Origin of the sequence: Dyella halodurans, assembly GCF_026283925.1 — a bacterium.
GTDB lineage: Bacteria > Pseudomonadota > Gammaproteobacteria > Xanthomonadales > Rhodanobacteraceae > Dyella > Dyella halodurans.
In genome coordinates, this window is sequence record NZ_JAPDPF010000009.1 from 1 (window position 1) to 111,086 (window position 111,086).

At 64.3% G+C, this 111,086-nt stretch carries 114 protein-coding genes (1 of these 114 running past the window's edge); 56 read left to right on the forward strand and 58 right to left on the reverse strand.

What is annotated here, in order from left to right:
- Window positions 1–430: 430 nt before the first annotated feature.
- The 5 genes from OUZ49_RS16690 (at window position 431) to OUZ49_RS16710 (ending at window position 5,622) form a co-directional block, all read left to right on the forward strand.
- Window positions 431–1,798: an NfeD family protein gene (locus tag OUZ49_RS16690; protein ID WP_266151718.1), complete on the forward strand. Its 1,368-nt coding sequence runs from the start codon at window positions 431–433 to the stop codon at window positions 1,796–1,798.
- Window positions 1,799–1,824: 26 nt separating this feature from the next.
- On the forward strand, window positions 1,825–2,580 hold the full coding sequence (locus OUZ49_RS16695; protein WP_266151719.1) for a slipin family protein: 756 nt from the start codon (window positions 1,825–1,827) through the stop codon (window positions 2,578–2,580).
- A gap of 58 nt (window positions 2,581–2,638) precedes the next feature.
- Window positions 2,639–3,193, forward strand: coding sequence for a YaeQ family protein (locus tag OUZ49_RS16700; RefSeq protein ID WP_266151720.1), 555 nt, complete (start codon window positions 2,639–2,641; stop codon window positions 3,191–3,193).
- Window positions 3,194–3,233: 40 nt separating this feature from the next.
- Window positions 3,234–4,493 carry a TIGR03862 family flavoprotein gene (locus OUZ49_RS16705; protein ID WP_266151721.1) on the forward strand — a complete coding sequence of 420 codons (1,260 nt, stop codon included), beginning with the start codon at window positions 3,234–3,236 and terminating at the stop codon, window positions 4,491–4,493.
- Window positions 4,494–4,590: 97 nt separating this feature from the next.
- A complete protein-coding gene (locus OUZ49_RS16710) occupies window positions 4,591–5,622 on the forward strand; it encodes an HDOD domain-containing protein (protein WP_266151722.1) in 1,032 nt (343 codons plus the stop codon).
- Between the two features lie 18 nt (window positions 5,623–5,640).
- Here OUZ49_RS16710 and OUZ49_RS16715 read toward each other — a convergent pair whose 3' ends face one another.
- Complete coding sequence (locus tag OUZ49_RS16715; protein ID WP_266151723.1) at window positions 5,641–6,639, reverse strand: LLM class flavin-dependent oxidoreductase; 999 nt, start codon at window positions 6,637–6,639, stop codon at window positions 5,641–5,643.
- A 277-nt stretch (window positions 6,640–6,916) separates the two neighbouring features.
- Here OUZ49_RS16715 and OUZ49_RS16720 point away from each other — a divergent pair, with 277 nt between their 5' ends.
- Window positions 6,917–7,747 carry a class I SAM-dependent methyltransferase gene (locus OUZ49_RS16720; protein ID WP_266151724.1) on the forward strand — a complete coding sequence of 277 codons (831 nt, stop codon included), beginning with the start codon at window positions 6,917–6,919 and terminating at the stop codon, window positions 7,745–7,747.
- 54 nt (window positions 7,748–7,801) lie between these two features.
- Here the strand turns inward: OUZ49_RS16720 and OUZ49_RS16725 are convergent, their stop codons facing one another.
- From OUZ49_RS16725 to OUZ49_RS16760, 8 genes are all read right to left on the reverse strand, one after another.
- The gene (locus OUZ49_RS16725; protein ID WP_266151725.1) at window positions 7,802–8,578 is read right to left on the reverse strand and encodes a hypothetical protein; all 777 of its coding nucleotides are present in this window, start codon (window positions 8,576–8,578) and stop codon (window positions 7,802–7,804) included.
- 472 nt (window positions 8,579–9,050) lie between these two features.
- Window positions 9,051–9,413, reverse strand: a complete 363-nt coding sequence (locus tag OUZ49_RS16730) for a nuclear transport factor 2 family protein (RefSeq protein WP_266151726.1) — start codon at window positions 9,411–9,413, stop codon at window positions 9,051–9,053.
- A 2-nt stretch (window positions 9,414–9,415) separates the two neighbouring features.
- The gene (locus OUZ49_RS16735) at window positions 9,416–10,591 is read right to left on the reverse strand and encodes a YncE family protein (protein ID WP_266151727.1); all 1,176 of its coding nucleotides are present in this window, start codon (window positions 10,589–10,591) and stop codon (window positions 9,416–9,418) included.
- Window positions 10,592–10,643: 52 nt separating this feature from the next.
- The gene (locus OUZ49_RS16740) at window positions 10,644–11,462 is read right to left on the reverse strand and encodes a creatininase family protein (protein ID WP_266151728.1); all 819 of its coding nucleotides are present in this window, start codon (window positions 11,460–11,462) and stop codon (window positions 10,644–10,646) included.
- A 220-nt stretch (window positions 11,463–11,682) separates the two neighbouring features.
- Window positions 11,683–11,895 (reverse strand): oxidoreductase-like domain-containing protein, encoded by a 213-nt coding sequence (locus tag OUZ49_RS16745; RefSeq protein ID WP_266151729.1) that lies wholly within the window; start codon window positions 11,893–11,895, stop codon window positions 11,683–11,685.
- Window positions 11,896–11,899: 4 nt separating this feature from the next.
- Window positions 11,900–12,673: a class I SAM-dependent methyltransferase gene (locus tag OUZ49_RS16750; RefSeq protein WP_266151730.1), complete on the reverse strand. Its 774-nt coding sequence runs from the start codon at window positions 12,671–12,673 to the stop codon at window positions 11,900–11,902.
- 187 nt (window positions 12,674–12,860) lie between these two features.
- Window positions 12,861–14,258 carry a M20/M25/M40 family metallo-hydrolase gene (locus OUZ49_RS16755; protein ID WP_266151731.1) on the reverse strand — a complete coding sequence of 466 codons (1,398 nt, stop codon included), beginning with the start codon at window positions 14,256–14,258 and terminating at the stop codon, window positions 12,861–12,863.
- A 113-nt stretch (window positions 14,259–14,371) separates the two neighbouring features.
- Window positions 14,372–14,983 carry a 2'-5' RNA ligase family protein gene (locus tag OUZ49_RS16760; RefSeq protein WP_266151732.1) on the reverse strand — a complete coding sequence of 204 codons (612 nt, stop codon included), beginning with the start codon at window positions 14,981–14,983 and terminating at the stop codon, window positions 14,372–14,374.
- A gap of 300 nt (window positions 14,984–15,283) precedes the next feature.
- On the opposite strand from OUZ49_RS16760, the gene OUZ49_RS16765 reads away from it, so the two are divergent.
- Window positions 15,284–15,781, forward strand: coding sequence for a hypothetical protein (locus OUZ49_RS16765; RefSeq protein ID WP_266151733.1), 498 nt, complete (start codon window positions 15,284–15,286; stop codon window positions 15,779–15,781).
- A 124-nt stretch (window positions 15,782–15,905) separates the two neighbouring features.
- Here the strand turns inward: OUZ49_RS16765 and OUZ49_RS16770 are convergent, their stop codons facing one another.
- On the reverse strand, window positions 15,906–16,673 hold the full coding sequence (locus tag OUZ49_RS16770; protein ID WP_266151734.1) for a 2'-5' RNA ligase family protein: 768 nt from the start codon (window positions 16,671–16,673) through the stop codon (window positions 15,906–15,908).
- Window positions 16,674–16,801: 128 nt separating this feature from the next.
- Between OUZ49_RS16770 and OUZ49_RS16775 the strand changes: the two genes are divergently transcribed.
- The 5 genes from OUZ49_RS16775 (at window position 16,802) to OUZ49_RS16795 (ending at window position 19,826) form a co-directional block, all read left to right on the forward strand.
- Window positions 16,802–17,446: a response regulator gene (locus OUZ49_RS16775; protein WP_266151736.1), complete on the forward strand. Its 645-nt coding sequence runs from the start codon at window positions 16,802–16,804 to the stop codon at window positions 17,444–17,446.
- Between the two features lie 3 nt (window positions 17,447–17,449).
- A complete protein-coding gene (locus tag OUZ49_RS16780; RefSeq protein WP_266151737.1) occupies window positions 17,450–18,064 on the forward strand; it encodes a hypothetical protein in 615 nt (204 codons plus the stop codon).
- The gene (locus tag OUZ49_RS16785) at window positions 18,064–18,903 is read left to right on the forward strand and encodes a hypothetical protein (protein WP_266151739.1); all 840 of its coding nucleotides are present in this window, start codon (window positions 18,064–18,066) and stop codon (window positions 18,901–18,903) included. The genes OUZ49_RS16780 and OUZ49_RS16785 overlap by 1 nt, the downstream gene beginning before the upstream one ends.
- A gap of 127 nt (window positions 18,904–19,030) precedes the next feature.
- On the forward strand, window positions 19,031–19,525 hold the full coding sequence (locus OUZ49_RS16790) for a hypothetical protein (protein WP_266151741.1): 495 nt from the start codon (window positions 19,031–19,033) through the stop codon (window positions 19,523–19,525).
- Between the two features lie 10 nt (window positions 19,526–19,535).
- Window positions 19,536–19,826 (forward strand): GIY-YIG nuclease family protein, encoded by a 291-nt coding sequence (locus OUZ49_RS16795; RefSeq protein ID WP_266151743.1) that lies wholly within the window; start codon window positions 19,536–19,538, stop codon window positions 19,824–19,826.
- A gap of 76 nt (window positions 19,827–19,902) precedes the next feature.
- Here the strand turns inward: OUZ49_RS16795 and OUZ49_RS16800 are convergent, their stop codons facing one another.
- Window positions 19,903–20,631, reverse strand: a complete 729-nt coding sequence (locus OUZ49_RS16800; protein WP_266151744.1) for a class I SAM-dependent methyltransferase — start codon at window positions 20,629–20,631, stop codon at window positions 19,903–19,905.
- Window positions 20,632–20,960: 329 nt separating this feature from the next.
- Window positions 20,961–23,273 (reverse strand): transferrin receptor-like dimerization domain-containing protein, encoded by a 2,313-nt coding sequence (locus OUZ49_RS16805; protein ID WP_266151745.1) that lies wholly within the window; start codon window positions 23,271–23,273, stop codon window positions 20,961–20,963.
- A gap of 414 nt (window positions 23,274–23,687) precedes the next feature.
- Here OUZ49_RS16805 and OUZ49_RS16810 point away from each other — a divergent pair, with 414 nt between their 5' ends.
- A complete protein-coding gene (locus OUZ49_RS16810) occupies window positions 23,688–24,308 on the forward strand; it encodes a hypothetical protein (RefSeq protein WP_266151746.1) in 621 nt (206 codons plus the stop codon).
- 7 nt (window positions 24,309–24,315) lie between these two features.
- On the opposite strand, the gene OUZ49_RS16815 is transcribed toward OUZ49_RS16810, so the two are convergent.
- Window positions 24,316–24,771 (reverse strand): GyrI-like domain-containing protein, encoded by a 456-nt coding sequence (locus OUZ49_RS16815; protein ID WP_266151747.1) that lies wholly within the window; start codon window positions 24,769–24,771, stop codon window positions 24,316–24,318.
- A 348-nt stretch (window positions 24,772–25,119) separates the two neighbouring features.
- Here OUZ49_RS16815 and OUZ49_RS16820 point away from each other — a divergent pair, with 348 nt between their 5' ends.
- Complete coding sequence (locus OUZ49_RS16820; protein ID WP_266151748.1) at window positions 25,120–25,719, forward strand: hypothetical protein; 600 nt, start codon at window positions 25,120–25,122, stop codon at window positions 25,717–25,719.
- Between the two features lie 90 nt (window positions 25,720–25,809).
- Entirely contained in the window at window positions 25,810–26,256 is a 447-nt protein-coding gene (locus OUZ49_RS16825; protein ID WP_266151749.1) for a hypothetical protein, read from the forward strand.
- A gap of 272 nt (window positions 26,257–26,528) precedes the next feature.
- Here the strand turns inward: OUZ49_RS16825 and OUZ49_RS16830 are convergent, their stop codons facing one another.
- Window positions 26,529–27,203, reverse strand: coding sequence for a cysteine hydrolase family protein (locus OUZ49_RS16830; RefSeq protein WP_266151750.1), 675 nt, complete (start codon window positions 27,201–27,203; stop codon window positions 26,529–26,531).
- A 216-nt stretch (window positions 27,204–27,419) separates the two neighbouring features.
- Complete coding sequence (locus OUZ49_RS16835) at window positions 27,420–27,830, reverse strand: VOC family protein (RefSeq protein ID WP_266151751.1); 411 nt, start codon at window positions 27,828–27,830, stop codon at window positions 27,420–27,422.
- 491 nt (window positions 27,831–28,321) lie between these two features.
- On the opposite strand from OUZ49_RS16835, the gene OUZ49_RS16840 reads away from it, so the two are divergent.
- Together OUZ49_RS16840 and OUZ49_RS16845 are read left to right on the forward strand one after the other, a co-directional pair.
- The gene (locus tag OUZ49_RS16840) at window positions 28,322–28,630 is read left to right on the forward strand and encodes a UBP-type zinc finger domain-containing protein (protein WP_266151752.1); all 309 of its coding nucleotides are present in this window, start codon (window positions 28,322–28,324) and stop codon (window positions 28,628–28,630) included.
- Between the two features lie 16 nt (window positions 28,631–28,646).
- Window positions 28,647–29,546 (forward strand): hypothetical protein, encoded by a 900-nt coding sequence (locus OUZ49_RS16845; protein ID WP_266151753.1) that lies wholly within the window; start codon window positions 28,647–28,649, stop codon window positions 29,544–29,546.
- Between the two features lie 37 nt (window positions 29,547–29,583).
- Here the strand turns inward: OUZ49_RS16845 and OUZ49_RS16850 are convergent, their stop codons facing one another.
- From OUZ49_RS16850 to OUZ49_RS16870, 5 genes are all read right to left on the reverse strand, one after another.
- A complete protein-coding gene (locus tag OUZ49_RS16850; protein WP_266151754.1) occupies window positions 29,584–29,886 on the reverse strand; it encodes a putative quinol monooxygenase in 303 nt (100 codons plus the stop codon).
- A gap of 88 nt (window positions 29,887–29,974) precedes the next feature.
- The gene (gene pip / locus OUZ49_RS16855; protein ID WP_266151756.1) at window positions 29,975–30,928 is read right to left on the reverse strand and encodes a prolyl aminopeptidase; all 954 of its coding nucleotides are present in this window, start codon (window positions 30,926–30,928) and stop codon (window positions 29,975–29,977) included.
- A 251-nt stretch (window positions 30,929–31,179) separates the two neighbouring features.
- Complete coding sequence (locus OUZ49_RS16860; protein ID WP_266151757.1) at window positions 31,180–31,689, reverse strand: molybdopterin-dependent oxidoreductase; 510 nt, start codon at window positions 31,687–31,689, stop codon at window positions 31,180–31,182.
- A 176-nt stretch (window positions 31,690–31,865) separates the two neighbouring features.
- Window positions 31,866–32,081: a DUF3820 family protein gene (locus tag OUZ49_RS16865; protein ID WP_266151758.1), complete on the reverse strand. Its 216-nt coding sequence runs from the start codon at window positions 32,079–32,081 to the stop codon at window positions 31,866–31,868.
- A complete protein-coding gene (locus tag OUZ49_RS16870; protein ID WP_266151759.1) occupies window positions 32,078–32,500 on the reverse strand; it encodes a VOC family protein in 423 nt (140 codons plus the stop codon). The genes OUZ49_RS16865 and OUZ49_RS16870 overlap by 4 nt, the downstream gene beginning before the upstream one ends.
- A 344-nt stretch (window positions 32,501–32,844) precedes the next feature.
- Here OUZ49_RS16870 and OUZ49_RS16875 point away from each other — a divergent pair, with 344 nt between their 5' ends.
- A complete protein-coding gene (locus tag OUZ49_RS16875) occupies window positions 32,845–34,389 on the forward strand; it encodes a glycoside hydrolase family 30 protein (RefSeq protein ID WP_266151761.1) in 1,545 nt (514 codons plus the stop codon).
- Here the strand turns inward: OUZ49_RS16875 and OUZ49_RS16880 are convergent.
- The 3 genes from OUZ49_RS16880 to OUZ49_RS16890 all read right to left on the reverse strand — a co-directional run bounded on the left by OUZ49_RS16880 (window position 34,386) and on the right by OUZ49_RS16890 (window position 36,754).
- A complete protein-coding gene (locus tag OUZ49_RS16880) occupies window positions 34,386–34,541 on the reverse strand; it encodes a hypothetical protein (RefSeq protein WP_266151762.1) in 156 nt (51 codons plus the stop codon). The two genes, OUZ49_RS16875 and OUZ49_RS16880, sit on opposite strands and share 4 nt — an antisense overlap.
- Window positions 34,542–34,600: 59 nt before the next feature.
- Entirely contained in the window at window positions 34,601–35,086 is a 486-nt protein-coding gene (locus OUZ49_RS16885; protein WP_266151763.1) for a RidA family protein, read from the reverse strand.
- Window positions 35,087–35,263: 177 nt separating this feature from the next.
- Complete coding sequence (locus OUZ49_RS16890; RefSeq protein ID WP_266151764.1) at window positions 35,264–36,754, reverse strand: HD domain-containing phosphohydrolase; 1,491 nt, start codon at window positions 36,752–36,754, stop codon at window positions 35,264–35,266.
- 168 nt (window positions 36,755–36,922) lie between these two features.
- On the opposite strand from OUZ49_RS16890, the gene OUZ49_RS16895 reads away from it, so the two are divergent.
- Entirely contained in the window at window positions 36,923–37,693 is a 771-nt protein-coding gene (locus OUZ49_RS16895; RefSeq protein ID WP_266151765.1) for an alpha/beta hydrolase, read from the forward strand.
- A gap of 129 nt (window positions 37,694–37,822) precedes the next feature.
- Here the strand turns inward: OUZ49_RS16895 and OUZ49_RS16900 are convergent, their stop codons facing one another.
- Complete coding sequence (locus OUZ49_RS16900; protein WP_266151767.1) at window positions 37,823–38,371, reverse strand: cytochrome P460 family protein; 549 nt, start codon at window positions 38,369–38,371, stop codon at window positions 37,823–37,825.
- Window positions 38,372–38,766: 395 nt separating this feature from the next.
- On the opposite strand from OUZ49_RS16900, the gene thiM reads away from it, so the two are divergent.
- From thiM to OUZ49_RS16920, 4 genes are all read left to right on the forward strand, one after another.
- Complete coding sequence (gene thiM / locus OUZ49_RS16905) at window positions 38,767–39,570, forward strand: hydroxyethylthiazole kinase (RefSeq protein ID WP_266151768.1); 804 nt, start codon at window positions 38,767–38,769, stop codon at window positions 39,568–39,570.
- Window positions 39,571–40,009: 439 nt separating this feature from the next.
- The gene (locus OUZ49_RS16910; RefSeq protein ID WP_266151770.1) at window positions 40,010–40,354 is read left to right on the forward strand and encodes a hypothetical protein; all 345 of its coding nucleotides are present in this window, start codon (window positions 40,010–40,012) and stop codon (window positions 40,352–40,354) included.
- A gap of 388 nt (window positions 40,355–40,742) precedes the next feature.
- Window positions 40,743–41,699: a dicarboxylate transporter/tellurite-resistance protein TehA gene (tehA, locus tag OUZ49_RS16915; protein WP_266151771.1), complete on the forward strand. Its 957-nt coding sequence runs from the start codon at window positions 40,743–40,745 to the stop codon at window positions 41,697–41,699.
- Between the two features lie 39 nt (window positions 41,700–41,738).
- Window positions 41,739–41,987, forward strand: coding sequence for a hypothetical protein (locus OUZ49_RS16920; RefSeq protein ID WP_266151773.1), 249 nt, complete (start codon window positions 41,739–41,741; stop codon window positions 41,985–41,987).
- Between the two features lie 223 nt (window positions 41,988–42,210).
- On the opposite strand, the gene OUZ49_RS16925 is transcribed toward OUZ49_RS16920, so the two are convergent.
- The 5 genes from OUZ49_RS16925 to OUZ49_RS16945 form a co-directional block, all read right to left on the reverse strand.
- Window positions 42,211–44,103, reverse strand: coding sequence for an MOSC and FAD-binding oxidoreductase domain-containing protein (locus tag OUZ49_RS16925; protein WP_266151774.1), 1,893 nt, complete (start codon window positions 44,101–44,103; stop codon window positions 42,211–42,213).
- The gene (locus OUZ49_RS16930) at window positions 44,096–45,040 is read right to left on the reverse strand and encodes an aldo/keto reductase (protein WP_266151775.1); all 945 of its coding nucleotides are present in this window, start codon (window positions 45,038–45,040) and stop codon (window positions 44,096–44,098) included. The genes OUZ49_RS16925 and OUZ49_RS16930 overlap by 8 nt, the downstream gene beginning before the upstream one ends.
- A gap of 244 nt (window positions 45,041–45,284) precedes the next feature.
- Entirely contained in the window at window positions 45,285–46,772 is a 1,488-nt protein-coding gene (locus OUZ49_RS16935) for an efflux transporter outer membrane subunit (protein WP_266151776.1), read from the reverse strand.
- Window positions 46,773–46,790: 18 nt separating this feature from the next.
- On the reverse strand, window positions 46,791–48,287 hold the full coding sequence (locus OUZ49_RS16940; protein WP_266151778.1) for a DHA2 family efflux MFS transporter permease subunit: 1,497 nt from the start codon (window positions 48,285–48,287) through the stop codon (window positions 46,791–46,793).
- Window positions 48,284–49,285 carry an HlyD family secretion protein gene (locus OUZ49_RS16945; RefSeq protein WP_266151779.1) on the reverse strand — a complete coding sequence of 334 codons (1,002 nt, stop codon included), beginning with the start codon at window positions 49,283–49,285 and terminating at the stop codon, window positions 48,284–48,286. The genes OUZ49_RS16940 and OUZ49_RS16945 overlap by 4 nt, the downstream gene beginning before the upstream one ends.
- Window positions 49,286–49,610: 325 nt before the next feature.
- Here OUZ49_RS16945 and OUZ49_RS16950 point away from each other — a divergent pair, with 325 nt between their 5' ends.
- Together OUZ49_RS16950 and mug are read left to right on the forward strand one after the other, a co-directional pair.
- Entirely contained in the window at window positions 49,611–50,297 is a 687-nt protein-coding gene (locus tag OUZ49_RS16950) for a TetR/AcrR family transcriptional regulator (RefSeq protein WP_266151781.1), read from the forward strand.
- A gap of 34 nt (window positions 50,298–50,331) precedes the next feature.
- Window positions 50,332–50,850, forward strand: a complete 519-nt coding sequence (gene mug / locus OUZ49_RS16955) for a G/U mismatch-specific DNA glycosylase (RefSeq protein ID WP_266151783.1) — start codon at window positions 50,332–50,334, stop codon at window positions 50,848–50,850.
- Between the two features lie 110 nt (window positions 50,851–50,960).
- Here the strand turns inward: mug and OUZ49_RS16960 are convergent, their stop codons facing one another.
- Window positions 50,961–51,584 carry a DNA-3-methyladenine glycosylase gene (locus OUZ49_RS16960; RefSeq protein WP_266151784.1) on the reverse strand — a complete coding sequence of 208 codons (624 nt, stop codon included), beginning with the start codon at window positions 51,582–51,584 and terminating at the stop codon, window positions 50,961–50,963.
- A 526-nt stretch (window positions 51,585–52,110) separates the two neighbouring features.
- On the opposite strand from OUZ49_RS16960, the gene OUZ49_RS16965 reads away from it, so the two are divergent.
- The 3 genes from OUZ49_RS16965 (at window position 52,111) to OUZ49_RS16975 (ending at window position 54,236) form a co-directional block, all read left to right on the forward strand.
- On the forward strand, window positions 52,111–52,938 hold the full coding sequence (locus tag OUZ49_RS16965; protein ID WP_266151785.1) for an alpha/beta fold hydrolase: 828 nt from the start codon (window positions 52,111–52,113) through the stop codon (window positions 52,936–52,938).
- 348 nt (window positions 52,939–53,286) lie between these two features.
- On the forward strand, window positions 53,287–53,796 hold the full coding sequence (gene msrA, locus OUZ49_RS16970) for a peptide-methionine (S)-S-oxide reductase MsrA (protein ID WP_266151786.1): 510 nt from the start codon (window positions 53,287–53,289) through the stop codon (window positions 53,794–53,796).
- Window positions 53,797–53,837: 41 nt separating this feature from the next.
- Window positions 53,838–54,236, forward strand: a complete 399-nt coding sequence (locus tag OUZ49_RS16975) for a cupin domain-containing protein (RefSeq protein WP_266151787.1) — start codon at window positions 53,838–53,840, stop codon at window positions 54,234–54,236.
- A 125-nt stretch (window positions 54,237–54,361) separates the two neighbouring features.
- Here OUZ49_RS16975 and OUZ49_RS16980 read toward each other — a convergent pair whose 3' ends face one another.
- The gene (locus OUZ49_RS16980) at window positions 54,362–55,159 is read right to left on the reverse strand and encodes an SDR family NAD(P)-dependent oxidoreductase (protein ID WP_266151788.1); all 798 of its coding nucleotides are present in this window, start codon (window positions 55,157–55,159) and stop codon (window positions 54,362–54,364) included.
- Window positions 55,160–55,276: 117 nt separating this feature from the next.
- Between OUZ49_RS16980 and OUZ49_RS16985 the strand changes: the two genes are divergently transcribed.
- Window positions 55,277–56,254, forward strand: coding sequence for a GlxA family transcriptional regulator (locus OUZ49_RS16985; protein WP_266151789.1), 978 nt, complete (start codon window positions 55,277–55,279; stop codon window positions 56,252–56,254).
- 29 nt (window positions 56,255–56,283) lie between these two features.
- On the opposite strand, the gene OUZ49_RS16990 is transcribed toward OUZ49_RS16985, so the two are convergent.
- Genes OUZ49_RS16990 through OUZ49_RS17000 form a run of 3 tightly spaced genes read right to left on the reverse strand, consistent with a single transcriptional unit; the run spans window position 56,284 to window position 58,929 of the window.
- Window positions 56,284–57,603, reverse strand: coding sequence for a sensor histidine kinase (locus tag OUZ49_RS16990; protein WP_266151790.1), 1,320 nt, complete (start codon window positions 57,601–57,603; stop codon window positions 56,284–56,286).
- The gene (locus OUZ49_RS16995) at window positions 57,600–58,340 is read right to left on the reverse strand and encodes a response regulator (RefSeq protein WP_266151792.1); all 741 of its coding nucleotides are present in this window, start codon (window positions 58,338–58,340) and stop codon (window positions 57,600–57,602) included. The genes OUZ49_RS16990 and OUZ49_RS16995 overlap by 4 nt, the downstream gene beginning before the upstream one ends.
- A gap of 43 nt (window positions 58,341–58,383) precedes the next feature.
- The gene (locus OUZ49_RS17000; protein WP_266151793.1) at window positions 58,384–58,929 is read right to left on the reverse strand and encodes a redoxin domain-containing protein; all 546 of its coding nucleotides are present in this window, start codon (window positions 58,927–58,929) and stop codon (window positions 58,384–58,386) included.
- 313 nt (window positions 58,930–59,242) lie between these two features.
- Here OUZ49_RS17000 and OUZ49_RS17005 point away from each other — a divergent pair, with 313 nt between their 5' ends.
- From OUZ49_RS17005 to OUZ49_RS17035, 7 genes are all read left to right on the forward strand, one after another.
- The gene (locus OUZ49_RS17005) at window positions 59,243–59,662 is read left to right on the forward strand and encodes an organic hydroperoxide resistance protein (RefSeq protein ID WP_266151794.1); all 420 of its coding nucleotides are present in this window, start codon (window positions 59,243–59,245) and stop codon (window positions 59,660–59,662) included.
- A 47-nt stretch (window positions 59,663–59,709) separates the two neighbouring features.
- The gene (locus OUZ49_RS17010; RefSeq protein ID WP_266151795.1) at window positions 59,710–59,985 is read left to right on the forward strand and encodes a BufA1 family periplasmic bufferin-type metallophore; all 276 of its coding nucleotides are present in this window, start codon (window positions 59,710–59,712) and stop codon (window positions 59,983–59,985) included.
- Complete coding sequence (locus OUZ49_RS17015; protein WP_266151796.1) at window positions 59,985–60,539, forward strand: DoxX family protein; 555 nt, start codon at window positions 59,985–59,987, stop codon at window positions 60,537–60,539. Before OUZ49_RS17010 ends, OUZ49_RS17015 begins: the two co-directional genes overlap by 1 nt.
- Entirely contained in the window at window positions 60,532–61,287 is a 756-nt protein-coding gene (locus OUZ49_RS17020; protein WP_266151799.1) for an alpha/beta hydrolase, read from the forward strand. The genes OUZ49_RS17015 and OUZ49_RS17020 overlap by 8 nt, the downstream gene beginning before the upstream one ends.
- Before the next feature lie 51 nt (window positions 61,288–61,338).
- On the forward strand, window positions 61,339–61,623 hold the full coding sequence (gene bufA2, locus OUZ49_RS17025; protein ID WP_266151801.1) for a BufA2 family periplasmic bufferin-type metallophore: 285 nt from the start codon (window positions 61,339–61,341) through the stop codon (window positions 61,621–61,623).
- A 63-nt stretch (window positions 61,624–61,686) separates the two neighbouring features.
- A complete protein-coding gene (gene bufB, locus OUZ49_RS17030; protein WP_266151802.1) occupies window positions 61,687–62,532 on the forward strand; it encodes an MNIO family bufferin maturase in 846 nt (281 codons plus the stop codon).
- Window positions 62,529–63,278 carry an HvfC/BufC N-terminal domain-containing protein gene (locus tag OUZ49_RS17035; protein WP_266151803.1) on the forward strand — a complete coding sequence of 250 codons (750 nt, stop codon included), beginning with the start codon at window positions 62,529–62,531 and terminating at the stop codon, window positions 63,276–63,278. Before bufB ends, OUZ49_RS17035 begins: the two co-directional genes overlap by 4 nt.
- A gap of 122 nt (window positions 63,279–63,400) precedes the next feature.
- On the opposite strand, the gene OUZ49_RS17040 is transcribed toward OUZ49_RS17035, so the two are convergent.
- The 7 genes from OUZ49_RS17040 to OUZ49_RS17070 all read right to left on the reverse strand — a co-directional run bounded on the left by OUZ49_RS17040 (window position 63,401) and on the right by OUZ49_RS17070 (window position 68,511).
- Window positions 63,401–63,637 (reverse strand): tautomerase family protein, encoded by a 237-nt coding sequence (locus OUZ49_RS17040; protein WP_266151804.1) that lies wholly within the window; start codon window positions 63,635–63,637, stop codon window positions 63,401–63,403.
- 51 nt (window positions 63,638–63,688) lie between these two features.
- A complete protein-coding gene (locus OUZ49_RS17045; RefSeq protein WP_266151805.1) occupies window positions 63,689–64,399 on the reverse strand; it encodes an SDR family NAD(P)-dependent oxidoreductase in 711 nt (236 codons plus the stop codon).
- 102 nt (window positions 64,400–64,501) lie between these two features.
- Window positions 64,502–65,473, reverse strand: coding sequence for a LysR family transcriptional regulator (locus tag OUZ49_RS17050; protein ID WP_266151806.1), 972 nt, complete (start codon window positions 65,471–65,473; stop codon window positions 64,502–64,504).
- Between the two features lie 231 nt (window positions 65,474–65,704).
- Complete coding sequence (locus tag OUZ49_RS17055) at window positions 65,705–65,911, reverse strand: tautomerase family protein (RefSeq protein WP_266151807.1); 207 nt, start codon at window positions 65,909–65,911, stop codon at window positions 65,705–65,707.
- Between the two features lie 119 nt (window positions 65,912–66,030).
- Window positions 66,031–67,107: an NAD(P)H-dependent flavin oxidoreductase gene (locus OUZ49_RS17060; RefSeq protein WP_266151808.1), complete on the reverse strand. Its 1,077-nt coding sequence runs from the start codon at window positions 67,105–67,107 to the stop codon at window positions 66,031–66,033.
- A 373-nt stretch (window positions 67,108–67,480) separates the two neighbouring features.
- Window positions 67,481–67,897 (reverse strand): VOC family protein, encoded by a 417-nt coding sequence (locus OUZ49_RS17065; protein WP_266151809.1) that lies wholly within the window; start codon window positions 67,895–67,897, stop codon window positions 67,481–67,483.
- Window positions 67,898–68,166: 269 nt separating this feature from the next.
- On the reverse strand, window positions 68,167–68,511 hold the full coding sequence (locus OUZ49_RS17070) for a glycine zipper 2TM domain-containing protein (RefSeq protein ID WP_266151810.1): 345 nt from the start codon (window positions 68,509–68,511) through the stop codon (window positions 68,167–68,169).
- A 400-nt stretch (window positions 68,512–68,911) separates the two neighbouring features.
- Here OUZ49_RS17070 and OUZ49_RS17075 point away from each other — a divergent pair, with 400 nt between their 5' ends.
- From OUZ49_RS17075 to OUZ49_RS17095, 5 genes are all read left to right on the forward strand, one after another.
- A complete protein-coding gene (locus tag OUZ49_RS17075; protein WP_266151811.1) occupies window positions 68,912–69,202 on the forward strand; it encodes a lipid-A-disaccharide synthase N-terminal domain-containing protein in 291 nt (96 codons plus the stop codon).
- A complete protein-coding gene (locus OUZ49_RS17080) occupies window positions 69,202–69,477 on the forward strand; it encodes a lipid-A-disaccharide synthase N-terminal domain-containing protein (RefSeq protein WP_266151812.1) in 276 nt (91 codons plus the stop codon). Before OUZ49_RS17075 ends, OUZ49_RS17080 begins: the two co-directional genes overlap by 1 nt.
- Before the next feature lie 46 nt (window positions 69,478–69,523).
- Window positions 69,524–71,050, forward strand: a complete 1,527-nt coding sequence (locus OUZ49_RS17085; protein WP_266151813.1) for an ArnT family glycosyltransferase — start codon at window positions 69,524–69,526, stop codon at window positions 71,048–71,050.
- Between the two features lie 37 nt (window positions 71,051–71,087).
- Window positions 71,088–72,989 (forward strand): asparagine synthase (glutamine-hydrolyzing), encoded by a 1,902-nt coding sequence (asnB, locus tag OUZ49_RS17090; RefSeq protein WP_266151814.1) that lies wholly within the window; start codon window positions 71,088–71,090, stop codon window positions 72,987–72,989.
- 110 nt (window positions 72,990–73,099) lie between these two features.
- Window positions 73,100–73,846 carry a lipid-binding SYLF domain-containing protein gene (locus OUZ49_RS17095; RefSeq protein WP_266151815.1) on the forward strand — a complete coding sequence of 249 codons (747 nt, stop codon included), beginning with the start codon at window positions 73,100–73,102 and terminating at the stop codon, window positions 73,844–73,846.
- Window positions 73,847–74,051: 205 nt separating this feature from the next.
- On the opposite strand, the gene OUZ49_RS17100 is transcribed toward OUZ49_RS17095, so the two are convergent.
- The 3 genes from OUZ49_RS17100 to OUZ49_RS17110 all read right to left on the reverse strand — a co-directional run bounded on the left by OUZ49_RS17100 (window position 74,052) and on the right by OUZ49_RS17110 (window position 77,073).
- Window positions 74,052–74,546, reverse strand: a complete 495-nt coding sequence (locus tag OUZ49_RS17100; protein WP_266151816.1) for a hypothetical protein — start codon at window positions 74,544–74,546, stop codon at window positions 74,052–74,054.
- A gap of 132 nt (window positions 74,547–74,678) precedes the next feature.
- Window positions 74,679–75,110 (reverse strand): hypothetical protein, encoded by a 432-nt coding sequence (locus tag OUZ49_RS17105; protein ID WP_266151817.1) that lies wholly within the window; start codon window positions 75,108–75,110, stop codon window positions 74,679–74,681.
- A 313-nt stretch (window positions 75,111–75,423) separates the two neighbouring features.
- On the reverse strand, window positions 75,424–77,073 hold the full coding sequence (locus OUZ49_RS17110; RefSeq protein ID WP_266151818.1) for a M20/M25/M40 family metallo-hydrolase: 1,650 nt from the start codon (window positions 77,071–77,073) through the stop codon (window positions 75,424–75,426).
- Window positions 77,074–77,512: 439 nt separating this feature from the next.
- Here OUZ49_RS17110 and OUZ49_RS17115 point away from each other — a divergent pair, with 439 nt between their 5' ends.
- Window positions 77,513–79,843, forward strand: a complete 2,331-nt coding sequence (locus OUZ49_RS17115; protein WP_266151819.1) for an isoamylase — start codon at window positions 77,513–77,515, stop codon at window positions 79,841–79,843.
- A gap of 64 nt (window positions 79,844–79,907) precedes the next feature.
- Here the strand turns inward: OUZ49_RS17115 and OUZ49_RS17120 are convergent, their stop codons facing one another.
- From OUZ49_RS17120 to OUZ49_RS17130, 3 genes are all read right to left on the reverse strand, one after another.
- Window positions 79,908–80,597, reverse strand: coding sequence for a Fe2+-dependent dioxygenase (locus tag OUZ49_RS17120; protein WP_266151820.1), 690 nt, complete (start codon window positions 80,595–80,597; stop codon window positions 79,908–79,910).
- Window positions 80,598–80,616: 19 nt separating this feature from the next.
- Window positions 80,617–82,782 (reverse strand): TonB-dependent receptor, encoded by a 2,166-nt coding sequence (locus OUZ49_RS17125; RefSeq protein WP_266151821.1) that lies wholly within the window; start codon window positions 82,780–82,782, stop codon window positions 80,617–80,619.
- 423 nt (window positions 82,783–83,205) lie between these two features.
- Window positions 83,206–84,030: a ParB N-terminal domain-containing protein gene (locus tag OUZ49_RS17130; protein ID WP_266151822.1), complete on the reverse strand. Its 825-nt coding sequence runs from the start codon at window positions 84,028–84,030 to the stop codon at window positions 83,206–83,208.
- A gap of 191 nt (window positions 84,031–84,221) precedes the next feature.
- Between OUZ49_RS17130 and OUZ49_RS17135 the strand changes: the two genes are divergently transcribed.
- The 6 genes from OUZ49_RS17135 (at window position 84,222) to OUZ49_RS17160 (ending at window position 90,911) form a co-directional block, all read left to right on the forward strand.
- Window positions 84,222–84,686: a nuclear transport factor 2 family protein gene (locus OUZ49_RS17135; protein ID WP_266151823.1), complete on the forward strand. Its 465-nt coding sequence runs from the start codon at window positions 84,222–84,224 to the stop codon at window positions 84,684–84,686.
- A 57-nt stretch (window positions 84,687–84,743) separates the two neighbouring features.
- Entirely contained in the window at window positions 84,744–85,688 is a 945-nt protein-coding gene (locus OUZ49_RS17140) for a peptidylprolyl isomerase (RefSeq protein ID WP_266151824.1), read from the forward strand.
- A 114-nt stretch (window positions 85,689–85,802) separates the two neighbouring features.
- Window positions 85,803–87,959, forward strand: a complete 2,157-nt coding sequence (locus OUZ49_RS17145) for an AsmA family protein (protein ID WP_266151825.1) — start codon at window positions 85,803–85,805, stop codon at window positions 87,957–87,959.
- A 73-nt stretch (window positions 87,960–88,032) separates the two neighbouring features.
- Window positions 88,033–88,962, forward strand: a complete 930-nt coding sequence (locus OUZ49_RS17150; RefSeq protein ID WP_266151826.1) for a DMT family transporter — start codon at window positions 88,033–88,035, stop codon at window positions 88,960–88,962.
- A 79-nt stretch (window positions 88,963–89,041) separates the two neighbouring features.
- Window positions 89,042–90,160, forward strand: coding sequence for a calcium:cation antiporter (locus OUZ49_RS17155; RefSeq protein WP_266151827.1), 1,119 nt, complete (start codon window positions 89,042–89,044; stop codon window positions 90,158–90,160).
- Between the two features lie 109 nt (window positions 90,161–90,269).
- Window positions 90,270–90,911, forward strand: a complete 642-nt coding sequence (locus OUZ49_RS17160) for an NAD(P)-dependent oxidoreductase (protein ID WP_266151828.1) — start codon at window positions 90,270–90,272, stop codon at window positions 90,909–90,911.
- A gap of 46 nt (window positions 90,912–90,957) precedes the next feature.
- On the opposite strand, the gene OUZ49_RS17165 is transcribed toward OUZ49_RS17160, so the two are convergent.
- Genes OUZ49_RS17165 through OUZ49_RS17175 form a run of 3 tightly spaced genes read right to left on the reverse strand, consistent with a single transcriptional unit; the run spans window position 90,958 to window position 94,252 of the window.
- Window positions 90,958–91,572 carry a c-type cytochrome gene (locus OUZ49_RS17165; protein ID WP_266151829.1) on the reverse strand — a complete coding sequence of 205 codons (615 nt, stop codon included), beginning with the start codon at window positions 91,570–91,572 and terminating at the stop codon, window positions 90,958–90,960.
- A gap of 11 nt (window positions 91,573–91,583) precedes the next feature.
- Window positions 91,584–92,504: a copper resistance protein B gene (locus OUZ49_RS17170; RefSeq protein WP_266151830.1), complete on the reverse strand. Its 921-nt coding sequence runs from the start codon at window positions 92,502–92,504 to the stop codon at window positions 91,584–91,586.
- Window positions 92,501–94,252, reverse strand: a complete 1,752-nt coding sequence (locus OUZ49_RS17175; protein WP_266151831.1) for a copper resistance system multicopper oxidase — start codon at window positions 94,250–94,252, stop codon at window positions 92,501–92,503. Before OUZ49_RS17175 ends, OUZ49_RS17170 begins: the two co-directional genes overlap by 4 nt.
- Before the next feature lie 606 nt (window positions 94,253–94,858).
- Between OUZ49_RS17175 and OUZ49_RS17180 the strand changes: the two genes are divergently transcribed.
- The 3 genes from OUZ49_RS17180 to OUZ49_RS17190 all read left to right on the forward strand — a co-directional run bounded on the left by OUZ49_RS17180 (window position 94,859) and on the right by OUZ49_RS17190 (window position 97,422).
- The gene (locus OUZ49_RS17180) at window positions 94,859–95,740 is read left to right on the forward strand and encodes a 23S rRNA (adenine(2030)-N(6))-methyltransferase RlmJ (protein ID WP_266151832.1); all 882 of its coding nucleotides are present in this window, start codon (window positions 94,859–94,861) and stop codon (window positions 95,738–95,740) included.
- 92 nt (window positions 95,741–95,832) lie between these two features.
- Window positions 95,833–96,348, forward strand: a complete 516-nt coding sequence (locus OUZ49_RS17185; protein ID WP_266151833.1) for a Slp family lipoprotein — start codon at window positions 95,833–95,835, stop codon at window positions 96,346–96,348.
- 165 nt (window positions 96,349–96,513) lie between these two features.
- Complete coding sequence (locus OUZ49_RS17190; protein WP_266151834.1) at window positions 96,514–97,422, forward strand: cation diffusion facilitator family transporter; 909 nt, start codon at window positions 96,514–96,516, stop codon at window positions 97,420–97,422.
- Between the two features lie 37 nt (window positions 97,423–97,459).
- Here the strand turns inward: OUZ49_RS17190 and OUZ49_RS17195 are convergent, their stop codons facing one another.
- The gene (locus tag OUZ49_RS17195; protein WP_266151835.1) at window positions 97,460–97,870 is read right to left on the reverse strand and encodes a VOC family protein; all 411 of its coding nucleotides are present in this window, start codon (window positions 97,868–97,870) and stop codon (window positions 97,460–97,462) included.
- The gene (locus OUZ49_RS17200) at window positions 97,870–98,265 is read right to left on the reverse strand and encodes an MmcQ/YjbR family DNA-binding protein (RefSeq protein WP_266151836.1); all 396 of its coding nucleotides are present in this window, start codon (window positions 98,263–98,265) and stop codon (window positions 97,870–97,872) included. Before OUZ49_RS17200 ends, OUZ49_RS17195 begins: the two co-directional genes overlap by 1 nt.
- A gap of 195 nt (window positions 98,266–98,460) precedes the next feature.
- On the opposite strand from OUZ49_RS17200, the gene OUZ49_RS17205 reads away from it, so the two are divergent.
- The 5 genes from OUZ49_RS17205 (at window position 98,461) to OUZ49_RS17225 (ending at window position 105,361) form a co-directional block, all read left to right on the forward strand.
- A complete protein-coding gene (locus OUZ49_RS17205) occupies window positions 98,461–99,063 on the forward strand; it encodes a GNAT family N-acetyltransferase (RefSeq protein WP_266151837.1) in 603 nt (200 codons plus the stop codon).
- Window positions 99,064–99,168: 105 nt separating this feature from the next.
- Complete coding sequence (mfd, locus tag OUZ49_RS17210; RefSeq protein WP_266151838.1) at window positions 99,169–102,630, forward strand: transcription-repair coupling factor; 3,462 nt, start codon at window positions 99,169–99,171, stop codon at window positions 102,628–102,630.
- A gap of 160 nt (window positions 102,631–102,790) precedes the next feature.
- Window positions 102,791–103,708 (forward strand): LysR family transcriptional regulator, encoded by a 918-nt coding sequence (locus OUZ49_RS17215; protein WP_266151839.1) that lies wholly within the window; start codon window positions 102,791–102,793, stop codon window positions 103,706–103,708.
- A gap of 64 nt (window positions 103,709–103,772) precedes the next feature.
- Entirely contained in the window at window positions 103,773–104,207 is a 435-nt protein-coding gene (locus OUZ49_RS17220) for a VOC family protein (RefSeq protein ID WP_266151840.1), read from the forward strand.
- 50 nt (window positions 104,208–104,257) lie between these two features.
- Window positions 104,258–105,361 carry a calcium:cation antiporter gene (locus tag OUZ49_RS17225; protein ID WP_266151841.1) on the forward strand — a complete coding sequence of 368 codons (1,104 nt, stop codon included), beginning with the start codon at window positions 104,258–104,260 and terminating at the stop codon, window positions 105,359–105,361.
- Between the two features lie 60 nt (window positions 105,362–105,421).
- On the opposite strand, the gene egtD is transcribed toward OUZ49_RS17225, so the two are convergent.
- The 6 genes from egtD to OUZ49_RS17255 form a co-directional block, all read right to left on the reverse strand.
- Entirely contained in the window at window positions 105,422–106,423 is a 1,002-nt protein-coding gene (gene egtD / locus OUZ49_RS17230; RefSeq protein WP_266151842.1) for an L-histidine N(alpha)-methyltransferase, read from the reverse strand.
- On the reverse strand, window positions 106,420–107,673 hold the full coding sequence (gene egtB / locus OUZ49_RS17235) for an ergothioneine biosynthesis protein EgtB (protein WP_323134943.1): 1,254 nt from the start codon (window positions 107,671–107,673) through the stop codon (window positions 106,420–106,422). The genes egtD and egtB overlap by 4 nt, the downstream gene beginning before the upstream one ends.
- Window positions 107,670–107,897 carry a hypothetical protein gene (locus OUZ49_RS17240; protein WP_266151844.1) on the reverse strand — a complete coding sequence of 76 codons (228 nt, stop codon included), beginning with the start codon at window positions 107,895–107,897 and terminating at the stop codon, window positions 107,670–107,672. The genes egtB and OUZ49_RS17240 overlap by 4 nt, the downstream gene beginning before the upstream one ends.
- A gap of 15 nt (window positions 107,898–107,912) precedes the next feature.
- Window positions 107,913–108,257 (reverse strand): hypothetical protein, encoded by a 345-nt coding sequence (locus OUZ49_RS17245; RefSeq protein WP_266151845.1) that lies wholly within the window; start codon window positions 108,255–108,257, stop codon window positions 107,913–107,915.
- 133 nt (window positions 108,258–108,390) lie between these two features.
- On the reverse strand, window positions 108,391–110,586 hold the full coding sequence (gene rlmKL, locus OUZ49_RS17250; RefSeq protein ID WP_266151846.1) for a bifunctional 23S rRNA (guanine(2069)-N(7))-methyltransferase RlmK/23S rRNA (guanine(2445)-N(2))-methyltransferase RlmL: 2,196 nt from the start codon (window positions 110,584–110,586) through the stop codon (window positions 108,391–108,393).
- On the reverse strand, window positions 110,583–111,086 hold the 3' portion of the coding sequence (locus OUZ49_RS17255) for an alpha/beta hydrolase (RefSeq protein WP_266151847.1). Its footprint extends 27 nt past the window's final position; only the last 504 of its 531 coding nucleotides appear in the window; its start codon lies beyond the right edge, outside the window; its stop codon occupies window positions 110,583–110,585. Before OUZ49_RS17255 ends, rlmKL begins: the two co-directional genes overlap by 4 nt.

Sequence of the window (111,086 nt, forward strand, 5' to 3'; positions counted from 1 at the left end):
GAGCTTCAGCTCGGCAAGCGCCAAGCGGGGTGCCCTTCTCTTTGGTTACTTTCTCTTGGGCACGCAAGAGAAAGTGACCCGGCCTCCGGCAGGAGGACGGAAGCCCGCCGCAGGCGAGCCAGGTCGCGGTAGGCCACACACAAAAAGCGAAAGGCGCTGGATGACTCGCTGCGCTCGCCCCTTCGGGGCCGCCCTACGGGCGTTCTGCGCGCTTCGCGCTTGTCCCGCTTGACCAGCCCTTCGGCTGTTGAGAGCCGCGGGGATGACGGTGAGGGGAGTTGCGAGTGTGCGGCGCGCTTCGCGTTTGTCCTGCGTTATCTGGCAAGACGGTGAACGGTAGCTAGGCGATCCAGCCGCCAGCCTCCCCGTCTCACACCGAAACAACATTCCTCAGCGCAATCTGATATCGCCACCCTTGAGGAGGCAGTGCGTGACGCGATGGATCGGGATGTTGGCAGGGGCCCTGCTGGTCCTGGCGCTTGCCGTGTCCACAGCAGCCGGACAGGCCGCTGGCGGCGCCGTGCGCACCAACGACTTCGTGGCGCGCATCGAACTCAGTGGCCCGATTGGTCCGGCTGCCGCCGAGTATGTCGACGACACCCTCAACCGGGCCACCCGGGAAGGGGCAACGGCCATCGTGCTGCAACTGGATACGCCGGGAGGCCTGTCCGACTCGATGCGCCAGATCATCGCCAGCATCCTCGCGGCGAAGCGTCCGGTGCTGGGTTTTGTCGCGCCGGAGGGCGCGCGCGCCGCTTCCGCCGGGACGTACATCCTGTACGCCTGCCAGCTGGCGGCGATGGCCCCAGCCACGCATCTCGGTGCGGCGACGCCGGTGCAGCTGGGTGGTGAAAACCCGTTGCCCCTGGGTAACGCCCCGTCCCCCGCTGGCTCGGCGGCGAAGCCGGTGTCCGATGCCGAGCAGACCAAGGTCATCAATGACGCGATCGCCTCGATCCGCTCGCTGGCCCAGCTCAACGGCCGCAATGCCGAATGGGCGGAACAGGCGGTGCGCGGCGCCGCCACGCTGACCGCGGACGAAGCCTTGCAGAAGCATGTGATCGACTTGATCGCCCCCGATACCGAGGGCTTGCTGGCGCGCGCCGACGGGCGCCGCGTGCGCGTGGCGGGCAATGAACTGATCCTCAAGACCGCCGGCTTGCCGGTACGCGACTACGCGCCGAACTGGCGCACGCATTTCCTCGGCATCATCACCAACCCGACCATCGCCTACATGCTCCTGCTGGCTGGCGTGTACGGGCTGGTGCTCGAGGCGTTCCATCCGGGCGCGCTGTTTCCCGGCGTGGCCGGCGCCATCTGCCTGCTGATCGGCTTGTACGCGCTGCAACTGCTGCCGGTGAATTACGCCGGCCTGGCGCTGATGGTGCTCGGTATCGGCTTGATGCTTGCCGAGGCGCTGGCGCCGTCGGTAGGCGCGATCGGTATCGGCGGACTGATCGCCTTCGTGGTCGGCTCGATCATGTTGTTCAACACCGGTGTACCTGGCTATGCGGTGAACCTGGGCGTGATCGGTGGCATCGCGTTTTCCGCGGCGGCGCTGCTCACCCTGCTGCTGCGGCTCGTCACGCGATCACGGCGCACACGGCCGTTCAACGGCGATGCGCAAATGTTGCTGGCGTCGGGAGAACTGCTGCAGCCGGTGGATGCCGGCGGGGAAAGTTGGGCGCGGATCGGTGGTGAGCAATGGCGCGTTCGATGTGAGTCCGCGCTGCCTGCCGGTGCGCGTGTACGGGTGGTGGGTCGTGATGGCCTGTTGCTGCGGGTAACGCCTGCCTGATATCCGGATGACCTAAGGAGACGTCTATGCTCGGCTTTGTCGGTGTAATCGTGGTGTGGATCGCTGCGCTGCTGTTTCTCTCAATCAAGGTGCTGCCGGAATACCAGCGTGGTGTCGTGCTGACGCTGGGCCGCTATACCGGCACCAAGGGGCCGGGACTGGTGATCCTGATCCCCATCGTGCAGCGGATGATGCGCGTCGACCTGCGGGTGACGGTGATGGATGTGCCGCCGCAGGACGTGATCTCACGCGACAACGTGTCGGTGCGCGTGAATGCCGTGGTGTATTTCCGCGTGATGGAACCGGACAAGGCCATGTTGCAGGTGGCGGATTTTTTCCAGGCCACCAGCCAGCTGGCGCAGACGCGCTTGCGTTCCGTGCTCGGCCAGCACGAACTGGACGACATACTCTCGCAGCGCGACTCGATCAATCACAGCCTACAGCAGATCCTCGACGAAGCCACCGACCCCTGGGGCATCAAGGTGAGCAATGTCGAGATCAAGGACGTGGACCTCAACGAGACCATGGTGCGCGCGATCGCCCGCCAGGCCGAGGCCGAGCGCGAGCGCCGCGCCAAGGTGATCCACGCTGAAGGCGAACTGCAGGCCGCGGAAAAGCTGCGCGACGCCGCCGCCATGCTGTCGCAGGAGCCGCAGGCCCTGCAGCTGCGCTATTTGCAGACCATGGCCGACATGTCCAACAGCGGCAAGGCTTCCACCATCGTTTTCCCGTTGCCGATGGACCTGATCAAGCCGCTGATCGACAGTCTGGCGGCCAAATAGACCCTGTCAGGCGGCAGGGCCACGTAGAATGAGCGGTTGCCCCTCACCGGATGCCCTCATGGCCCTGAATGCCACCATCTACAAGGCGGAGCTGCAGGTCAGCGACATGGACCGGCATTACTACGCCACCCATGCCCTGACCCTGGCGCGCCATCCCTCCGAGACCGAGGAACGCCTGATGGTGCGCCTGCTCGCGTTCGCGCTGTATGCCGACGAGCGGCTGGAATTCGGCAAGGGGCTCAGCGCGGACGACGAACCCGATCTCTGGCGCAAGGACTACAGCGGCGAGATCCAGCAATGGATCGAGCTGGGACAGCCGGACGAAGCCCGTATCCGCAAGGCCTGTGGCCGCGCCGAGCAGGTGGTGGTGATCAATTACGGCGGCCGCGCCGCGGATATCTGGTGGGAGAAGAACGCCAGCGCGCTGGCCCGCCACCGCAACCTCACCGTACTCGACGTGCCGGCCGATACCGTGGCCACGCTGACCGCCATGGCCGAACGCACGCTGCGCCTGCAGTGCCTGATCCAGGACGGCGAACTGCAGCTGATGGGCGATGCCGCCGGCAACGGTGCCGCCGTGCAGCCGCAGACGCGCATGGCCCCGGCCAACTGAGCCGGGCCGCTTGGCCCTCCCCTTGCCACGAAGCCCGCTCATGCCTGCATCGTCCCCCCTACCCGGTCTGGTCATCATTGGCGGCGGCCCGGCCGGTCTGATGGCGGCGGAAACCGCGCGCGCGGCTGGCGTGGACGTTGATGTGTACGAGGCGAAGGGCTCGGTCGGACGGAAATTCCTGATCGCCGGCAAGGGCGGCATGAACCTGACGCATGGCGAAGCCAAGCCCGCGTTCGTGCGGCGCTACGGCGCGCGCGCGCAGCAGATTCGTGCCTGGCTGGAGCATTTCGATGCCGATGCACTGCGCGAGTGGGCGCGTGGCCTGGGCGTGGAGACCTTCATCGGCAGCTCGGGCCGGGTCTTTCCCAGCGATCTGAAAGCCGCGCCCCTGCTGCGCGGCTGGGTCCATCGCCTGCGCGAGAGCGGCGTGCGCTTCCACGTGCATCACCGCTGGCTGGGCTGGAGCGACGACGGCGCCCTGCGCATGGCTACGCCAGACGGCGAGCGCCAGGTGAAGGCTGACGCCGTCGTACTGGCCCTGGGTGGCGGCAGCTGGCCGCAACTGGGTTCCGACGGCGCCTGGCAAGCGTGGCTGGGCGCGCGCGGGGTGCCGCTCACGCCGCTGGTGCCATCCAACTGCGGCTTCGATATCGGCTGGAGCGAGCATCTGGCCAGCCGCTTCGCCGGCGCACCGCTCAAGCCGGTCGCCATTTACTTTCGCGACGCGAACGGCATCGAGCACACGCGCCAGGGCGAATGCGTGATCACCGGCACGGGTATCGAAGGCAGCCTGACCTACGCGTTCTCCGGCCCCCTGCGCGATGCCATCGCCGCCCATGGCCAGACCACGCTGGAGCTGGACCTGGCCCCCGACCGACCGCTCGAGCGCTTGCAGCGCGACCTCGCCAAGCCGCGTGGCAGCCACTCCATGAGCGACCACCTGCGCCGCCAGACCGGCCTGACCGGCGTCAAGGCGGCCTTGCTGCATGAAGTGCTGACCCGCGAACAGTTCCACGACACCGACCTGGTGGCTCGCACGATCAAGCGCCTGCCGCTCACCCTGAAACGGGCGCGCCCCATCGCGGAGGCGATCAGCAGCGCCGGCGGCGTCCAGTTGGAAGGACTTAACCAGCAGCTGATGGTCTCCGCCCTGCCTGGCGTGTTCTGCGCCGGCGAAATGCTGGACTGGGAGGCGCCCACCGGTGGCTACCTGCTCACCGCCTGCTTCGCCAGCGGACGCCTTGCTGGTCAGGGCGCCGCCAACTGGCTAAAGCATTTTAGGGTTCACGCCGATCACTGAGCAACGCGTCGCAAGCCGGGAAATCCACGCTACATCTTTCCGGCGAGGTGCCGATACAGAAGCGACGCGAAGGCGTGCACGGGGAGCGGAAGGCAAGATGAAGGGCAATTGGTGGCGACTCTTCGCACGTGAACGCGCGCCGGCGACGCCTGCGCCGCGTCAGGTTGCGTTCAATCGCAATACGCCGAACCCCATCGAGGCCTCGCATGGCACGGTGTCGGGCGACGAGGTCGAGGAACACTTCCACCGCTTCATCCTGAACCTGCCGCCCAGCACGGAGGACAGCGCGACGCCTGCAGTGGAGCAGGTCTTGCTGCAGCGCCTGACCGAGCTCTGCGACAGTGGCCGCTTCGACGTGCGCAGCCTGCCGCGCATGCCGACAGTGCTGCCCCAGCTGATGCGCGCCATGAAGAGCGACAACCTCAATGGCGCCCAGCTGGCCAACCTGATCCGCCGCGATCCGGTGCTGGTGGGCGAAGTCATGCGCGTGACCGGCAGCATCACCTACCGCACCGCCCATCCAGTCGGCAGCCTGCAGCATGCGGTGGTCCTGCTTGGCCAGATCGGCCTGCGCCACGTGGTGACGTCGTATGTGATGAAGCCCATCCTGATGGCCAGCGCGGGCGCCAATGGGCAGCTGGTGGGGCAACGCCTGTGGGACCACGCCGAACGCAGCGCCCATGCCGCCGTCTTCCTCAGCAAGGGTCAGTGCGACCCGTTCGAGGCCTATCTTGCTGGCCTGGTCGGCTATAGCGGCCTTGGCGCCGTGGCACGCCTGCTGGAAAAGGAGCTGGAGATGACGCTGACCAGCTGCTCGTCCGCCTTTGTCGCCGGCTGTGCCCAGGTCGCCATGCAACTCACCGTGCAGGTGGGCCGCCACTGGGACTTGCCGCCGCCGGTGCAGGATGCGCTGATCGAGCACGCCGACAGCGGTCGGCATGCGATGGCCTTGCCGATGAGCCGCGTGCTGCATGCGGCCCAGCGACTGGCCATGCACCAGCTGCTCGCCGAACATCGACTGGTGGATGCGGAGGCCGACTTCAGCGACGGCTCGATTGCCCAGTTCCCGTCCATGCTGCTGGCGCGCTGCCAGCAGGACCTGCGCAAGAACTTCGCCACGCAACCGTAGCGTGCCCGCGCGTGCGCCTCACTCGGCCGCCGCGATACTCGCCCTGACCTGGGCCACGATCTCGAACGAACGGCAACGCGCCGCGTGCTCGAACACGTTCGCGGTGACCATCAATTCATCGGGACGATGCCGCGCCACGAACGCCTCGATGCCTTGCTTCACGGTGTCGGCGTCGCCGATCACCGCGCAGGCCAGGGCGCGTTCCACGCCGAATTTTTCGGTCGGGGTCCAGTAGCTTTCGATATCGTCGATCGGTGGCGGAATCAGCCCCGGCCGTCCACGGCGCAGGTTGATGAAACTCTGCTGTTGGGTGGTGAACAAGCGCCGCGCTTCCGCATCGCTGGCCGCCGCGACCACGTTGACGCCAAGCATCGCGTGGGGTGCCTGCAAGCGCGCCGACGCACGGAAGTCACGGCGATACAGCGCCAACGCTTCATCCATCGCATCCGGCGCAAAGTGCGAGGCAAACGCAAACGGCAAGCCCATGGCCGCCGCGAGGCGCGCACTGAACAGGCTCGACCCCAGCAACCACACCGGCACCTCGACACCGGCGCCCGGCACCGCTCGCACCGGCTGATCCGGCGTGGCCTGCTCGAAGTAACCGAGCAACTCCTGCGCGTCGGCGGGAAATGCATCCGCACTGTCGAAGTAGCGTCGCAAAGCCCTGGCGGTCGCGTGATCCGTACCCGGCGCCCGTCCCAGGCCCAGGTCGATGCGGCCCGGATAGAGCGAGGCCAGGGTGCCGAACTGTTCGGCCACCTGCAGCGGCGCATGATTCGGCAACATGATGCCCCCGGCGCCCACGCGGATGGTCGAGGTGCCCCCCGCCACATGGCCGATCAAGACCGCCGTCGCCGCGCTGGCGATGCCCGGCATATTGTGATGTTCGGCCAACCAGTAGCGCGTGTAGCCGAGGCGCTCGGCGCGGCGCGCCAGATCCAGCGTATTGGCAAAGGCCTGGCTCGCGTTGCTGCCTTCGGTCACCGGCGCCAGGTCGAGTACAGAAAAGGGGATCATGCTTGCGTCCTCGGCAAGGAAGCCACCGATGTGGGGACAGCTGCCGCAAATGCCAGCCCTGTCACGCGCCCCCACTCACTCGTCATCCCAGCGAAAGCTGGGATCCAGTGTCTTACGCCTCCCACGAAGCGTCCAAGCAAAAGCCAAAGTCGCTGGATCCCAGCTTTCGCTGGGATGACGGTGAGGAAATGAGGAGGCCTTCAGGAGACTCCTAGCCCACTACCGCATGACTCATTTCGGCGTAGTCTTTGCGCACCATCGTCGGGAGAGTCACGCCATGCTCCGCCGAACCTGCACAGCGCTTGCCCTGCTTGCCGTTACCCTGCTGCTTCCCGTCGCGGCCAGCGCCGCCTCCACCGACGACACCACAGCCCTGCTCCAGAAGGCCGTCGACGGTTCATGGCGCTCCGCACCGAACAAGGCACGCGATGCCTACCGGCATCCGGTCGAGACCTTGCAGTTCTTCGGCATTCGCCCGGACATGACGGTCATCGAGCTGTCGCCTGGTGGTGGCTGGTATACCGAGATACTCGCGCCCTTTCTTTACGAGCGCGGCCATCTGATCGAAGCCACGTCGCCGAAGGCGCAAAAATTCACCGACAAGCTCAAGGGCAATCCTGCCGTGTTTGGCCATATCGCCGGCATGGTGCCGTTTGCGCCGCCCGACCAGGTGCGGCTTGGCCCGGCAAATTCGGCCGACATGGTGCTCACGTTCCGCAATACCCATGACTGGCTCATCGACAGCCCCGACACGCTCGAGGCGGTCTTCAAATCCGCATTCGATGTACTCAAGCCCGGCGGCGTCTTCGGACTGACCGAACACCGTGCGAAACCCTTCGGCGATCCTCGCGTGACCGCAGGCGCGCTGCACCGCATCCCGGAGGACTACCTGATCGCGCTGGCACTCAAGACGGGCTTCCAACTGTCCGGCGTCTCGGAAATTAATGCGAACCCGAACGACCCCGAGGACATCAACGTCCATCGCCTGCCGCCGGACCTGGCCGGCCCCGCGGATGAACACGAAAAGATGAAGGCGATCGGTGAATCCGACCGCATGACGCTGCGTTTCGTAAAACCCCTGGCCGGCCACGCGCAGGCTGCTCGTTAGAGCCAAAAAAAGAGCGGCCCACAACGTGGGCCGCCAACGCGTCGCTCCTGTTGCTTACTTGCTGGTCGGCTTGTAACTCAGGTCGGCGTTGTAGCTGTCGACATGCGAAGACGATTCCTGCACGACATCGTTCAAGGACTTGCGTAGCGCCGCGGTATCGTCCTTGCCATAGACGCCCTCGACCATCTTCCACAGGGTTGGATTGGTCTCGTTACCCACTTCCCCCCAATTTTTGGCGGGAAACAACACGATGAAATCCGGCGCGCCTTCCGCGCCCATGCGCACCTTGCCGACCACGTAATGGCCGGGCCAGTTCGACTTGTTCGCAGCGGCGGTGATTTTCTTGACGTCGTCGGTGAAGGTTTCCGAGGCATCATGGCCCGGCTTGAGCTTGAAGTACGTCACCTCGATGAAAGGCGACGTCATGCCAGCGCCCTTGGCCATATGCGTCAGTTCCGGCATGACCTCGACGAATGCGCTGGTCTCGCTCTTCAGATGCGGATTGACGCTGGTGCGAAGTGCCTGGTCGCAGGCCTTGCCAGCCGCCTGCATCGCATCAAACGTTTCCCAGCTCACGGGCTGCGACGTATACGAGTAGCTGTACGTATCGCCCGTCTCGTGCGCCCAGGCATCCCAGCCGAACTTGAAGCCATGTTGGGCCAGGCATTGATTGAACGCCTTGGTGCCCGCTTCATAGGCTTGCTGGTCCGGCGGCGCCACCACGTCGGAGTAGACGCGGATGATGTTCGCCTTGCCCATATCCTGCGCGTACGCGGACGACATGCCTGCAAGTGCGATCGCGAGCGCCAGCCAGCATTGCGTGCTCTTCATGAAGACCCCCTCGGGGCGTCTGCCCCATGTGGTTTGGGTTGGTTTGACGACGGCACCCGTAAGACGCGAAGGCCGCCCACGACGACAACTCACAACAGGAGTGACTTGCTTGCCCTGATGGATACCCTCTTACGCATGGACGCAAGGGGAAACGAGCGCGCTGCGCACGCACCGGGCGCGCGCAAGCACAACCAGGCAGCGCGAAACCGCTGGTAACAGGCAGGCGGCGAACGGCGACATACGACGCATGACGTTTCTGGTTTCCCCTTGGCAACACCACGGATGCAATACGCCCGGCCAGGCCGAAGCGACGCGTCCTACGTCAAGGCGTATCGGTTGGTTGAGCAACGGCTGGACAGCGGCGCTCATTAGGGAGTCGTCGGGTTGGCCCGAAAATAGGCCAGAAAGCCTAGGCCGGCGCGTTGTGGCTGCTTTCCGGCCGGCTGGCGCGTCGCTGCGCGCCAGCCGTGCATCAATCGTGCAACAGGGGCGTGCCCATGGCGAACGATGCCTTGGCGATGCGGCCCTCGGCGATCTCGTAGATGCACAGCATCTGCATGCTGCCCTTGCCCTCGGGAAAGTTGCGGGTGACCTGTTCCAGATCCACCACCACCTGTCCCATCACGACCCGACTGAGCAGCCGGGCGTGCAGGTCGGGCTCCGCAAAGCGGACCTCGATGCGGCGGCGCAACTCGTCATGGCCACGCGCCAGCCTTTCGCCGTGCAGCACGTACTGCTCGGCGTCGTCCGCGTAAGTTTCGAGCCAGGCATCGACATCCTTGTCGTTGTATGCCTGAAGCTGCCGCTGGACCAGAGCGGCGGGATCGACCGTCATGCTCAGCGCATGATGCCGGTATGACCCAGCGAATATCGGCCCGGCTGCGGCCATACGACGAGGCCGTGCGGCTCCTGGCCCACAGCGATCTTGCGCACTTGACCGGTGGTGGTGTCGAAGGCATAGACAACGTCGTCGAAGCGCCCCGACAGCCACAGCGTCTTGCCATCTGCGCTGACGTTGCCCATGTCCGGGCTGCCGCCACCGGGAATCGGCCAGTTCGCCACCACCTTCTGTGTGGCGAAGTCGATCACGGACACGCTGCCCTTGCCGCCACGCGGGCCATGCACCTTGTTGGAGCCGCGGTTGGCCACGTACAACTTGCTGCCGTCGCGGCTCGGGTAGAGGCCATGCGTGCCCACGCCGGTCTTGATGAAACCGACCTGCTTGAAGCTCGCGCTGTCGATCAGGTAGACGCCGTCGGCCATCATGTCGGCCACGTAGAACGTCTTGCCATCGGGCGACGAGCGGATGTCCTGCGGCATGCCCTTCTTGGACAGATCCAGGTAACCCAGCACCTTGCGATTGACCAGGTCGATCTTGGTCAGCTTGCCGGTGAACTCGCAGGTGAAGATGACGAAGCTGCCGTCGATGCTGAACTCGGCATGGTTGATGCCTTTGCACTCCGGCGCGTCCAGGCTGGAGTGCAGCGCCATGGTGTGCGCATCGCGGAAGTCCAGGCGCGCGTGCGCCTCGGCCACCACGATGGCTTCCTTGCCGTCCGGCGTGAAGTACATGTTGTACGGGTCATCCACCGCCACCGGCTTGCCTGGCTTGCCGGTGCGCGCGTCGATCGGGGTGAGGCTACCGCTGCTCTTGCGCTCGGCGTTGTTGGTGACCCACAGGGTGCGCAGATCCCACGACGGCACCACGTGCTGCGGGCCTTCGCCCACCTTGAACTTGTCCACGACCTTGTAAGTGGCCGGATCGATCACGTAGACGTCGTTCGAGCGCAGATTGGGCACATAAATCCGTGCCGGGTCCTTCGCCACGGCGGGGTTCAGGTGATCGAGCCCGGCCTCGCTGTACATATTGGCGGGATTGATCACCGGCGGCATGCCGGGAACGGTGGTGACGGACGATGCCGCCAGGGCGTTGCCAGCCAGGCATGCTGCGGCAAGCGCAAGCGATGACAGGCGGAACAGACGGGATGAACGCAGTGAGTTAGCGATGGCCATGGGCATACAACGTATGAGTTGGGGGAATTCGGGTGTCGTTCCCGCGAGGGAATCAGCGCCCCTGGGTTTCTTTGCGGAGCGCGTCGACGGTATGTAACACAATAGCATCGATGCCGATCTGACCTAGCTCAGCCGAGGCCTTGCGCGGGTCGCCGCCGTAGACGCCATCGGCCGGGCCGAGCCTGGGACCGTGCTGGAGGCGATCGAGCCGCACCATCTGCGGCGCCACCGCCAGTTGCAGCGAGGTATCCGCCAGACCCGCGTGGGTACCGATTTCGTCATCGCGGAAACCACGCTGGCGCAGCATCTGGGCATAACCCTCCGACGAGGTCTGGTAGTACGCCGCCGGCACGATGGCGCGCAGCCTGGAGCCGGCCCAGGCCTTGTTGAGGCGGGCGGCGACCAGGTCGAGATCCTTCTGGTAGCCGCCGTGGTCACCCAGCAACACGATGGTGTGGAAGCCATGCGCGGCAAAGCTCTGCGCGGCGGACTCCAGCATCTGTTCGAACGCGGCATCGGAAATCGTGATGGTGCCGGGAAAGCGCATATGCGAGGTGGGCGGCGCGTAGCCGCCTTCCGGGACGTAGGCGATCACGGGGGCGACCAGCGCGTTGCCCAGCCCTTCCGCGATCTTCTGCGACAGATAGTCCACCCGCGCATTGTGCTTGCCGACAGCGATGCCGGGCCCGCTTTGTTCTGTACCGCCGATGGGAATGATGATGGTGGTCTTGCCGGCCCGCACTTGATCGCGGATTTCCGTCCAGGTCAGGTCCTCCAGCGAGACGGTCTTTGGCGTCGATTGCGCCAACGATGCCTGCGTGGCGAAGAGCAGCATGGCAAAAGCGAACGCACGCAGCGATGGGTGGCGCATCTTGGAGAGTCCTTCCGACAGGCAGCGGGCCGGCAGCGTGATGGCTCAGGGGAGCTCACGTCTGCACACAGTTGCATAGCTTGCCGCATATGGCCGCGCTCGACGAGATGGTGCGCACGTGGCGCTACACGGTCCCTTCATGTTGGCCGTGGTTCGTTCCTGCATGGCAACCCAAGCTGGAGGGTTTCTCGAGACACCTGCATCACTTGGATGAGGGCGGTCAGTCCGGCGATTGTCCCGGATGTCGCTCCTTCCACGCCGCCAGCGCCTCGTAGTACTGCGTCAGCGCTTCTTCGTAGAAATCGAAGATGCAAGGCACGCAGCCCTGGCCGCAGCAGTCGCCGGCATCGGGTTCGACAGGCTTTACGGGTGGCGGGTCGTTGGAGGGCGCAGGCGCGCCCTCCGTCACGTTGAGTCGTTCTGAATCGGTCAAACCATTATCCGGGCTTGCGGAATCGATAGACGAACTGGTCCGTATGACCACGTATCGACTTGTCGAATACCTTGATGTTGTGTGGATCGGCCGGGTTGCGCAGCACGTCGCTTTCGCCGTCGAACACGAAACCGACCGACTCGACCTGTTTCTTCACGATGGCCGGATCGATCCGGTGCAAGGTGTCGGTGTCACGCATGCCCGAGCCTGCTTCGGCCACGTGGTCCACGACCACGAACACGCCGCCGGGCTTGAGCGAGTCGAACACCTGCTTGTCGAACGTCACCGGGTCGACCTTGCCCATGAAGGCATCCGGGTAATCGTGGTAGTTCTGCGAGGTGAACACCAGGTCGACCTTCTCCGGCGTCTTGAACTGCGCCGCCGGCACCATCAGCACGCCGACGTTGTCGTAATGCGGTATGGCGACCAGCGCCTTGGAGGCCTGCACGTCGGACTTGGCCTCCTTGCCGTATTCGTTCGGCCACACGGCATAAACGCGCCCCGTCGGCCCGACGATGGCGCTGAACACGCGCGTGAAATAGCCACTACCGGGGATCAGGTCCACCACTTTCTGGCCCGGCTTCACCTCGGCGAAGGTGGCCAGGGCGGCGATCTTGCGGCGATCGTCATTGGCGCTGTCGTCCTTGCGCGCCGGATCGTTGATGGCCGCGATGACGTACGCCGGCACGGCGCCAGTCGTGGCGGCCTGTGGCGCAGCCACCGCGAGGGTGACAGGGAAAGCAAGAGCAACCAGCACTGCAAGAACGGTAGGACGCATGACGAACTCCGTAGTCAGGTGAGGGGCGTGCCATTGTGCGCCCCTACAGGGTAACCCGCGCCATGCCCTTTGGCATAAGCGCCTGGTCAATGCCTCCGCGTAACCCGCACGGAGACCTTGGCCAGGCCAGGCGCCTGCTCACGATCCATGCCTGGGCATGCGCGCAGCGTGAACAGGCGTCGACGGCTTATTTCGCCGAAGACGGACCAGCCACGGTGGTCAGCAGCACATGCCAGTAAGCCAGGTCGTCATAGAACGACTTCACCGGAATGCGCTCGTTCAGACCATGCGCAAACGCGTCGCTGTTCTTCATGAACAGGCCGCTGACGCCATAGGTGGGAATACCCGCGGCGCGGAAGTAAAGGCCATCGGTGGCACCCGATTCCTGTTCCGGGGTAATCGTCACGCCGGGGCGAATCGTGTGCACGGCCTTGGTGACCGCCGCCAGCACGTCGGGGCGCAATGGGGAGGCATCGCTGGAGATGGCCTTGCCGACCAGGTTCACTTCGACCTTCGGACCCACCAGGTCCTGCACCGTCTTCTGCACGGTGGCGACGGCCACGCCAGGGAAGATGCGGCAGTTGATGGTGGCCGTGGCCGATTGCGGCAGCGCGTTGTCGGCATGGCCGCCGCGCAGCAGGGTCGCCACGCAGGTGGTGCGGGTCTTGCCCACTTCCGACGGCTCGGCCGCCAGCACGTCAGCAGCCGCCTGGTTGTGCGGATCCTGCGCGAACGCGCGCATGGCCTCACCCAGCTTGCCTTGCGTGGTGGCGCCCAGTGCCTTGAACGAGGCCAGCGTGGTGTCGTTCCACATCACCGGAAAGCTGTAGCCCTGGACCTTCTTCAGCGCGTCGGCCAGTTCATAGATGGCATTGTCGGGCCGCGGCAGCGAGCTGTGGCCGCCCGGGTTGCGCGTGGTCAGCTCAAAGCTGGCATAGGCCTTCTCGGCCGTCTGCAGGCCATAGACCAGCGGTTTGCCGCTCTCGCTCAGCTCGCCGCCGCCGGCGTCGGTGTTGAGCGCGAAGTCGGCATCCACCAGGTCACGATGATGCTCGACCAGGTCCTGCATGGTGTCCTGCGTGGTTTCCTCATCGCCGGTGTAGACGATGATCAGGTCGCGCGTAGGCACGAAACCCTCTTTCTTCAAGCGGATGAAATTCGCCGCCAACACGGTGACGCCGCTCTTGATGTCCTCGGTGCCGCGCCCGAAGAAGTAGCCGTTCTCTTCCGTCAGCTTGAACGGGTCGCGCTGCCAGTCTTCCGGCTTGGCCGTCACCACGTCCATATGCGCCATCAAGGCGATCGGCTTGCCGCCGGTGCCGTTGCCGCGATAGCGCACCACCATGGCCGCCGTTTCGCCATGCGGAATGATGTGGATGTCCGATTCCGGAAAACCGGCCGCACGGAACTGGTCGGCCAGGTACTTCACCATCACCGGCACTTGCCCCTGCCCGATCTCGGTCTTGAACGCGATGAGGTGGCTGAAGATATCGCGCGCCTGGGCCTGGTTCGCGTCCAGGGTGGTGGCCTGGGCGGCGATGGCGACCGGCAGGGTCAGCAGTGCAGCGGACAACGGTTTGAACATGGAGCATCTCGCCAGCGTCGGAAGGAGGCGTGAGTATGTCGTGTTCAAGCGCCGGGATGCACCACCTGTTGCAAAGATATTTCAAGCCGTTTTGGACGGCCGTGTGGCGTTGGCTAGAGGGCGGAAAAGCGCCACGCATCCAGGGTCCGGTACTCCCCTCCGCCCACCACGCTGTGCAGCAGCGCGAATCCTTCCACGCGCCAGGTGATCGGGCCGATGGGGGCCGGCTGCGGCACCGCACCACGGCTATAGGCAAACGTCACATGCGGGGTGAAGTTGCGCGACAGTTGCGCGCCCAGCCCGGCCAGCAGCAGTGACTGGCGCAAGTCCTGCCACAGCGTCTGCAGCGCCGACGGCACATTGGAGCAGCGCAGCACGCAGGGCGGCTCGCGACCGTGGAAGCCTGCCGCATGGTCCAGCACCAGCTCGAACGGCGCGCAGTGCACCTTGCCGGCCGCGCCTATCGCCGCCGTGACGATATCGCTGCGCAACAAGGGGTGGTCGCCAAGAAAATGCAGGGTGGCGTGATAACGGGAGGGACGGATCAGCCGTGCCCGCAGGTGCTGCGTGGCCACCACTTCGCGCGCAGCACGTTCAACGTGCCCGCATACCGCCTCGCCCGGCAGCAAGGCAAAGAACAGCCGATGGATTGCCGCAGCTTCCGTCGACCCACCTCCCAGCAGATCGGCTTGGCTATCGGAAGGCGAGGAACGACGTGAGCCCATGCGCGAAACTTCAAAGGAAAGCAGCACAACATAGCGCAAACAAGCACGCCAGATAACGGCCCACCGCTGGCATCGCTGAAGACCTCACGCCCAGGAGAAGCCTGGCCAGCCGGCGCCCCGCGGGTTGGAGCAGACGCAACGGCTGCCTGGACCCGCCCCCGCGATAACAACGCCATCACACGGCGTTCCCCCTGTCGCGCAAGAATGTGGCCGGGTTCCCAGCCTGCTGCCATAGGCGGCGTCCAACCCGTTCCACCTCTGGCATGTGGGCACCTTGCGCCGGCGTGGCTGGAGGGTCAGATGAAATCCCGTTGCGTTTTCAGCACGCCGGACTTGGCTGGCGCGCGCGCCGCCATGGAAGCCGCCTTGCGCGCGGGCATACCCGACAACGACATCTCGCTGATCGCCCGCGACGATATCGAGCAGGACGACATTCCCGATCACCTGATGACGGGCCGCACCGACTTCTACCCCGCGGCCCTGCGCGGCGTTGCCTGTGGCGGCGGTACCGGGGTGGTGCTGGGCCTGGTCGCCGTGGCGATTCCGCCACTGGGCGTCACGCTGGCGGGTGCCGGCGCGATTGCCGTCGCCGCCGCTGCCATGGGGTGCTGGACGGGCGCCCTGGTCGGCTCCGAGGTGCCCGACGTCATCCATCGCAAGTTCAAGGCCGAGATTGCCTCGGGGCATATCCTGGTCGTCATCGATGGCAACAAGGAAAGGCTGGCGCTAGCCTCGCCGGCCGTCGAAGGTACCGGCGCCACGCACCTGCCGTTTCATGCCCGTACCCTGCTTACCTGATAGCGGGACGACCTCGACGGCACACCTGCGCGCTCACCGGAACGACAGGCATCGCGATGACGGGGCTACCCGCCGGCGCGAAAACGCCTTTTGCATCCCAGCTTCGTCGATGCGCTGACCTGGGTCATTCCATCACGAGGCAGTCCAGCGGCCCCACACACCCCGTTACCGCTGGGAGCGCCATTCGATGATGGCTCTCCAACGGGCCGAAGTGAGCCTGTGCGTTGTAGGTGGCGTAGTGCAGTTCGCTCACCGTCAGCGAACGAGGTGGCGAGTCGATGTCTCGCAGGCGTGCCCGCACTTGCTCCCCCGTCAGCTTGCGCCGGTACAGGCCCAGGGTGATGTGCGGAACATAGGCGGCCTGGCGTATCTCGCGGCCGGCGCCGCCCAACGCATGGCGCCATCGCGACAGTCGTCCCTGCGGGTCGCCCACCGGAATGAAGGCGGCGGTCGCGAAGCTGTCTACCGGTCCCAGGGGCAGCACGCAGCGCGCGCCGGGCTCCCGATCCAACTGCTCGATCTGGCGGCGCAGCTGCGCCGGCGTGAAGTCATCATCCGCCCCGCTCGTCGGTTGTTCGAAGCCACACACGAAAAGCGTGAGGTGCAGCTGCCGTTGCGGCATGGGGTGCAACCAGTCGGATAGTTGTTGCCGCACCGCGGCGACATAGCCATGCAGCGCTTCGTCCATCACCGGTGCCAACCACAGGCCGTATCGGACCCGCCCGCGATGCCATTCGGGGTAGTCGCGCAGGTCCGCGACCAGCGTTTCGGAGGGCCCGTTCCTGGCGTCAGAAAACAACATGGACGGCATGGTGTCGGCACGACGCGGGAAAGTAAATTGGCCGATTCCCCTCCACGCCGCCTCGGTCCCGGGGCTCAACGTGAAAATCACGACACTGGGAATAGCGTGCGTGGTCGCTGAGCGGCCTGATCCCAGGCTCGTTGCAGCACCCGTCACGTCTTTTGGCAAGCCCAGCCGACGCTCATCGAGAGACTCGCGGCATCGGCAAGGACAGGACCATGCGCGAGATCATGCTGAGATCGGCTGACGCCCCGGAGAGTCCGTGGACTTCGCTTGTCGCGCTGCTCCCCCATGTGTTCTGGGCGCTGGTCCTGGTGGGCGTGCTGCTCTGGATAGGTCGCGATACCCTGCGCGAGCTGCTCGGGCGCGTGGACAAGGTCAGCGTTGCGGGCGTCGAGCTGGAACTTCGCGACGATCTGCAAGCCGCCGCTGCCGCGCGCGGAAAACCCATCGGCAACGATGCCATCAGCAGGGTCGCCCGTCGATTGGCTGCTTCCGTCGGGCTGACCAAGGGTGCCAGGCTGCTATGGGTGGACGACGAACCCACGGGTATCGTCAACGAGTCGCGCCTGTTCGAACAGGCGGGCATCCATATCACGCGCGTAGCTACGAGCGCCGAGGCCTTCGCCAAGCTCGACTTGGCCAATTATGACCTGGTGCTCTCCGATATCAGCCGCGATGGCGACGACACGGCAGGCCTGCACTTCGCCGATACGCTGGCCGGCCGACGCAACGCGCCGCCGCTGATCTTCTATGTCGGCAGCGCGCAACGCCCCTGCCCGGAACATGCCTTTGGAATCACCGATCGCCCCGACGAGCTGATTCATCTCGTATTGGACGCGCTGGCCCGGTCGAGGAGCTGACGCATGTACATCCAGAAGTTCATCAAGGGCATTTCGGGAGAAGACCCCCGGGGACTGAGCTGGCCTGACGCGCGGCAATGGCTGGATGACGATATCGGCATCCAGTCGAACTGGCTGCGCAACGTGAAGTTCGGTGTGTTCCAGCCTAGCGACGTCGTGGCCGAGTTGACCGAGCAGCATCTCGATCGTCACCTGCATGACTATGACAACTTCGGCCACCAGAGCGCTTTTATCTCGCTTGCTTCTGGCTGCATCGAACGCGATGCGCTGCTCAGCGCGAACTTCATGTATTCGGCCAAGGACACCGCACTGGATTTTGCCACCCATGCGTTTGAACACCCGGGCACCTTGTTCTACGGCTGGGTCATCGTCGGGCTGAACCCCGCGGTTGAATTGTCGGCCGTCGCCGAAGCCGTGCGCGACCTCAACGTCTACCACCGGTGGTCGCGCTATCAACTGGAGGGCGAAATCACCGCCAAGGTCTATATCCCGGCCAATCAGATCGAGCGCATCGAATGGTGGGACCCCGCGGAGGACCGCACGGCTCCCACCGATGTCTATGAAAACCCGCACTACACACCTCCCTCGGCGATCACCAACATGCGGGAGTACTTCTGATGGAAGCCGTGCAGGATGCGCCGATGGGCACGACGGGCCGCATCGACTTTCTGGTACAGCGCGCCGACGCGCAAAGCCACAACAGTCATGTCGCGGACTCCGTCAGGCACGCTTGCCGGGGAACCTTGTTACGCGACGCAGCATCGATTGCGCTGATGCTCGAACGGTACGAGCAGGCGACCAGCCTGTTGCGCGCAGCAGGCGATGCCTGGGCCGGGATCGGGCTGTTTGCCGGGTACCTGCTGCTGCATTTCACCGACGGCCCCGCCTGGGTGTCGCGCTACGAAGGCGATCTGCTGCAGATCGCAGGCCTGTTTGAATGGCGCTACTCGAAAACCACGGCGCCGTCGCCACGGGCAAAGGGACGCGGCTACCTTGCCGCCGCCTCGTGGTCGCCGCGCCAACTGCTCAACCTCTATCAGGCCTTGCCAGATGACCCGCGGGCCGGCGAGCCGATTCAGTTCGTCCGCCACTACGCCCGAACCAGTCTCGATGATCTCGCGGCCACCACCCTCATCGGCGACCTCCGGGTAGCGGACTATCTGCTGGTTTGGGATGCGGCCGCCCAGGGCAATTTCGACGGGCCCGCCCAGGATGCCCTGGTGGCGCTGCTGGAGGAACGTGCCCGGCGCCTGCAGGCCGCGCAAGCGGATACGCATCATTGGTATCGAGGCATCCATCCGGCGGGCCTGGTCGACTTCGACCTGATGGCCCTGGGCGTCAAGGCCATCGAGAGCAGGGCCGCCGACAAACTCGACCACATCCTCCACCATGCGCCGCCGCTGGTCGCCCTGCCATGGACCGCCGCGCAGAGACTCCGCTCCATGGTCAACCTGTAATCGCCTGGGCTGGTCGGGCCGCGTACGCATTCAAGCAAGCATGGCGCCCCCTGAAAGAAGGCCTATCGCCATCGGCATGGCAGCTCACTAGAGTAGCGGCCCTGGACGCACGCCCTTGGAGACCCCGATGACCCGTACGCGCCACCCCGTTCTCGCCGCCACGCTCTGGGGCGGTTTCATTGCCGGCACCCTGGATATCGGCGCGGCCTCGGTGATCAGCGGCTACAACCCGCTGGTGATCCTCAAGTACATCGCCGGCGGCGTGCTCGGCAAGGCCGCACTCGCAGGTGGGCCGGCCATCGCCGTGCTGGGGATGTTGTTGCAGTGGGGCATGTCGATCATCATCGCCGCCATCTTCGTGCTCGCCACGCACCGTCACATTGCACGGACGCGCAACTGGCCCACCTGGGGCATCGCCTACGGCGTGGTGATCTTCTTCGTCATGAACTATGTCGTCGTGCCGCTCTCGGCGCTGCATGCCACGCCGCATTTCAGCACCTACAGCTTTATCGCCAACCTGTCCGCCATGCTGGTCTTCGGCTGGATCGTGGCGGTGGTCGCCAAGATCTTCATGACCGCCAGGAACGCGGTCGAAAACCCGTCGCTATCGGGCTCGCCGTGAAGCAGGCATCGTGACGGGCAAGAAATCCGCGCCGCCGGCTGCGCGCCAATGGTGCCTCTACCTGATCGAATGCCAGGATGGCTCGTTCTACGCCGGCATCACCAACGATCTGGCCGCGCGCTACGAGGCCCATGCTGGCGGGCGTGGTGCGCGCTACACCCGTGCGCATCCGCCGCGACGACTGCTCGGCGCGAAACCCTATGAGAACCGCGCCGCGGCGTCGCGCGCGGAGTGGGAGATCAAGCAGCTCCCGAAACAGCGGAAACTGGCTTACCTGACGGCGCCGGAAACGGACGACTAGGTTCGACCCGCACCGATGATGGCGGACACGCCATGCCTATCTACGCGATCGAAGCCTCTCTCCGGCCAGGGCGGCGCTATCGGCTCGCCGCCACCAGCAGCATCATGGGGCGCTCTTTCTCCTCGGCGAGTTCCGGGCGCAAGCTGACCTGTGCTTCGGTCGGTCCCCACTCCTCGACGTGGGCAATGGAAAAGCCGGTCCTGATCAGCAGATTGAGCAGCGAACCGATCCTGCGGTGCTGCTTGATGACCGCCTTGCCAAGCCAGTCGGTGACGCGCTTCCCTTCCACCTGGTAACTATCGACCGGCCAGACCTTGCGACCGCCAGCGCCTTCGATCCAGCCCGGATGCATCGACGCCATATAGATCGGATGCTCGATGGAAAAGATCATCCGGCCTCCCGGCACCAGGGCGCGATGAACGTTTTTCCACAACCAGGGCAGGTCCTCGACGTAGTGGAACGCCAGTGAGCTATAGGCCAGGTCACAGCTCGCTGCGGGCAGGTCGACCATCTCCAGATCGGCTTGTTCGTAGGTGATGGCGTCGTCCGTAGTCAGCGCCCGTGCCTGCTCGAGCATCTTCTCCGACAGATCCAGGCCAAGCACATGCTTGGCCCCCTGCTCTCGCGCCCAACGGCAAAACCAGCCGTAGCCACAGCCGAGGTCCACTACCTTGGCGCCTTGCAGGTTCGGCAGGAGCTCTCTTAGAGCCGGCCATTCCGGTGCGCCATCCAGACCCTCGATCGAGCGGTTAAGACGGCTATAACCGTCGAAGAAGTCCTGGTTGTCGTAGATGTTCTGCGTCATGGGCGCAAGCCTGCCTGCGAGCGTTGATGCGCGACTTTCTCAGAAATTTCGCGGGTCCGCCATGCCTCGCCAGTGGATATGTCGACCCTGTCAAATCACCCGCCCGCAACAGGGCTTCGCTTGCCGCAAGTCACGTGTTTTCGTCACATGGATTTCGGTGCCGAGCGCCTCAAGATGCCAGCGGGAGCAGGCTTCAAAGGGACGGCCGGCACGACGAGGCGCGATCACCTTCTCGTCCCCGCCGCTTCCGCCACAGCATGCCGCCGCGCAAAGAAAAGGCGATCCATCACTGGATCGCCTTGCCTTCCCGTTGAACGGCTATCGATCGACTACGACGTCTTCTTCAACAACGCCGTCAGTTGATCGAGTTGCGCACGGTAGCGGTCGAGCACCTTGGCGGTGACGACTGCATACTGATTCGCCTCATTCCAGCGGCGCGCTTCAAGTGCTTCGCGCACCCCGGGCACGGTCTTCACGCCATAGCCGGTCAACATGCCGGGCGCATAGATCATGTGCTTGAACCACGGACGCGTGGGCAGGCCGGCCGGGTCGCTCAAGGCCTGTTCCATCTGCCCGATCAGCGCATTCAACTGGCGCTGCTGCGCCTCGGGCATGTCGAAGCCCGTGCCGGCGCGTTCGTTGTACGCCACCTCATAGGCTTGCGCACTCTGCCTGAGCTGCTTGGCGGCCTGATCGAGCGGAGCGAGATTGATCTCCGCCACGTCGGAATCGCGTGCGGGTGCCGCCACCGGACGCGTGGGATCAGCGGCCAGCTCATACGCGTGCTGATCGAGCAACTGGTGCTGCTCCTGGGTGTCCGTGCGGGTGCTGTCGACCAGCTGGTGCAGCTCGGCCACGTAGCGATCCAGCGTGTCGCTGAAATCGCCGAAGCGCATGGGCACGACGCTGGCGTCGGCCGTGCGCAACACGATATGGCCGGCCATCTTGGACAAGGCCACGCCGTACTCGAACGTCGGATCGCCGAAGCGCACGTAGTGATCGAACGAATCGTAGCGCGAGTGGTAGATGCCGCCGTTATCGTCCTCGCCGCCGAAGCCAAGGTCGAGCGAGGCGATGCCCAGATGCTCAAGGAACGCGCTGAAGTCCGAACCCGAACCCAGGGCCTCGATCGGCAGGTCACCGCCCTGCGCCGCCAGCTTGGCATCGTCCTTCTGCCCAGGACTGGCGTTCTTGCCGTTGCCTTCCACCAGCATGCGGGCGCGCAGGCGTTCGCGCACGCTGACCTTGGTTTCCGGGTCGCTCACGCCAGCCGCCACCTGGTTCACCAGATGCTGCAGCGAGTGACTGCCGCCGGCATTCAGGAAGCCACGACCGTTGGTATCCGAGTTGAGGTACAGCACGGCCTTCTGCTGCAGCTCCTTGGCATGGGTTTCGGCCCATTCGGTCGATCCGAGCAGGCCCGGCTCCTCACCGTCCCAGCTGGCGTAGACCAGAGTGCGCTTCGGCCGCCAGCCTTCCTTGTACAGCGCACCAATGGCCTTCGCTTCGGCCATCAGCGCGACATTGCCAGCCAGCGGATCCCAGGCGCCGAACACCCAACCGTCATGATGATTGCCGCGCACGATCCACTGATCGGGCTCGCTGGAACCCGTGAGGGTGGCGATCACGTCGTACACCGGCTTCTGTCCCCAATCCGACAGCACCGTCATATGCACCGGCGCCGAGCTGGGCCCCACGTGGTAGGTCAGCGGCAAGGAACCGCGCCAGCCCGACGGCGCCATCGGCCCCGTCAGCGACTGCAGCAGCGGCGTGGCGTCGGCATAGGAAATCGGCAGCACCGGAATCTTCAGGATGGTTTTCGCATCCTTCAGCGCCAGTCGCTTGGCGCCCGGCGTCGAACCGATGCCGGGGGTCAGCGGATCGCCGGGGTATTGCTGCATGTCCGCGACCGAACCACGCTGCACGCCATCGGCCGGACGCCAGCCACCGTTCGGATAGGTATCGCCCTCGCCATAGCCGTCATCGCGCGGATCGGAATAAATCAGGCAGCCGACGGCGCCGTGCTCCTGCGCCAGCTTGGGCTTCAAGCCGCGCCAGCCACCGCCATAGCGCGTAATGACGATCTTGCCGCGCACGTCGATGCCGCGACGTGCCAGCTCTTTGTAATCGTCGGGCATGCCGTAGTTGACATAGACGAGCGGCGCGGTGACGTCGCCGTCACCGCCGTACACGTTATACGGGGGCAGCACGCCGTCCTTGATGCCCGAAGTGGCATCGCCATCCACGGCCGGCTCGTTCAATTTGGCGGTGTAGGGATGTGCACCCTGCAATTCCAGTGCGACCTTCTTCGGCGTGGGATACAACACGCTGAAGGTTTCGATATGCGCGTCCCAACCCCATTCGCGGAACTTTGCCAGCATGAACTCGGCATTCGCCTTGTCGTGCGGCGCGCCCACCTGGTTAGGCTCGGACGACATCTGCTTGAGCCAGGCGCGCTGGTCGGCGGGGTCGAGCTGCGCGTCGAAGCGCTGCTCCAGGCTGCGCTGATCGTTGGCGCCGAAGGGGGTAAACCCAAGCATGCCGCCGTCACCGCGACCTTCTTCGCCACTCGCCATGGCACTGCCAAATGTCGCCAGCAGGCAGGCCACCGTCAGCAGCGGCCGCATTTTCAATCGAGTCATGCCGTTCTTCACTCCCCAGGGGTTGATGGGCACGCAGTTCACCGTGTCGGCCAGAGCCGGCGCGCTGACGGCAGCCGTCCAAAAGCATTCGAAACAAACTCAGACTCGTCGCTCCCGTGAAGGCGATCAGCACTCCACCGCGACGAAACCCGTCACCCGCTCGCCACAGGCACGCGATTGTGGCCTGCGTGAGCTGGGGGACGGGATGCGATCTTCCCTGCCCTGTCCTTATAGCTTGCGCGGCCCTGAAGCCGCCGTAGGACAGAAGTCATGCATGCCTGGACCCTGGCCGCCCGGAGCCGCTGAAGTTTCCCGCAGGGGCGCCGATAACCCGTTCATGCCTCGATCACGAGGAGCCGCGTGGCCGCTTAGCCAAGGCCGCAGCGCCCTCGGACCCACCAGGACGGAATACGCATGCTGCAGTCGCCGCCGAACATCGCCTACCTCAAGGCCGCCTGGGCCGCTTTTGCCGGCATCAGCGGGCACAATGCCAAGCAGAGCTATGAGGCAGCCGGGCTGACCTTCACGCGCATCAACCACTCCACCCTGGTGCGCAAGAACGACGTGCAGGTCTCCACCATGCCGGTGCGCTATACGCGCCAGGACTTGCGCACGGGGTTCCTGGGTCGCATCGAGAATGAAGTGCGCAAGATCGTTGCCGAAATGGAGTCCGTCTTCTTTCGCGACCTGCAGCTGCCGGAAGGACACCGCCTGGTCGTCGAGCTTGAGGAATGCCTTCGCCAGCTCCGCCGCACGGGCAATCGCTCGCTGACCATCATGATCTTGCCGGACGATGCCGAAAGCATCGGCGCCGCGGCCGTCGTCGAAATGCGCGTCTTCCTGGATTCCCCTCGCGCCTGCGCATTCGCCTGCCTTTCCGATGCCAGCGGCGGCCATCAGATCGACCTGCTTGGCGGCGCCCCCAAGCGGGCACGCGTGCCGCGCGCCGAGGGTTATGCCGAGTTGGCGCGCCTGCTGACGGGGACCATCAACGAAGCGTTGACCGGCGCCTACATCAACCAGCTGGCCGCCTGAGCGCGCGTCAGTCGACCGGAATGTAGAGATCCGTTTCCGCTGCCGGATCCTCCGGCCCGGTAAAGCGGGCGTCGTATCGTTCAAACTCCACGCCCCCCGTGGCGCGCAAGCCCAGCCTTGCCAGCAGCCGCGTATGGATGGCCTGGAAACTGTCGCCGATCTGCGCTGCCGTGCCGCGATGGGTGAACACCACGTACGTCTGCGCCGGCACCTCGAACTTCACCATGCCCACGGGCACCGACGCATCGGCGAGAACGGGCAGGCCAGCCACATAGCGCGCGCTGCCGCCCGCCAACAGACGGCATACGCCATAGGCGGCCTCCGGTTCCGCGCGACCGACGATTTCGTGTTCGCGTGGCATGAAGCGCCGCCACAGCTGGCCAATGCCATCGACCGAGCCGCGCACCAGGTGTTCCATGCCCACCACGGTGAACGACGGCAGCGTCACGATCCGATGTTCCATGGCAACCATTTCCTGGCCGAGACGCGACGTTGGGGGCACGCAGCGTACGCGACCAAGGGGGCCTGGCGGCACCATGCAGCCAGCCACTTGCGCAAATCCTGGCAATCCCTTTACGCATGGCTGCTGATTCCTATCGGCTTCAACCTGCAAACCGGACAAGACCGAGGGGCTGCTCGGGATGACCTCCGTCAGGCGACCCATGGCTGATAGGCAGGGCTGGCTGGATGTTTGAGTACCCGCAATCCAGGCCGTAATTCGCTACGATGTCGCCGGACCATAGGCGGCAGGAAGCAGCGGCCGGCCGAAGCGGCACTATCACCAAGGATTACGTCTACCAGGGGGCTGGTTGTGGAACGATGGATTGGCAGTCACGCCAAGGTCTTGCTCGTGCACGTCTTTTTATTGGGTTCAATGTTTCCCATCGGCGCGACAGCTGACATCTACAAGTGCACGAAAGGTGGCGACGTCGCTTATCAGGAAACACCCTGCGAAGGTGCAAACGTGCAGGCCACGCATATCGAAGTGCGCGGCCTTGATCAATTCGTGGGCTGCTTTGTCACCACCCAAGGCCGCATTTCCCGTTCCATCGAAGTTCGCGCCAACGGTGCCGGGACCTACGAGTTGGTGGATGAAGGCAATCCGCTTGGGTCGGGCGTCGTATTGAAGCAGGCCACCAGTGAAGAGTTGGCAGCCGTAAGCAACGGGCTTCACATCAATATCAGTAATGGCCTTAGCCGGCACAGCGGCCAGACCAGTGCGTACACGTATACGACTCGCGTGGGCAATCGCTATGTCACGCGCACCGCGACGGCCGCACAACCCATCACGGCAGCGAGCCTGTACGGCATCTACAAGGGCTCCGATTCTTCGGGAAGGTCCATCGTCCTGTTGCACACGGGAGGCGGCGTACCTCAAGTGATCGACAAGACAACCTGTCCTTCTTACTGACGAAACGCGGCATCGGCTGCCGCGGCGGCGGCAGGCAGGCGGACCGGCAGCGGCCGCATCGAAGAAAAAACACACCAGGCGACAGGGGGAATGATGCGGCACTGGAGATTGCTGACGGCGTGTCTACTTTGCAGCGTCATCGCTGCGTGCGGCCAATCTGGCGAACAAACGCAGACGCAGACCTTGGTTCGGCTGCAAGAACGGGTGACGGAGCTGGAATCTGGCCAATTGCAAGCGCGGCAGAAGTTGGTAGACATGCAACGGGTGCTGGAGGAGACCGTCGGAAAATCAAGCCGCTGGATACTCTGGCGCTCGCCCAGAATCGTCGCCTCTTTCGCCCCCTCCATGGCCTTCTATCCCGAAGATGCTTTTTCAGAAAAGACGGCCTGCCTGGAATCGGCGCGCAACCGGGTCGATTCCTCGGGATGGATGACCACCACCCAGGAACCCCTGACCGCCACAGACCCCAGGAATCCCAGGGCTTCCGTGGTCTATTTGTGCCTGCCGGGCGGCATTCGCCCTAATCCGTCGCTTTGATTTGAACCAGGCAAGTCCGGGCCCGCTCACGCGCTGCGAGGATTTCGGTTGCGCGACGCGACAGCTTGATGAAGTCGTGCGGTGCCTGTTTCGAAGTGCAGCGTTTGCCGTGTACGGTCTTTCAATCGCCGAGCCATGGGCGCGAGTTTCACCGGGCCTTGCCTTGTTCGCGCGGATCGTCCGCCCGCGAGGATTTCGGCAGGTATGTGACCTCGAGCCTAGGTGACCGTCGAAAATGCCGCGCGCTGCAGTCACCGGAGAGTGGGGTTAGCTCAATGCTCGATCGACTGCGAGGCGTCAGCCAAACGTTGGGAATCACTGACCCAGCCAAAGTTGTCGCCCTCGCTATACATCACGCGCACGGTCGCCTCGTGATCGGCAGGGTCGTAGGCTGCGCAGGCATCGGCCAGCAGTATGCAGGCGTAGCCCAGGTCCACCGCTTGCCGCAAGGTCGAGGCGACGCAGCATTGCGTCGTATAGCCCATCAGCAACAGCGTATCGATGCCGCGCACGCGCAATACGGTATCCAGGGTGGTTTGATGGAAGGCGCTGAAGCCTGCCTTGTCGATGACAGGCTCCCCATCCCTGGGGCGCATATCGGCAATGACCTCGGTTCCCCGCTCGCCCTTCACCAGAAAGCGTCCCAGTGGCCCGGGTGAGCCGATCGCCACATCGTATTGACGGCGAAACGCATTGAGGTCGGACAAGTCGGGCGCATAGCACTCACGCGTGAAGAACACGAACATCCCGGCTTCGCGGGCCGCGGACAGTGCACGCTGGGCCGCAGGCAGGGCCGCCAGCAGTACCTCGATGGGCAAGCCCAAGGCCCCGGCACGCCCCTCGGGCAGGACAAAATCAGCCTGGAAGTCGATGCAGCCGAGTGCGGTGCGCGCGGTATCCAGTTCGATCGAGCGTCCGCGCTCGCAGGAAAGCTTGATGCGGGCCAAGGGCAGCCTCCGGATTGAGTCTGCAAGCGAGCCTAGCCGATTGTGGCTTGGAAACCACCGGCCTGGATGCAGGCGCCTGCATCGCGTGGCTTACCGACCCACCACGCCACGGAGCCTATTGGCACCGGCGACGCCATCCTCCATGGCGGAAGGCCTGGAGCGGCCACCCCGCTGTCGAGGTCGGGCCGCGTGCCGCGCAAGCCGATCGCGGGATGCTCAGCCGCCCGGCGTCTTCAGGCAATTGACCATCCACGCCTTGCCGTAGCGGTCCGTCAGCATGCCGAAGCGATGGGCCCAGAACGTTTCATGCATGGCCATGCCCACCTCCCCGCCCTCGGCCAGGGCCTTGAACGTGCGCTCGGCCTCGTCGGGCGTGTCGACCATGATGTTCACCAGTCCCTTCTGCGGCGGGCTGTGCGGCGGACCGTCGGCACCCATCAGGATGGCACCTGCGCTTTCCAGCTGCGCATGCATGACGCGGCCATGGAACTCGGACGGCAACTCCCCGGCCACGGGCGATTCGCCGAAGGTCATGCGCGCAGTGACCTTGCCATTCAATGCGGCGGCGTAGAAATCGAAAGCTTCACGGCATTGGCCGTCGAAATTGAGGTACGGAACGAACTGCATGTTGCTTGCTCCTGCGAGGGGACGTTATGGATAAGTCGTGATCCCGCCATGCTTGAAAGCCATGGGGCTGGTCACGCCGGAACGACAGGAATGTACGCCACGGAGACGCGGCTCCGGTTTCCACGGGCGCGCATCCCACGACTATGACGAACGGCAGCGGAGCAAATCGACAAATCATGGCGGGGCTGGGCGAAGCCGCCTTCAAGTCGATTCCGACATTCGACGAGGACGCCCCACATTTTGTCCGCGCGACGCGACGAAGCACACCGGCGCATCCTGGGACGGGCCTGCGATCACAGGCGTAGACGCATCGTGAACACCTCATCGTCTCGCGCGTGGGTGAGCCTACACGGCCCAGCCATGACGTCGAGCCACGTGAAACCGATCCCCAATCATGCATGGCAAGCCAAACTCCCGAATGCGCATGGCGCTGTCTTCACGTCGTCCTATGGTAAACAGCGGCACTCTTGCCCTGTTCGACGGAGCCTTTGATGACGACCCATTGCAGCCATCTCGCCTCGATCCAGGACGTCACGCCCAGCGCTCGTGGTTGCGAGGAATGCCTGAAGTCCGGCGGTGTCTGGCTGCACCTGCGCATCTGTCGCAGCTGCGGACACGTGGGCTGCTGCGACGATTCACCGAATCGGCATGCGACCAGGCATTTTCATCAAACGCAGCATCCGATCATCGAAGGTTACGATCCGCCGGAGGGCTGGGGCTGGTGCTACGTCGACGAAGTCATGTTCGACTTGCGCGACCGCATGACGCCTCAGCTCGGTCCGATTCCCCGCTACTACTGATCCGAGGACCGGCGCCATGGCGACACCAAGCAGGATTCTTCTGCAAACGACCATACCCACGGTCGAGGACGACTGGCACATTGGACGTTTCAGTCTCCTGCACGATTACCTCGCCGATCTGCGCGATGCTGCCGGCGACAACTTGTTTGAAGTCGTTGCGCGCGACCGCGATCCCATCGGCGCGCCAGACAGCGTGCTGTCGCAACTCGACGCCACTGCATTCGATGAGCTGTGGCTGTTTGCCGTCGACACGGGCGACGGCCTCACCGCCGAGGACTGCGAGGCGATCACGCGCTTTCGCCAGCGTGGCGGCGGCTTGCTGGTGACGCGCGACCACATGGACCTGGGCAGCTCGGTATGCACGCTGGGAGGCGTTGGCGACGCGCATTTCTTCCATTCCAGGCATCCCGACCCCGATGCTTCACATCATCATCGCGATGACACGTTCACCCCGAATATTCTCTGGCCCAACTATCACTCGGGTGCGAACGGCGATTTCCAGCACGTCGATATCAACGGGCCGTTGCATGCGGTGTTGACCGATCCGGATGCTCCCGGCGGCATGGTGCATTCCCTTCCAGCGCATCCGCACGAAGGCGCCGTGGACAAGCCCCGTGATGATCCATCGGCTCGCGTGATCGCCAAAGGCTGCAGCAAGCTCAGCGGGACCGAATTCAACCTGGTGGTGGCCTTCGAGCCGTCGTCCGATGGCGGGCCCGCCATTGCCGAATCCACCTTCCATCACTTTGCCGACTACAACTGGAATCCCTCGATGGGGGCGCCAAGTTTTGTCACCGAAGCACCGGGCGACGCCCTCGCGCACGCACCGGAGGCACAGCGCTCGATCGAGCGCTATGTCAGGAACCTCGCCTTGTGGCTGGCGGGTAGACCCGTCAATACGCCAATCGCGGCCTAACCGCCCCGGGGCGGGTCCAGATGGCCCCGGGATCTGCCTAGCCGGGCAGCTTCGCCGCGAGCACATCGACCTTTTCGATCGATGGTGGTGCGGACAACAACTCGCCTGCGTTCGCCATCAAGGCTGCCGCGACCTTGCCGGACAAATGCGCCTGCCGGCCGGCCTCGTTCGGGAACGCATCGAAAATACCGAAGGTCGATGGCCCCAGGCGGATGCCGAACCACGCCGTGGTAGCCGGCTCCTCCTGCACTAGCGCCAGCCCACCCATCAGGAAGTCTTCAACGGCTTGCTCTTTTCCGGGCTTCGCCTCCAGGCGAACGAACAACGCCACGTTGACCATGACATGTCTCCCGTTGCGATGAGGAGGCCACGATACTCCACGCATTCGGAAGATCCGAGCAGGCCAGGTCATCTAGCCGAGTGACTGGCTAGATATAGCGATCGGCAAGCGAATCCGTAGCCTGTACCAGGACGTCGACGATCGCCGGATCGGCGGCGCTATGGCCAGCCAGCACGATGTGCAGCCCGGCCTCGGGCCAGGCCTCGGCCAGGTCACAGGCATTCTTCACCGGGCAGATGATGTCGTAGCGCCCATGCACGATCGTTGCCGGAATGTGGCGGACGCGTTCGACGTCTCGCAGCAGCTGGTCGGGCTCCAGAAACACGCCGTGACGGAAATAATGAACCTCGGCGCGCGCCACGCCGATCGCCGCCTGCGGATCCTCGAAAATGCCAGGCTCCTGCGGATCGTGGACTAGGGTGGTACTGCCGCCTTCCCAGTAGCCCCAGGCGCGCGCGGCTGCGAGGCGCACGGCCTGGTCGTCGCTATCCAGCCGGCGCCAATAAGCCTCAACCATGTTGCCGCGCTCCTCCACCGGGATATGCGCCAGAAAGTGGGCCCAACGCTCCGGGAAGATCCAGCGGGCACCGCCGTCGAGCTCGTTGAACCAGCGCACTTCGGCGGGACGTCCAAGGAAGATGCCGCGCAGCACCAGGCCAAGCACTCGTTCGGGATGCGTCTGCGCGTAGGCAAGCGCGAGCGTCGAGCCCCAGGAGCCGCCAAAGACCACCCAGCGCTCGACCCCGCAGTGCTCGCGGATCGCCTCGATATCGTCGACCAGATGCCAGGTCGTGTTGTTGCGCAGGTCCGCATGCGGCGTGGACTTGCCGGCGCCGCGCTGATCGAACAGCACGATGCGAAAGCGCCGTGGGTCGAAGAAGCGGCGATGATAAGCCGATACACCCGCACCGGGCCCGCCGTGCAGGAAGACCACGGGCAGGCCATCCGGGTTGCCGCACTCTTCCACGTGCAACTCATGAATATCGTCGACGGCCAGGCGATAGGTCAGGTACGGTTCGATCTCTGGATACAGTTCGCGCACGGCAGGTCTACCCCAGGGTTTTGGCGAGCATAACCACGCCATGGCGGAACTTGGAAGCGCTGGGCTAGCTTGAAATCCCACGACGCTTCGCCGCCCTCGCCTGCGACAGCATGCGATTGCCCCGGCTATTGCGGCTGGGCCTTTTGCTTTGCGCGGGACCGACGAGAACCAAGTGGAGGGCGTTGGCCAAGCGGAGGGGCGTGGAACCTGACCTGCCCGTCATCGGGCCTGCGCAGACGGCATGCGCATGCTCAAGGCGTCGACGCATCCACGACTTCGACCGTCGTGACAAAGCTCAGCCAACGATCGGCGCGCTTGTCCCCGGGCACGATCAGCCTGAAGGGCGCGTCTTGCGCGAGCGGCTTGCCATCTCTCGAGTCCGCCAGGATCACTTGGGCATGGCCGAAATCCGGGTGCAGCTCGGCCGCGCTGAACACGACTTGCTGGCCGTCTGCCGCAGTGACCCGGACAAACCTGGAGAGGGCGCGCCCGACCAGCGCATCGCCTGACGCCACGCAGGTGCGGCCGACGATGTCTTCAAGCGCTACGCCTTGCCAGGTACTCGGCTGCTCGCCAGGCGCCGCCGCTTTTACGCTGGCGCGCGGCATGGATGCCAATGCCGCCTGATCGAGAAGATCCGCCGGCTTGCCATCCAGCACCAGCTTGATCGCCGGATGATTGGCCAGGCGCGACACAGGCTCCGCCGCATACGCCGACAAGGCGAGCCACGCAAGGCAGCTGAACATCCATCGAAGTCGCATGGCCCGGCCTTCCTGCGGCACGCCGCAATCGTCACTTCATGTCGCGCCATGGGTACATTCACCCTGCCCACGAGGCAACCACGGCTTACGCCGCTCCTGCGCGACTGGCGTTGCGAAACGTCGTATCGACTACCCGGCCTGCCATCCTTGCGCATGACCGGTCTGGCGGTACCGGGCTACTTCCGCTTTCTCAGCGGATCGAGCAGCGACTTCAGGCCGTTGTGATCAAGCTCAAGCGCCAGGGCCAGCAAATTGCCCAGGTCGCCGGGTGGAAAGCCCTTGCGCGCATACCAGGCGAGATAGGCACCAGGCAGGTCGGCGATCAGGCGGCCCTGGTACTTGCCATAGGGCATGTTGATGGTCACCAGTCGCTGCAGGTCTTCCGCCTTCATTTCGCAAACAACTGCGAACGGTCGGCAAAGGCCTTGAACTCCAGCGCATTGCCGCAGGGGTCGAGCAGGAACATGGTGGCCTGTTCGCCGGGCTGCCCCTTGAAGCGAATATGCGGGGCAACGACGAAGCGCGTGCCCCTGGCTTCCAGGCGTGCTGCCAGCGCCTGCCAGTCGTCCATCGACAGCACCACCCCGAAGTGGCGCACCGGTACATCGTCGCCATCCACGTCGTGTGCGGCGACAGCGCGCGCTTCCTCAGGGGCCAGATGGGCCACGATCTGGTGACCGTAAAAATCGAAGTCCACCCAGCTTTCGCTGGAACGGCCTTCCGGGCAACCCAGCAGCTCGCCATAAAACGCGCGCGCGTTTGCCAGCGAGGTGACCGGAAAAGCGAGATGGAACGGTGGCAGGTCGATCATGTCAGGGCTCTGCGGTAGGGGCACGCCTTATTACCATCCCGTCGCATTTTTACAAACTCTTCGCGACGCGGCCCGCGCCACCAATGTGGCCCGTGGTTTCGATGGATTCTCCCAACACAGGCCGTACCCCGCACCCCATGGGTACGGCGTCGACCGGACGAATCCACGTCAAAACGCCGTCAGGTTCGCTATGCTGCGGCTGCGGCGTCGGGTTCACTCCCGGGCTTGAAAGGATTGAACCCAACCTGGTTTTGAAAGTCGACCCTGCCCTGTTTTGATGCGAACGCCTGGGAGCCTCGTGATCCAAGTGAACTGCAACGCGAGCGATGGGCTTTTTGCACGCCATGGATGAACGCAAGTCCGACTCCAGTTGGGCGGCTGCCGTCTTCATCGCTTTGCTCACCCTGCTCACGGCGGCTGTCCTGTTTGCGCCGCGTTTCAAGCCCCCCACGATAGGGCCTAAGCTGATCCCGTCGACGCGGCCGATCCTGCCGATTGTCGAGCTGTGGCTGAGCACGGCAGATCGTCGGCTGAAGCTGATGCAGCAGCCTCCTATCGCGATGAGCGCCCGCGGCTCGGTGCCGGCCGATGTGGTCATCGACGTGCACCGGACCTACCAAACCATGGTCGGATTCGGGGCGGCGATGACGGACTCGTCGGCCTCGTTGCTGCAGAACAACCTGAATGAGCGGCAGCGCAGTGACTTGTTGCAGGAGTTGTATGGGCCACCGCCCAACCTCAACCTGAACATGATGCGCCTGACCATTGGGGCCTCGGATTTCTCGTTGCAGCCGTACACGCTGGACGATGTCCCGTTCGGCCAGGTCGACCCGCAATTGCAGCACTTCAATGTCACGGCGAATTTGCGCGACGTGATACCGACGGTGCGCGAGGTGCTTTCCATCCATCCTGAGCTGCGCATCATCGCCTCGCCGTGGAGCGCGCCGGCATGGATGAAGACCAGCGAAAACCTGATCGGCGGGGAGTTGCTGGAGCAGTACGAAAGTACCTATGCGGACTATCTCATCAAGTACCTCGACACCTACCGCGGCTATGGCATCCCGATCTTTGCCTTGACCCTGCAGAACGAGCCCGGCTTCATACCGATCACCTACCCGGGCATGGAAATGCCCGCGGCCACGCGGGCACGCATCGTCTCGCAATACCTGGGCCCGAAGCTGGCCAGCCGCAGCCCGAAAACACGCCTGCTGGAATGGGATCACAACTGGAGCCATCCCGAGCAGCCGTTGGAAGTACTGGCCAGTCCGGATGCTGCACGCTATATCGATGGCGTTGCCTGGCATTGCTACGAAGGCAGCCCCTATGCGGAGGGTCGCGTCCATCGTGCGTTCACTGCAAAGGATGCGTATATCACCGAGTGTTCCGGAGGCGATTGGGCGTCCAGCGTCAACGGCGAGTTGCTGTGGTTTTCGCGGGACCTGTTGATCGCCGGGATCAGGCAGTGGGCTCGCGGCGTCGTGTACTGGAACCTGGCGCTCGACGAGAATCACGGCCCGCATTTCGGCGGCTGCGCCGCCTGTAAGGGCGTCATCACGATCGACTCGCACACGGGGGCGGTGAGTCGCAACGACGAATACTACGCGTTGGCGCACTTCAGCAAGTTCGTCTTGCCCGATGCCGTCCGCGTGGCTTCCACCGATCCGGACAAGGGCATCGACAACGTGGCATTCCAGAACGCCGACGACGGCTCGATCGTGCTGGTGATGGTGAACAGCAATGCCGCGGCTCGCCTCGTTTCGGTGGCCGAAGGCCCGACCCGTTTCGAATACACGATGCCGCCCCGAAGCGTGGCGACCTTCGCATGGAACCCGGACCAGACCGGCGCATGGATGCGACGCATCCGCTCGTGGTTGAACAGAACCCGCTAGCGGGCCTGGTTGGCGGAAGCAAGAGCATCAGCTTGATTGATCTCGGAAGGATCTCGCCAAGGGTTGACGTTAATCAGCGCAGCGGATGATGCTCGAGGCTTGTCCATGATCGAATGGCAGCGCAAAAGCGTTTGCATTGGCTTGCGCAGCATGGCGGCTCACCGAGGGGTCGGCTTCGCCGCGGGGTCTGCCTAGCAAGATCTGCCGCAGCTCAAGAGCGCAGCGAAAGTTCAGCCTCGATTTCCACCGGGATATTGAACGGCAGCTCGGCCATGCCGACCGCACTGCGGGTATGGGCGCCGCGCTCCGCTCCGTACAACTCAAGGATGAGATCCGAGCATCCGTTGATGACCTGCGGCTGCTGGATGAATCCGGGTGCGGAGTTGACCATGCCGAAGACACGATGCCAGCGATGCACCCGTTCGAGGTCGCCGATGCTGCGCTTGAGGCTGGCGAGCATGGACAGCGCGACCAGTCGCGCTGCCTGGTAGCCCTCGCTTACCGAGAGTTCGGCGCCGAGCTTGCCGAACGGTCCGGCCATCAAGCCATCGGCGCCCTGAGGTCCGTGGCCGGAGATCAGCACTCGCGTGCCGCACACTTGCACGAACTCGAACGGCAGGCTCAGTCCGGCAGGTATCGTGAAGGGAGGCGGCAGCGTCAAGCCCAAGGCCGCCAGACGGGCATCGATGTCGCTCATGGCTGGTTCCTGATCACACAAATCTCGATGGCGATGGAGCTTCGGGCAAACGCAATCCGCAACCGCTGCAGAAGATTCGACCTGGGTCAAAGGCGGCCATTCTAAGCCAGCGCGCCGCACCTGCGGACGCCGTCGCCCGCAGGATCGAGAGCGCGACCGGGCGCGGACCCAGGCAATCTAAAGCAAGCCCAGCTGTGTCGCTTTCAAGGTCGCCGCCGCGCGCGTGGTGCACTCCAATTTACGGAACACGCTCTCGATATGCGTGCGCACGGTACTCGGGCTGATCGACAGCTTTTGCGCGGCTTGCTTGTTGCTCGCGCCAAGGCTGATCCAGCGCAGCACATCGCGCTCGCGCGCCGTCAGCAGGCTGCTCGACGGTGCGGCGACGGGCTTGCTCCTGCTCGCTCGCGGCACCTTCAACAGTGCGCGGACGACCTCCGCGTCGTAGCGACCGGCGGCCGCCTCGGCCATCAACAACGAAGCTGCCGCGCCCTCCTCCCAGGCCTCTCGCCATGGGCGCGCGACGCACAGGGCGGCCAGGGCCAATGCAGCCGCCAGGATGCGCCCTTCGATAGGAATGGTCCCGGCCCTGGCCTCGCGGTAGTAACCGGATCCATCCGGCCTCTCATAGGCATACGACGCGACTTCCGCCTCGCCGGCGAGGGAACCGATCTGCCGCGCAGCCCGTGCAGTCCAATACGGCACGAGGCGCACCCGCTCCCACGCCGACTCCGCCAGTTTGCCCGGGGTATTCCAGATCATGTTCGGCACCGCGGCACGACCGATGCCATGGATCAGCGCGGCGCGGTACACCTTCTGCTGGCGAGCCGAGTCCAGGCCCAGCTCGATCGCCGCGTTCAGGGCCAGCTGCGCCACGCGCCGCGAGTGCCCGGTCATCCAGGGCAGCTTCAAGTCGATCACATGCGCCAGGATTTCCAACGACGTGGTACGCCCGCAAAACGCCGTCTCGAGTGAACACGGTCCCGACAGCGTCGGATCGCCTTCAAGTTCCGCCAGCCATGACGCGGCGTTGTCGATGAGCAGCGAGGCCAGAGCAGACGGATACAACACCTCGGCACGCTGGCCGATCAATTGACAGGCCTGCTCCAGACCATACAGGCGATGGAAGATATCGAGGTCGCCGGCGAGCGAAGCCATGTAGACGGAGGCCGGCACCTGATCGCCGCGCAGGCCAGCGGGAGCCCCGCTGCCGTTGTGGCTTTCAAACAGATGACCCAGGGCGAACTGGGTCGCCTCGTCCAGGCCCAGCTCCCGGGCGATATCCCCGGACACCTCGCAATGGATGCGCGACAACGAGAGGAAGGCCGAACCGATGCCGCTGGTGCTGGAATGGGATTGAAAGCCGCCGCTGGAGGACTGGATGGCGAGCAGTGCATTGCGGCCAGCCACGTCGTCACCGAACAGCTGCGCGAACTCCGGCGCATTGGCGGTGCAGCCTGACCAGCGCAACAGCGCGACGGTCGTGGCCTCCGTGCAGGCGGCCTCATCGGCAGCCGCGGCCCTGGCCAGTTGCCCGGCCATCCAGGCGACCTTTGGCGAGTGATCGATGGGCTGCCCCATGGCGAGATCGCCCACGAACGCGATCGACCGGATCACGTCGAGCAAGGCCACGGCGGACACATCCACGGAGGATCGGGAGATGTTCATGGGCAGGAAGTCTAGCGCCACCGTCCCCGCGCCAACCTCGGTCATTCAACCGATGGTGCGTTGGGACGCCGGCGCGCAAGCTGCGCCCCAGATCAATCGCACCACCGGCACTCTTCCACGCGATGCATGTCCCCGTTCCGATTCGCCAACCAACCTCTGGAGTATCCCATGTACATCAAAGCTCTTGGTCTCGCCGCCGCCACCGCCATGGCCCTGGCCTCCACCGCCCACGCCGCCGCCCCCAAGGCCCAGGAAGCCGTCAAGAACGTCGTGCTCGTGCATGGCGGTTTCGTCGACGGTTCTGGCTGGCAGCAGGTTTACAACATCCTCAAGAAGGACGGCTACAACGTCACCATCGTGCAGAATCCCACCACCTCGCTGGCCGATGACGTCGCCATCACCAGGCGCGCCATTGCCAAGCAGGATGGCCCCGTCGTTCTGGTCGGCCACTCTTACGGCGGCGTGGTCGTCTCCGAAGCCGGCACCGATCCCAAGGTCCAGCGCCTGGTGTATATCGCCGCGTTCGCTCCCGACCAGGGCGAGTCAGTCCAGTCCCTGATCGCCAACCCGCCGCCGGGCGCGTCGCAGCCGCCTATCCTGCCGCCGCAGGATGGCTTCCTGTTCCTCGATCGCGCGAAGTTCGCGGCCGCCTTCGCGGGTGACGTCCCCGCCGACGAAGCCAGCTTCATGGCGGACTCGCAGGTGCCATGGGGTGTCCAAGCCCTCGGCGGCCAGGTGACGGTGCCGGCGTGGAAGTCGAAGCCGAGCTGGTATCTGGTCACCACGGAAGACCACATGATTCCGCCCCCGGCGCAGGAGATGATGGCCAAGCGCGCGGGCTCGACCGTGGTCGAAACGCGCGGCAGCCATGCGATTTATGTGTCGAAGCCGGAGGTCGTCGCCAGGATCATCGAACAGGCGGCGCTCGGCAGGAAGTAAGCGTGACCATGGAGCGGGGCGCAACGTGCGCTCCGCTTCTCGTTTTCGATGGACACCGCTGCCGCCGTGTTGAAGCGGCAGTGAAGATTCCGGAGCCACGTTTGCATCCCAATCGGGTGCAAGCGTGGTTCAGCGCTTCTGGTAGGGGTGGAAGATGTAGTTCTTCGCCTCTACCTTCACATGGCATTTGTGCCCGCAGTCGGCGAGCGCCGTGGGATCGACCTTGAATGTGTCGGATGTGACCTCGTAATTGAACAGCGCGTAGCCCCATCCACCGGTTTTCGGGAATCGCTTGCTGTCCTTCTCCATGACAAAGGCCTGCGAGAAGACGTCGGGCACATCCACCACGAAGGGGGCTTCGGTGCTCTTCTTCGGCTTCCACTGCAGCTTCACGATCTTGGAACCCTCCGGGAAGGGTTGACCGTTGCCGGGAATGCCTGACTTGTACGCCTTGATCATGATCGGATTGGCGACGATCACCTTGAGCACTTCGTCCGTGCGGGCGGACGACACCACCGACCAGTCCTCGTAGCCGCGGAAGTCAGCGAACGCGATGCCACCAGGCGATACCAGGGCGTACTTGTCATTGGTCTTGTCCTGCGCGTAAAGGGCGGCACCACCCAGGACGGCGAGCAAGCCCGTGACGACCGCGATCATGAGCGTTCTTTGGCGTTTCATGGCTGATCCTCGCTGGACTGTCGTGGATGAGCTTTGGATACCGGCGACTTGCCTATCCACGGCTTCGAAGGGGCGGCGTATCGCGCTGCCACCTCGCCTGGCAGGTGCAGCACATCCGTCGGGTGATTCGAGATCAAGCTGACGAGTGTAGTCAGCGCCATTTCATGGTCGCGTGAATTCGTCTTCGCGCAGGCGACGAATCGACCAACGAGTCACGCCGGCCGATGCGGACTTTGCGAGCAAGCGTCGCCTTGGCCTGGACCGAGTCAGAGAAGAAGACAGTTACCGCCTATGATGCGTGTCTCGGAGCGCACGAAGACCGTGCCTGATCCATTGCAGGTCATGCTTGGCCGTGCTCCAGCCGCTAGACCATGGCTTTGCCAGGAGAATGCTTCATGTCGATCACCCAGGGCGACGAGCTCACATCGATGCGGGCGACTGCCCCGCTCGTCCACTGCATCACCAACTACGTCGCCATGAATATGGCTGCCAACGTGCTGCTCGCTGCAGGAGCATCACCCGCGATGTTGCATGCGGAGGAAGAGGTCGCGGAATTCGCGTCACTGGCCAATGCACTGACGATCAATATCGGAACCCTTTCCGCACCCTGGCTGGCCGCGATGAAAGTGGCCGCAGCCAGTGCCAATGCTTCGGCGAAGCCATGGGTATTGGACCCCGTAGCCCACCACGCCACTGCGTTTCGGCGTAGCGCGATCAGCGAGCTGCTTGATCTCCGTCCCACGATTATTCGTGGCAATGCGTCTGAGATCATCACATTGAGCGGTGGACACAGCGCGAGCCGTGGCGTCGACAGCCTGGATGCCGTAGCGGCTGCCGAGGATGCCGCCGTGCGCGTGGCCAAGCAGCATGGATCCATTGTGGCCGTTACCGGGGCGGCCGACTTCGTGACGGACGGTGAGCGATCCGTCCGTTTGACCGGCGGATCGCCGCTGATGCCTCAGATCACCGCGCTGGGATGCTCGCTGACCTGCATGATCGGCGCCTTCGCGGGAGACCGCCCTGCCCGCTTGCTTGGCGCGACCGTTACGGCCTTGGCTTGCTTCAAATTGGCCGGTGAGCTGGCGGGCCAACAGGCGGCAGGCCCCGGATCGTTCGCCTGGCGCTTTGTCGATGCCCTGGCATCCATCGAACAGCGCGATCTGAACGCGTGGATGGGACACGGCGTCGTCACTCTCTAGTCACTGCAACGCCCCCGGCTGCGTCCTGGCAACGGCCAAGCGTCGGATGCCTCCCTATCGCCAGCATCCCGTTCTTGTGGGTGATTCCCACTGCAGACACGTGCCCAAGCTGTAACGACCGAGGCGCCGTGCGTCCACCGGCCATGACGGGCTGACCGCACGGCGGCTTCCGGGGGTTTCGTCGTGCTCGTGGCGCCAGGACGATCAGAACCTCGCCAGCGCTAGCCCTCCCTGCGCCCTGCCGCCACGTGGCCGACGGGGTTTTCCTGCAGTGCAATTCTTTTTTGTTCAATGACGAACAAAAAGCTTGACCGCAGGCATTCCGAAGAATATTATCCCTATCCGTACAAATATGACGCGTGTGCAATCCAGGCGCGCCACAGACACAGGAAACCATGCTCACGGCGATGCTTCGCCACCCTTATTGGAAGTCATACCTATGAACACCTCACGCTTCTCCACGCTTGCCGCGTCATCACACAAGCACATCGTCGCCCGGGCCCTGATACTGGCGCTGGGACTAGTCGGCACGCCATTGCTGGCTGGGCAGACCGTTGATCCGAATGGGCCGTCGCATGCCCCATCGCAGCGTCGGCCGGAACCCGCGTCGCACAGCGACGACCAGCGCATCGAGTCGGGCAGCCGGATCAACGGCCGTCTCGATTGGGACGTCGACTACCCGTCGCAGCTCGCGCCGCCGGAGCGCACCTCGCCTCGCGACGCAGGCGCGGTCGTGAGCTTGACCGCACCGGCTTGCAGCGCTGCGGACGAGTGCGCGCCTTGACCTCCATCGTCTCGGTCGTGGATCGCTTATGGGCCGGTGTCGATCTGCAAATCGATCCCGGCCTGAGGCTCTCGCCGGGGGCTGCAGGCCATTGGCTGATGCGGGCGTACTTACCCGGGTATCGGTGACACCTTGGTGCAATGGCGGTGGCCCTGCCATGCAGGTAGCCTCCAAAGGGATAGGGCGCGTTTCCACGGTGCGCCGTAAACCACCGGCAGTAAGGATGCGAGTGTCGCTTAGCACGCCTGGGACGTAAGCGATGCTCGGTGCCAGGCTGCCACGCGGCGAACCGTGCGGGGTTATGAGATCTCACCGGAGGCTGCGTTCTGGTACGGCTTGGCGCAATCCGCGCGTCGTATGTCCCACCGATGCACCGAGGCGCGCCGCCATGGCACTGCTGAGCAAGCTACCGATCGTCCCCGCGAGCTTCTTCGGCATTGTGCTTGGCATCGGCGGGCTGGGTGGAGCCTGGCGCGCGGCGCACCGCGTGTGGCACGTGCCGTCATTGATCGGCGAGGTACTGCTGCTCATCGCGACGCTGGTGTGGGTCCTCCTCTTGGCGCTCTATGCGCGCAAGTGGATCTTTGCGCGCGACCAGGCACTCGCCGAGCTCAACCATCCCGTGCAGTGTTGCTTCGTTGGCCTGGCCGGCCTGACGGCGATGGTGATCGCGATAGCGGTATTACCCTATTCGCGAGCGACGGCCCTGGTGCTGTTCGTGCTAGGCTTCATCTATACCGTCGCCTTCGCGGTGTGGTTGACCGGCAGTTTGTGGGAAGGTGGGCGGGACAACGCGAACATAACCGCAGCGCTCTATCTGCCCGTCGTAGGAGGCTCGTTTGTCGCGGCGGCTGCCGCGGCCGCCCTGGGCTACGCGGATTGGGGACTGCTCGCGTTTGGCGCCGGCGCCTTCACCTGGTTGGCCGTCGACGCCATGCTGCTGTACCGCCTTTATGCCTCCGAGGCCCTGCCGCCGATTATTCGCTCGACCATGGGCATTCAATTGGCGCCACCCACGGTGGGCGCGCTGGCGTACATCAATGTGGCCAATGCTCCGCCTGACATGTTCATTCACGCCATGCTGGCTTATGGCTTGATGCAGGCCGTCGTGCTCTTGCGCATCCTGCCGTGGATAGCGGCGCGACCTTTTTCGATGGGCTACTGGGGCTTCAGCTTTGGCGTGACGGCGCTGTCGACGGCGCCTTTGCGACTCATCGAGCATGGCGAGACCGGGCCGTTTGCCCTCATGGCGCCATATCTATTCATTGGCGGGAATCTGATTATCCTGCTGATGATCGTGGCGACCCTCCGCCTGCTATGGCAGGGCAAGCTGCTATCCACCTAGGGAGTGCGCCTGGGTGAACGCTTTGACGAGGAGTCAGCCATGATCTCAGCGATTTTCCTGATCACGCCCCGGCTTGTCAGGACGGAACACCTGGAAGATGCGCCGGAGCTGCTTGAGCGCGATGGCGTCATGTTCTCGCTGCGTGGTGGACCTCGGCAGCCGAAGCCAACGGACCGCGTCTGGGATTTCGTCGCCGTATATGCCCCTGACGAGCTGACGGAAGAGGAATTCCAGGCTCTCTACGAAGCCAACCGACCCCAGGTGCCGGAGTTGAATCTGCACTATTGATCACGCGGGCCGATCTCCAGGAGGCTTCGATGCCCTGAAGGACAGTTGAGCACAGCATGGGAATCGGCGAAGACTCAGGCGAAGTCGTGAAGATCGACGGTCGCTTCGCAGTATCCAGTCCAGTCCGGACCCTGCCAGTCAGGGTCGACACGCAATTGCCGATGCATATGTATCGGTGGATTGGCCTTGGCGCCTTCCATGCCGCGGCGAACGAAGCCGCCGGCTAGAGATCCAGTTGTAGATCGCCCATCGGCGACGAGCAACATATCAGCACCCGTCCTTCCGCCGGTGCCTCGAGAGGCTCCGTCGAGTAAGCCACCTGCCCACCGATCACCGCCGTCTCGCAGTTGTGGCAAACGCCAGTACGGCACGACCAGCGCACGGGCACATCGCAAGCCTCGGCTAGCTCCAACAGGCTGGGATAGTGGCCATTCCAGTGAACCGTGAGACCACTGCGCACGAAGGAAACAACGGCCCCCTCGTTAGCTTCGTCCTTCGGCGGGTGCGGGAGCGTGGCAGCCGTGGACGTAACGCCAGGTCGAAGAGCATCGAGCGTCCCGAACAGTTCCGAGGAAATGTTGGCATCTGCGTAGCCGGCCGCGCGCAGGCCGCTGCGCGCAGCCGACAGGAAGGTCGGTGGCCCGCACAAATGGAAATGCGCATCTTCGGGGATCTGTAGCGCCGCGAGTCTCGCGACGTCGATGCGCCCTTCGACATCAAACTGGATGCCGATAAGGTCAGTCGCCTCAGGCTGGCTAAAGCCGATCAGCCGCTTGAACCGACCCAGACGCGCCAGCAAGCCAGCAACTTCCTCGGCGAACACGTTCTCGTCGCCATTTCTCGCGCCGTACACCCAGTACACCATCCTTGGCGCGACATCGCGCCGTGCCGCCAGCTCATGCAGCATCGCCAGCAGCGGGGTAATCCCGATGCCCGCTCCCCAGAACACCACCGGACCCTGCCCCTCGCCCAGACAGAACGTCCCGCGAGCTGCGCTGATGCTCAACAGGTCGCCCGCGCGCACTTCGTCATGCAGGTAGCGACTGCCTTCGCCGGCGTCTCGCTTTACCGAAAAACGGTATCGCCCTGGCGTGGAACCATCGGAAATCGAGTAACTGCGCATCAACGGCAGACGAGGAGGCGGCGGCGTCAACTTGACCACCACGAACTGCCCGCCTCGTACGGGCGGCAGCGCCTCGTCGGCGGTCGCTTCAACCGTAAACGAACGCACCGACTTACTTTCGTCATGCGTCGCAGAAATCCGCACATCGCGGAAGCCTTGCCAGGCCGGCGGTTCGGCGGCAGCACCAGTGAGACCGGCATTGCCCCGCTCGGCCGGTCCGGCAGCGAGCAAGGCGGCGAACGAATGGCGCCAGCCTTCGCTAAGCGCCGGCATCCGCACGGCACGCTCGAGTTGCTCGCGCGGATGGCCAGGCAGGTATAGCAAGGCGTCCACGTCCGCCACGGTCATGCCATCGCCCGCCCGCTCCATCACGAACGTATCCCCCGCGCCCACGCTTCCCTCCTCTATCACCCGGCAGTAGAACCCCGGGCGCTTGTGCGAGACGAGCAGAGCTGCCATCTGCGGGTCGCCCATGCGGATCCCGACCCGATAGCAGGTCACCCGAGGCTGGGTGACTTCGAGAAGCGCTCCTCCGATGCGATAGCGGTCGCCAATACAGACCTCGTGATCGGGCAGGCCATCGACGGTGAAGTTTTCCCCGAATGCACCGTAATCCAGCGGCGCGCGGTGCAAATAGGATTCCCAGTATCGATACGACTCGAGTTGGTAGACCATCACCGCGCGATGTTCCCCGCCATGCCCTGCAAGATCACCCTGGCCATCGCCATCGATATTCAGGCGCCGAACCATCACGCGTCCTGTCACCGGGGTTTTCCACACTGCGGTATGCACCATCCTCCCCTGCCAGAGGATGTCTTTCGGCAGACCGACATTGACGGAGAGCAGTATCGCCATGATCCTGACCTCAAGCGCCACCTGGCGCTGCTGGCATGCGGCGAACGCCGTGACGCGCGCGCCTGGCGTCAACCGCATGTTGGCTAACCGAGGCCGGCGGACAGCCGCTTTGGCCGGGTCCGCCGGGCGTTCACTCACTTTTCCGCGGGATAAAACCGGGCAAGCCGGTATCGACAACCTGGTTCAAGCGGATCCTCGTCGTGATGTCCTGCTGCATCGCCTGTAAGGCGTCATCAGGCAGCGACGATACGTCGAAATTCTCCAGGATATGGTCAGGCTTGGTTGAGGTGGTCAGGAATGCCGTACCGCGTTGCAGCGCCCAGGCCAGCGCAACCTGCGCCGGCGTCTTGCCGACACGCTGCGCGATATTCGTGATCACCGGATCGTGCAGCACCCTCGGTTCCATGCCGTGGCCCAATGGTGCAAACGCCAGCAGCACGATGCCGTGCTGTTGGCAGAACTCGAGCAGCTCCCATTCGGGAAGATAGGGGTGGCATTCCACCTGCACGACGGCAGGCTTGATCCGGGCAGCGGCGACAATTTCCTTCACCGCGTCCAGGCGCACGTCCGACAAGCCGATATACCTGCACAAGCCTTCGTCGACCAGGCGTTCCATCGCCTGCCACGTCTCCAACAGGGTTACGCCGGAGTCATAGATCGGCCGACCGTCCTCGCCGGTCGGATACTGCTCGTCGCCCGGCACGAACGCGAACGGCGTGTGGATCAGATAACAATCCACGTAATCGAGTTGCAGGCGACGAAGACTCGCCTCGAGCGCGGGCTTGACGCGTTCCGGCCGATGATTGTTGTTCCACAACTTGGTGGTGACAAAGAGATCCTTGCGCCAGACCGTCCCTTCCGCGAAGGATTCCTGCAAGGCGGACCCGACCACGTCTTCGTTGCGGTAGATCTCCGCCGCGTCGATATGCCGAAACCCTGTCTCCAGCGCCACCTTGATGGCCTTCTTGGCCGCGACGGGATCGGCAATCAAGGTACCAAAGCCGAGGGCCGGTATGGCCCCCTTTCCTCCGGCGAGCGGAATAGTCGTGTCACGGAGGGTGTTGGAACGGTGCATGCTTGTACTCCATTGTGGTGCCACCTGTTGCACAAGTGGCGTAATCCGCCGGCGACGCTGCACATGGCACAGCAAGCCATCGCGATGTTGCATGTGCGCAGCGAAGTCGGTGGCTTCAGGTCATTCAGTGTCGCCAGGGCAAGCTGCGCAGCGTAGTCCGCGTGCAGCCGCCGCGACGTGAAAACTCGGGCAGTTGCGCGCGCGCCAACATTCATTGCGGCGCAAGCCCTGGCTCACCAGGTGCTTACTTGGAAGTCAGCCGTTCGCCGCGGTCTGCTGCCGTTCGCTCGAAGGCTTCACTCGCATTGCCACCAAGGGCGACCGATAGCTGCACGGTATCCAGATACTGCGCCGACTTCGCGCGGATCTGGCCGATCAGTGCCCGCTGGTAGGCCCGCTGCGCATCCAGTACCTGGAGCACGCCGGTCTCGCCTGCCCGGTAGCCTTCCTGATTCAAGCGAAGACTCGCCGCCGCGGCATTCAAGGCGCGGTCCTGCGCGGCGTATTCTTCGCTGTCATGGTTGATCGCCTGCAGCACATCGGCGACTTGACCCAGCGACTTGACGACCGTCTGCTGGTAGCCCGCAAGCGATGCCTTGTAGCCATCGACGGAGGCATTGCGATTAGCCTTGAGCGTTCCCCCGTGGAAAATCGGCCCGGTCAGCCCGGCGGCGATGCCCCACAAGGTTCCCATGCCAGCGCCTGGGCCAACCTGGCTGAGCGACGCCGACAGCTGCAGATGAGGGTACATGTCGGCCGTGGCTACGCCGATCGTAGCACTCGCTGCATGCAGCTGGGCTTCCGCCTCAAGGATGTCCGGCCGTTCGCGCGCAAGCTCGGAAGGCAGGCTGACCGGCAGGTGCGCTGGCAGCACGAAATCGTCGAGGTCAAATTCCGGTGCCACCCAATCGGCAGGGCCCTTGCCCGCCAGCACCGACAAGGCGTGGCGCGCGGTATCCCGTTGTTGCGCGAGCTGCGGCAGCAGGGTCTCATCCTGCGCGAGCTGGGTCGTGGCCAGCGCAATATCGACCTGCGTGGCGCTGCCGAACTGGTGCGCGGTGCGCACGAGCTCGAGGTTTTTCCGATCATCGGCGAGCAGCTGCTGCACCGCGTCCATTTGCGCGCGCGCCGAGGCAAGCGCGATGGCCTGGCTGGCGACGTCGCCGGTCACCGTCAGATAGGCAGCGTCGAAGCGGTGCCGCTGGAGCTCGGCCAAGGCCGTCCGTTCCTCGACCAGGCGCTTGGTGCCGCCGAAAATATCGAAGTCGAAGCTCACCGTCGGGCCGACCGCGTAGAAGTTGGACGTCGATGGCATGCCGGTGGCATCGGTCCGCTGGCGACCGGCCTGAGCACCGAAATCCACCTGTGGCTTCAGTCCACCCCCGGCGGCGGCAATGCCTTCGTCCGCCTGCGCGATCGTGGCATCCGCCGCTTCCAGATCGAGATTGCCTTCGATCGCCTTGCGCATCACTTGATCAAGCTTCGCGGAACGGAAGCTCGACCACCAATCGCCATCGATCTTCCGGTCGAAGTCGGCGTGCTGGCTGCCCACCGCCCCGCCACCGTCCGCCAGTTGGGTCTCGGCATCCACGTCGTAATGCTTCGACGCCGACGCCGCCGGCCGCTCGAAGTTGGGACCCACCATGCATCCCGATAGAAGCACGAGTGAGGACGTAGCCACCATGGCCATCCGGATCATGCGCCCGGACAGCATCGATCTAGCCCATTTCATTTTTCAGCTCCACGAAGGTCAGTGACTGGTACGCGGTTTGCGAAGAAAAAGCACAAGCGGACTCACCATCAGCATGGCGATCATCAAGAGCTTGAACTGGTCGATGACTGCGATGATCGCGGCCTGCCCGGTGACCAGTTCATTCATCAGCGCAAGCTGCATCCCCGCGAGATGGCCAGTCGCATGGGCAACGGCGCCGTAGGGCCTGAGGTTCTTGGCGAGCGCCAGGTGCATGCTCTGGGTATTGTTGTAGAAGTAGATCTGCACGATCGCGATGCCTAGCGTGCTGCCATACAGCCGCGACAGGTTGAAGAGGACGGTACCCGACGAGCGAAATGTCGGATCGAGCGTGCTGAAGGCGGCCCGACTGAGGGCGGGTAGCAGGATGCCGAGGCCGGCGCCCTGCAGGGCGCCCGCTGCGACCACCGCCCATGCATCCATCAACGGTGAATAACCAAGCATCCGCCAGTTGCCGTAGATCACCAGCGCCATGCCAGCCACGATGAACAGTCGGTTGTCGATCCTCGACGGCAGGCGCCACGTGAGTATCAACAAGGCTACCAGTGCCGCACCGCGCGGAATCGTCAGGTAGCCGGCTGTGTCGGCTGGATAACCGAGCAGTTCCTCGAGCATCGGCGAGGTGAGCGCCAGGGTCGGCAACAGGACGAAGCCGAACACGAAGAACATCACGGTGGAGAGGCTGAAATTACGATCCCTCAGCACCGCCGTGTTGAGGAAGTGGTCTTTCCTGGTAAACACATGCACGGCATACAGGTAGAAGCCGAGCACCGCAGCCGTGGCTTCGACCCAGGTCTCGGTCGAGGCAAACCATTCCATGCGCTCGCCGCGATCGAGCATCATCTGCAGCCCTGCGATACCGATCGAGAACGTCGCAAAGCCAAAGAAATCGAACGGCGGGCTTTTCTCGGCCTTCTTTTCCTTCAGGCAGACAGCCATGGTCAGGAAGATGGCGCCGGCTATCGGCAGGCTGAGATAAGAGAGCGAACGCCAGCCATGGAATTCACTGAGCCAGCCACCCATGGCCGGACCGCAGACGATCCCGAGCATGGCCGTAACGCTCCACACCGGACCGATGTGTCCATGTCTCAGCGGCGGCAATTCGTCCAACAGGATGGCCATCGATAGCGGAGCAAGCGTGCCGCTCGCGGCGCCCTGAAGGATGCGTGCGAAGACGAACTGAAGTGGCGTCGTCGCCAGGGTGGCGAGGCCCAGTGCGGCCGCGAAGATGGCGAGGGACGCCTGAAAGACCCTCTTCCGCCCGAACCGGCCCGCGAGCCAGTGGGTCATCGGCATCACGATGGCGCCTCCCACGATGTACGACGAGAACACCCAGCCGATCTCGTCATCCGTCATCGACAAGGCGCCTTGTACGTGAAGCACCGCCGCGTTCGGGAGCGAGATGTTGTACGCCTGCATGAACGTCGCGAGCAGGCCGGCTGCGATAAGGGCGCGATGCCGCCACACCACCCTGCTCGGGTTGACGAGGGTGCTCACCGGGGCGCTCCTATCGCAAGCGCCGCCTGCCGGGTATCGACGCGCACGTTCACGCTGATGCCGGAGTACAGCGGCCACCTGGCATCGGCGGCGTCCAGTTCGAGGCGTACCGGCAGACGCTGCACCACCTTGACCCAATTGCCGGTCGCGTTCTCGGGCGGGAGTACGGCGAATTCGGATCCGGTGCCGGGGCTCATGCTGACGACGTGCGCCTTGAAACTATGTCCCGGATAGGCATCGACATCGATTGTTGCCGCCTGGCCTGGTTGCATATGGGTCAAGCCGCTTTCGCGGAAATTCGCCTCCACCCACACATCCCGGCTCGACATCATCGAGAACACGGCGGCGCCGCCATTGACGAAATCGCCCACTTGCAGATCGTCGACCTTGGTCACGATGCCGTCGTCGGGCGCCACCACGTCGGCATAGGAAAGGTCCAGCCGCGCCCGATCCAACTGCGCCTTGGCCTCGCGAACCGTCGGGTGTTGATTGACGTCGATAGCCGGGTCGCCATTCAAACCGGCAATGCTGTTGGCCACCTGTTGCTGGACCGAAGCAATGTGCTGCTGGGCCACCTTCAGATCGGTTTCGGCCTGCTCGTAGGAGGAGCGTGAGGCGAAATCGGAAGCAAGCAGCGCCTTCTTGCGGTCGTACTCGCGTCCGCTGAAGTCGGCGGAATCCTTGGCGGACTGAAGCTCGGCCAACTGCTGTCGATAGCTCGCCTTGAGGCCTTCCACCTGAAGACGCGCACTGTTCAGCCGCGCCTCGGCCTGCTCGACGGCGATCCGATAAGGCTCCGGATCGATGCGAAACAGCAACTGGCCTTTGTGGACACGCTGATTGTCCTTGACCGCAACTTCCACCACCTGCCCGGAAACCCGGGCATTGATGGAGTCTTTCGCGGCCCGCACGAAAGCGTCATCGGTGGTCACGTACCGCTCGTCGGCCAGATATTTCGCCCCACCGCCAACGATCAGCAGGAGCGGCAGCGCGACCATCAGCGGCCAGCGCAGCTTCGCCCTGATACTCCGCTGCACGGTCTCGACCTGGTCGCCTGAATCCAGGCCACTAGCCATCTCATCGAATTGTTTGCGCATCATAGGATCCGAAATCAACGTGGGGACAACGCCGGCACCGGTCGTCGTTCATTGCTTTGCCGATGCCGTTCAGGCGCTCGTCGGCGCAGCCCAGCAAGGCTCGCGCCGGCTTGCCGCCCTTGCACCAGCGGCCGCCGCATGGCCAACCAGCGGTTAACGTGACACCTCTTCATGCCTTCGCCGGCGCGCAGTGGCCGGGGCAGCGTCGCGGGCTGTCTTAGCGCGCTTGCTTTTTGTACTGCCACGTATAATATTCTCGCAAAAGCTGGAGGTCAAGTTTTTTATGCGAATCGATACAAAACAAACAGAGGCAGCGAAAAGGCCCCGCGGGCGGCCTCGCGCCTATGAGCCCGAGGTGGCCTTGCGGCAGGCGGCCGACGCCTTCTGGAAGGCTGGTTACTCCGGCACCTCGCTGGACGACATCACGGCCGCGACCGGCATGAATCGACCGAGCCTGCGCGCGGCGTTTGGCGACAAGCACACCATGTATCTCAAGGCGCTGGCCGATTATTGGGACCTGAAATTTGCCGTGATGCATGAAGCGCTTGCGAGCGATCGGTCCTTGAAAGACACGCTGATGAACGTCTATGACGCGGCGCTATCCATCTATTTCTCTGGAGATGGCCACGCGCGCGGGTGTTTCGTGGTGGGAACGGCCATCACCGAAGCGGTCAACGATCCTGAGATCCAGGGCATCGTGATGGACGGCTTGCGCATGCTCGATGCGGATTTCGAGGCACGCCTGCGCCTGGCGCGCGCTGCGGGAGAGCTCAAGGCAGACGCGGATCCCGGCGCGCTTGCCGTGCTCGCCTCGGCGACCATGCATACGATTGCCATCCGTGCCCGTGCCGGCGCACCTCGCAAGGAGCTGAGAAAGCTTGCAAGAAAGGCGGTCAGCGTGATCTGCGGATGAGCAGTCGATGCGCGCCGGAGGCGTGAGGCGGTTCATGCCTGAGGCCCTTCCCGACATCATCGCGCCGCATCTGGCCGTGCTGTTCTGTGGCATCAATCCCGGATTGATGGCGGCGGCAACGGGACATCATTTCGCCGGACACGCGAATCGCTACTGGCGAGTCATCCATCTCGCCGGCTTTACACCGCAGGAAATCCGGCCCGAAGACGATCGCCTGATCCTGCAACACCATTGTGGCCTGACGTCGGTGGTCAAGCGCCCAACCGCGCGGGCGGATCAGCTGTCGCCCGGGGATTTCTTGTCATCGGCCGCCGGCTTCGAGCAAAAGATAGCGCGCTATGCACCACGTTTCGTCGCCTTTCTCGGCAAGGCGGCGTACGCCGCGCTTTCGGGTCAGCGGGAGGTTGCCTGGGGTTTGCAAGCCGCGACCATCAAGCGTTCTGCTGTTTGGGTATTGCCCAATCCCAGCGGACGGAATCGCGCGTTTACGCTCGATCAGCTGGTCGCGGCTTACCGTGAACTCTATCTGGCAACACGTCGGGGCTCAGCCTAAGACGCTCGTTGATTGACCGACGGCTGCCGCCAGCCTGGGGCACCATGGGCATGGGATGAAGTGCCCTGCCGGCCTTCGCATCAACGCGCGAAGACCGGCCTGCAAAACCATCAGGCGCTGGTCAGCACGGGGCCTGATACGTAGCGACTATTCGGCACGCGCCATCGCCACGGCAGCTCCTTGGCCAGCCGGATGCCGACGCGAGGTCCGCCCTCGAGGCCTTCGGGCGGCGCGACGCCGTCATCGACGATAGCGAAGCCATCGCTAGCGCCAACCAGATCGATGCCATTTTGCGCCCCGGTGATGCCCATGGCCTGCGTCAGGCGAGCCGGCCCCCGGCACAGGTCACGGTTCTTGGTCCCCCAGGGACGCGCCTCGCGCATTTCCTCCAGCCCATGCAGCGGTTCGATCGCCCGGATCAGCACGCCTTCCCCCGCCGGACTGCACACGCAATTGCAGCACCAGTGCATGCCATAGGTGAAGTAAACATACATATGCCCCGCGGGACCAAACATGATCGCGTTGCGCGCGGTCTTGCCACGAAATGTGTGCGCTGCCGGGTCGACCGATCCGACATAGGCCTCGACTTCGACGATACGACCTGCCCGACCATCGGCAGAAGCCAGGATCTTGTTGAGCAACTGGGGCGCCACCGTCGTGGCTGTTCGTTCGAAGAACGACCGCGACAAGATCGTCCCTGGCCAGGCCATCGCCTGATGAGATCCTTTGGACATTCGGCTGCTCCGGCCATCGTCTGGATGGCGACATTCTGCACATGCGGAATGTTGTCCCGTGGCCGAGGTATTTCAACCGAGCGAAGTGACTTCCGAGTATCAACGCCATTCGCAATGGCTAACGACCGCCTGGAGCGCGCGCACCATCGCAGTGCCCCGCCCTGCTCGATCAGCCAGAGGCGGCCTGCCACCACGACTGCTTCGTCCGGCGAGCCTGCCGCGCAATCGGCGCGGACGTTTTGGCCTCTCGCCGATTGCGGAGACCGGCGTAACGCATTCGTTCGCGCAGCAAACGGACGGTCAATTGCGCCGTATACATCGTCTTGACCAGCCTGCGGCAATTCTGCCGCGACACCACGGCACCAGCGCGTTGATCCCATGCTTGGAAGCTTTAGACCGCCCGTTTGCGCGGGCGGCCGGCTTCCGTGGCTTTGCCGCGATCGTTATGCCGCTGGTATCGACAACCCAAGGGGGCCAGCGCGGCCCCACCGACTGCGACACCCCATCCGAGCACAGGAGTATTCCGATGAGCAGCACCATCACCACCAAAGACGGCGTCGACATCTTCTACAAGGACTGGGGCACCGGGCAGCCCATCGTTTTCAGTCACGGCTGGCCCTTATCGGCCGATGATTGGGATGCCCAGATGCTGTTCTTCCTGAGTCATGGCTATCGCGTGATCGCACACGATCGGCGCGGGCACGGGCGCTCCAGCCAGACGGCCGATGGCAACGACATGGATCATTACGCCGCCGACCTCGCAGCGCTTACGGAAGCCCTTGATCTTCGCGATGCCATCCATGTGGGACATTCCACCGGCGGTGGCGAAGTGGCGCACTATGTGGCCCGTCACGGCCAGCAGCGCACGGCGAAGATCGTCCTGATCAGCGCAGTGCCGCCGATCATGCTCAAGAGCAAGAACAACCCGGACGGAACTCCGCTCGAGGTTTTCGACGGGCTGCGCGCACAACTCGCCGCCAATCGCGCCCAATTCTACCTGGACATACCCGCGGGGCCGTTCTATGGCTACAACCGCCCGGGCGCCAAGGTCGACCAGGGGATCATCCAGAACTGGTGGCGCCAGGGCATGATGGGCGGCGCCAAGGCGCATTACGACTGCATCAAGGCGTTCTCGGAAACCGACTTCACCGAAGACCTGAAGAGCATCCATCAGCCTGCGCTGGTCATGCATGGCGATGATGACCAGGTGGTGCCGTACAAGGACGCCGGGGTGCTGTCAGCGAAACTGCTGAAGAACGCGACGCTCAAGATCTACCCGGGTTTTCCCCATGGCGCATTGACGACCCATGCCGATGTCATCAACGCGGATCTGCTGGCCTTCATCCGGGGATAACGCCAAGTCGTGGGATGGGCAGTTGATGGTCGCATCCCGCGAAACGACCGCAGGACCGGGCCACGGGTGAACGCGTCGAGGAAACTGGCTCTCAAGGTGACGAAGGCCTTTCGCCATCTTGAGAAGTCTTTGGATGTGAGGCCGCGAAGCCCGCCGGGATTGGCGAAACAGGCGTTTACACGCAGGCGCTTGCCGCGCGTATTCGGCATACCAACGATCCAGCCAGAGTCAGCGCCGCTCGCGCGCTGCATCTGGCGTATTCTTGGCGATCCAGGCCGCAACCAACGCTGCGCCTTGCAGCGCTTGGCCCTGATATGCACACGGTCAATGACTGCGAAGGACAATCACATGACGACAAAAACCGAAACGGCCATCCTTGCTGGCGGTTGCTTCTGGGGAATGCAGGATCTGCTGCGGCGTTACCCGGGCGTGCTGTCCACGCGGGTGGGTTACTCGGGTGGTGACGTGGCCAACGCCACCTACCGTAACCATGGCACGCACGCGGAAGCGATCGAGATCGTGTTCGATCCGAGCCGACTCAGCTATCGCCAGATCCTCGAGTTCTTTTTCCAGATCCACGACCCGACGACGTTGAATCGCCAGGGCAACGACGTGGGCCTGAGCTACCGCTCCGCCATCTTCTATCTCGACGACCAGCAGAAACGCGAAGCCGAGGACGCCGTGGCCGATGCCGACGCGTCAGGCCTGTGGCCCGGCAAGGTGGTTACCGAGATTGCCGCCGCGGGCCCGTTCTGGGAAGCCGAACCAGAACACCAGGATTATCTGGAGCGCTATCCAAACGGCTACACCTGCCACTTCATCCGGCCGGACTGGAAGCTGCCCAGACGCGGGCAGTGATCCCGATCGGCAATGATTGAGCAATCACTGAGGATGCATCCATGAAACCCACTCGAATCGCGGCCGTCATGCTGCTGGCCGTCACTGCCCTGGCGCCCCTCGCAGGATGGACGCAGCAAACAGGAGTCCATCGCACCGACCTCCAGCGCCACGACCTCAGCATGCCGGGGTGGGAGGCTATCCAGGTACGCGTCGATATCGATCCGGGAGCACTCGCCCCCAATCATCGGCACCCGGGCGAAGAGATCATCTATGTGCTGGCGGGCACACTCGAGTATCAGCTGCAGGGCAAGCCCCCGGTCACGCTCAAGGCTGGCGATGTCCTGTTTGTCCCGGCGGGAGTCGTCCACAGCGCGAAGAACGTAGGCCACGACAACGCGTCCGAACTCGCGACCTATGTCGTGGAAAAGGGCAAGCCGCTGGTCGAGCTGGTCAAGTAAGCAGCAAGCATCGCCGCGATTTCCCGGGCAACGCTTACCGACGATGTGCATCGCTTGCGCACCGGCCTCGAGCTGAGGCCGGTGCGTATCCGGTCTAGTGATGACCGTTGGCCCAGGCGGGCGCCTCAGGCAAGGTCGTAGCGCGCCGCAGGCTTGTTGCGCGACAGGTTGGGCAGCAAGGCCTGACGTGCCGCTTCGTAGGCTGTCCAGTCCGCCGCGTCCGGTAGCGAGGGGACGGTGAAGGTCTCGCCCTGATCAAGGCCGGCCAGCGCCGCATCCACCAGGTCGGTCGCCGACATCACCATGGCGGAAGGCAGCTGGTCGACCGGATGGCCCGCCACGTCCCAGAACTCGGTGGCGATCGCGCCCGGCAGGACGGCCTGCACACGCAGGCCGTTGCCGGCAAGCTCGTGCTGGAGCGACTGCGTAAACGCCAGCACATAGGCCTTGGTAGCGCCGTACACGCCATTGAGCAGCTCCGGCGCCACGGCCACGATGGAGGCGACATTGATCACCGTACCGCCGCCGCGCTCGACCAGGCCCGGTACCGCCGCATAGGTCAGGCGCGTAAGCGCGCCCACATTGAGCGAAATCATCTCGGTCATGCGTGCGACGTCGGATGCCAGCAGCGGGGTAGCGGCGCCGAAGCCGGCGTTATTGACCAGCACCGAGATGCTGCGGTCCTCACGCAGCAGGTTCTCCACGCTGGCCAGTTCCGCGGGATCGTTGAGATCGGCCGCAAACACCTGGATCGAACGCCCTGTCTCGTCGGTCAGGCGACGCGCCAGCGCGTCCAGGCGCTGGCGATTGCGCGCCACCAGGATGAGGTCGTGGCCACGGCGCGCCAGGCGCTCGGCGTAGATGGCGCCAATGCCGGTGGAAGCGCCGGTAATAAGGGCCGTGCCCTTGTGCGAGGAAGTCATGTTGAGGTCTCCGAACGCGCCAGCGGGATGCCAGCGCCACGAGCACCTTTGTAGGCCCGATCGGTGTAGACTCAAATGTCTAATATGCCACCTTTTCTGCCATGCAGGAGACTTGCCATGCATCGCGTCGGTTTTGTCGTCTATCCCGGCATTCAGGCCATGAGCCTGGCCGCGGTGTCGGCGTTCGAATTCGCCAACCTCGCCATGGAGCGCAAGGTGTACGAGGTCCGCTACGTCTCCGAAACGGGAGGCCCGATCGTCGGCTCGTTCGGTATGACCATGCACACCGACGCGTTCGGCCGGCGCCGCTTCGATACCGTACTGGTGGGTGGAGGCGTGGGCATTCCCGCGTCGACGCCCGCGTTGCTGAAATTCATACGCCACGCCTCGCGCCATTCTCGGCGCGTCGCCGCGATCTGCACTGGTGCTTTTCTGTTGGCCGAGGCCGGTCTGCTCGACGGGCGCCGTGCGACCACGCACTGGCTGCTCGCCCGCGAACTCAAGCAGCACTACCCCGGGATAACCGTGGAAGCGGACCGCATCTTCATCATCGACGGACCGACATGGACGTCGGCGGGTATGAGCGCGGGCGTCGATCTCGCGTTGGCCATGGTCGAAAAGGACCTCGGCGCCGAGGTGGCGCGCACGGTGGCACAGATGCTGGTGGTCTATCACCGTCGCTCCGGCGGCCAGTCGCAGTTTTCCGCGCTGCTGGAACTGGACCCCAAGTCGGATCGCATCCAGAACGCTCTTACCTACGCCAGAAGTCACCTGCAGTCGGCGTTGACGGTGGAGGAACTGGCCGCCGCCGCGAACCTCAGCCCGCGGCAGTTCAGTCGGACGTTTCGCGCCGAAACCGGTCAGTCGCCCGCCAAGGCCGTGGAACACCTGAGGGTGGAAGCGGCCCGCCTGATGATGGAGCAGACGCGGCATCCCGTCGAAGTCGTTGCGCGTGAAGTGGGCTTTGACGATCGCGAACGCATGCGCCGCGCCTTCGTTCGGACCTTCGGCAAGCCGCCCCAGGCGATGCGGCGGCAGGCGCACGGGCCGGTAGCGCTCGAATCATCTGCAAACGAGACCGCGGCTGCTGCCTAGCCGAAGCGCCGCGCAGGCGGCGAGGCCTATCAAGGCAAGGTGATGGTCGCGATAAGGCCTCCGCCCTCGCGGTTGCCAAGCGTCAGGTTCCCGCCAATGGCGCGGGTCAGCTGTGCCGCGATGGCCAGGCCCAGCCCCGCACCGCCGGTGTCGCGGTTACGCGATGCCTCCAACCGATAGAACGGTTGCAGGACCTGCTCCAGTTCCTCATCGGGAATGCCGGGCCCACGATCCGACACCGCCATGCACAGGGCACCCTCCTCGTTGCGCCATGCGGCGACCTCGGCGACGCCTCCGTACTTGATGGCGTTGTCGATGAGGTTGCCCAGTACGCGCCGCAACGCCTCCCGGCGGACCATGGTGGGACCGCGAACCGACGCCACCAGGGAAACCGGCCGGCCCACATCCTGATAGTCGAACACGAGACTCTCGAGAAAAGCGCCTACATCCATGCGTACCGGCGTCTCGGCTCCACCATGTGCGCTACGGGCGTAGGCCACGCCCTCGCGCACAAGCTGCTCCATGGCGTGCAAGTCATCGAGGATCTTCTGTTTGGCCACCCCCTCTTCGAGCGCTTCGGCGCGTAGGCGCATGCGCGTGATCGGTGTCTGCAGGTCGTGGGAAATCGACGCGAGGATATGCAGGCGCTCCTTCAGATGGCGACGGATGCGTTCCTGCATTGAATTGAAGGCCGCCGCTGCCTGGGCAACTTCGGTCGGTCCTTCTTCGCTCATATGGGGTCCATCCGCCGTCGGCATCATGGACTCCGCGGCCTCGGCCAGATGGGTCAAGGGACGCGTCGCCAAGCGCACGGCGAGCCAGGTGCACAACAGCAAGAGCAGCATCTGCAGGACCAGCACCACAGGGAGCCATCGCGCCACCGGCATGAGGTGCGGCGTGACGTCGAGCGTTAGCGGCTGACCATCGCGCAAGGTGAAGTGCACCTGGTAGCGCCCCGGCGCAGCGGCCACGGCGTCGCCATGCACGCGGAAATCGGCGCCGACTTCCTTGGCGATCAAACCCGTTACCGTACGCGAACGATCGGAGTTCAGCGGCGCACCGGGCTGACCCGGGCCGAGCACGAAGTAGTAATTGTCGCGTCGCAGGCGCCCGAGCCAGTTTGGGCGCTCCTGTGCCGGCAAGTGGTCCAGCACGGCGACGGACGTACCTATTTCATGCTCCATGGTGTCGAACATGACCGTGGTGGCGCTTTGATAGCGCTCATAGAACAGCAGCGCGAGCGAAAGGCCCTGCGCAAGCATCAGGCCGGCCAGGATGATCAGATAAAGCCGCGAGGCCATGCTGCGAGGCAGCCAGCGCCTGGCGACGGCCGGCGCGGCCTCGCTCATGCATCGCTCCCGGGCACGGTGACCGGCATGCAGAACACATAGCCCTCGCTGCGCACGGTCTTGATATAGGACTGGTCCTTCGCGTCGTCGTCGAGTCGACTTCTCAGGCGACTCACCAGCAGGTCGATCGAGCGATCGAACAATTCCGCATCCCTGCCCTGGGTCAGGTTCAGCAGCTGGTCCCTGGACAGCACGCGCTGCGGATGATCGAGAAAGACCCGCAACAAGCGAAACTCGGCACCGCTCAATGCAACGTTGGTGCCGCTCTCGTCGAGCAGATGACGCGCCGCGGTGTCCAGCCGCCAGCGGCCGAACGCCAGCGTGTCCGCCGACTCGGTGATGCGCAGGTTGGGCGGCAACATGCGCGTGCGCCGAATCACCGCCTTGATGCGCGCAAGCAGCTCGCGCGGCGAGAACGGCTTGACCACATAGTCGTCCGCGCCCATTTCCAGGCCGACGATGCGATCGGTCTCGTCATCCCGGGCCGTCAGCAGCAGGATCGGCACGGCGCGATGCTTGCCGCTGCGCAAGGTGCGGCAAAGCACCAGGCCATCGTCGCCGGGCATCATGATGTCGAGCACGATCAGGTCGAACGCCGACGTATCGAGCTGCGCAAACATGTCGCGTCCATCCACGGCGGCACTGGCACGCAGCCCGTTCTTGCGCAGGTAGTCCGCGACGCCGGTGCGAATGTCGTGATCGTCATCGACGACGAGAATGTGATCGATATGTTCCATCTCTACCTATTCCAAGGATTACGCCGCTCTCATGCCTCACGCATCAGGAGGCTTCGCCAAGCAACATCCGCACGCGCTTTTCGGTGTCTTCGTAGTCGCCCTCGCCGACATGGCTATACACGATGCGACCATTGCGATCGATCAGATAGATGGCCGGCCAGTAGCGGTTGTCGTAAGCGTTCCAGATGCGCATGTCATTATCCACCGCGACCGGCCAGGTGATGCTGAACTCATTCAAGGCCGCCTGCAGGCTGTTCGCGTCCCGCTCCTCGTCGTACTCGGGCGTATGGACGCCAACGACGACCAGGCCGTCCTTGCCGTATTTCTCATAGAGCGCCTTCGTGTGGGGCAGTACGTGAATGCAATTGATGCACTCACGCGCCCAGAATTCCACCAGCACGACCTTGCCACGCAGTTGTTCCATCGACAGCGGCGGCGAATTGAGCCAACGGTTCGCTCCCGTGATGTCCGGCGCCGGTGTTCCAGGCGAGTGCTCCTGTGCATGCGCCGTGCCCCAGACACTGGGCCAGACGGCGATGAAGACGGCGCTCAGGGCGGCCAGCACGGCGCCTAGACGCAGGATTTTCATAAGGCTTGCCTCGTGGACAGGGGACCGTGCCACAGCGCACCGCCCTACGGCTTATTGAATCAAGGCTGTTTATCTCAAGCGTGTCCGTTTTAGCGGCTTTTTGTATCCGTATGTACAGCGCCCCCGGACCGGGCTGCGCACGTCTGCCGGAACTTTTGTATCGGCATGTATCCAGCCCCCGTCGCGACACATTGCGATGCCTTTTGGCGCCCGGCGCGACACACCGCGGATACGTCGGAGCGGTTTCCTATGCCCACCAGCCGATCCTGCGCCACCACTCGGGGCGTGCGGCCATTCAACCAGGAAAACGATCATGTCCCAGCACAACGCTGTTCTCTACACCGGCAAGACCCATACCACTGGCGGCCGCGACGGCCAGTCGCGTAGCAGCGACGGTCGCCTCGACGTCAACCTGTCGCTACCCGGCTCCAACGGCAGCGGCACCAACCCGGAACAACTGTTCGCCGCTGGCTGGTCTGCCTGCTTCCTCGGTGCCATGCAGCGCAATGCGCAGGCGCTGGGCGTCCGCTTCCCGGCCGATGCCGCGGTCGACGCCGAGGTGGACCTCGCCAACACCGCAGAGAAGAGCTTTTTCCTGCAGGCGCGCCTCCACGTGAGCCTGCCCGGGCTGGATCGCGCGCAGGCCCAGGCCGTCGTCGATCTCGCCCACCAGACCTGCCCGTATTCCAAGGCGACCCGCGGAAACATCGACGTCGTCACCGTCCTGGTCTGAACCACGCTCCCTTCCGAGCTCTATCCCACGTATCCACGGAGAATCCCATGAAACGCACACACGCCACGCTCGCCGCCACCTTGGCCCTCGGCCTTGCCTGCCTCGCCTCGGTCGGCCACGCCGAGGACGCCAAGAAGCCGATGGAAAAATGCTACGGCGTCGCTCTCGCCGGCAAGAACGATTGTGCCGCCGGTGCCGGCACGAGCTGCGCAGGCACGGCGAAAGCCAACTACCAGGGCAATGCCTGGGTCCTCGTCGACAAAGGGACCTGCACCACGATCAAGACGCCCAAGGGCCACGGCTCCCTCGAGGCCCAGTCGTAATGGCCACGACCGAGCTGACCGCCATGCGGATGGCGTCATCGCGCGAGGCGAGCTCGACGCTCGCGGCCCGATGGTCGGGCGCCCTCCCGGACGCCTTGCTGCTCCTGGTCGCCCGCTTGGGCATCGCTTCGGTGTTCTTCCAGTCGGGTCGTACCAAGGTCGAGGGGTTCCTGACGATCAAGCCGTCGACCTACGACCTGTTTGCCTCGGAGTACCACCTGCCGCTGATTTCACCCGAGTGGGCAGCACGCCTGGCGACCGGAGCGGAACACCTCTTCCCGGTGTTGCTGGTACTGGGGCTGTTCTCACGGGTGTCCGCGCTCGCCCTGCTGGGCATGACCACGGTGATCGAGATCTTCGTCTATCCGGACGCCTGGCCGACGCACCTGAGCTGGGCCGGCTTGCTCCTGCCGATCATCGCGAGCGGTGGTGGCAAGTGGTCGCTCGACCACGTCTTGCGCCATCGGCGCGAACGTCGCGCAACGCAACGCCAGCGCACGTCCCCATCCCAAGCCCTTCCATCACGGGCACCGCAGGAAGTCCACCATGCGTAAATTGTTGAGTTTCACCCTTGCCCTCATGGCATCCACCGGCCTCGCGCATGCAGCCGATGCGGCGCCCACCGGCGTCAAGAACATCGTCATCGTCCCTGGCGCCTTCGTCGACGGTTCGGGCTGGCACGTCGTGCACGACATCCTGATCCACAAGGGCTACACCGTTAACGTAGTGCAGCCGCGCATCGACACCTTGCTCAACGACGCCGAGGCGGTCAACCGGCAGCTGCGCAAGGAAGACGGTCCGACCCTGCTGGTCGGCAGCGACTATGGCGGCGCCGTGATCACCCAGGCCGGCAACCGCGACAAGGTCAAGGGCCTGGTCTACGTGGCCGCCGTCGCACCGACCGTTGGCGAAAGCACGCTCCAACTGGTCGAGTCCATGCCCGAGCCGAGCAACGATCTCCAGGCCTCCTGGGACGGTTACATCTACGTCAAGGAAAAGCCGTTCGGCGCCGACTTTGGCGGCGACCTGACCACCAACCGCACGGACTTCCTGGCCGTATCGCAGGTGCCGGGAACGGTTGGCGCGCTCCGCGCCGTCACCGAGACAACCGCCTGGCGCAACAAGCCCAGCTGGGCTGTCGTGGCGACCGAAGACCGCGTGTACAGCCCCGAGCTGCAGCGCTCGATGTACCAGCGTGCCGGCTCCAAGGTCACCGAGATCAAGGGCAGCCACCTCGTCTACATGTCGCAGCCGGAACGGGTTGCGCAAGTCATCGAAGACGCGGCGACGAGCCTGAAGTAAGACCACAGCAACCACCACCGTCCCTCCGGACCCATCCCCAGGAGTATCACCATGTCCACTATCACCACCAAGTCTCGCAGCGGTTTTGCGGCCGCCGCCGCCGCTGTCGCCCTCGCACTCGCCTCGCTGCACGCACCGGCGCACGCCGCCGACCAAGGGTCGCAGAAGCAGGAGCCGGCCCGCTGCTACGGCGTCAATTCGTGCAAGGGCCAGAGCCTGTGCGCAACAGCCAAGCACGATTGCAAGGGCCTCAACGGCTGCAAGGGCCAGGGCGTCGTCGTGAAGACGCCAAGCGAGTGCACCGCCGCCGGCGGCACGCTGACCGAACCGAAGTGATCGAATCGCTGGACCCGCGCCACGCGGGTCCAGCCCTCGCCCGAGCCGATCAGGAAACTTGCCATGCTTACCACCATTCCCACCTTTGCCGGCTACGGACTCGGCTTGCGCCGCGAGCATTACCGCGACTTCCTCGAAACCGATGTACCCGTCGACTTTGTCGAAGTGATCTCGGAAAACTTCATGCTCGACGGTGGCCAGCCACGGCATATCCTCCGCCAGGTGCGCGAACGTCATCCCGTGGCCTTTCATGGCGTATCCATGTCGATCGGTTCTGTAGACGGACTGGATCACGACTACCTGCGTCGCCTGAGGATGCTGGTCGATGAGCTGGATCCGCTGTTCGTGTCGGATCATCTGAGCTGGTCACGCATCGATCGTTTCAACTCGCACGACCTGCTGCCGCTGCCCTACACCGAAGAGGCGCTGGATATCGTCTGCAACAACATCACGACGGCGCAAGACGCCCTCGGCAGATCGATGTTGTTCGAGAACCCGTCGAGCTATATCGCCTTCCCGGGACAGGTCATGACCGAATGGGAATTCCTCGGCGAGATGTCGCGCCGCACCGGTTGCGGCCTGCTGCTGGACATCAACAACGTCTACGTCAGTTCGCGCAACCACGGACTGGATGCGCATGCCTATCTTCGCGGGATGCCGCTTGAACGCGTACGCCAGATTCACCTTGCGGGACACACGCAGGGCGCCGGACTGCTGATCGATACCCACGACCAAGCGGTCTGTGACGATGTCTGGTCGCTGTATGCCGAGGCGACGACGATGCTCGGTCCGGTGGCAACCATGATCGAGCGCGACGATGCCATCCCTCCGCTGGCCGAACTGCTCGATGAACTCGACATCGCACGCGAGATCGGGCGGAACAAGCAGCGGCTATCGGAGGCGGCATGAACCTTTCCACGCTGCAACGCAACTTCCGCGATTGGCTTGTCAGCTCGTCCAGCGAAGCCACGCTACGCCAGCTTGGCACCAGCACCACGGCAGGCCTGGACGTCTACCAGAACAACTACCGCGGACAGTTGGTCGGCTGTCTTGAGTCGAGCTTTCCGCAACTGCGCGCCTGGCTCGGGCAAGAAGTTTTTTTAGAGACGGCGATCGCCCATATCGACAGTCACCCACCGCACGCCTGGACCCTCGATGCCTATGGCCTCGACTTCGACGAGACCTTGCAGGCGAGATTTCCGCACAACCCGGATCTTCACGAGCTGGCCTGGATCGAATGGGCGCTGTCGGAGTCCTTCGTTGCCGCCGACGTGACACCCATGTCGAGTGACGAATGGCAGACCGTAGACTGGGACACAGCTCGCATCTGCCTCCATCCCGGCTTGCGCCAGCGCACCGCCACGACCAATGCGGAGGCGATCTGGTCTGCGCTTCAGGATGGCGCCCAACCACCAGAAAGCGAAATGCTGCCGTCGCCGCGCGGCCTTATCGTCTGGCGCCACGGGTACACCTCCCGCCTCAGGCTTGTCGACACGATCGAACACGAGGCATTACTGTCGCTGCGTGAGGACAACCGTTTCATCACCTGGTGTGATGCCCTCGTCGATCACCTGGGCGAAGAAGCCGGCGTTGGCAAGGCCGGCCAGCTGTTCGCCGACTGGCTTGCCGCTGGCATCGTTACCGGAACGCGGTGAACCGCGGGCTTGAGGTGTATCGAGCCGAGCCAAGGTCGCCATCGGCGCGGCACCTGCCCTCCCAGTCGCAACGCGCACTCAACGATTCGCGGCAACTCGTTTCGCGGACCCAAACAACAGGCCTACTTATGCTTTGACTGTTGTTGCTTGCGATATTCGGGGACCGGCAAACCACCCCAGCCCCAGTTTTCCAGCTCCACTTCATCGATGGCGACAAAGGTGGAATCCAGCGGCTTGTTCAACACGTCGAGCAACAACTGGCTGACGCCCTTGATCAAGGCAGCCTTCTGCTCCGCGGTGGCAGCGCTAAGGCCAGGTGCTGAACCCTCGCGGGTAATTTTGATGTTCACGAAAGGCATGACTGTTTCCTCGAGAAAAGGGGGTGGACACCCTGCCCACCCCGCTAGTCCTTAGTGGCCGGCGCTCTGGCCACCGTCAACGTGCAGGATCTCACCGGTGACGAAACCCGCCGAGTCGAGATAGATCACGGCGTCGGTGATGTCGGACATCTCGCCCATGCGACCCACCGGGTGCAGGCCCGCGAGCACACCGTGCGTCTCTGGCGCATGCATCGGGCTCTTGATGATGCCCGGCGACACGGCATTCACGCGGATGCCGCGCTTGGCGTACTCGATGGCCATCGACTTGGTGGCCGCGTTGAGGCCGCCCTTGGTCAGCGAAGCCAGCACCGACGGCACGCCATCGATCGCGTGGTCGACCAGGCTCGTGCTGATGTTGACGATGTGGCCGCTGCCCTGCTTCTCCATCTCCGCCAGCGCGAGCTGGCTGATGTGGAAGAAACCGGTAAGGTTCACCGACAACACGTTTGCGTAGTCTTCAACCGTATAGTCCGTGAACGGCTTGGCGACAAAGATGCCCGCGTTGTTGACCAGGGTATCGATGCGGCCGAAGCGCGACAGCGCTTCCGTCACGATGCGCTGGGCCACGGCGCGGTCAGCGATATCGCCGGCCACCGTGATCACGTCGGGATCGCTGGACGGCTTGATCGAGCGGGAGTTCGCAACGACGCGGTAGTTGCGATCGCGAAAGGCCTTGACCATCGCAGCACCGATGCCCTGCGACGCGCCAGTAACGATGGCGACTTTCTGTTGGCTGTTCATACTGTGCATTCCTAGATAGGGGGAATTTCGACCTGATGTCTATCGGGCTTGTCGCTCCGATGGGTCTAATCTAGGCGTGCGGGGCGCATTAGCGAATCCCTGCTAGTCGGCAGACATTCTTCCGCGGCGCGGTGGAATCGGTACTTCGGTTGGCGCCTCCGCCTCCTTCGCCAGGCAAGCGAAACGCGAACGCAGGCGTGGCAGCGCAAAGTCGACGAAGGCGCGGACCTTCGGCACCGACAAGCGTCCATACGGCGACACGATGTGAACGGGAAGTGGCGCAGGTTCCGCATTGGCGAGCACGACGCGCAGCAAACCCTGCTTGATCTCCGACGCCACGTGGTAGGAGAGCAGCCGCGTCACGCCGTGCCCCTCCACTGCCGACGCAATGGCGCCGCGTACGTTGTTGATCACCAGTCGAGGGGTTAAGGCCACGGAACGAGGCACCGACGATCCCTCCAACGGCGGAAAGCTCCACGATTCAAGACCCATATGCGCCATGGCGATGATCTGGTGCTTGCCAAGGTCAGCGGGTTCCTCGATGCGCGGATGCGTCGCCAGATAGCGCGGCGAAGCCACGATCACCCGACGCACTTCACCAATGCGATGGGCCACCAGGGTCGAATCGGCCAGATGGGTGATGCGCAAGGCCAGGTCCATGCCTTCGTCAATCAGGTTCACTGCACGTTCCAGCATGTGCAGTCGAACGTTGACGGTGGGGTATTCGTCCATGAAGGCATCGACGATGGGCCGAAGAATCTGCACGCCGGCAAACACCGTCGCGGTGATGGTCAAGGTTCCACGAGGCACGGAACGCTCGCCCGCCGCGCTGCGGTCTGCTTCCTCCAGGTCCATCAGCAGTTTGCGGCAGGCCGTGGCATAGCGCTCGCCCGCCTCGCTCAACTTGATGGAACGTGTCGTCCGGTGCAGCAGCGGCACGCCGACATGATCTTCAAGAAAGGCAATCGCCCTGCTCACCGCTGCCGGCGATCGCCCGGTCTTGCGACTGGCGCCTGCGAGACTCCCTTCATCCAACGCCGCGACGAAGACTTTCATGGCATCTATGCGATCCATATACATTCCTAGCGGGTGCGCGATGGAGAACGGAGCCTGGAAAGTGTCCTACGGCCCTGCAAATTCGCCTAGCCATGGCCGACTCCCTGAAGTTCGACGTATCGTGCTCGCGAACCGGCATGCTGACAAACCCGGCCACGGCACCCCGTCCATGGCATGGCACCGGCCAGCCTCCCGTTGCGAGCGCCCGGACGGAAGGTAATCTTGACTACACGGGGATTTGCCCGGCGCTCAGGCGTCCGACCGAATGTCCGGGACAGCGGCGAGATGATCGTTGTTCTCCACGAGGTGATGACCGGCACCATCGTGGATGATCAACACGACCTGGTCGCGTGGCTCGCCGGTGAGCTTGCTGACTGCGTCGATCAAGCCGGCAGCAAGCGCCGGCAAGCGTTCGTCGGATCGCCAGCTACGCAGGTCGATCGTGAGTATGGCCAAGGTGGCCTCCAGGGTGGAAACGAGAGTCACCAGGCGCACTGGCGGCGTGGCGAGCCCAGCGCAGCCGTCGTGCATCGGGCCGGAGTGACGCCTTCTTCACGGCAGCCGCGTGCACCCGTTCAGGCCAGGGCGCGGTCCAGTTCGCCCTCGAGCGTCTGCATGAGCACCTGCGAGGACATGGAACGCGCCAACGGCGCAGCCTGGCCCGCCCAATGCGCGCCATAACCGGCATCGCCCGCCGCGCGCCCAGCGGCGTTCAGCGCCTTGCCGGCGTCGTAGGTGATCGGGTAAGCGGGAACGACATCGTCGGCCACGCCCGCGCCAAAGCGTGTGAAACGATTGGCCAGGCTCCGCGCGGGCCGCCCTGAAATCACCCGCGTCATCACCGTCGCATAAGCGGCCTCACTCGCCAGGGTCTTTCGATAGCCCGCATCCGCCAGCGACTCGTCGGTGGCCACAAACGCGGTGCCCAGTTGCGCGGCGCTGGCGCCCAGCGCGAGCACGGCGGCAATGCCGGCGCCATCCATGATGCCGCCGGCCGCAATCACCGGGACGTGCACGCTTTGCGTCAGCAGCCGGGTCAACGCAAGCGTACCCAAACGAGGGTCCTCCGCGTCAGGATCGAATACACCTCGGTGTCCGCCCGCCTCATAACCCTGGGCCACGACGACATCGATGCCTGCGTCTTCAATAGACCGCGCTTCTTGAACTTGGGTGGCCGTCGCCAGCAGCACGATGCCAGCGCCATGCAAGGCGGCGATCTGGTCCGGCCTGGGCAAGCCAAAATGGAAGCTCACCACGTGCGGCCGTTCTTCGAGCAGCATGGCAAGCATGTCCTCATCGACCAGGAAGGATGTGTAGATCTCCTTCAGCACCGACGGGGGCGACGCGCCTACCCCTTCGAATTCGGGGCCCAGTCGCCGTAGCCAGGCGGCCTGCTTGGCCGCGTCGGCCTGTGCCGGGCGATGGACAAAGAGATTCACATTGAGCGGCCCGTCACTCAGCCGGCGAAATGCCCTGATCGCCTGACGCGCCTGGTCCGCCGTCATGGCGCCCAGGCCAAGCGAACCGAGGCCACCGGCGTTGCTCACCGCGGCGGCCATGGCGGGCGAGGAAACGCCTGCCATCGGGGCCTGGATGATCGGCAGCTTGATGCCGAGCAGACCGAGTAGAGACGAAGGGACGCGAGTCGCCATTAGCTTTCACTCCTGCCGTACTGCCGCCAAGCCGTCTCGAAGATAACCAGGCGGCATGCCCGAAGAACCGTGTTGACGACTGAGTGCCCAGCAACCATTGCCACTTCGGCGCGAGCACTCATCCATCCGCCCACTTGCGCCGACTCTCAGTATCACCTGCTGTCCAACCTGACTCGCTCAGGTCGCACGACTCGTCTCCCGTGGGCGACTATCCTCCCGGAACCGAGCTTGCGAGAGCGCAACGCAATGTACGCTGGGCCCGTCGCGCAACGAAAGACCTGCCCAGCGGCAATCAGTATTCCGCCAATCGAAAGAATCGCTTCGAGTTCATCAGAGTGCCTGCGCTCGCCCCAACTTCGCGCCACACGACCCGTCATGCCGACGGGGTGTAGACAAATTCCACGCGTACTCCGCCGGGTTCGCGCACCATGCAGTGAACCCTCGGCCCCTTGCCCACCGGTTCGGGAGCAAACTCGGCCACCACGCCTGGCCAGGCCGATACGCGCGCAAAAAGCTCGCCAAGCGCCTCCTCACTCGGGGCCTTCAAGGCGACGTGATGCAGCCCAATGTTTCTCCGCCGATCGAACGCCGTATAGCCTTCGGATGCGTCGACTTGCCAGAGGGTCAGGCGGCTGGTCCCGTCGGATACGAACACGGCTGGATAAGCAGGATTCTCGCCAACGACGGTCCAACCAAGGCAATCCACGAAGAAGCGGCGAGAGAGTTCAAGGTCGGCCACGGTCAAACCGACGTGATCGATGCCCTTGGTGAGCGCGTCAGGATGTTGCATGTTTGGCTTTCCGTCGTCCTGGGGGAGCCAGCAAGGTTAATCGATAACGATGCCATGCGCGGGGAGCTGGGGTTCGCTGATCGAAGGCGAGCGCATCGGCCGCAGCACGCCGATGTTCGCTTGCGCCAACTGTGTGTGAGGTCTCCTTGCCACGCTTAGTGCAGGTGCGTCGTCGATGCGTTTGGACGTCCGTTCTCCGCTCACCGCAGCGCTTCCGTCAAGAGCAGCAGCGCGACCTGCTCAGGACAAGGTCCACGATGAGCGGCTCATCATTGCTGCACCTCACGACAACGGCGTTCCGTTGTAACCGTCGCGTTATTGTTCTGGTTGTTCCGCTGCACCTGATTGCCGACGACGCCACCGGCCACAGCGCCGCCCACCGTCGCCAGGGTCCTGCCCCGGCCGCCGCCAATCTGATTGCCGACGACGCCACCCGCCACGGCGCCGATGGCCGTGCCAGTAATACGGTTGGGATCATTGGTATTCGTCTGCCTCACCTGCACGTCTTCACAAACGACGCGCGTATTCGGAGACGCACTGCTCTGTGCCTGGGCCTGGCCGGCAAGAGCCGTGGCAAGCGCCAAGGCGAACGCACTGATCGCAAGCTTTTTCATGGGCGTCTCCAAGAGTCTGTCTCCTGCATACGCCCGAGTACGTGATGGCGAAGTTAACTCCGGCCTACCTCACTCAGGCTTAGTTTTGCCTTAGCTCGATAGCGCCTGCGACCCTGTCCACCCGCGCCTCGGCCCGGTGGCGCGGCGAGCAATTATTGTTGCGTGCGTTGCCCAAAAAGCCCCTTGGCCTCGCTATGCTCTGACAACTCCCAACCGGTCGCGATAGCCACCATGCCAGAACGTGTTTCCGCTACTCGACGGTTCATTGCTGTAGCACTTTTATCTCCCCGTGAAGGTCTGGCGAAGATCCACGTCGTCGACGTCGCGCCAGTCGCGAGAGCTTCGGCGCCGAATGGTGCCTTGATGGCCTGCCCCCCTGGCCCTGCTCGGGGAGGTGTGTATGGAAGGCTCTAGCAGCCACTGGCTGGTCGTTGGATTGACCGGGCAGACCATCTTTTCCGCGCGCTTCCTGCTGCAGTGGATCTACAGCGAGATCAAGCGCCAGAGCGCCATACCCATGATCTTCTGGTACGCCAGCATTGTTGGCGGCGCCACGCTGCTTGGCTATGCCATCCACAAGCAGGACCCCGTGTTCATTGTTGGACAAACGGGAGGCGTTCTCATCTACCTGAGGAATCTTCAGCTGCGCCTGCGCGAAAACCGGCAGCAACGCCATGAGGCCCTGAACTGATGCATATCGACAGCCAATCATTGTGGATTGCCGCGGGACTGGTGGGCCAGGCGCTCTTCGGCGCCCGATTTCTCGTACAGTGGCTGTATAGCGAGGCGCGCGGCAAAAGCGTCATACCCGGTGCGTTCTGGTACCTGAGTGTCGCGGGCGGGACGATCATTCTCAGCTACGCCATCCATCGGCGGGAGCCGGTTTTCATCATCGGAGAGACCGTGACCTTGCTCGTATTCCTGCGCAACCTGCACATGCTCAGAACGCGCCAGGCGCGGCACTGACCTTCCCATGGCCACTGCGCTACGCCTTGCCTCAAGGAATCCGAACATGCCCCAAAGTGTGCTCAATGAAGGCGGCTGGCGAGGCCTGACCGGGAGTTCGCGACAGCGGCCCCTGCTGTGGCTGATCTTGCTTGGGCTGGTACTCGGTTTCGCCTTCCAGGGCACGCGGGGGCTTTGGAGCCCTGACGAAGGCCGTTACGTGGGCGCCGCGCTGCAGATGCTCGATTCGGGCAACTATCTCGCACCCGCCTACAGCCCCAGCGAGCTGAACTTCTCGAAACCACCGCTCACCTATTGGGTCATTGCAGCATCGCTGCAGGTCTTTGGCCGAAACACCTGGGCGGCGCGAGCCCCTTACGCCGTCTCCTTCGTGCTGACCATGTGGGTGCTCTATGCCATGGGGAAACGGCTGGTGCCGGGGAAGCCGTGGTTGCCGGGCCTGATCTATGGCTGCACGCTGTTCCCGTTCTTTACCGCCAACATCATCAGCACCGATGTATTTCTAACGCTGTTTGAAGGCTTGGCCGTCCTTGGCTTCATACGTTCGATCGTGTTCGACAACGAACGCGATCGACGCCAGGGCGTGACCGTGATGTGGCTGGGCTTTGGCCTGGCCTTCCTCACCAAGGGCCCGCCAGGGCTGCTGCCCCTGCTTGCCATCCTGATCTACGCCGCCAGCCGTGATGGCTGGCGGGGCATGGGTCGCCTGTTCACGCTCGCTGGCATCGCGGCATTTCTGCTGGTCGGCTTTACCTGGTACCTGCTCGCTGCCTGGCGCTATCCCTGGCTGCTGCACTATTTCCTGCATCAGGAGGTGTATGGCCGCATCTTTACCGCGGTGCATCGCCGGCATCCGGGTATCTTCGGTTGGGCCGTGGTCTATCTCCCGGTGCTGATCCTCGGCTCACTGCCATGGTGGCCCGCCCTGACTCGCGCCGTGCGTTCCGGCATTTCCCAGACCCAGTGGAGCGACTGGTATCGCGAGCACGCTATCGAACCGTTCCTGCTGCTGTGGTTTTTGGTTCCTTTCGCGGTGTTCTGTCTTTCGCAGTCACGACTCCCGCTTTACGTGCTGCCGCTGTTTCTGCCGCTGGCGCTGCTGGCAGCACTTCAGCTTCGCGACAGCCTCGACCTGCAGGTACCGCGCCAACGCGTGGTGCTGTGCCTATGGGTGATCGCGCTGGTGGCGGCCAAGGGTGTGGCGGCTTATTCCATGCATCCGGCGGAGGACAATCGCCAGGCGGCGCGCGAAATCGCCGCCATGGCTCCGCTGCAGGACGTCGCCGCCGTCATCGTCATCGTCAATACGGACGCGATGTATGCGATCGAGGAACAGACGCCGTGGGGGCTGCGCCTGTATCTGAACAAGCCGGTGTATGGCGTCGCCTGGCGTGCACCCGAGGGGGCGGCATCGCTCTGCTCGGCGATACGCGACCAGCGCCACGCGCTGGTGATCGTCGATCACACGATTGATGCCTCGACCGTCCAACCTGCCCTGGCCAGCTGCCAGGTACAGGCCATGGACCCGCTCGGCACATGGCGCGGCAACCCGTTGCTGCGGGTCCAGGGCTGATCTCCACTTCACTTCATTTGCTCGAGAATTCTCAACGATGTGCGGAATCGGCGGCATTTTGAATCGAAGCATGGGCGAATCGACTCCCGCGATGGAGTCGAGGACCCGCGCCATGCTTCGGGCGATGGCGCATCGTGGTCCGAATGGAAACGCGGTGTTCTCGAGTCGCGACCTGGTCATGGCCGTCAACCGCCTGGCGATCCGTGGTGTCGACCAGCAGCAGCCGCCGTTGATCGAACATGCGGACGGCGTCGTCGTGGCCTGCAACGGCGAGATCGACAATCACCGCGAACTGCGGCACATGCTCGAGCAATGCGGGCACGTCATCCCCCAGAGCACCGACGTAGCCGTTATTGCACCGCTTTATCTGGAAAAGGGCCTCGCCTTCCTCGAGCACTTGCAAGGGGTGTTCGCCATCGCCTTGTGGGATGCGCGGAATCAGCGGCTGATTCTCGCCAGGGACCGCGCCGGCGAACGCCATCTCTACTACTCGACCTCCGACAGCGCCGTGTATTTCGCCTCGGAGCTGGCGGCCCTGGTGGCTGCCCAGGGCGCCAACGCCCAGCTCGATCCCGCCTCGCTGGCCCACTACCTGCGCTCGGGCTACTGCCCGTCGCCACGCAGCCTGTTGGAAGATCATCGCAAGGTCCGCCCCGGTGAAATGATCGTCATCGAACCGGCAGGCACGCGATATGCGCGCTATTGGACTTCGCCGATTGGCGTCGCCAGGCAGTCCGCGCCCAGCCAGGAAGCCTTCGACCAGATCTTTCGAAACGCCGTGCGGCGACAAAGCGATATCGATGTCGACTACGGCGTTCTGCTAAGCGGCGGCGTCGACTCCGCCCTGATGACGGCGGTTGCGCGCAGCCTGCGCCCGGACAAGAAACTCTCTGCCTACTGCATCCGCTTCGCCGAGGCGTCGTTCGACGAAGGCGGCCATGCCGCGCATATGGCCGCCCACCTCGGTTGCGACTTCGTGCCGGTAACCGTTTCCCCCAACGATGTGCCGGATGGCATTCGCCATCTGGTCTCGACCACGGGCGAACCCCTGGCCGACCCGGCGTGGCTGCCGCTGGCACTGGTGTGCCGACGAGCAGCCCAGGACGTGCGTGTCCTGCTCGCTGGTGAAGGTGCGGATGAGTTGTTCGGCGGTTATCCCACCTACCTGGGCGCGCACCTGGCCAGCCGCTACGCGCGGCTGCCCGGCGTCGTGCGAGCGGGCATCCAGCGCCTGGTCGAACGACTGCCGGTCAGCGACAAGAAGGTCACCGTCTCGTTCCTGCTGAAGCGCTTTGTGCGGGGCCAGGAGCTCGATGGCCTGACCCGCCACCTGCTTTGGACCGCCAGTATTTCGCCCGACTGGCTGCGTCGCCTTGGTGTTGAGCCGCCTATCGACTTCACCGACCACGACCTCGGCGCCGTCGTCGATGCCCTGCAGAACTATGACTTCGGACATTCGCTGCCCGATGCCTTGATGGCCAAGGCGGACCGCGGCGGCATGTGTCATGGCGTGGAGATCAGAGCGCCATTCCTCGATCAGACGGTGATCGAGTTTGCCGCAACCTTGCCGCTGGACGCCCGCGTCCACGGCCTCACCACCAAGGTCTTCCTCAAGGACTACGCCCAGCGCTACCTGCCCCGCTCCGCCGTCACCCAGCGCAAGCGTGGCCTTTCCGTACCGCTCTCGCAATGGCTTCGCGGCCCGTTGTACAACTGGGCGAGGTCACGACTGGCCAGTCGCGCGCTCGCCGGCGCCGGCATCGATACCGATGCAGCGCAGGCACTGATGACGGAACATTGCTCGCGTTCCAACGACCACGCCCGTGCGATCTGGACCCTCATCGTGCTCAGCGAATGGCTGGAATGGCTTGCGCGCACGCGTGCAACGGCGGGCGACGAGGTCCGCGTTCCGCCGGAACATCAATTAATGGCGGTCTGAGCCGCGCCGCCCCTCTCTCCGCCTCGACGCGGCGCGCCTGTTCTCCGCAAAACTACGTAGTGCGGGCAGGTACTTTTTCGCTGGTGCTCGGGACTCCACGGGTTTCTACTTTGCAGCGAGGCGCGCTGGCATGCGCTTGCCCGTCCGGCCTGCGTCCCATCCGGGCGACTGCAGATGGACGGACGCGCCATTCTCCAGCGGCCACCGGTCAATCGTCAGGTTGCCACGCTCCTTCACCGATCTTTCGCCCAGAGGAAGTCGACGCCATGTTCAAGCAAATCAAATTTGCTGCCTTGGTCCCTATCCTTTTCATGGTGGCGGCCTCCTCTTCCATTGCTGCATCGCCCTTGCTCGGCGCGCCCCAGGCTTCGTCCAAGGACCAGGCGAAAGATGCGAAGCTGAGGAACGACAGTTTTGCCGCATTGAATTCACTGTACGCATCGGAGCCAAAGGCCAAGGAGTTCGCCAAGAAATCCAAGGCCATCCTGGTCTTCCCGAATATCCTCAAGGCCGGCTTCATGGTCGGCGGACAAGGGGGTGACGGGGTACTGATCGAGGGTGGCAAGGTGGTGGGCACGTTCAACCTCTCGGCGGCCTCGTTTGGATTTCAGGCAGGCGCGCAGTCGTTCGCGCAAGTGATGTTCTTCACCACCAACGACGCGATCGCCTACCTCGACAAGAGCGATGGCTGGTCGGTCGGCGTGGGGCCCAGCATCGTCGTGGTCGACCAGGGCCTGGCCAAGACGGCGACGACCCAGACGCTTAGCTCGGATGTGTACGTATTCATTTTCGGGCAACGCGGGCTGATGGCCGGCGCGGGCGTGCAAGGCCAAAAAATCACCAGGATCAGAAACTAGGGCGGGTCATCATGCGTTCGCGTGCTGCCTGTGCCAGCCAGTGCGCCTCGCTTGTAGCGCCGTTTGCTTTCGAGGTGCGCGTCGCAAGGGCGGGTGCCCGGAGCTCGCGGCGCGAACGCCCAGCGCAGAGGCTCGCCAGCATGGGCGTTTGAACCAGAGCGCTGCTGCGGGCCACAGCGACATCCTGATCGCGCAGCCTCAAACGCTAGTGATCAGTCTGGATGACCGATGCAGCGACGACGGGATCGACGGGAATATTCGCCTCGATCCAGCTGGCAATGAACGCCTCCAGCGCCACGCGCGGCGGAACCTCGACACCGGCCTCTCGCACAAACGCCATGGCGGCCTTGATGAACGCCTGCCTCGACACGCTGGAAGCCTGTCGAGCCGCCGCCTGCCGCTGTCGCAGCTGGACGATGTGGGGTGATGGTTGGCCGGGCTTGGCGAATTTCTGGTAACGACGCAGCTCGGCAGCCACCAACTCGCTATCGAGCGATGCCTGCCACACCGCCTTCTGCGCCTTCAACAGCTGGATCAGGCAGCCGGCGGCCTTGGTCGGCGAACCCGTACCATCCGCAGCCAGCAGCATGCCACTCAGGGCCGGCGGCAGCGACGGGGTCGCCAGCAAGGGTTCGCCCTCGCCGAGATGCTCCAGCTGGCTGAGAAAGTCTGCGTGAGGAAAGGCTTTGATGGTGGCCATGATCAACCTGCATGGGGAGCGCAAACGACGAGTCTTTCACAGGCACGTCGCCAACGCCTCCCCGGCTCACCGTTTCGCACCGAGCTGCCCATGATTGGGGAGGCCTCGCCCTCCCCAACCGTGCCATGTACCTCAGGGATTGCTCGCCCTGGCCGCCAGGTCGCTGGCCGTCAATGGCCCGATCGACACGGTGTCCGTATGCGACGCGATGAATTCGCGAAATTCGAGCGATGCCTTCAAGCCGACAGCCAGCCCTTTGGCCTTGGCTGCGTCGTCCTCTTTCTTCTGTTGCGCGTCGGTCAGATCCGGAGCGATGGCGAGGTAGTCCCAGGAATCGCCCTGAAAATGCGCGTACCATTGCGCGCGTGGCAAGCCCAGCTGCTGATCGAGGGCATCCCGTTCGGCCATCCATTTGAGAAACGCCACGTGCTTGCCTGGTGCGACGCGATAGAGCGAAATCACCGCGCGGCCGGGCTCCTTCGTCGATGCGCCACCCTGCGCCACCACCATCGGCGCAGCCAGGGCCAGGCCAATGAACAGACATTTGCTGATCAAGCGATACATGGAATTCTCCTCGCGAATTCGTGTGCCAGAAGGCCGGTACGAACGACAACCAGGGAGCGCCGGTGTCACTCTCAAGCGGGGCGGGCTACACCAAACGAAGAGATTGCTAGGTCAAGCTACACCCGCACTCGGGCGCTGCGCAACAGCAGCGCTGGAGCGGGCACGGCGAAGCCAAGGCAGTGGTTGCGGCGACGAGGAAGCCGGGCCGCGTGCTGGGCCCGCACTGGCCTGCATGTAGACCACCGCTCGATGGGGATGCGCGCAAGGCGCGGACGCGATGGTCTTCGCGCCCGCGCTGGCCACCATGGGCCGTTTAGTTGGCCTTCTGTCCGCCGGGATGGGAGACGAAGCGAGGCGGCGTGGACCCGTCGGCGAATTGCCAAGCGCTGAGATAGGCGAGCTTGAGGATCTTCGCCATCTTCGGATAGTCGATCTTGTCGGCGGTATCGCTGGGATGGTGGTAATCCGGATGGAAGCCGGTGAACCACCAGAACGCCGGCACGTTGTGCAGCACGAACGGAAACTGATCGGAACGGAAGAACACGTTGAGTGCGTATTCGTGGTCGAAGCGATCGTCCAGCACCAGGCCGACCTGCTCGTTCTGTTTGGCCACGGTGCGCTGGTAGTCGGGGCTGTACGCCGCGCCAATCAGGTTGAGGCGGTTGCTGGTATCGGCCGGCACCTGGATCAAGCCGTCGGTCTGCGGACTGGGCTTTTCATCGCGACCAATCATGTCGAAATTGATCATCGCCCGCGTGGTATCCAGCGGACGCAGCGGATGCGCCGCCAGATAGTAGGCGCCGAGCAGGCCACGCTCCTCCGCCGCAAACACCGCGAACAGGATCGAGCGCCTGGGCTTGAGCGGATTCGCGGCAAACGTCCGCGCCAGGGTCACCACGCCGACCGTGCCCGATGCGTTGTCATCGGCGCCGTGCCAGATCTTGCCGTCACTCTCGCCATCGTGGTCGTGATGCGCGCTGATGATGATCGTTTCCGGCGCCAGCTTGGGATCACTCCCCTCGACCATGCCCACCACGTTCCACGTCGTCGCCTCGCGACGCGCGCTGTTGTGCAGGTGCAGGTTGATGGCCGTATCCGGCAAGGCCATCGAGTGCGACTTGAGGTCCTGGTCGATGGCGTTTTGCAAGGCGACGGGCGTGCTTCCGCTGGTTGCCAGCAGCTCGCTGGAGACGTCGGCCGAAATCAGCATGCTCGGTATATGCAGCGGGTTATCCACCAGCGCCTGCGAGGGAATCGGATTCGCGGCGTGCTCGGCGTGATGGCCGATGCGCGCGCGGATCTCCTGCGCCGAGGGATGGTTGTGGTTCGGCTCCGGCGCGATCAACACGGCAACGGCGCCATGTTCCTGCGCGTTGAGCACCTTGACGTAACCCGTGGCATAACGCGTGTTGCCGGTGCCATTGAAGATCGAATGGGCATCCGTCTCCTGCGGCTCGTGATCGAACACCACCACCACCTTGCCCTTGACGTCGAGACCGGCGTAATCGTCGTAACCCAGTTCCGGCGCGGTAATGCCGTAGCCGGCAAACACTACCGGTGCGTCGACATCGCGATCCTCAGGGTAGGCACCCGACACGTCGGGATTCTTCCAGTCCGTGTTCTTCCCTGCACGCTTCAAGGTGAGCCGGGTGGCCTCGGCATCGGGCCGATATTCCACCAGCGGCACGGCCAGCAGATAGCTGGGATGTCCTTGCGCATCGGTGGCAATGGGCTTGAGCCCGGCCTTGGCGAACTCCGACGCGACCCACTGGGCGGCAGCATCGTCGCCGGGCTGCAGCGATAGCCGTCCCTGCAACGCATCAGAGGCAAGAAAGCCGATGTCGGCTCGCAGGTCGCTCTCGCGTATCTGTGCGAGACCGGGCTGCTGGCTGGAAGGCGCAGCGGCAAGCGCCGCGGCGGACACGCTCGCGGCAAGCGCTAGGGCAACGATGGCTCGTGGCATGGGTACTCCTGAATAGCGCGGACGTCCGGATGTCCGCAAGTGGGGCCAATGAGGGTGCCATGCCGGCGTCGCCGCGGCAAACGAGTCGAGCCTTACCTGCGATGACGCCTCTTTGCGCGCACCACCCCACCCACGTCCGCGCGCCCTTGCGCGCCTGGCTGCCCGTGCACTGGCCAAGGAAGGTGACGCCATGTGATCGCCGGCGCAATGAATACGTATGCAGACGCTGGTTGCTGCATTGCGATGCTACCTACGATGCGACGCACACTCCGCTGCCCGGCTGGTTCCGGATCAGGCAGCGCTCCAAGGACGCTGGCCTTCGTGTCGCGAAGGCCACGGCAGCTCGTTGCACCCAACATCCCTGCGCCATGGACTGCGCACCCGCACGTCGACTCTGTGGCACCTGATCATCAACGAAGCAGGATGGAGGCAGACCCGCATGAAGTGCTCGAAGATACTCGCCGCCTTGTTGGTAGGCGCAAGCCTCGCCATCGCACCGATGATGCCCGCACGCGCGGCCATCAACAGCATGGGACTTGGCGCCAGCTATAACGCGCAGAAGACCAGCATCACGTTCCAGGTCTATTCCTCGCAAGCCACGCGTATCGTGCTGTATCTCTATGCGAGCGGTTACGGTGCGCAGGAATCGACGACCTATGTGCTCAGCCCGGCCGGCAACGGCGTGTGGTCCGTCACCGTGCCGGTGTCCGCCATCCAGGCCGCCGGCATCACCGGATCGGTTTACTACGGCTATCGCGCCTGGGGCCCGAACTGGCCGTACAACGCAAGCTGGGGCAAGGGCTCGCAGGCGGGCTTCGTTTCCGATGTGGACGCCAACGGCAATCGCTTCAATCCGAATAAGCTGCTGCTGGATCCCTACGCGCTGGAAGTCAGCCAGGACCCGCTGAACACCTCGAACCAGAACGGCAATGTGTTCGCCTCCGGCGCCAGCTACCGCAATATCGACAGCGGCACCTATGCACCCAAGGGCATCGTGCTGGCGCCGAGCGGACAGAGCACCGGCACCAAGCCGACGCGCGCGCAGAAAGACGATGTCATCTATGAGGTGAACGTACGCGGCTTCACCAAGCAGGATCCGAGCATTCCCACCGCTTACCAGGGCACGTATTACGGCGCCGGCCTCAAGGCGAGTTATCTGGCCAGCCTCGGCGTCACCGCGGTGGAGTTCCTGCCCGTGCAGGAAACCCAGAATGACGCGAACGACGTGGTGGCGAACTCGGATGCGAACCAGAACTACTGGGGCTATATGACCGAGGACTACTTCGCCCCCGACCGCCACTATGCGTACAACAAGGCGCCTGGCGGCCCCACGGCGGAGTTCCAGGCGATGGTGCAGGCGTTCCACAATGCCGGCATCAAGGTCTACATGGACGTGGTCTACAACCACACCGCCGAAGGCGGCACCTGGACCAGCAGCGACCCCACTACGGCCACCATCTACTCGTGGCGCGGTCTCGACAACACCACTTACTACGAGCTCACCTCGGGCAACCAGTATTTCTACGACAACACCGGCGTCGGCGCGAATTTCAACACCTACAACACCGTCGCGCAGAACCTGATCGTCGATTCGCTCGCTTATTGGGCGAACACCATGGGCGTCGACGGCTATCGTTTCGATCTCGCCTCGGTGCTCGGCAATAGCTGCTTGAACGGCAGCGCGGTGGCCGCCGCGCCGAATTGCCCGAATGGCGGTTACAACTTCGACGCCGCGGATTCGAACGTGGCGATCAATCGCATCCTGCGCGAGTTCACCGTGCGCCCGGCAGCGGGCGGCACGGGCCTGGACCTGTTCGCCGAGCCATGGGCGATCGGCGGCAACTCCTACCAGCTTGGTAGTTTTCCGGTGGGCTGGTCGGAATGGAACGGCGTGTTCCGTGACAGCTTCCGCCAGGCGCAGAACGAACTGGGCAATATGACGATCTCGATCGGCCAGGATGCGACGAACTTCTCCGGCTCCTCCAACCTGTTCCAGGCCAGCGGCCGTTCGCCGTGGAATTCGACGAACTTCATCGATGTGCACGATGGCATGACGCTCAACGACGTCTATGCCTGCAATGGCGCCAGCAACGCCCAGGCCTGGCCCTACGGCCCGTCCGACGGCGGCACCAGCACGAACTACAGTTGGGACCAGGGCATGTCGGCCGGCACGGGCACGGCGCTGGACCAGCGGCGTGCGGCGCGCACGGGCATGGCCTTCGAAATGCTGTCTGCGGGAACCCCGTTGATGCAGGGCGGCGACGAACACCTGCGCACGCTCCAGTGCAACAACAACGCCTACAACCTCGACTCGAGCGCGAACTGGCTCAACTACAGCTGGACCACCGACCAGTCGAACTTCTACAACTTCGCCCAGCGCTTGATCGCGTTCCGCAAGGCGCACCCTGCCCTGCGCCCGGCCAGCTGGTACAGCAGCAGCCAGGTGGTGTGGTACCAACCGAGCGGCGCCGTCGCCACCAGCAGCTACTGGAGCAACACCAGCAACTATGCGATCGCCTACACCATCAACGGGCCCTCGCTTGGCGACGCCAACTCGATGTACATCGCCTATAACGGCTGGTCCGGCAGCGTCACCTTCACCTTGCCGGCGCCGCCCTCAGGCACGAGCTGGTATCGCGTGACCGATACATGCAACTGGAACGACGGTGCGAACACCTTCGTCACGCCCGGCAACGAGGCCGCTATCGGCGGTGCCGGCACTACCTATAGCCAGTGCGGCCAGTCCTTGCTGCTGCTGATCTCGAAGTAAGCGGTGCAGGCCGTCATCTCCGCCATCGCGGAGATGACGGCGGCGGCCGGCGGCCATCGCTCGGCTAGGCCACGTCCGACCACATGCGCATCAGGTTGTGATAGCAGCCGGTCAGTTCCACCCGTGCGGCGGGATCGCCATCGGTGGCGTTGAGCCGCTGAATGCTGCGATCCAGGTCGAACAGCAAGGCACGCTGCTCGTTATTGCGCACCATGCTTTGCACCCAGAAGAAACAGGCCAGGCGCGCGCCCCGCGTCACCGGCGTCACCTGGTGCAGGCTGCTGGCCGGGTAAACGATCATGTCGCCTGCGGCGAGCTTGACCGACTGCGTGCCGTAGACATCCTCGATCTGCAATTCGCCGCCGTCGTAGCTTTGCGGATCGGCCAGGAACAGCGTGGCCGAGAGATCGGTGCGCAGCCTGTCCTGGCTACCCGGCACCAGGCGCACCGACCCGTCGACATGGCTGCCAAAGTGCATGCCGCCTTCGTAGCGATTGAACATCGGCGGGTACACCCGCTGAGGCAAGGTCGCACTGATGAACAACGGATGCCGTTCCAGCACGGCCAGCACGATGCCGCCCAACTCCCTGGCCATCGGCGTGTCTTCGGCAAGCTGCAGGTTGCGCTTGACCTGGGCGCCCTGGTGGCCGGCGGTGGCGCGCCCATCCACCCAGGGCGCCTCGGCGCTGTCCAGCCGCTGCCGGAACAGCTTCAGCTGTTCGCCATCGAGGACGCCTGGAATCACTACCAGCATGGCCATCGCTCCCTTGCGATCAAAGCCGATACGTCACGGTCAGCAGTTCGGTGGCGCCCAGGCCTGGGATCGAGCGGCCGCCGTCGGACTGGATGACCCCGACGAAATACTTCTTGTCGGTGAAGTTGAGCATGTTCAGGCGAATATCGTACTTCGGCTGATGGTACGCGACGGTGGCGTCCCAACGCGTATAGCCGCCCACGCTGACCAGGTTGTTGTTGGCCGCATAGCGCAGCGACTGATAGGTCGCGCCGCCCCCCACCTCCCAATGCTTGGAGACATTGTAGGTGTTCCAGACCGTACCGCTGTTGCGCGGCGTATTGGCCAGCACGTTGCCCTGGGTACCGTCCAACGCCTTGACGATGTCCGAATTGAGGTGCGTATAGCCCGAGAAGATCTGCCACTGCTCGGTCACCCGGCCGGTGGCACCCAGCTCGAAGCCGCGCACGCGCACGGTGCCTTCGAGTTCGTATTCGCCGGTTGAAGTCTGGGTGCGGGCATTGGTCTTGGTCACCTGGAACGCAGCCGCATTCAGCAGCAGGCGGTCATCGACAAAATCCCATTTGCCGCCCGCCTCGTAGGAACGGTTCTTCTCCGGCTGCAACGCCTGCGTGCCATTGGTGACGGTGAGCGTTTCCAGCGACGGGTCGAACGAGGTGCCGTAGGAAACGTAGTACGACTGTTCGTGGGTGGGCTGGAAGATCAGGCCGCTGCGCACGCTGGTGAAGTAGACGGTCTGATCGGCGTTGGCCGGCAGCGAGACGGTGTTGGTAAGGTCGGCAGCGAAGCGGTCGCGACGCAGGCCCGCCACCAGCTGCCACTGTTCGTTGAAATGCACCGTGTCGTTTGCGTACAGGCCGACCGTATCGGCGCTGCCCAGCGCATGGTTGCCGAGGCTGGTGGTGACATTGGCCGGCTGGGCCTGCACGCCCGGATCGAGCAGCGACACCAGCGGCAGGTTGTTGCGCGTATAGCCCTGGTTGTCGTAGTTGTCGTGGCCCAGCTCGAGGCCGGTGATGAGCTCATGATGCACGCTGCCGGTATCGAAGTTCGCCATCAGGTCGGTCTGGCTGTCGAACGAGCGGTCGTGGATCACGCGATCATGGCTGGCCAGCTGCACCAGCAAGTCCTGCAAAGGCAGGTCGGTGGGATTGCCGGCGGTTTTGTTGAGCGTCACGCCGGTATTGGTCACCACCGAGTTCGGCGCCGTCTCGCGCGCGTCCACTTTATAGGTGCTGTACTGCAACTGGCTGCGCAACTGCAGGTCGTCGTTGAAATGGTGATCCAGGCGCGCGCTGAACGCGTTGATTGTCTGCGTGGTGCGGTCGGTGGTGAAGCCGTAGTAATTGGCGTGGCTGACCGCGGCGGGACGACCATTGACCGGCGGCAGGCCGTAGTCGGGCTGATCGATATTGCGCTGGATCAGCGCTGACAAGGTGATCTCGGTGGGCGTGCCGATGCCGAAGCGCAACGAGGGCGCGATGCCACCGTCGTGATTGGAAACCACGTCGCGCGTGGAATGGATGTCCTGCGCAAAGACGTTCAGGCGCGCCGCGGAGGTCGCCGAGAGCGGCGTGTTGAAGTCGCCGCTTAGCCGATAGTGGTCCTGGCTGCCGACGGTGGCCGATATTTCGTCCAACGGCTGCAGCTCCGGCACCTTGCTGACCTGGTTGATCACGCCACCGGTCGAGCCACGCCCGAACAGCATCGAGGACGGCCCCTTCAACACCTCGACCGCGGCAAGATCGAAGGTATCGCGGTAGTACTGGCCACGATCACGAAAGCCGTCGAGGTAGATGTCCGTGCGCGCGCTGAAGCCGCGCAGATTGATGTTGTCGCCGATGGTGCCGCCTTCGGCCGCGGTGATGGTGATGCCCGGCACGTTGCGTAGCGCATCGGCCAGCGAGGTGGCGCCCTGCGCATTGAGCAGGTCGCGATTGATCACCACCACCGACTGCGGAATATCGCGCAGCGCGGTCGGCACCTTGGCGCCAATCGACGAGGCATCGGTGTCGTAGCTGTTGCCGATGACGCTGCCGGTGACGTGGACGGCACCCAGTGTCTTCGTCGCGTTGTCCGAACCCGCCGGATCCGGCGGCGTGGTCGACTGCGCCCAGGCCGAGAGGGGCAGAACGAGGGCGGCGGCCAGGGCTGCATGCAGGGGATGGGTTCGCAGGTTCGGCATGTGTGGTTTCGATGTGTCGATAAGACGTTCGGGGTCACCCCTCGCCTGCTCTGCCAGCCAGTGCGAAAGTAGCGAGACAACAACTGCAAATAAGAATGGTTGTCATTATCAGCATCAGTTATGCCATTGTGAAGCGCAATATTTTGCGTTCGCGCGTGCCTCTTCCTGGCCAAAGCCAGGGGTGCCAAGACCTGCGCCTGTCAGCACATTGGGGCGAGTCGCTAACCACCAGAGCGCGGACTTCCCTCTGCACATGCCAGCAGGGACGGAGTCCGGTGACGTGGCGCAAAGACCCGCGCCAGCAGCAAGCGTCCGTGCCGGCATAGGCCGGCACGGCGTGGGAAAGGATGGAAGGCGCGGTTCAAGCCCCAGGAGAGTGAGGGCTCAGCGCAGGCACCTGCGTTGAGCCCCCACGCCTGGGGTTTAAGCAACGTCGCCCTGCAGCAACGACAACTGCCTGCGCAAGGCCTCGTTTTCCGAAGTCAGCTCGGCCACACGCCGGCGCAACATCGCCAGCTCGCCTGGGTCGGCCTCCTCCGCCGCGTCCTGCGTGGCCGGCTCCTTCGGTGGCTTGCGACGTGCATCGCGCACGCGCTTGGCCGCTTGTTTCAGCTCATCGCTGCCGCCGATGGCGGCGGCGCGCTGCTCGTCCTCGGGCAGGCTGGCGACCGCCGCCGCCGCATTGATCGACAGCGTGCCCGACTTCACCGCGGCCACCACTTCAGGGGCGGCCTGCTTCTGGATCTTCTCGATCAATACCACCTGACTGTTGCTCAGGCGCGCCTCACGCGCGATCGCCTGGCGACTCGGCAACGGCGCAGGCGGCGCGGCAAGCGCAGGGGATGCGTCGGAGGTGGCTTCGTCTGTCGCAGCTTCCGCCTCGTCGCTTGCCGTTGGCGCCCGCGCCTCCTGCACGCGTGACTGACGCTCCGCCAGGATTTCCCGCTTGCGCAAGGCCAGCACGCCACGCTGGAAATCGGACACGCTACGCCGCCCCAGATGCTGCTCGATCATCCACAAATGCACATCGTCCATGGACTGGAAACGCGTGTTCTGCACGGTCTGGAACGGCAGATCGTGCTTGCGGCAGATGCCATAGCGATTGTGTCCGTCCACCAGGACATCGCCCCACAGCACCAGCGCATCGCGGCAGCCTTCGGCCAGCAGGCTGCGCTCCAGCGCCTCGTGCTCGTCCGCCGTCAGCGGGTCGATATAGGCCTTCAGTTCTTCGTTAACGACGATATCCATGGGTACTACCGGGCGCACAAAACGGGGGCGGCATTGTAGAGAAGCCGCGCCGGCTTTGCCCGTCTGCGCGTACGGCCTGCCTGCCGTGGCCGTGGGCAGCGGCCCAAACGGATATAGACTGGTCCGAGGTCACGCCCGCATCAGCGGCCACTAACTCCCGCGTGGCCAGCCCTTACCCAAGAGGCACCCGCATGAGCCGACCACCACTCCCCCCGTTCACGCTCGAAAGCGCCACCCAGAAAGTGCGCCTGGCGGAAGATGCATGGAATACCCGCAACCCAGCGCAGGTGGCCCAGGCCTATACGCCGGACAGCCACTGGCGCAACCGCAGCCAGTTCCTGCAAGGCCGTGAAAGCATCGAGGCGTTTCTTACGCTCAAGTGGCAACGCGAGCTCGACTATCGCCTGATCAAGGAACTCTGGGCGTTCCGGGAAAACCGCATCGCCGTCCGCTTCGCCTATGAATGGCACGACGACAGCGGGCAGTGGTATCGCAGCTACGGCAACGAGAACTGGGAGTTCGAAGACTCCGGCTTGATGAGTCGACGCATCGCCAGCATCAACGATGCGCCGATCGCGGCCGAGGCGCGGAAATACCACTGGCCACACGGGCGTCGCCCCGACGACCACCCGTCGCTATCGGACCTCGGCTTCTAGGGCCTCACCGGCGGCCGACTCTGCTAACTTGCGATCTTTCCGTCCCGGGGGATCTCCATGCCGCAGCGTCACCCTCTCGCGCTTGCCCTTGCGCTCGCCATCGCCGCGTTCGCCGTCAACGTGGCGGCGGACGAGGCCACGCCGGCGCATACGCCCAGCGCCAAGGAACTGCTGGCGAAGTCGAAGCCGCAGGAATGGCGCGTACCCGATCCGCAGAACCTGCTGGTGATGCAGCTGCCGCAAGGCAAGGTGGTGATCGAGCTGGCGCCGGATTTCACGCCGCTGCATGTCGCCAATATCCGCACCATGGCGCACGAGCACTATTACGACAACCTCGCCATCGTTCGCGTGCACGACAACTTCGTCACCCAGTGGGGCGATCCCGCCAGTGACGACAACGGCAACAACAGCAAGCTCAAGTCGCTGGGCTCGGCCAGGTCCACTTTGCCGCCCGAATACACCCGCCCGTTCGATGCCAAGCTCCCGTTCACTGCCCTGCCCGATGGCGACGTCTATGCGCCGGAAGTGGGCTTCTCCGAAGGCTTTCCGGTGGCGCGCAACAAGGCGACCGGACAGGAGTGGCTGACCCACTGCTACGGCATGGTGGGCGTGGGACGCGACAACGATCCGCAGAGTGGCAGCGGCAGCGAGTTGTATGCGGTGATTGGCCAGGCGCCGCGTGGACTGGATCGCAACCTCGCCGTGGTCGGTCGTGTGCTGCAAGGCATGGAGTTCCTGTCAGGCCTGCCGCGCGGCACCGGTCCGCTGGGTTTCTACGAACAGCCATCGCAGCATGTGACGATAAGCTCGGCGCGCTTGATGTCCGACCTGCCCGAGGCGCAGCGTACCAAGGTCGAAGTGCTGCGCACCGACAGCGCCACCTTTGCCGCCCTGGTCGAAGCCAAACGCAATCGCCACGACGACTTCTACCAATTCCCGGCCGGCAAGGTCGACCTGTGCAGCATCGCCATCCCCGTTCGCGAGGCCAGCACCTCCCGCTGATGTGCGTGAACACCGTCTAAGCGCCCGCGCTTGTAACGACACATTCTTCATTCCCGCCTCGCCACGATGGCAGGTGGGTATCAAGGCCATGCGCGAGCATGGCGGGAGTGCGGTGTGCGGCGCGGCTGGAAGCTAGGGTGGTTGATGGTCGGCGGCGTCGCGGCGCTGATCATCGTGCTGCTTGTCGTGATCACCACGTTCGACTGGAATCGGCTCAAGCCGCGCATCAATGCGCAAGTCAGCGAGACCATCGGGCGCCCCTTCGCGATCCATGGCGATCTCAGCGTGCGCTGGCGACGCGCCACCGACGAAGGCGGCCTGGCGCTGATTCCGTGGCCGGAGTTCATTGCCCGCGACATCACCATCGCCAACCCTGCCTGGGCCAGGCAGGCGACATTCGCCCAGCTCGATGCCGTGCACTTCCGCGTCGCGCCGTGGCCGCTGCTCATGCATCGCATCGACATACCGGTGGTGTACCTGACGCATCCCGTGATCGATCTGGAACGCGACGCGCAAGGCCAGGCGACCTGGGATTTCACCCCGGCAACTGCCACCGCGCCGTCGGCGTGGCAGCTGGACCTGCACGCGATCGGCTTCGATCGTGGGCATATCGCCGTGAATGACGCGATCAACAAGGCCGAGCTGCAGGTCGCCGTGGAATCGCTCCAACACGCGATTCCGTATGAGCAGATCGTCGAGCAGCAATCGTCCGACGCGCGCGAGCAGGCCAGCCGGACCGCCGGCGCGGCGGCGCGCAAGGAGCTCGCCAAGTCAGCCAGCGACAGCAGCGCTCAACCCGCCCACACACGCGCCACCTATCAATTCGCCTGGCAGGCGGACGGGCACTATCAAGGCGTACCCGCGAAGGGCAGCGGCAAGACGGGTGCGGTGCTGGCGCTGGAACAAACCGATGAACCGTTCCCGCTGCAGGCCGATATGCATGTCGGCGACAACCATATCGCCCTGGTGGGAACGCTCACCGATCCGCTCCACCTCGCCGGGCTGGACGTGCGCCTGTGGTTCTCCGGCCGCAGCATGGCCAAGCTCTATCCGCTGATCGGCGTCACCCTGCCCGACACGCCGCCGTATGCCACCGAAGGTCATTTGAGGGCGAACCTGAAGCGCGGCGCCAGTCATTATTCCTATGAGCATTTCCGCGGCCGCGTCGGCGGCAGTGATATTGCCGGCGACCTGGCCTACGACACCGGCGGCGCGCGACCGAAACTGAGCGGCCAGGTGACATCACAGCTGGTGATGCTGTCCGACCTGGCACCGCTGATCGGTGCGGACACCAACACCGACAAACAGCAGCGCGGCGATGCGACGCCGCAACCCACCGACAAGGTCTTGCCGGTCGAGCCGTTCCGCACCGATCGCTGGCGCGCCATGGACGTCGACCTGACGTACAGCGCGGCACGCATCGAACGCGGGGCCGCACTTCCCATCGAAGCGCTCTCCACCCATGTCGTGATGATCGATGGAGTCATGCACCTGGACCCGCTCGCCTTCGGCCTTGCCGGGGGCAAGGTCAATGGCGACCTGCGCCTGGATGGCAGCAGCACGCCCATGCGCGGCGCCACGAAACTCAATGCTCGCCACCTGCAGCTCAAGCAGCTGTTTCCCAACTTCGAGCCGATGCGCACCAGCCTGGGCGAGATCAATGGCGATGCCGCGCTGAATGCACGCGGCAATTCGGTAAGCGACTTGCTCGGCACGGCAAGCGGCGAGGTCAAGCTACTGATGAACGACGGCGCCATCAGCAAGACCCTGCTGGAGACGGCCGGCCTCAATGTGGCCAATATCATCATCGGCAAGCTGTTCGGCGACAAGACGGTGAAGATCAACTGTGCCGCGTCCGATCTCACGGCGAGCAACGGTGTGTTCGAGACCCGCTTGTTCGTCTTCGATACCGAGGATGCCGTGATCAAGATCGATGGCAGCATCAATTTTGCCAATGAACAGCTCGATCTCGATGTCCGCCCGAATTCCAAGGGCCTGCGCATCTTCTCGCTGCGCTCTCCCCTCTATGTCAAAGGCACGCTGAAGAACCCTGACGTGGGCGTGCAACCAGGCCCGGTGATCCTGCGTGGCGGCGGCGCCCTGGCCCTGGGTGTGCTTGCGACACCGGTGGCCGCGCTGCTGCCGCTGGTCGCCACCAGCAAACACGACGAGACCAATAGCTGCGCCGACGTCCTCGAACAAATGCGCGGCCCCTCCAAGAGCCAGCCCGTGCCCGCCAAGGCGACGCCAAAGGCAGCCACTACGCACTGACAGCGCCTGCCGTTCCCGCCGGCCTGGGTGCGACCGCTAGAATGCGGCGTTCCCCTCGCTCCGGCTCGTATTCATGCAACCCGTCACCAAGGCCCGCTGGCAGATCCATTTCTGCGTCCTGCTGTGGGGCTTCACGGCCATTCTCGGCAAGTTGATCACCTTGCCCGCCCTGCCTCTGGTGTGGTGGCGCATGCTGCTGGTGGTGGCGGCGCTGTTGCTGTTTCCGAGCGTGTGGCGCGGCCTGAAGACGATGCCGGCCAGGCTGCGCTGGGCCTACGCCGGCATCGGCGTGCTGGTGTCGCTGCATTGGCTGACGTTCTACGCCGCGATCAAGCTGGCGAACGCCTCGGTGGCGGCAACCTGCATCGCGCTCGGGCCGGTCTTCCTCTCGCTGGTCGAACCATGGATTGCGCGTCGCAAATTCGATCCGCGCGAGTTGCTGATCGGCGTCGCGGTCGTACCCGGCGTGGCGATGGTGGTTGGCGGCGTGCCGGCACAGATGCGTCTGGGTATTGCCGTGGGCGCGCTGTCCGCGCTGCTGGTGGCGTTGTTCGGCTCATTCAACAAGCGACTGGTCGAGCATGCCGATCCGCTCACTGTGACCTGTATCGAGCTGGGCACGGGCACCGTGTTCCTCACCTTGCTGGCCCCGCTATTGCCGCACGTAGGCCCCGCCTTCGTGCTGCCCAGCCCGCACGATGCAGCCTTGCTGATGCTGCTGTCGTTCGGTTGCACCCTGCTGCCGTTTGCGCTGGCCCTGGTCGCCTTGCGCCATATGAGCGCCTTCGGCACGCAGATGGTGACCAATCTGGAGCCCGTTTACGCGATCCTGCTGGCCATCGTCCTGCTTGGCGAGCAACGCCAGCTGGATGGCTGGTTCTACGCGGGCGTCGCTGTCATCCTGGCTGCCGTGTTCATCCATCCGCTGCTCAGCCGCCAACAGGCGGCTCCCTCCCAGCCCGAGTTGCTGGGCACGTCCGAAAGCCACGGCATCGTCGAATAGCCCCCAAGCCCGCACGACTGCGGCTAAAGTACGCCGGAACGAGCAGTCGGGTTCTTCCAACCTTGGCGGGGTGGCGAGGATGAGGCTCAGCAGCGTGCCGTCGGTCTTGCGGGTCGAGTGGTTCCTGGCCGTGAGCATGGCCACTTGTGTCGTGTTCCTGATCTTCGGCGACCGGCCGCTGGGCAGGCTGGATGAGCCGCTGCAGCTTGGCCTCGCCTTCGCCTGGTTGTTCTTCGTGATACTCGGCGCGGCGCTGGCCGTCGTGCGCCATGCCGACCAGCTCGGTGAGAAGCTGGGCGAGCCCTACGGCACGCTGATCCTGACCTTGTCGATCACCTCGATCGAGGTCATCAGCATCACCGCCATCATGTTGCATGGCGAGAACAATCCGACGCTCGCGCGCGACACCTTGTTTGCGGTCACCATGATCGTCCTCAACGGCATGGTCGGACTGTCCCTGCTGATCGGCGGATGGCGACACCGTGAGCAGCACTACAACCTGCAGGGTGCCAATGCCTATCTTGGCGTGGTGATTCCGCTCGGGGTACTGGCCCTGGTGATGCCGAACTTCACCGTGACCACGGCGGGGCCGACCTTGTCCTTTGCGCAGGAGTCGTTCATCGCGATCATCTCGGCGGGCTTGTATGTCGCCTTCCTCACCTTGCAGACGAAGCGGCACCGCGCCTACTTCGCAGGCTCCGGGCACGACGACGATACCCACGCGGCCGCTGGTCACCGCGCACCCACGCACCTGTTGACGCATGCCGTCCTGCTCGTGGTCTACATGGCCCAGGTGGTGTTTCTTGCCGAGAAGCTGGCCCACCCGGTGGATTACGTCGTTGAAACGATGAAGTGGCCGGCCGCCCTCGCCGGCCTGACCATGGCGGTGCTGGTGGCCACGCCCGAAGCCATTGGCGCGGTACGCGCCGCGCGTGCCAATCACATGCAGCGATCGGTGAATATCTTCCTGGGCTCGGTGCTGTCGACCATCGGCCTCACCATTCCGCTGATCCTGATGATCAGCCACCTGACCCAGCACCCCATCGTGCTGGGACTCGAACATACCGACCTGCTGCTCTTCACGCTGACGCTCGCCTTATGCGTCGTGACCTTTTCGAGCGGTCACACCAACATCATGCAGGGCGCCGTACACCTGATCCTGTTCGTCGCGTATCTGTTCTTCATCTTTCAGGGATAGCTGCAGCCGCTCTCGATAAATGTGCTGACCGGCCCCATCGATAACCGTGGGCAGAATGTCACCTGCCCCGTCCCCAACGCATGCCCCCATTCCCCGGAGAACACGTTCGATGAAGATTGTCCTGTTTGGTGCCACCGGCCATGTCGGCCATGCCATCCTCGATGAAGCCCTTTCACGCGGCCACGACGTAACGGCCATCGTCCGCGATCCGTCGCGCCTGTCGCGCGCCGATGCGCATCTCAAGATCGTGACTGGCGACGTGACGCGCCCGCCAAGCTGGCTGGACGCCGTCCGCGGCGCCGATGTCGTCATCGCCAGCCTCTCCGCGCGCCGCGACGGCACGCCCGACAGCATTCCCGGCAATGCGGCGACCCTGCTCGAGTATCTGCCACAAGCCGGTGCGAAGCGCCTCGTATGGGTAGGTGGTGCCGGCTCACTCGAAACCGCTCCTGGTGTACGCGTGGTTGACGATCCGCATTTCCCCGACGCGTGGAAGGCCGAAGCGAACGGCCAGGCCAAGGCATTGGACGTGTTCCGCGCCAGCACGTCCGACCTCGCGTGGACCTATGTCAGCCCGGCGGCCTTGCTGGAAGACGGCCCGCGCACTGGAAAGTATCGAGTAGGTGGCGACCAGCTATTGGTCGACGCCAGCGGCAAGAGCCACATCAGCATCCCCGACTACGCCATGGCCCTGTTGGATCGCGTGGAAAAGAACGACGCGCGGCGCCAGCGCATCACCGTGGCCTATTGATCCTGCGTGGCGGGCGGCTCTCGGCCGCCCGCCACGTACCACACGACTAATGCGAACCGTGATCGTCGTGATCATGGCCAGCATGGCTGTCGTGATCATCGTCGTGACCCGGCCCGCCCGGCTCGTCAGGATGCGCATGTTCGTGGCCACCGTGGCCGTTGTTGACCGGCACCCCCGCCATCGCCTCGAACGTGGCTTCGTCGAGCGTCGGCAGCTTGCGCACGAAGGCCACCATGTCCCAGATCGCCGCATCGTCGTGGCTCAAGCCCCAGGCCGGCATGGCAGTGAGCTTGACGCCGTGCTTGATGACCCAGAACGCCTCGGCCGCATCGTGCACGCCATGCCTGGACAGATCCGGTGGCTGCGGGTAAAGACCCGTGCGCAGCTCGGTTTCATGCATGCCTGGCGTGAGATGACAGGCTGCGCACATGGCCGCATAGTGACCGGCGCCACGGCGAATGCGTTGTGGATCATCCAGATCAGGCACGCTGATGCCGGAGGCCTGATGTTCGATGGAGCGGTCACGCAAGCTCGCAATCACCCGCGCCGTCAGCGGCCAATGCGGACGATCCGCCCCGATGTCATAGACGCCCGACCAGACAAACACGGCCGCAGCCGCCAGCGCGACCAGCGTAGACAGCACGATGGCAAAGACTTTCATCAGCAGTCCCCTCAAAACCAAAACCTGACACCGGCCAGCCACGTCGTTTCGCGTGCGTGCAGGCTAGTGCCATCCATCACGCCATCTTCGCCCCCGAAGCGACGCGTCCAGTTGATACCGACATAGGGGGCGAATTTCCGGCTGAACTCGTAGCGCAGGCGCAGGCCCGCTTCGACATCCGACAGCCCCGATGAAATACCGCGTTGCGGATCGTCCTTGCCGTAGAAGTTCAGCTCCAGCTTCGGCGCCAGGATCAGCCGCTGGGTGAAACGCAGGTCGTAGCTGGCCTCGAAACGTGCCGCCGTGCGGCCCTGCTCGCCGACGTAGAAGGTGGCCTGCGTTTCGAACCAGTACGGCGCCAGCCCCTGCACCCCAAACGCTGCCCACTGGCGGTTCGGTCCCTGGCCGACATCCTGGCGCAGGCCCAGCTGCCAGTCCCAGAAGCTGGTCCACGCATGGCTCCACAGCACGTCGACGCGCCCATCCTGGGTGCCTGCACCATTGCGCTCGCCTTCCGTCTTCAGCCACAAACGGTCGATGCCGTTGCCCCACCAACCCTCTGCCTCCCAACGGGTGGCGTAATCACCATTCGTGCTGCGGCCACGCTCCAGGCGATCGATCAGCAGCATGCCCAGCGGCGGTGACGGATTCATTTCCATCGCATCCGTCATCTCGGCAGGCGTCATGGCATGCATGCTGCTCGATGGCGGCGGTGGCGGCACATGGTCGTTGGGCGGACGTGTGTCCTGCACTGGCGGCTGCGACGCCACCGCATGATCCGCATGTGCATCATCGTGGTCGGCGCGCGGCTCCTGCGCTGCGGATGTCGACGTACCAGGCATATCGGCCATGTTCATGCTTTGTGCCCATGCCGAAACGGGCAAGGCCGTCAGGAGTGCCAGCGCGGCCGGTAGTAGTTTGAGACGGCTCATGCCACCACCACCTCGCGGAACATGCCCGCCATATGGAACAGCAGATGACAGTGGAAGGCCCAGCGCCCCGGGGCATCGGCGCTCACCCGGTAGCTCACGCGCTGCGCGGGCTGTATCACCACGGTGTGCTTGCGCGCCAGAAACTCGCCTTGCGGCGATTCCAGTTCGCTCCACATGCCATGCAGATGGATGGGATGCGACATCATCGTGTCGTTCACCAGCACGATGCGTACGTGCTCTCCATGACGTAGCCGCAATGGGCCGGCTTCGGAGGCCAGCACGCCGTCGAACGACCAGCGATAACGCTCCATATTGCCGGTCAGGCGCAAGGTGATTTCGCGATCCACCCGCGGCGATATCGGCGCATTGACCGAGCGCAGATCGGCATAGCTCAACACGCGGCGGCCATTGCCGCGCAGGCCGACGCCCGGGTCGTCGAGATTGTTGCGCGGCGTGGCAACGCGCATGTCCACTTCCGGCCCCGTCTTCAATGGAGGAGCGGCCTGGTCATGAGGCATGGGCATCGCCGGCATACCCGGCATGCCGGGCATCTCCATGGCCATGCCGGCCATGTCGTGGCTCATGCCTCCATGCCCCATGTCGCCATGTTGCATCGCCCCCATCATGTCGCTCATGTCGAGCAACGGGCGCGGGTCGAGCGCAGGCACCGCGGCGTCCATGCCGGCACGTGGCGCCAGCGTGGCGCGCGCGAAACCGGAGCGGTCCATGCTCTGCGCAAAAATGCTCCAGGCGCGGTCGGCGGTGGGTTCCACGATGACGTCGTAGGTCTCGCCATTGCCGATGCGGAATTCATCCACGCTCACCGGTTCGATCGCCTGGCCGTCTGCGGCAACCACGGTCATCTTCAGCCCGGGGATGCGCACATCAAAAAACGTCATCGATGCGCCATTGATGAAGCGCAGGCGGACCTTGTCGCCCGCATCGAACAGGCCCGTCCAGTTCCCCGCAGGCGTCTGGCCATTGAGCAGATAGGTGTAGGTGGCGCCCGAGACATCGGCAAGATCGCTGCGATCCATGCGCATGCGATTCCACATCTGCCGCTGCGCCAACGCCGGCGCCACGCCTTCGCGCCCCACATCCTGCAGGAAGTCGCCAACGGTCGGCTTGCCCTGGTTGTAGTAGCCGCTTTGCTTCCTGAGGTTCGCGTAGAGCGTTTCCGGCCGGGTATCCGACCAGTCGCTCAGCACGATCGTATAGTCGCGCTGCGCGGCATGGCGCTCGCCCTCGCGAGGCTCGATCACGATGGGACCGTACAGCCCGGTCTGCTCCTGGAAGCCCGCATGGCCGTGATACCAGTACGTGCCGGACTGATTCACGGTGAAGCGATAGACGTACTCCCCGCCAGGGGGAATGCCGTCAAAGCTCAGGCCCGGCACGCCATCCATATCGGCCGGCAACACGATGCCGTGCCAATGGATGGAACTCGGCACTGCGAGTCGATTGCGCACGCGCAGGGTTACCGGTTCGCCCTGCCGCCAGCGCAGCAAGGGCGCCGGCAACTGGCCATTCACGACGGTGGCCAGGCGCCGCTGGCCGGTGAAATTGACCGGCAACTCGGCGATGTCGAGTTCGAAATGATTGCCGCTCAGCTCGCTACGCGGGGCCACGGCCTGCGCCAGCGCGCCATCGCGCCACAGGCCAAGCCCGGCCGCTATCCCGCCTAGCGCCAATCCCTGTACGAAACGCCGCCGCGGCAGCTGGATGCCACGCGGATCTTGCTTGTCCATTGCATCACTCCGTCATGCGTGCCCGCAAAGCGGGCGCATCGAACCGGCCGCAGCGGCGGCCCCTTGCAGCGAACGGAGAATCAGGCGACCGGGGGCCGCAACGGAGGTTCGTGGACGGGCTGCGGCGCGTTCTCGCCACCTGCCATCCATCCCGCGTCAGGCGGCAGCGCATGCGGCAGTCCCGGCGGGAATGAACATGGCACCGCGGCCGTGGCATGCGCGCAGGCGCAATCCGGCGTCGCCGCTGCGGCATGCCCGGGCGCGTGGTCTGGCGTATCTGCCGCAGAATGCATCGTCATCGACATCGATGAACCCATCGCCGTGCAACACCCTGGTTGCGCCCAGGCCACGCTCGCCAGCGTCAGCCACGCGCACAGTGCCAGCGCGAATAAGGCGCGGCAGCGACGCAGGCGGCGAAAGAGGTGGCGCGACATGGCCCGAGCATAGCCATCCGACCAAGGCCAGCTCAACTCTGGAGTTGGCTTCATGAGGTATTCCGGCGCTGAAGGCGCGTTCCGGCACGCCCTGACTGAGCCGATTCCGGTGCCAAAAAACGCCACTTCCCACTTCCACCTATAATTGCCCGCCACATGGCGCCCTTCCCCTATGAACTACCGTCACGCCTACCACGCCGGTAACTTCGCCGATGTCCTGAAGCATTCGGTGCTGTTTGCGCTGATCGAGGCGCTGCAGGCAAAGGCCACGCCGTTTGGCTTCGTCGACACCCATTCGGGCAGTGGCTGCTACGCGCTCGACGGCGTGGAGGCCGGCAAGACCGGCGAGTACAAGGATGGCATCGTCCGCCTGCTGTTCCCGGATCTGCACCAGTCGCAGGAACACCACGCGGCCTTGCCACCGCTGCTGCGCCGCTGGCTGGACGCCATCCTCAAGCTGCCCGGCAACGAGCATGGGCTGAAGCTCTACCCCGGTTCGCCGCTGCAGGTCGCCCGCAGCATGCGCGACATCGACAGTGCCCAGCTGTGCGAGCTGCACCCCGAGGAAGCGGAGCGCTTGCGCGAGCTGTTCCACCGTGATCACCGCGTGCACGTGCACCAGCGCGATGGCTACGAGGCGCTCAAGAGCCTGCTGCCGCCGCCGGAAAAGCGCGGCCTGGTGCTGATCGACCCGCCGTACGAGGCGCAGGAATCCGAATATCGCGTGATCGAGAAGGCGCTCAAGCTGGCCTTGCAGCGCTGGCCCACCGGCATGTACGCCATCTGGTACCCGATCAAGCTGCGCAGCCAAGTGCAGCCGTTCCATCGCTGGCTGCAGCACTGCGGCGCCCGGCGCGTGCTGCGCGCGGAGCTGCTGGTGCGCCCCGACGACTCGCCGCTGCGCCTCAACGGCTCGGGCATGGTGATCCTCAACGCGCCATGGAAGCTCGACGACACCCTGCGCGAACCGCTGCGCGCCATGGCCCGCCTGCTTTCGCAGGACAAGCCGGCCCAATGGCGGCTCGACTGGCTGGTCCAGGATTCCCCCAGCTGAACGCGTGACGGGGCTCGCGCTACCCACCTACCGCCCCCTTCGCCTGCCCGTTAAGCTCCGCCTTGTTACCGCCTGAGATGCCGGAGCCCGCCATGCGCACACGCCTTGCCCATATCCTGATCCGCGGCGCCCTGCCGGCAAGCCTGATGCTGCTGGCCGCCTGCGCGCCCGCACCGATCTACAAGCCAACCACCAATACGGTCGCCATCACCCCGGACGCCGTGGCGCATGAGCCCGAACACTACGCCAACGCCGACGTGATCTGGGGCGGACGCATCGTGGGCGTGCACAATCTGCCCGATCGCAGCGAGATCGAAATCGTCGGTTACCCGCTCGACAGCTCGCAGCGGCCGAAGGCCGAGGGTGGCGGCTGGGGCCGCTTCATCGCTGTGATGCCCGGCTTTGTGGAACCCTATAACTACCCGTCGGGCGCACTGATTACCCTGGCGGGCCGCGTCAGCGGCAGCCGCGCCGGCGAAGTGGGCGAGGCCAGTTATGTATACCCGCTGGTGGGCGTGGTGCAGTCGCATCTATGGACGCCTGCCGAGATGCACAGCGGCCATCCGAACATCAGCTTCGGCTTGGGCGTCGGCGTCGGCATTCACTGATACGCGCCGCAGGATCGGCGCCGAAGCATCCTGAAAAACGCACTTGTACGAGACGTGCAGCAGCGCCTTGCCGTATCAGGTATTCAATCCGTAGGCACCTGCCAGCGCTTTCGACATCGCTACGCTGGAACGCTGACGGAATCGATCGCGTAAGAGGATGATCCGATGTCTGGCCACGCCAATTCGCTGAGGGCGATCCTGCTCGCACTCGGCGCGAATTTCGCGATTTTCCTGAGCAAGCTCGCCGCTGCCCTGATCACCGGTTCCGGTGCGATGTTGGCCGAGGCGGTGCACTCATTGGCGGACTGCGGCAACCAGGGTTTGCTGTTGCTCGGCATGCGCCAGGCGGATCGCCCTCCTTCTGACGAGTATCCGCTCGGCTGGGGACGCGCCCTGTATTTCTGGTCCTTCCTCGTCGCCATCCTGCTATTCAGCGTGGGCGGCATGTTTTCCATCTACGAAGGCATCCACAAGCTCTCCCATCCCGAGCCCTTGCGATGGCCGTGGCTGGCGATTGGCGTCTTGGCCTTCGGCGTAGTAGCCGAATCCTTCTCGATGCACGGCTGCCTCAAGGAAGTGAACAAGGTGCGCGATGGCCGCAGCCTGTGGCAATGGTTTCATGAAACGCGCTCCAGCGAGCTGCTGGTGATCTTCGGCGAGGATCTTGCGGCGCTGTTCGGCCTCAGTGTCGCGCTGGTGGCGGTGCTGGCCACCATGCTGACCGGCGACCCCAGGTTCGATGCGATCGGTACCATCGTCATCGGCGCATTGCTGGTGGTCGTCGCCTTCGCCGTGGCCAACGAAGTGATGGCGCTGCTGATCGGGCAAGGGCTGGAGCCCAAGCAGCGCGAAGCCTTGCTGGCCTTCATCAATGAACGTCCGGAAGTCGACGTCGTGCTGAACCTGATCACGCTGCAGATGGGGCCGGACGTGATGGTGGCGGTCAAGGCGCGCATGGCGCCCGCGCGGGATCAGCTCTCGTTGATCCAGGCGATCAACGAGGTCGAACGCGCCATGAAGGCGCAGTTCACCGATATCCGCTGGAGTTTCTTCGAGCCCGACGTGATGGACTAGGGATGCTTTGATTAACTCTGCGGACGCCTATGCAGAGTTAATCAGAGCATTCCGAGGACGGCTTGAGCTGCAACAAATCCCATTTGTTGCCATAAAGATCCTGGAACACCACGACCGTACCGTAGGCTTCCTCTCTCGGCTGTTCGCAAAACTGCGCACCGGCGGTTTTCATGCGTTCGTAGTCGCGCCAGAAATCATCGGTATGCAACAACAGAAAAACGCGACCACCGGTCTGGTCGCCCACGCGGGCCAACTGCTCCGGCGTGGACGCCTTCGCCAGTAACAGCCGTGTTTCAGCGGTGCCTGCTGGCGCCACCACCACCCATCGTTTGCCACCGCCCATATCGGTGTCTTCAAGCAACTGAAAACCCAATACGCGCGTATACCAGTCGATGGCGGCGTCGTAGTCGGCCACCACTAGGGCAATGCTTCCGATGTATTGCTTCACTAGCTTTTCTCCGCAGGCGCTGGCCAGGCACCCAAGTCCGCCTGCACCTTCTTGGTGAGTTTCGCGCGGACCAGGGTATAGGCCTGCCGAATAAAGGCTTCCAGCTCCGCCGTGGCGAAACGTTGCGGCTCGATCACCGAGACCCAGTGCGCGCGGGCCATATAAGGGGCGGGGATGATACCGGGCTGGTCGGTCAGCTCCAGAAACCGCTCGTCCTCCACCTTGAAGGACAGCCGGCCTCCCTCCGTGCCGTCCAGCGGCGTGACCACGAACATCTTGCCGCCTACACTGAAGACCAGATCGCCGCCCCATTTGATGTCGCGGGTCACACCCGGCCAACGGCCACAGCATTGCTCCAGCTGCTTGGCGGTCAGCCCGCAGGACGCCTTTCTCATGGTCTTTGCCTCCCTCGACGCCCCGGCAACGCCCGAAGCCCATCCAGCGATTCTGAAACGCAGGCATGGCTTTGTCTGCAGGGGCTCACCCCCTTGCCCGTGGGGACATGCGATGCGACAACTCGCCGCAAAATATGCCGACATTACAAGGCGTTCGTTCATGTTGCAGCGCACTCAATACGCTAAAGTATGGACATGAACGCCGCCATCGATATGACCAGCCACCGGCACGCCGTGGTGCCCCCGCGCAACCCCGAGCGCTTCGCCCGTCGCCACCTGACCAGCGCCCCCAAGGGCGAGCTGGTGCGGACGCACGACGGACGGGAACTGCGCTTGCGTGACATCGAACCAGGGGACGTGGCGGCCTTGAAGCGGCAGTTTGCCCGCCTGTCGCCGGAAGACATCCGCCGCCGCTTCCTGCACTCGATGAGCGAGCTGCCGGATTCGATGGCCCAACGACTGTGCCGTATCGATCCGGCCATCGAGTCGGCCTTCGTCCTGGTCGATGAAACCGTTACGCCCGCCGAGATTCGCGGCGTCGGCCGTATCTATGTCGATGAGGCCGCCGACAGCGCCGAGTTTTCAGTGCTGGTGGAACACGACTGGGCCCGGGTAGGCCTGGGCGTCCTGCTGATGCAGCGCCTGGTTGCCGATTGCCGCCGCCGTGGCCTGCACGAAATTTGGGGCTATGTGCTGCTGGAAAACCGCCCCATGCTGCAGCTATGCAAGGATCTGAGCTTTACCCGCCGTTTGCTACCGGACGAGCCGGGTACGACACAGATTTCCCTGCGGCTCTGATGCCTGCTGTTTGAGACGGCCGCCCCCGGACTTCCGGGGCGGTCGCGCTACACTTGCCCGCTTCCCGGCGCGGCACGATGGCCACGCCACTGAACAAGCGTCCGCATGGCCCATAAAATCCCGCACCCGTCCTTGCCCACCAGCCCCAAGCAGCGTCGTTTCTGGACGTCGCCGCACGGCTCCTCGCGCGCCTTGCTGGTGGCGGAAGCGGCGCGCAGCCATGACGGACTGCTGGTAGCCGTCACCCGCGACACCCAACGTGCCCATGCGCTGGAAGACGAACTGCGCCTGTTTGCCGGCGGGCTGCCGGTGCTGCACTTCCCGGACTGGGAAACCCTGCCCTACGACGTCTTCAGCCCGCATCCGGACATCGTCTCGCAACGCGTCGCCACGCTGTACCAGCTGCCAGGCACGCAACGCGGCGTGCTGGTGGTGCCGATCGCCACCTTGATGCAGCGCATCGCGCCGCGCAGCCATATCACTGGCTCCGGCCTGATGATGAAGAAGGGCCAGAAGCTGGACCTGGCGGCCGAACAGCGACGCCTGGAGGCAGCGGGCTATCGCAACGTGCCACAGGTCGCGGAGCCGGGTGACTTTGCCGTGCGCGGCGCGCTGATCGACATTTTTCCGATGGGCTCGGCCGAGCCGTATCGCATCGAGCTGTTCGATGACGAGGTGGAATCGATTCGCAGCTTCGATGCGGAAACGCAGCGCTCGCAGCAACAAGTGGAGCGCATCGAGCTGCTGCCGGCCCGCGAGTTCCCGCTGACCGAGAATGCGGCGAAGGACTTCCGCGCGAACCTGCGCGAGCGCTTCCCCATCGACGTGCGCCGTTGCCCGCTTTATCAGGATATGAAGGAAGGCGTCACGCCCGGCGGCATCGAGTACTACCTGCCGCTGTTCTTCGAGCAGACCGCCACGTTGTTCGACTACCTGGCCGACAACGCCGTCTTCCTGCTGGGCGAAAGCGCGCTGGAATCGGCCGAGCAGTTCTGGACCCAGACTGGCGAGCGCTACGATCAGCGCGCCCACGATATTGAACGTCCGGTACTGCCGCCGGCCGAGCTGTATCTGCCGCCCGAGCTGCTGCGCGAACAACTCAACAAGCGCCTGCGCATCGAACTCGTCGAGAGCGGCCATGAGCATGCGCAGTCCAGCGGCACGCAGCCGGCGCCCGAACTCCCGCTCAATCGCAAGGGCGAGGAGCCAGGCACCTCGCTGCGCCATTTCCTGGCCAGCTATCCCGGGCGCGTGCTGATCGCCGCCGATTCGGCCGGCCGTCGCGAAGCACTGATCGAACAGCTCGCCAGCGCCGGCCTCAAGCCGGATACCGTGGATGGCTGGCCGGGCTTTCTCGCGGTCAGCACCAAGCACGAGCTGCGCTTCGCCATCACGATCGCAGCGCTGGAGCAGGGTTTCGCGCTCACCGATCCCGCGCTCACCATACTCACCGAACGCGAGTTGTTCGGTGAGCGCGTACGCACGGAACGCAAGCGGCGCCGCGGCGCCGCACGCGATCCGGAAAGCATCATCCGCGATCTCACCGAACTGACCATCGGCGCGCCGATCGTGCACGTCGACCACGGCGTGGGCCGCTACCAGGGCCTGGTGTCGATGGAACTGGGTGGCATGGAGGGTGAGTTCCTCACCATCGAATACGCCAAGGGCGACAAGCTGTATGTACCGGTGGCCCAGCTCGGCCTGGTCAGCCGTTACACCGGCACCGCGCCGGAACTGGCGCCGCTGCACTCGCTGGGCGGCGATGCGTGGGAACGCGCACGCCGCAAGGCCGCCGAGAAGGTTCGCGACGTGGCGGCCGAGCTGCTGGCCATTTATGCCCAGCGCGAGGCGCGTGGTGGCGAGGCCTTGTCGATCGACCGTCAATTGGTGGAGGAATTCGGCGCCAGCTTCCCGTTCGAGGAAACGCCCGACCAGTTGCAGGCCATCGATGCCGTACTGGCCGACCTGGCCGCGCCGCGCGCCATGGACCGCGTGATCTGTGGCGACGTCGGTTTCGGCAAGACCGAAGTTGCCCTGCGCGCCGCGTTCGCCGCCGCTACGGCCGGTCGACAGGTGGCCGTGCTGGTACCCACCACCCTGCTCGCCCAGCAGCACTACCGCAACTTCGCCGATCGCTTTGCCGACTGGCCAGTGCGCGTGGACGTGCTGTCGCGCTTCAAGTCGACCAAGGAAGTGAACGAGGCGCTCAAGCGCTTGGCGGACGGCCAGATCGACGTGATCGTCGGCACCCACAAGCTGCTGCAGCCGGATATCAAGTTCAAGAGCCTGGGCCTGGTAGTGGTGGACGAAGAGCAGCGCTTCGGCGTGCGCCAGAAGGAACAGCTGAAAAAGCTGCGCGCCGAAGTCGACCTGCTGACCATGACGGCCACGCCGATCCCGCGCACCTTGAACATGGCGATGAGCGGACTGCGCGATCTTTCGCTGATCGCCACGCCACCAGCGCATCGCATGGCCGTGCGCACGTTCATCGCGGCGTGGGAGCCTGCGTTGATACGCGAAGCGTTCCAGCGCGAATTGCAGCGCGGTGGCCAGGTCTACTTCCTGCACAACGAAGTGGACACCATCGAGCGCGCCACGCGCGAGCTGGAGGAACTGATCCCCGAAGCGCGCATTGGCGTGGCCCACGGCCAGATGCCCGAGCGCGAACTGGAACGCGTGATGGCGGATTTCCATCGCCAACGCTTCAACGTGCTGGTGTGCACCACCATCATCGAAACCGGCATCGATATCCCGACGGCCAACACCATCATCATCAACCGTGCCGATCGCTTCGGCCTGGCCCAGCTGCACCAGCTGCGCGGTCGCGTCGGCCGCTCGCATCACCGTGCCTACGCGTATCTGGTGGTGCCCGACCGCAAGGCGATGACCGCCGACGCGGAGAAGCGACTCGAAGCGCTGGCCTCGCTGGAAGAACTGGGTGCCGGCTTCACGCTGGCCACGCACGACCTGGAAATCCGCGGCGCCGGCGAACTGCTGGGCGATGAGCAATCAGGCCAGATCCAGGAGATCGGTTTCGGCCTGTATACCGAGCTGCTGGAGCGCGCGGTGCGTGCTCTGAAGTCAGGCAAGCTGCCGGACTTCGATCTCACCAGCGAGCACGAGACGGAAGTCGAGCTGCACCTGCCCGCCCTGATCCCCGACGACTACCTGCCCGACGTGCACACGCGCCTGACGCTGTACAAGCGCATCGCCAGTGCGCGTAGCGAGGATCACCTGCGCGACCTGCAGGTGGAAATGATCGATCGTTTCGGCTTGCTGCCCGATGCCGCCAAGCAGTTGTTCGGTGTGGCTGGCCTGAAGCTGATGGCCACGCCGCTGGGCATCCGCAAGCTGGATTTTGGCGCCAACGGCGGACGCATCACCTTCCGCGACAAGCCGGAGGTCGATCCCATGGCGATCATCCGCTTGATCCAGAGCCAGCCGCGCATCTACAAGCTGGACGGCCAGGACAAACTCAAGGTGAACCTGGAACTGCCCGGCGCCACCGAACGTCTGCGCGCTGCGCAGGAGGTGCTGGTTTCGTTGGGGGCGCGCCGGCCGGGGTGATGGTTGAGGCGAGTACCGACTCGACCACTAAAGGTCCCAAGCCCACCTACCGTCATTCCAGCGAAAGCTGGGATGACGGACAAAGAGCACTGGGAAGCCCTCGGCACAGCGACACAGCTGCCGTACTATCGCCCCAGGAACTCGTTCGAAAGGGTCGAACATGTTGTCCGAGGACGAACTGGCCTTGCTCGAAGCCATACGCGAGAGCGGCAGCCTCTCGCGCGCCGCGGTTCGCCTAGGCAAGGCCCCGTCCACGGTTTCGCATGCGGCGCGACAACTTGAGGCGCGCTTCGACGCCCTGCTGTTCGATCGCCGCCGCTATCGCCTGCAACTCACCCCGGCCGGCCAGGTACTGGCGCTGGAAGCCGCCCGCCTGATGCTCGATGTCTCGCGGCTCACCCGTCGCGTGAAGCAGATTGCCGGCGGCTGGGAAGATCGCCTGTGGCTGGTCAGCGATGAGTTGCTCGAGTTCGAAATTTTCACTCCGGTGATTCGTGCCTTCGACGCGCTGGAATCGGGCGTGGCGCTGCGCCTGACCCACGAGGTCCTGAGCGGCACCTGGGAGGCTTTGCGCGACGGTCGTGCCGACCTCATCATCGGCGCCACCAACGAGCCGCCCGCGATTCCCAAGCTGCGCTGGTTCGAGCTGGGCGTGATGGACTGGGTCTTCGCCGTCTCGCCGCGGCATCCGCTGGCCAAGGCGCAGGAGCCCTTGCAGCGCGAAACCGTCGCCCAGCATCGCGGCGTGGTCGTGGCCGATTCCTCGCGTAGTTCAGAAGGCCGTGCGTATGGCCTGGTCGGCGGCCAGGCCACGCTCGCCGTCCCCAGCATGCACGCGAAGATCACGGCGCAACGGCAGAATCTGGGCGTCGGCTGGCTGCCGCGCCAGCGTGTCGCCGGCCTGCTCAAACGCGGCGAGCTGGTGGAAAAGCAGATGGCCGATCCACGTGAGCCCAATACGCTTTATGTCGCCTGGCGCGGCGATCACGAAGGTCGTGCGCTGTCCTGGTGGCTGGACCAGCTACGCCAGCCACGACTGGCGAAGCGGCTGCTCAAGGGGCTGGAGATCAACCAGTAACCGGTGCACGCTCATGGGCAGTTACTGCACGTGATTGGACACCACGCCGAAGGAGGATGGGCGCATGACCCGCAATCGATCCATGCCGCCGGGCGTCATCATTCCCGAACTGGGCTATGCCGATGTGCGCACGGCCGTCACGTGGCTGTGTCGAACGTTTGGCTTTCGTGAGCGACTGCGCATTGGCGATCACCGGGCACAACTGCTGCTCGACGGCGCCGCCCTGGTCGTGACGTCAATGGCTGGCACACTGGACCTGCCGCACCCGGCTCATGCGATCATGGTCCGTGTAGCTGACGTTGATGGCCATTACGCGCACGCGCTCGAGTGCGGCGCGCACGTCAACGGCCCACCCGCGGATTTTCCCTATGGCGAACGCCAGTATTCCGTCGAGGACATCGGTGGCCACCGCTGGACGTTCTCGCAATCGATAGCCGACATCGCCCCGTCCGCTTGGGGCGGCAGTGGTTCGATATCACGTAAGCAGGATGCCCGATGATGCACGACACCCAAACGCCGACTGACGCCGCACCGGGGTTCCGAGCCAAGATGCTCATACGCCCCGGTATTGCCTGGATCACGGTCCTCCTGTTCCTGGTATTCGGCTCGGACTGGATGGCCGAACTCAACCAGCACTCGATCGGCCTTAGCCTGTTCGCCTGGTTGTTCTTCGTCATCGTATGGGTGGCGTTCGGCGTCGTGCACGAGGCGGAGGAGTTGGCCAGCCTGCTGGGCGAGCCGTTCGGCACCCTGGTGCTGACGCTGTCCATCGTGATCATCGAAGTGGTGCTGATTTCCGCCGTGATGCTGGGCGCGGGCGACACCTCCACGCTCGCGCGCGACACGATGTTCGCGGTGCTGATGATCGTGCTCAATGGCGTCGTCGGCCTGGGCCTGTTGATTGGCGGCATGCGTCATCACGAGCAGTCATACAACCTGCACGGCGCCTCGGCCTATCTCGCGGTGATCATCCCGCTCGCCACCATTGCGCTGGTGCTGCCGAACTTCACCGCGTCCACCACGGACGGCTCGTTGACGCCGCTGCAGGCGACCTCGTTCTCGATCCTGACCATCGCGCTCTACGGCATGTTCCTCTGGTTGCAAACCGGTCGGCACAAGGGCTATTTCGTGGCGCCGAAAGACACCTCGGACTTGAACGAACCGGGCGATCCGCCGCCGCCGCCGCGCAAGGCCAGCAAGGGCGAGCTGGCACGGCACATCGTGCTGCTGCTGATCAACATCCTGCCCATCATCATCCTGTCCAAGAGCCTGGCCAAGGTGCTCGACTACGGCATCGACGCCACCGGCGCGCCGCCCGCGCTGGGTGGCGTCATCATCGCCATGCTGGTGTTCACGCCGGAAGGCATTTCGGCCCTGCAGGCGATTCGTCGCGACCAGCTCACGCGCGCGATCAATCTATGCCTGGGCGGCGCAGCTTCCACGGTCGGCCTCACCGTGCCGGCGGTACTTGCCATCGGGCTGTTCACCGGCAAGCCGGTGGTGCTCGGGCTGCCGCCCGCCAGCATCGTGCTGCTCGCATCCACCCTGGTGCTGAGCGGCCTGACGTTCTCGGGATGGCGGACGACGATGCTGGAAGGCGCGGTGCACCTGTCGATGTTCGCCGTATTCCTGGTGCTGATCTTCAGTCCATGAGGTGATGCATCGACCTGCCACGCCGGCCAAGCGCCCGGGTGAATACGGAGCAGCCCGACGTCAAGCCTGCGCCGCCTCTCGCGTCCTGCTGCCGGCACGGACCAGGTAGTGCACGCTGAACATGTCGAGAGGATCGTTCCAGCTCTGCGCCACTTCCAGACCGGCCTTGGCGGCGAGATGGGCGAAGTCGGCCGGCGAATACTTGCAGCTGTATTCGACTTGCATGGCCTCGTCCTGCTTGAAGGTCACCTGCTGCCGCCCCACGCGCACCTTCTGCTCGCGCGTGCTGACGATAAAGGTTTCGATGCGCCCGGCCATGGTGTTGTAGTGCGCGCGATGACGGAATGCCTGGAGATCGAAATCGCTGCCGACTTCGCGATTCAGGCGCACCAGCATGTTCAGCGTGAACTCGGCCGTGACGCCGGCACGATCGTTGTAGGCCGCCTCGATCGTCGCCGTGTCCTTCTTCAGGTCCGCCCCGATCAGGATGCCGCCACCGTCGCCCATTTCGCTGCGCATCTTGCGCAGCAGGTCGGCCGCTTCGCGGGCTTCGAAATTGCCGATGGTCGAGCCGGGGAAATACAACACCGTGCGACGCGGTGCGCGCGGCGGGATGGGCAGGCGCAAGGCGCGGGTGAAATCACCATTCAGCGGCTGCACCGGCACGGCCGGAAAGCTTTCCGTCAAGCCTTCCACGCAGCGCCGCAGGGGTTCGGCTGAGATCTCCACCGGCACATAGGCCACGGGCGTACGCAAGTGTTCCAGCAGCATGCGTGTCTTCACCGCGTTGCCGCTGCCGTACTCGACCAGCCGCACGTCGTCGCCCAGCACGTTGGCGATGTCAGCGGCGTGCGCGGACATCAAGGCGATCTCGCAACGCGTGAGGTAATACTCCGGCTGCTCGCAAATTGCCTCGAACAACTGCGAGCCACGTTCGTCGTAGAACAACCAGGACGGAAGTTGCTTGGGTTTTCCCCGCAGTCCACGCTGGACGATCTCGATGAATTCATCAGTCGGCGGACGGCGTTCGTCGCCACGAAAATCGCAGGCTTGCATACTCATCGGTCTTGCCCCAGGCGTATCCCCATGAACTGCCAGCGCGCATGGGGAGGAAAGAAATTTCGATAGCTGGCGCGGATATGCTCGCGCGGCGTCGCACACGAACCGCCCCGCAGCACCCATTGCCCGCACATGAACTTGCCGTTGTATTCGCCCAGCGCGCCAGCCAAGGGCCGGAAACCGGGATAGCTGACATACGGCGAGGCAGTCCACTCCCACACATCGCCGAACATCTGCAGCAGGCCGGGCGACTGGGAGACGGGCAGCGGATGCAAGGCCCGCTCGTCAAGAAAATTCCCCTGCACCGGCAACGAAGCAGCCGCACGCTCCCACTCCGCTTCCGTGGGCAGGCGCGCACCGGCCCAGCGCGCGAACGCGTCGGCCTCGAAGTAGCTGACATGGCACACTGGCGCGTGCGGATCGATGGGCTGCTCGCCGGCCAGCGTGAACTCGCTGGCGAGATCCTCCCGCCAGTAGTATGGGCGCTGCCAGTTCTCGCGCCGCACGGTGTCCCAGCCGTCGGACAGCCACAGCGACGGCTCGGCATAGCCGCCGTCGTGCACGAACTCCGCATACTCGGCATTCGTGATCAATCGATTGGCCAACGCATGGGGCTGCAGCAGGACGCGATGACGTGGGCCTTCGTTGTCGAACGCGAAATCCCCGCCCTGGTGCCCAATCTCGACGATACCCTCGCGCCCCGCGATGAAATCCAGGCTCACCATTTCCGCACTGCCCCGGGGAGCGGGTCGCGAGGTATAGGCGGGCAGCAATGGATTCGATGCAAACGCATGCTTGATATCGGTGAGCAAAAGCTCCTGATGCTGCTGCTCGTGCTCGAGTCCAAGTTCGATCACCGCCAGCGTCTCAGCATCCACACCGCGATGCAGCCGTTCGCTCACCGCCTCGTCGACGCGCTCGCGGAAATCGTAGATTTGCGCGACGCCGGGGCGCGAAAGCAGGCCGCGCTGCGGGCGCGCGTGCATGGGGCCCACGCTCTGGTAGTACGAGTTGAACAGGTAGTGCCACTCGGGATGCGCTGAGCGGTAATCGGCATCCCGTTCCAGCACAAATTTTTCGAAGAACCAGGTGGTATGCGCGAGGTGCCACTTGGCCGGACTGGCATCGGGCATGGACTGGACCATCATGTCCTCGGCGCTCAACGGCGCGCACAGCGCCGCACTGCGATGGCGGATCCGTCGAAATCGCTGCACTGGCGCCTCGATGTCCGCCGCCGTCCGAACCACCGTCATTGGCGCCCCCATGGCGGGATACCGGCGCAACCGGCTCCCGAGATGTCGTGATGGATGTGGTGATGCCCGAACATTCTGCGCACCATGCCGTAGCAGTCGTTCAAACCATGTGATGCATCGATGGCGGAATACTGACAAGCATTCAGGATGGAAGCCCGGTCACAGTCCGGAATCATCGCCACTGAAACGACGAAGCCCGGCGAGATGCCGGGCTTCGGGGTCAAGCTCAGGGTCCTGGATCAGCGACCGTAAACACGGTAGCCGCCGTGGTGGTAGTAGCCGCCACCGCGCGGATAGTAGCCGTGACCGTGGTAATAGCCCCCTGGGCCCACCACGACGCCTACGGCTGGGCCGTAGACCACGGGTGCCGGAGCGTAATAAACCGGGGCGGGCGCGTAGACCACCGGCGCAGGCGCCGGATAGTAAGCCGGACCGCCGTAATAACCAACGCCCACGACTGGCAGACCGATGCCCACGCTCACATTAACGTGACCAGCGAAGGCCGGCGCCACGGCCACACAGCCGAGCAACATGGCGCTCGCCAGGACGACACGCTTGACGGAGGAAAGCTTTGACTTGTTCATGACCTGTTGTCTCCCAGAGGTGGCTCGATTCCGAGATAAGGGCCTATGCGTCGTAGCCTTACATCGTTCTTTGCCGGCATCAATGTTCTGACTTTTGCGCTGAATCAGCACTGAGTGAAATCGTCCGGTTACCTCAACGTTTACCCTGTTTGCGGACGTGGTTCACACTGCTGTTCCAGGGCGATTCCTGCGGGTGCAGGCGGAGCAGCCAGCAGCCATGAATATCGGCCCGGCGGGTGAAGTCGAACGGGATGCTGGGCGCGCTCCAGTCCTCGATCATGAACCGCTCATTCAGGGCTTCATGATCGAGCTTGAACTTGCGGAAATTGTTGGAAAACACCATCGCGCCATCGGCCGTGAGACGTTCCGCGCAGGCCAGCAGCAGCTTCACGTGATCGCGCTGCACGTCGAAGTCCTCGGCCCGCTTGGAGTTGGAGAACGTCGGCGGATCGACGTAGATCAGCCCATAACGATCCTTGTCCTGCTCGAGGAAGGCCAGGGCATCGGCCTGCATCAGGCGGTGCCTTGCACCCGTGAAGCCGTTCAGCGACAGGTTGCGCGAGGCCCAGTCCAGATAGGTGGCGGACAAGTCGACGCTGGTGGTATCGCGCGCACCGCCGGCCGCCGCATAGACGCTGGCCGTCGCGGTGTAGGCGAACAGATTGAGCACGCGCCGGCCCTCAGCCAGCTCGCCCACCTTGGCCCGCACCAGCCGGTGGTCGATGAACAGGCCGGTGTCGAGATAGTCGGTCAGGTTGACCAGGAAGCGCAGCCCGCCCTCGGCCACCTCGATGAACTCGCCACGCTGGTCGAGCTGGCCGTATTTGGAGCCGCCCTTGCCGCGTTCGCGGGTCTTCAGGCCGATGCGCTCGCGCGGCACGCCAAGCACTTCCCCAGCCACCCGCACGATTTCACGCAGGCGGTGGCGCGCGGTCTCCGGCGGAATATCGGCCGGCGCGCGATATTCCTGGATGTGCAGATAGAGCGGGCCACCGGTGTTGCTGTAGACGTCGATAGCGGCGGCGTACTCCGGCATGTCCTGGTCGTAGGCGCGCCAGCAGTGGATGTTTTCGCGCTCCAGCCGCTTGCGCAGATGGCGCAAGTTCTTTTCCAGGCGGTTGCGCAGCATCTGCGCGCCTTCCGACAGCGGCTTCGCCTCGCGTTGCACTTCTTCGCGAGCATGCAGCTCGAACACCAGCAACACGGTTTCGAGGGCGCCGTTATAGAGCGCGTATTTCTTCTCGGCGCGCAACGGAATCGCATGACCGAGCTCGGCATCGCCCGCCAGCACGGCGGCACGCCAGCCGGCAAAACGCGCGCGCAAGGCTTCGCCGATAGCGCGATAAAGCTGCGGCATCTCGTTGCGCTCGCCCAGGCGCTCGCCATACGGCGGATTGGTGATGACCAGGCCACGGCTGAAACCCGGCGGCGGCGCCACATGGGTGACATCGTGCTTGTCCAGCGTCAGGAAGCCAGCCACGCCGGCTTCCTGGGCGTTGCGCTTGGCCGTCTGCACCATGCGCGGATCGGCGTCGCTGCCGAAGAAGCAACTGCGCAAGCCGCTCAGGCCCGCCTCGGCGCGCTGGCGCGCTTCGTCCAGCACGCTGCGCCACAGCGCGATGTCGTGCTGCGCCCAGCCGAGGAAGCCGTAGTATTCGCGATGCAGGCCTGGCGCCACGTCGGCCGCCATCCACGCACCCTCGATCAGCAAGGTGCCCGAGCCGCACATCGGGTCGAGCAAGGCGCCGCCTTCGGCGTAGATCTCCGGCCAGCGCGCACGCAGCAACATGGCGGCGGCGAGGTTTTCCTTCAGCGGCGCCTCACCCTGCACTTCGCGCCAGCCGCGGCGATGCAATGGTGTGCCAGCGAGGTCGAGCGACACGGTGGCGCGATCGCGGCGCAGGCGCAGGTTGATGCGGACATCGGGTTCGTCGGTATCCACGCCCGGACGCGAGCCATCGCGCTGACGGAACTGGTCGACGATGGCGTCCTTGACCCGCTGCGCGATGAACTGGCTATGGGTGAGCTTGCTTTGCGAGGTGACCGCATCCACCGCCAGGGTGGCGTGTGAGGCGAGATGGGTCGACCAGTCGATGGACTGCACGCCCCGGTACAGATCGTCGTCGGTAGCCGCATCAAACTCAGCTAGCGGCATCAGGATGCGACTGGCCAGGCGCGACCACAGGCAGGCGCGATAAGCAGTTTCCAGGCTGCCGGAAAAATGCACGCCGGCCAGCGCCTCGCGCACGTCGGCGGCGCCCAGTGCGACCAGTTCGTCGCGCAGCAGGTACTCGAGGCCTTTCGGGCAGGTGGCAAAGAAGGCGCTCATGCCTCAGCGGCCACGTGATCGAGAAACAGGCGGAACTCTTCGATGATGCGCTCCAGGCTGACGCTCAAGCGATGGTCGTCATCGACCATCATCAAGGGCAAGCGATGGCGCTGGGCGAAAGCCAGCGCGTCTTCGGGCACGCATACGTCGTCCTGCCAGCCATGAATCAGCTGGGTGGGCACGCCTGCGCGCACCGCGAAAGCACGCGGATAGCCCGGAATGACATCGCTGGGCGCCGCCATCAGGAACAGGCCGGCCACCGGGCGTTCCAGCGAGGCCAGGCCCGATACGAAGGCGCCCATGCTCGAACCCACCAGGATCGGCGGCACGTCCAGCGCGTCGATCGCGCCAAGCAGCCGGGCGATACGCGGCGGGATCGAGCCGGCGTAGCCCAGGGTGTCCTCGTCGCGGTAGTCCGGTCGATGGGTTTGCCAACCCAGTGCTTCGGCGAAAGCGGCCAACGCGCTGACCTTGGTGGCGTCCGGACCGGAGTCTGAACC

Excerpts from the sequence above, each read along its gene's own strand:
- OUZ49_RS16695 (WP_266151719.1), top strand. The coding sequence starts at position 1,825 with ATGCTCGGCTTTGTCGGTGTAATCGTGGTGTGGATCGCTGCGCTGCTG.
- OUZ49_RS16700 (WP_266151720.1), top strand. The coding sequence starts at position 2,639 with ATGGCCCTGAATGCCACCATCTACAAGGCGGAGCTGCAGGTCAGCGAC.
- OUZ49_RS16705 (WP_266151721.1), top strand. The coding sequence starts at position 3,234 with ATGCCTGCATCGTCCCCCCTACCCGGTCTGGTCATCATTGGCGGCGGC.
- OUZ49_RS16710 (WP_266151722.1), top strand. The coding sequence starts at position 4,591 with ATGAAGGGCAATTGGTGGCGACTCTTCGCACGTGAACGCGCGCCGGCG.
- OUZ49_RS16715 (WP_266151723.1), bottom strand. The coding sequence starts at position 6,639 with ATGATCCCCTTTTCTGTACTCGACCTGGCGCCGGTGACCGAAGGCAGC.
- OUZ49_RS16720 (WP_266151724.1), top strand. The coding sequence starts at position 6,917 with ATGCTCCGCCGAACCTGCACAGCGCTTGCCCTGCTTGCCGTTACCCTG.
- OUZ49_RS16725 (WP_266151725.1), bottom strand. The coding sequence starts at position 8,578 with ATGAAGAGCACGCAATGCTGGCTGGCGCTCGCGATCGCACTTGCAGGC.
- OUZ49_RS16730 (WP_266151726.1), bottom strand. The coding sequence starts at position 9,413 with ATGACGGTCGATCCCGCCGCTCTGGTCCAGCGGCAGCTTCAGGCATAC.
- OUZ49_RS16735 (WP_266151727.1), bottom strand. The coding sequence starts at position 10,591 with ATGGCCATCGCTAACTCACTGCGTTCATCCCGTCTGTTCCGCCTGTCA.
- OUZ49_RS16740 (WP_266151728.1), bottom strand. The coding sequence starts at position 11,462 with ATGCGCCACCCATCGCTGCGTGCGTTCGCTTTTGCCATGCTGCTCTTC.
- OUZ49_RS16750 (WP_266151730.1), bottom strand. The coding sequence starts at position 12,673 with ATGCGTCCTACCGTTCTTGCAGTGCTGGTTGCTCTTGCTTTCCCTGTC.
- OUZ49_RS16755 (WP_266151731.1), bottom strand. The coding sequence starts at position 14,258 with ATGTTCAAACCGTTGTCCGCTGCACTGCTGACCCTGCCGGTCGCCATC.
- OUZ49_RS16760 (WP_266151732.1), bottom strand. The coding sequence starts at position 14,983 with ATGGGCTCACGTCGTTCCTCGCCTTCCGATAGCCAAGCCGATCTGCTG.
- OUZ49_RS16765 (WP_266151733.1), top strand. The coding sequence starts at position 15,284 with ATGAAATCCCGTTGCGTTTTCAGCACGCCGGACTTGGCTGGCGCGCGC.
- OUZ49_RS16775 (WP_266151736.1), top strand. The coding sequence starts at position 16,802 with ATGCGCGAGATCATGCTGAGATCGGCTGACGCCCCGGAGAGTCCGTGG.
- OUZ49_RS16780 (WP_266151737.1), top strand. The coding sequence starts at position 17,450 with ATGTACATCCAGAAGTTCATCAAGGGCATTTCGGGAGAAGACCCCCGG.
- OUZ49_RS16785 (WP_266151739.1), top strand. The coding sequence starts at position 18,064 with ATGGAAGCCGTGCAGGATGCGCCGATGGGCACGACGGGCCGCATCGAC.
- OUZ49_RS16790 (WP_266151741.1), top strand. The coding sequence starts at position 19,031 with ATGACCCGTACGCGCCACCCCGTTCTCGCCGCCACGCTCTGGGGCGGT.
- OUZ49_RS16800 (WP_266151744.1), bottom strand. The coding sequence starts at position 20,631 with ATGACGCAGAACATCTACGACAACCAGGACTTCTTCGACGGTTATAGC.
- OUZ49_RS16805 (WP_266151745.1), bottom strand. The coding sequence starts at position 23,273 with ATGACTCGATTGAAAATGCGGCCGCTGCTGACGGTGGCCTGCCTGCTG.
- OUZ49_RS16810 (WP_266151746.1), top strand. The coding sequence starts at position 23,688 with ATGCTGCAGTCGCCGCCGAACATCGCCTACCTCAAGGCCGCCTGGGCC.
- OUZ49_RS16815 (WP_266151747.1), bottom strand. The coding sequence starts at position 24,771 with ATGGAACATCGGATCGTGACGCTGCCGTCGTTCACCGTGGTGGGCATG.
- OUZ49_RS16825 (WP_266151749.1), top strand. The coding sequence starts at position 25,810 with ATGATGCGGCACTGGAGATTGCTGACGGCGTGTCTACTTTGCAGCGTC.
- OUZ49_RS16835 (WP_266151751.1), bottom strand. The coding sequence starts at position 27,830 with ATGCAGTTCGTTCCGTACCTCAATTTCGACGGCCAATGCCGTGAAGCT.
- OUZ49_RS16840 (WP_266151752.1), top strand. The coding sequence starts at position 28,322 with ATGACGACCCATTGCAGCCATCTCGCCTCGATCCAGGACGTCACGCCC.
- OUZ49_RS16845 (WP_266151753.1), top strand. The coding sequence starts at position 28,647 with ATGGCGACACCAAGCAGGATTCTTCTGCAAACGACCATACCCACGGTC.
- OUZ49_RS16850 (WP_266151754.1), bottom strand. The coding sequence starts at position 29,886 with ATGGTCAACGTGGCGTTGTTCGTTCGCCTGGAGGCGAAGCCCGGAAAA.
- OUZ49_RS16860 (WP_266151757.1), bottom strand. The coding sequence starts at position 31,689 with ATGCGACTTCGATGGATGTTCAGCTGCCTTGCGTGGCTCGCCTTGTCG.
- OUZ49_RS16865 (WP_266151758.1), bottom strand. The coding sequence starts at position 32,081 with ATGAAGGCGGAAGACCTGCAGCGACTGGTGACCATCAACATGCCCTAT.
- OUZ49_RS16870 (WP_266151759.1), bottom strand. The coding sequence starts at position 32,500 with ATGATCGACCTGCCACCGTTCCATCTCGCTTTTCCGGTCACCTCGCTG.
- OUZ49_RS16875 (WP_266151761.1), top strand. The coding sequence starts at position 32,845 with ATGGATGAACGCAAGTCCGACTCCAGTTGGGCGGCTGCCGTCTTCATC.
- OUZ49_RS16880 (WP_266151762.1), bottom strand. The coding sequence starts at position 34,541 with ATGCTGCGCAAGCCAATGCAAACGCTTTTGCGCTGCCATTCGATCATG.
- OUZ49_RS16885 (WP_266151763.1), bottom strand. The coding sequence starts at position 35,086 with ATGAGCGACATCGATGCCCGTCTGGCGGCCTTGGGCTTGACGCTGCCG.
- OUZ49_RS16890 (WP_266151764.1), bottom strand. The coding sequence starts at position 36,754 with ATGAACATCTCCCGATCCTCCGTGGATGTGTCCGCCGTGGCCTTGCTC.
- OUZ49_RS16895 (WP_266151765.1), top strand. The coding sequence starts at position 36,923 with ATGTACATCAAAGCTCTTGGTCTCGCCGCCGCCACCGCCATGGCCCTG.
- OUZ49_RS16900 (WP_266151767.1), bottom strand. The coding sequence starts at position 38,371 with ATGAAACGCCAAAGAACGCTCATGATCGCGGTCGTCACGGGCTTGCTC.
- thiM (WP_266151768.1), top strand. The coding sequence starts at position 38,767 with ATGTCGATCACCCAGGGCGACGAGCTCACATCGATGCGGGCGACTGCC.
- OUZ49_RS16910 (WP_266151770.1), top strand. The coding sequence starts at position 40,010 with ATGAACACCTCACGCTTCTCCACGCTTGCCGCGTCATCACACAAGCAC.
- tehA (WP_266151771.1), top strand. The coding sequence starts at position 40,743 with ATGGCACTGCTGAGCAAGCTACCGATCGTCCCCGCGAGCTTCTTCGGC.
- OUZ49_RS16920 (WP_266151773.1), top strand. The coding sequence starts at position 41,739 with ATGATCTCAGCGATTTTCCTGATCACGCCCCGGCTTGTCAGGACGGAA.
- OUZ49_RS16930 (WP_266151775.1), bottom strand. The coding sequence starts at position 45,040 with ATGCACCGTTCCAACACCCTCCGTGACACGACTATTCCGCTCGCCGGA.
- OUZ49_RS16935 (WP_266151776.1), bottom strand. The coding sequence starts at position 46,772 with ATGAAATGGGCTAGATCGATGCTGTCCGGGCGCATGATCCGGATGGCC.
- OUZ49_RS16945 (WP_266151779.1), bottom strand. The coding sequence starts at position 49,285 with ATGGTCGCGCTGCCGCTCCTGCTGATCGTTGGCGGTGGGGCGAAATAT.
- mug (WP_266151783.1), top strand. The coding sequence starts at position 50,332 with ATGCCTGAGGCCCTTCCCGACATCATCGCGCCGCATCTGGCCGTGCTG.
- OUZ49_RS16960 (WP_266151784.1), bottom strand. The coding sequence starts at position 51,584 with ATGTCCAAAGGATCTCATCAGGCGATGGCCTGGCCAGGGACGATCTTG.
- OUZ49_RS16965 (WP_266151785.1), top strand. The coding sequence starts at position 52,111 with ATGAGCAGCACCATCACCACCAAAGACGGCGTCGACATCTTCTACAAG.
- msrA (WP_266151786.1), top strand. The coding sequence starts at position 53,287 with ATGACGACAAAAACCGAAACGGCCATCCTTGCTGGCGGTTGCTTCTGG.
- OUZ49_RS16975 (WP_266151787.1), top strand. The coding sequence starts at position 53,838 with ATGAAACCCACTCGAATCGCGGCCGTCATGCTGCTGGCCGTCACTGCC.
- OUZ49_RS16980 (WP_266151788.1), bottom strand. The coding sequence starts at position 55,159 with ATGACTTCCTCGCACAAGGGCACGGCCCTTATTACCGGCGCTTCCACC.
- OUZ49_RS16985 (WP_266151789.1), top strand. The coding sequence starts at position 55,277 with ATGCATCGCGTCGGTTTTGTCGTCTATCCCGGCATTCAGGCCATGAGC.
- OUZ49_RS16990 (WP_266151790.1), bottom strand. The coding sequence starts at position 57,603 with ATGAGCGAGGCCGCGCCGGCCGTCGCCAGGCGCTGGCTGCCTCGCAGC.
- OUZ49_RS16995 (WP_266151792.1), bottom strand. The coding sequence starts at position 58,340 with ATGGAACATATCGATCACATTCTCGTCGTCGATGACGATCACGACATT.
- OUZ49_RS17000 (WP_266151793.1), bottom strand. The coding sequence starts at position 58,929 with ATGAAAATCCTGCGTCTAGGCGCCGTGCTGGCCGCCCTGAGCGCCGTC.
- OUZ49_RS17005 (WP_266151794.1), top strand. The coding sequence starts at position 59,243 with ATGTCCCAGCACAACGCTGTTCTCTACACCGGCAAGACCCATACCACT.
- OUZ49_RS17010 (WP_266151795.1), top strand. The coding sequence starts at position 59,710 with ATGAAACGCACACACGCCACGCTCGCCGCCACCTTGGCCCTCGGCCTT.
- OUZ49_RS17015 (WP_266151796.1), top strand. The coding sequence starts at position 59,985 with ATGGCCACGACCGAGCTGACCGCCATGCGGATGGCGTCATCGCGCGAG.
- OUZ49_RS17020 (WP_266151799.1), top strand. The coding sequence starts at position 60,532 with ATGCGTAAATTGTTGAGTTTCACCCTTGCCCTCATGGCATCCACCGGC.
- bufA2 (WP_266151801.1), top strand. The coding sequence starts at position 61,339 with ATGTCCACTATCACCACCAAGTCTCGCAGCGGTTTTGCGGCCGCCGCC.
- bufB (WP_266151802.1), top strand. The coding sequence starts at position 61,687 with ATGCTTACCACCATTCCCACCTTTGCCGGCTACGGACTCGGCTTGCGC.
- OUZ49_RS17035 (WP_266151803.1), top strand. The coding sequence starts at position 62,529 with ATGAACCTTTCCACGCTGCAACGCAACTTCCGCGATTGGCTTGTCAGC.
- OUZ49_RS17040 (WP_266151804.1), bottom strand. The coding sequence starts at position 63,637 with ATGCCTTTCGTGAACATCAAAATTACCCGCGAGGGTTCAGCACCTGGC.
- OUZ49_RS17045 (WP_266151805.1), bottom strand. The coding sequence starts at position 64,399 with ATGAACAGCCAACAGAAAGTCGCCATCGTTACTGGCGCGTCGCAGGGC.
- OUZ49_RS17050 (WP_266151806.1), bottom strand. The coding sequence starts at position 65,473 with ATGGATCGCATAGATGCCATGAAAGTCTTCGTCGCGGCGTTGGATGAA.
- OUZ49_RS17060 (WP_266151808.1), bottom strand. The coding sequence starts at position 67,107 with ATGGCGACTCGCGTCCCTTCGTCTCTACTCGGTCTGCTCGGCATCAAG.
- OUZ49_RS17065 (WP_266151809.1), bottom strand. The coding sequence starts at position 67,897 with ATGCAACATCCTGACGCGCTCACCAAGGGCATCGATCACGTCGGTTTG.
- OUZ49_RS17070 (WP_266151810.1), bottom strand. The coding sequence starts at position 68,511 with ATGAAAAAGCTTGCGATCAGTGCGTTCGCCTTGGCGCTTGCCACGGCT.
- OUZ49_RS17075 (WP_266151811.1), top strand. The coding sequence starts at position 68,912 with ATGGAAGGCTCTAGCAGCCACTGGCTGGTCGTTGGATTGACCGGGCAG.
- OUZ49_RS17080 (WP_266151812.1), top strand. The coding sequence starts at position 69,202 with ATGCATATCGACAGCCAATCATTGTGGATTGCCGCGGGACTGGTGGGC.
- OUZ49_RS17085 (WP_266151813.1), top strand. The coding sequence starts at position 69,524 with ATGCCCCAAAGTGTGCTCAATGAAGGCGGCTGGCGAGGCCTGACCGGG.
- asnB (WP_266151814.1), top strand. The coding sequence starts at position 71,088 with ATGTGCGGAATCGGCGGCATTTTGAATCGAAGCATGGGCGAATCGACT.
- OUZ49_RS17100 (WP_266151816.1), bottom strand. The coding sequence starts at position 74,546 with ATGGCCACCATCAAAGCCTTTCCTCACGCAGACTTTCTCAGCCAGCTG.
- OUZ49_RS17105 (WP_266151817.1), bottom strand. The coding sequence starts at position 75,110 with ATGTATCGCTTGATCAGCAAATGTCTGTTCATTGGCCTGGCCCTGGCT.
- OUZ49_RS17110 (WP_266151818.1), bottom strand. The coding sequence starts at position 77,073 with ATGCCACGAGCCATCGTTGCCCTAGCGCTTGCCGCGAGCGTGTCCGCC.
- OUZ49_RS17115 (WP_266151819.1), top strand. The coding sequence starts at position 77,513 with ATGAAGTGCTCGAAGATACTCGCCGCCTTGTTGGTAGGCGCAAGCCTC.
- OUZ49_RS17120 (WP_266151820.1), bottom strand. The coding sequence starts at position 80,597 with ATGCTGGTAGTGATTCCAGGCGTCCTCGATGGCGAACAGCTGAAGCTG.
- OUZ49_RS17125 (WP_266151821.1), bottom strand. The coding sequence starts at position 82,782 with ATGCCGAACCTGCGAACCCATCCCCTGCATGCAGCCCTGGCCGCCGCC.
- OUZ49_RS17130 (WP_266151822.1), bottom strand. The coding sequence starts at position 84,030 with ATGGATATCGTCGTTAACGAAGAACTGAAGGCCTATATCGACCCGCTG.
- OUZ49_RS17135 (WP_266151823.1), top strand. The coding sequence starts at position 84,222 with ATGAGCCGACCACCACTCCCCCCGTTCACGCTCGAAAGCGCCACCCAG.
- OUZ49_RS17140 (WP_266151824.1), top strand. The coding sequence starts at position 84,744 with ATGCCGCAGCGTCACCCTCTCGCGCTTGCCCTTGCGCTCGCCATCGCC.
- OUZ49_RS17150 (WP_266151826.1), top strand. The coding sequence starts at position 88,033 with ATGCAACCCGTCACCAAGGCCCGCTGGCAGATCCATTTCTGCGTCCTG.
- OUZ49_RS17155 (WP_266151827.1), top strand. The coding sequence starts at position 89,042 with ATGAGGCTCAGCAGCGTGCCGTCGGTCTTGCGGGTCGAGTGGTTCCTG.
- OUZ49_RS17160 (WP_266151828.1), top strand. The coding sequence starts at position 90,270 with ATGAAGATTGTCCTGTTTGGTGCCACCGGCCATGTCGGCCATGCCATC.
- OUZ49_RS17165 (WP_266151829.1), bottom strand. The coding sequence starts at position 91,572 with ATGAAAGTCTTTGCCATCGTGCTGTCTACGCTGGTCGCGCTGGCGGCT.
- OUZ49_RS17170 (WP_266151830.1), bottom strand. The coding sequence starts at position 92,504 with ATGAGCCGTCTCAAACTACTACCGGCCGCGCTGGCACTCCTGACGGCC.
- OUZ49_RS17175 (WP_266151831.1), bottom strand. The coding sequence starts at position 94,252 with ATGGACAAGCAAGATCCGCGTGGCATCCAGCTGCCGCGGCGGCGTTTC.
- OUZ49_RS17180 (WP_266151832.1), top strand. The coding sequence starts at position 94,859 with ATGAACTACCGTCACGCCTACCACGCCGGTAACTTCGCCGATGTCCTG.
- OUZ49_RS17185 (WP_266151833.1), top strand. The coding sequence starts at position 95,833 with ATGCGCACACGCCTTGCCCATATCCTGATCCGCGGCGCCCTGCCGGCA.
- OUZ49_RS17190 (WP_266151834.1), top strand. The coding sequence starts at position 96,514 with ATGTCTGGCCACGCCAATTCGCTGAGGGCGATCCTGCTCGCACTCGGC.
- OUZ49_RS17200 (WP_266151836.1), bottom strand. The coding sequence starts at position 98,265 with ATGAGAAAGGCGTCCTGCGGGCTGACCGCCAAGCAGCTGGAGCAATGC.
- OUZ49_RS17205 (WP_266151837.1), top strand. The coding sequence starts at position 98,461 with ATGAACGCCGCCATCGATATGACCAGCCACCGGCACGCCGTGGTGCCC.
- mfd (WP_266151838.1), top strand. The coding sequence starts at position 99,169 with ATGGCCCATAAAATCCCGCACCCGTCCTTGCCCACCAGCCCCAAGCAG.
- OUZ49_RS17215 (WP_266151839.1), top strand. The coding sequence starts at position 102,791 with ATGTTGTCCGAGGACGAACTGGCCTTGCTCGAAGCCATACGCGAGAGC.
- OUZ49_RS17220 (WP_266151840.1), top strand. The coding sequence starts at position 103,773 with ATGACCCGCAATCGATCCATGCCGCCGGGCGTCATCATTCCCGAACTG.
- OUZ49_RS17225 (WP_266151841.1), top strand. The coding sequence starts at position 104,258 with ATGCTCATACGCCCCGGTATTGCCTGGATCACGGTCCTCCTGTTCCTG.
- egtD (WP_266151842.1), bottom strand. The coding sequence starts at position 106,423 with ATGAGTATGCAAGCCTGCGATTTTCGTGGCGACGAACGCCGTCCGCCG.
- egtB (WP_323134943.1), bottom strand. The coding sequence starts at position 107,673 with ATGACGGTGGTTCGGACGGCGGCGGACATCGAGGCGCCAGTGCAGCGA.
- OUZ49_RS17245 (WP_266151845.1), bottom strand. The coding sequence starts at position 108,257 with ATGAACAAGTCAAAGCTTTCCTCCGTCAAGCGTGTCGTCCTGGCGAGC.
- rlmKL (WP_266151846.1), bottom strand. The coding sequence starts at position 110,586 with ATGAGCGCCTTCTTTGCCACCTGCCCGAAAGGCCTCGAGTACCTGCTG.